Source organism: Curtobacterium sp. VKM Ac-2889 (assembly GCF_015350855.1).
Taxonomy (GTDB): Bacteria; Actinomycetota; Actinomycetes; order Actinomycetales; family Microbacteriaceae; genus Curtobacterium; species Curtobacterium poinsettiae.
In genome coordinates this window covers 809,835-922,228 of sequence record NZ_JADKSC010000002.1, presented here as the reverse complement: position 1 = coordinate 922,228, position 112,394 = coordinate 809,835, and the positions used below count along the sequence as shown (strand labels likewise).

The following is a 112,394-nucleotide window of genomic DNA, read 5'->3' as shown; positions in this document are numbered from 1 at the left end:
ACGGCTCCACGACGACGCCGGCGGGCACGGTGGGCAGGCCCGTGTAGGCGATGTCGAGCCGCCCGGCGACCAGGTCCTGCACGAGCCCGGTCGTCCCCGACGGCGAGGTCATCAGTTCGACGGCGACGAGCGGGTGCTGGCGTCGGAACCGCTGCAGGACGCCCGTCAGGTCGACGATGTCCATGCTCGTGAAGATGCCCAGCCGCACCCGTCCTCGCAGGTCGGCGTCGTCGGCGGTGGCCAGGTCGCGCATCCGGTCCAGGGACTCGAGCACCGCACGGGCGTGGGGGAGCAGGTCCTCGCCGGCGGGTGTCAGGACGAGCTGTCGGCCGGTGCGGTCGAACAGCCGCACGCCGAAGCTGCGCTCGAGCGAGGCGATGCCCGCGGACACCGTTGACTGCGCGGCCCAGAGCCGTTCGGCGGCGCGGGTGACACTGCCCTCGGCGGCGACGGTGACGAACTGTTCGAGCAGCCGGGTCTCCATCGTCTGAGTATCGAGCAGATCGATCACTGACATCAAGGGCATCCGTTGGACTCGATGCACCGCGCACGCGATCATCAGAGCATGTCAACCGTCACCGAGACCCCGACGGGTACCGTCCCCGCCACCAGGGCCGCGCCCGCATCGGCGAGCGACCGCGTCGTCGCGCCGCGCGGACGCCGTGTCCACACCCGTCGGCGTCACGGCTTCGGCTTCTGGGTCGTCGCGTTCGCGTTCCTCACGGTGATGGCCTTCGCGACCGTCCCCGCGCCGCTCTACGTCATCTACCAGGCCCGCGACGGGTTCCCGACGTTCACCACGACGGTGATCTTCGCCGCGTACGGGGTGGGGGTCGTCGGGTCGCTGTACCTGGCGGGGCACCTCAGTGACGTGCACGGGCGGCGGCCACTCATCCTGGTGTCGATCGCGCTCGAGCTCGTCGCCGCCGTGCTGTTCCTGCTCTGGAACGACGTCACCGGCCTCATCGTCGCCCGGCTCGTGACCGGCCTCGGCGTCGGGACGCTGACGGCGACCGCGACGGCGCACCTCGGTGAACTCCGGGTCCGGGCGACCGGGTCGAGCGACTCCGCGAAGGGTGCGAGCGTCGCCGCTGGGGCCGTGAACCTCGGTGGGCTGTCGCTCGGCGCCCTGGTCGGTGGAGCCCTCGCCGAGTTCGTCGGGCAGCCGCTCATGGTCCCCTACGTGGTGTTCGTCATCGCGCTGGCGGTCGCGTTCGTGCTGGTGCTCGCCGCACCGGAGACGGTCGACCGCCCCGAGCAGCCCGTGGCCTACCGACCGCAGCGCATGCAGGCTCCCGAGGGGCAGGGTGCCGCGTTCTGGGCCGCCGGGGCAGCCGCCTTCGCCGCACTCGCCGTGCAGGGGCTCTTCACCTCGGTCGCGCCGAGCTTCCTCGGTACCACCTTCCACGTCACCGACCGCCTAGCCGCCGGCGCCACGACCTTCGGGGTCTTCGCCGCGAGCGCGTTGTCGCAGATCGTCTTCGCCCGACTGTCGCAGCGGGCGCAGATCCGGCTCGGCATGGTGCTGCTGGTCGTCGGGCTGGTCGTCCTGGCCGTCGCCGCGGTGCTGCTGCAGGTCGCCGGGTTCATCGGCGGCGGGGTCGTCGCGGGTGCCGGCGTCGGCCTGCTGTTCCGTGCCGCGATCGGCAGTGCCGCAGCACTCGTCGGACCGGAGCGTCGGGGTGGCGTGCTCGCAGCCACGTTCCTCATCGCGTACGCCGGGCTCACCGTGCCGGTCGTGGCCGTCGGGGCAGCGCTGCTGGTGATCCCGACGCTGCCCGTCCTGATCGGGTACGTGGTGCTCGTCGCCGTCCTGGCCGTCGTCGCCGGCACCCGGCTGGCCGCGCGCGCCTGACGGCGGGCGGGCTTGGCGTCCGCCTCCCGCACCCGGAACCGGGTTCCGTCCTCCGTGAGCCGGCCTGGAGGCGCGACCCACCTCCGGCATACTGGGCGCGTGTCCCAGAACCGCAACCGTCCCGTGATCACGGGGATCGCGGCCGTGGTGGCCGCGGGTCTCCTCGCCGGCGGGCTGTTCCTGACGGCACGGCAGGGCGCGGACGACCCGACCATCGACGTCGGCTCGGCCGCGCGGACGCCGAGCGACGCGTCGACCGCCACCGGCGACGGCACCGTCACGATCACCCGCACGGGGCCGGACCTGCCCGGGTCCGCCGCCCTGGCGCGGTGCGACAGCACCACCCAGGCCGCGGTCGCGCAGTACGAGACCCAGGCCCTGGGCCGCGTCACCCTGCAGTGCGGCACCGCGGCCCAGGGGTACGAGCACATCCGGGTGCGCCACACCGCTGACTGGCGCGACGTCGTCACCGGGCACGGCTCGCGCGACTGGGACGACGCCATGCTCACGGCGGTGCAGACCGCGCTCGAGGACCCCCGCCCCGGGTTCCCGCTCGACGCCGGCGACGGCAAGGTCTGCTACGCCGCACCCGTCCGGTTCGACGACGGTTCGCGCCCCGACGACGAGCCCTGGGTGAAGGTGATCGTCTCGGCCACCACCGACCGGGTGATCACGGCGTACCCCACGCGCACCGACGACTGCTGACCCGGCACCCGCGGACACCCGTTCTGCGACAGACCACGCGTCGATCACCTGGTGGATCGTCGCGGAACCGGGGCGCTGACGCCCGCACGCCCGAGCGCGGGACCCTACGCGTGCACCTCGTACTCGTGCCGCCGGTGCGACACCGGCTCCAACTGGAAGGTCGAGTGCTCCACCGGCACGTCGAAGTGCTCCGCCACACACCGCTGCAGCTCGTCGAGGATCGCGGGGGCGTGCGCCGTCGAGAAGCAATGGTCGTCCACGACCACGTGCGCGGTCAGGTTCGGTACCCCGGTCGCCACGAGCGTCGCGTGCAGGTCGTGCACCGCGATGACGTGGTCGAGCTCGAGGATGTGGCCGCGCACGTCGTCGAGGTCGAGCCCCGGCGGCGTCGACTCGAGCAGCACGTTCGCGGTCTCACGCAGCAGCCGGATCGCCCGCGGCAGGATGAGCAGACCGATCAGGATCGCGGCGACGGAGTCCGCACGCTCCCACCCGGTCAGCATGAGCACGATCGCCGCGATGATGACGGCGACCGACCCGAGTGTGTCGTTGAGGACCTCGAGCCGGGCGGCCCGCGAGGTGAACCCCTCGCCCGATGCCCGCAGCAGCACCGCGTAGGCCACCAGGTTGCCGACGAGGCCGACGATGCCGAACACGAGCAGCGGCCCGGAGTGGATCTCCTCCGGCACGACGAGCCGCTGGGCCGCCGAGATGATCACGTAGACCCCGACGGCGAGCAGGATGGCGGCCTGTGCGGTGGCCCCGAGGACCTCGGCCCGCTGGAAGCCCCAGGTGCGCTGCGCGGTCGGCGACCGGCGGGCGAGCCGCGTCGCGACGAGCCCGATGCCGAGTCCGCCGGTGTCGACGACCATGTGCCCGGCGTCGACGAGCAGCGCGAGCGAACCGGTGACCACGGCGCCGACGACCTCGGCCAGCAGGATGCCCGCCGAGATGCAGAACGCGATGAGCAGGGCGCGCTCCGAGGCGTGCCCGACGCCGTGCCCGTGGTCGTGTCCCATGTGCGACATCGTAGGGATCCGCACCGACGACATGCCAGGATCGAACCGTGAGCCGGTCGCGCTGCGCCTGGTCCCCACGCGTGTGACGCTCGTGGAACGATTCGATGACGAAGCCGACCTGCAGCGCGTGTCCCTGGTGCTCGCGGCACCGGTGGTCGGCACGCTGTACCGGTACGAGGGGGCGTTCCGGTACGAGATCGCGCCGGACACAGAACGGGGATGAGATGAGCGACCAGAAGGGCCGCGTCGTGATCGCGGGAGCGAGCGGCTTCGTGGGGCAGTACCTGCGGGACGCCTTCACGGAAGAGGGCTACCAGGTCGTCACGATCGGGCGGACCGGCGACGCCGTGTGGGGCAACACCATGCGCATCCGGGAACTCGTCGACGGCGCCGCCATCGTCGTGAACATGGCGGGCAAGAGCGTCAACTGCCGGTACGGCCGACGCAACCGCGCCGAGATCATGCGCTCGCGGGTGGACACCACGCTCGAGCTCGCCGAGGCCATCCGGACGTCCGAGCACCCGACGCCGCTGTGGTTGAACGCCTCGACCGCGACGATCTACCGGCACGCCGACGACCGCCCGCAGGACGAAGCGACGGGGGAGATCGGCGAGGGGTTCTCGGTCTCGGTGGCGCGCGCGTGGGAGGACGCCTTCTTCGGCGCCGACCTGCCCGGCACCCGTCGTGTGGCACTCCGGATGGCGATCGTGTTCGGCGACGGCAGCGCCCTGCTGCCGCTCCTCCGGCTCGCCCAGGCCGGCCTCGGTGGGCCGCAGTACGACGGGCCGTGGGTGCCGACCCGATCCCGGCTCCGCGCCGGCACCTACCACCACCACCGGCCCACCCACGGTCGGCAGCGGTTCAGCTGGGTGCACATCGCCGACGTCCTCGGGTCGATCCGGTTCCTCCGCGACCACCCGGAGATCGAGGGGCCGGTGAACGTGTCGAGCCCGAACCCGTCCGACAACCGAACCGTCATGGCGACCATCCGCGACGCCGTCGGGCGCCGGTTCGGGGTGCCGACGTTCCGGTGGATGCTCGAGCTCGGGTCGTTCGTGATCCGCACCGAGACCGAACTCGTGCTGAAGAGCCGGTGGGTGGTGCCGACCCGGCTGACCGAGGCCGGCTACGAGTTCCGCTACCCGCACCTGCGTGGGGCGCTCGCCGGGATCATCGCGGAGCGTCGCCAGCACCGGGGCTGAGCACCGGAACCGGGACCCCGTCGATCGGGGCCGGGGCCGGTGCCGGGGCCGGTGCCGGGGCCGCGGCTGGCGCCGGGTACGCTCCCGGCCGTGGCCCGCGGGCCGGGCGCGACGACCACAGCACGGCGGCCACGACGACCGCGCCGGCGAGCACCTCGACCAGGTCGGGCACCTCGCCGAAGGCCGCCCACGACGCGAGCACCCCGACCACCGGCACGAGCATCGAGAACGGTGCGACCGTGCTCGACGGGTAGGCCGCTAGCAGCCGTGACCAGATGCCGTAGCCCACCAGGGTGGCGACGACCACGATGTACAACAGGCCCAGGTCGGCGGGCAGCGCGGCCGCCGTGAACGCCGAACCGAGTGCGGTGCCGATGCGGTCCGGCCCCTCGACCACGAGCGACAGCACAACCATCGGGACCGGTGGCACGACGGACCACCACAGGGTCAGGTGCAGCGGGTTCGCGGCTCCCGCTCGTCGGGTCGCGACGTTGCCGATCGCCCACCCGAGCGCACCGCACAGTGCGAGCACGACCGGCAGCAGCGCGGCGGTCTGCGAGCGGTGCAGGGCGATCGCGGCGAGGGCGGCCACGGCGACGGTGACCCCGACGACCTGCCGTCCGGTCAGCCGCTCGCGCAGGAACACCCCGGCCAGCACCACCGTGAACGGCGCGGAGGCCTGCAGCACCAGCGAGGCGAGCCCCGACGGCATGCCGGACGCCATGCTGAGGTACAGGAACGAGAACTGCAGCACCCCGAGCCCCAGGCCGACGAGCAGCAGCCGCCCGAACGGGATCCGGGGCCGCGGCACGAACAGCAGCGTCGGGACCGCCAGGATCGCGAACCGCAGCGCTGCGAGCAGGAACGGCGGGAAGTGCTCGAGCGCGAGTGCCGTCGCGGGGAAGTTCAGTCCCCAGACCACGGCGACGACGACGGCGAGGAGACGGTCTCGGGCGGTCATGCTCCTCATCGTCCCGGGCACGACGTTGTAGGTCCATCGAAACCTTCGCGAACCACGATGTAGGGTCCCTGCATGGTCGACTTCGACGTGCAGCTGCTGGCGGTCCTGCGGGAGCTCGCCGAGCGGGGGAGTGTCACCGCCGTCGCCGAGGCCACCCACCGCACACCGAGCGCCGTCTCCCAGCAGCTGCATACCCTGCAACGGCAGGTCGGGGTCCCGCTGGTCGAACGCGTCGGCCGCGGGGTCCGGCTGACCCCGCACGGCGAGGTGCTCGCCGGCCTGGCGTCCGGGGTCGCCACCGCCATCGCGCGGGTGGACGCCGCCTGGCAGGAGCACCTGGGCGGGACGACCGGACCGGTGTCGCTGGCGATCTTCCCGTCGGCGGCGGAACTGCTGCTGCCCGGCGTGCTCACCCGGATGCAGGCGCACCCGGGCATCGCGTTGACCCTGGTCGACGTGGACGTCAGCGAGGGAGACTTCGCACCGCTCGCGGCGGACCACGACGTGGTCGTCGGGCACCGGTCGGACGGCGTCCGACCGGCCGACCAAGGATCGGTGGAGACCGTCCCGCTGCTCAGGGAGCCCCTCGACGTGGCCCTGCCACCAGGCCACGCCCTGGCCGGCCGCGCGCGCGTGGGCATCGACGAGGTCGTCGGGGAGACGTGGATCGGCGTCCCGGAGGGGTACCCGATCGACCGGGTCCTGCACGCCATGGCCGCGGCGACGGACACCCCGCCGAGCGTCGCGTTCCGCACGATCCACCTGCCGCTCATCGAGAACCTGGTGGCCGCCGGGCACGGCATCGCGCTCGTCCCGCGGTACACGACGGGCACGCGGGCCGCCGGCCGCTTCCACCTGGCCGAGCTCGCCGACGTCCGTGCCGGACGTCGCATCGAGGCACTCGTCCGCCCCGACCGTGCCGTCCGTCCCGTGGTGCGCACCGTCCTGGAGGCCCTGGTCGCCGTCGCCCTGGACGTCACCACCTGAGACGGTTGCGCCTACTGCCGGGCGCACGCCGTGCCTCCAGGCCGTGGGCGGGCCACGGGCGGGCCGCGGCAGACGCGCTTCTGTGGCGGCGTGACCGCGTCAGCGCACCTGGAACGGGGTGCCGAGCGGCAGGCGCTCCGCCAGCGCGGTGATGTGGTCGTTGTGCATGCGGATGCAGCCGTGCGATGCGGCGGTGCCGATGCTGGACGTGTCGTCGGTGCCGTGCAGCCCGATCTGTCCGGGGCCGCCGCCGAACGAGTTGAGCACGTCCGAGAACGCCGTCGTGCCGTACGCGTACGGGCCGTAGCCCTCGTTCGTCGGCGCGAGCAGCTCGGTCAGGGCGAACCGACCGGTCGGCGACGGGGTGCCACCGGTGCCGGTGGCGACGGGGTAGCTGTCGACGACCTTGCCGGCCTTGTACAGGTCGAGGGTGTTCGTCGAACGGGTGACGACGATCGCGTACGGGTCCTCGGACAGGGTGACGGCGCTGGTCGGCACCCAGCCCGTGCTGCCGTTCGGGCGCTGTGCGAGCTGCACCTCGGCCCAGCCGTCCTGCTGGTCGACGACCCGGAGGACGAGCGGGGCTCCGGACGCCTGCGGGTTCTCGAGGGTCTGCGTCGCCTTGCCACCCGCGCTCGCGCTGACCGGGACGGACGCGCCCGTGGCGGCAGCGACCGTGGTGCTGGTCGGGGCGTCGATCCCGTCGACCGGTGCTGCCGAACGGGTCGGCTTCGGCGTCGTCGGGGTGGGGGTCGGTGCGGCGGCGGACCGCGTCGGGGTCGGGGCGGGTGCGGCTGACAGGGGGCCGAGCGCGACGAACGCGACGGCCCCCGCACAGACGACGGCCACGGCGGCGGCGATCACAGTCGCACGCCGCCGTGGCTCGGTCGGGAGGATCGGCAAGATCAGCCCGTGAAGGTCGCCGTTCCGGGCACCGGGACGGCAACCGGAGCCGTGCCCGGGTCACCGGCGGCGGCCGGGTCGGCGATGAAGGAGCCGTCGGCCGAAGCGGTCTGGCTCGAGGATCGGCCTTCGAGCGTGGCGGTGTACGCGCCGGCGCTCACGGCACCCTCGGGCAGGACCACCACGACGACGACGTCGCCCTCATCGTCCGCCACCGAAGCATTGGTGCGGATCGAGTAGGTCTCGCCACCCTGCGTGACGGTCGCCGCGACGGACTCGTTCGGTGCGAAGCCTGCACCCGTCACCTGGAATCCGGTGAGGGTCTGCGAAACGCGCAAGGACGTCGGCGCGTCGGCGGTCGCGGTGGGCTGCGGCGTGAAGTACGTCGTGGTGTCGTCGACGCGGAGCGCGGAGATCGAACCGCTGGCGTCGGCGGCGAGGGCCTGGCCGTTGACCTCGAGCGGCGAGGCGAGGCTCTTCAGCTCGGTGCCGGGCACCTCGGCGGTCGGAGCCGGAGCGCCGTTCACGGTCGGGGCCGGGGTGGGCTGGTCGGTCGGGGCCGGCGTCTCGGTGGGCTCGGTCGGCGGAGTGGTGATCTCGCCGGCGATGTCGAGGCCGACGTACACGACGTAGCCGACGACCTCGGCGTCCGCGTCACGCAGGTCGGCGGCGAGCTCGGCCGACGACTCGACGTCACCGGTGGAGGGGTCGATCCAGTTCTTGGTGCCGTCGACGCTCGCGCCGCCATCCGTGACGGGCTCGTCGGTGGCGAAGACCACGGACTGCGCGGTGGAGTCGCCGCCTGCCTGCACGGCGAGACCGAACGACGTCGCCCCGGTCGTCGTCATGCTGATGCCGGAAGCGAGGGCCGGGACGGCGCTCGGGGCCACGGGCTTGTTCAGGCCACGGATCAGTGCAACGGCTTCGCCCTCGGAGACCGACAGGCCGTCCTCGTCGATCGTGGCGTGGTCGGTGATCGTGCCACCGCCGCCCACGTCGGTGATGTCCGCCCAGTACCACTGGTCGGTCAGCGGGAACGTGCCGGTCGGCGCGGCCGTGAAGTCGTCGGCCGAGTCGGTCCAGGTGACGATGGCCGAAGCGGAGCCGTCCGTCGACAGGGCGGTCGAGACCGTCGGGACGAGGGCGGCGGAGACGCCGAGCACGGTGGCGCCGACGGCGGCCGCGGTGATGCGAGAACGAAGCACGGTGTGGAGATCCATCCGGTCAGTGGACAGGGTGCATCCACTGCGACGCCCCCCGTGCTGAGATGTACTCAGCAGCTCCAACCTATCGAACCGCTCAGGTTTCCGCATCCCCCAGCTCGCGCCGCCGCGCTCAGACGTCGAGGTGGTCGACCAGCTCGTCCGCCAGGCCCGTGTAGGTCGCCGGCGTCAGGTTGGTCAGCCGGGCCTTCGCGCCGTCCGAGATGTCCAGGCGGTTCACGAAGACGATCAGGTCCTGCTGGCTCACCCGCTTGCCCCGCGTGAGCTCCTTGAGCATCGCGTAGGGGTCCTCGATGTTCGACTGTCCGGCGGTGACCTCGGCGCGGATGACCGTCTGGATGGCCTCGGCGAGGACCTCCCAGTTGTGGTCGAGGTCGTCGGCGAGCTTGGCCTCGTTCACGGCGATCTCGCCCAGACCACGGCGCAGGTTGTCGAGCGCGAGCAGCGAGTGCCCGAACGCGACGCCGATGTTCCGCTGCGTCGTGGAGTCGGTCAGGTCGCGCTGCAGGCGGCTCGTCACGAGCGTCTCGGACAGCGTCGAGAAGATCGCCGACGAGATCTCGAGGTTCGCCTCGGCGTTCTCGAACTTGATCGGGTTGATCTTGTGCGGCATGGTCGACGACCCGGTGGCACCCGCGACGGGGATCTGCGTGAAGTACCCCATCGAGATGTAGGTCCACACGTCGGTCGCCAGGTTGTGCAGGATCCGGTTGGCGTGACGCACCCGGTCGTACAGCTCGGCCTGCCAGTCGTGCGACTCGATCTGCGTGGTGAGCGGGTTCCACGTCAGGCCGAGGCCCTCGACGAACTCGCGGGACAGGGCGGGCCAGTCGGCCTCGGGGTCCGCGGCGAGGTGCGCGGAGAAGGTGCCGGTCGCGCCGGAGAACTTGCCGAGGTACTCGCCGCCCTCGATCTGGGCGAGCACGCGCTCGAGCCGGTAGACGACGACCGCGAGCTCCTTACCGAGCGTCGTGGGGGTCGCCGGCTGGCCGTGCGTGTGCGAGAGCATCGGCACGCTCCGCAGCTCGACGGCGAGCGTCCGGAGCTTCTCGAGCACGGCCCGGAAGCCGGGGAGCCAGACCTGCTCGACGGTGTCCCGCACGGTGAGCGCGTAGGACAGGTTGTTGACGTCCTCGCTCGTGGCGGCGAAGTGGGTGAGCTCGGCGATCGCGTCGAGCCCGAGCTCGGACAGTCGGCGGCGCACGAAGTACTCGACGGCCTTCACGTCGTGACGGGTCGTCGCCTCGATCTCGGCGAGCTCCGCGATCTGGTCCTGGCCGAAGGTCTCGACGATCCGACGGAGTGCCGCCTTGTCGTCGACGCTGAGCGGCGACGTGGTGAACATGGCGTGGTCGGTCAGGAAGATGAGCCACTCGACCTCGACCACGATGCGCGCGCGGTTGAGGCCGGCCTCGGAGAGGTGCTCGCCCACCGTGTGCACGATCGGGTAGTAGCGCCCGTCGAGCGGGCTGATCGGCTGCGGGGGAAGGGGGGTCATGGGGCTCCCTGACGGACTGCCGGCTCGAGCTGGTGGAAGAGCGCCCGGCAGGCCCGTTCGACGGTCGAGAGCACTCGGTCGAACTCGTGCCGGTCCGCGTAGTACGGGTCCGGCACGTCGGCTTGCTGGGGCCAGGCGGCGTCGTACCGCAACAGGAGCGTCACCTTGGCGGAGTCGTCCATGGTCGGGGCCCACGAACGCAGGATGCGCTCGTGGGAGCGGTCGAGTGCGACCACCAGGTCGAGGTCCGGGAACCGGTCCGGGTCGAACTGACGGGCGCGATGCCTGCTGCCATCGTATCCGCGCGCCGCCAGCGCTGCGATCGTGCGCTCGTCGGCGGGTTCACCCACGTGCCAGTCACCCGTGCCGGCCGACTCCACCTGGAAACGGTCCGCGAGACCGGCGTCGGCGGCGATCTGCGCGAACACGACACCGGCCATGGGGGAGCGGCAGATGTTGCCGCTGCAGACGAACGAGACGCGGAACGGGGCGTCGACGTCCTGGGTCATGAGCACATCATGACGCAGGGCGGGGTCCTCCGCGAGGTCCGCCGACCTCACGCCCGCTGGCGGTTGAGCACCGGCCGGGCGAAGAGCCCGATCAGCCAGGCGAAGACCGCGAGCACGAAGGCACCGACGATGCCCCAGCCGAAGGAGTCGACCTCGAGCCCGAAGCCGAACGCCTCCGAGATGCCGGCGACGATGAGCAACAGGATCGCGTTGACGACGAACGAGATGAGCCCGAGCGTCAGGATGTAGATCGGGAAGGCCACGATCCGGATCAGCGTGCCGATCACGGCGTTCACGAGGCCGAACACGAACGCCACGAGCAGGAAGGTGAGCACGGTCGCGGTGGTCCCGCCGTCACCGAACGGCGTCACGGAGACGCCGCTGACGATCAGCGTGGTGAGCCAGAGCGCGAGGGCGTTGACGACGAGGCGGACGAGGAATCGCATGCGTCCATGATGCCCTCCGCCACCCGCGCACGGGCCGGTAGCCTGAACCCGTGACCGAGCAGCGTGTGCACATCCGGCCCGAGGTGGCCGTCCTCCCCGCCTACAAGCAGGGACGTCAGGCGTCCGACTCCGCCTTCAAGCTGTCGAGCAACGAGAACCCGTTCCCGCCGCTCCCCGGGGTCGTCCAGGCCGTGCAGGCCCAGACGTCGTTCAACCGCTACCCCGACGCCACCGCCCTCGCCCTGCGCGCCGTACTGGCCAACCGCTTCGGGCTGACCGCCGAGCAGGTGCACGTCGCCCCGGGCAGCGTGGCGATCCTGCACGAGCTCGCCCGTGCCACCTCGGGCCCCGGTGACGAGATCGTCTACGCCTGGCGTTCGTTCGAGGCCTACCCGGGGGTCGTCACGGTCGCCGGTGCCACGAGCGTGCAGGTGCCGAACCGTGCCGACGGCGGGCACGACCTGGACGCGATGGCCGCTGCCGTCACCGAGCGCACCCGCATGGTGCTCGTCTGCTCACCGAACAACCCGACGGGGCCGATCGTGACCGCCGCGGAGTTCGACGCGTTCATGGCAGCGGTGCCGCAGTCGGTGCTGGTCGTGCTCGACGAGGCATACGCCGAGTTCGTGACCGACGAGGCAGCGGTCCACGGCCACCCGCTGCTCGCCGCGCACCCCAACCTCGTGGTCCTCCGCACCTTCTCGAAGGCGTACGGGCTGGCCGGCCTCCGGGTGGGCTACGCGCTCGGTCCGGACTACGTCCTCGACGCCGTCCGTGCCTGCGCCATCCCACTGTCCGTGACCGCCCAGGGCCAGGCTGCGGCGCTCGCCAGCCTGGAACGCGAGGCCGAACTGCTCGAACGCGTGACCGAGATCGCGACGCTGCGCGACCGGATCGTCGCCGAGCTCCGGGCCCAGGGTTGGGACGTCCCCGACGCCCAGGGTAACTTCCTCTGGCTGCCGACGGGGGAGCGCACGGCAACCGCCGCGGCCGCGTTCGAGGACGCCGGGATCATCGTCCGGGCCTTCCCGCCGGAGGGCATCCGCATCTCGATCGGCGAGCACGAAGCTGTGGGAACGCTCCTCGAAACAGCCCGCTCACTTGTGGGGGACCTCCAGGTGGCCGACTAGTGCCTGGCGCTACGCTGGCCCGCATGTCATTCCGCGCCGCGGCTCCCGCGACGACCACCGTCCGGCTCCTCGACCCCCAGGGTCGGTTCGTGGAGACCGACGAGAACGCCGAGTTCGCCGCCGCAGCGCGAGCGATCCCGGACGAGACCCTGCTGGCGATGCACCGCCGCATGGTGCTCACCCGTCGGTTCGACCACGCCGGCCACAACCTGCAGCGCACCGGCCAGCTCGGCCTGTGGGTGCCCAGCCACGGGCAGGAAGCCGCGCAGACCGGCTCCGCCTTCGCCCTTCGCGCCCAGGACCACGTGTTCCCGTCGTACCGCGAGCACGCCGTCACGATGCACCGCGGCGTCGAGCCGATGGAGATCATCGCGATGTACCGCGGGCAGACCCACGGCGGGTGGGACCCGGACCAGCGTGGCAACACGCACATCTCCACCCTGGTGATCGGCTCGCAGACCCTGCACGCCACCGGGTACGCGCTCGGCCAGAAGCTCGACGGCGACGTGGGCACGGGCGACCCGGACCGCGACGCCTGCTCCATCGTCTACTTCGGCGACGGTGCCACCAGCCAGGGCGACGTGAACGAGGCCTTCGTGTTCTCCGCGTCCACCAAGGCCCCGGTCGTCTTCTTCCTGCAGAACAACCACTGGGCGATCTCGGTGCCGGTGTCGGTGCAGTCCCCGACGCCGCTCGTCGACCGCCCGCGCGGCTTCGGGATCCCGAGCGTCCTGATCGACGGCAACGACATCCTCGCCTCGTACACGGCGTCCGTCGTCGCGACCGAGCACGCCCGCAGCGGCCAGGGTCCGGCCTTCATCGAGGCCGACACCTACCGCATCGGTGCGCACACCAGCTCGGACGACCCGAGCCGCTACCGCGCCGACGGGGAGCTCGAGGAATGGGTCCTCCGCGACCCGATCGTCCGGTCCGAGGCGTACCTGCGCTCGAAGGGCGCGACGGACGAGCAGTTCGCCGCGTTCGACGCAGAGGGCGAGGACATCGCCGCCGACGTCCGCCGCCGAACCGTCGCCCTGACAGCACCGTCCGTCGACGTCATGTTCGACAACGTGTACCGCGAACCGCACCCGCGGATCGCCGAGCAGAAGGCCTGGCTCGCCCAGTACGAGGCCGGCTTCGAAGGGGGCGCCCACGCATGAGCACCACCGAGCAGCTCTTCGACTACACCCTGCGCTCCCACCCGGGCGCCGGCGAGGTCCCGAGCGACCCCACCCCGACCCTGCCGATGGCCAAGGCCCTGAACGCCGGGCTCGCCGCGGCCATGGAAGCGGACGACAAGGTCCTGCTGATGGGCGAGGACATCGGCCAGCTGGGCGGCGTCTTCCGCATCACCGAGGGCCTGCAGGACCGCTTCGGTGCCGAGCGCGTGCGGGACACCCCGCTCGCCGAGGCCGGCATCATCGGCACCGCGATCGGCCTCGCCCTGCGCGGCTACCGCCCGGTCGTCGAGATCCAGTTCGACGGCTTCGTGTGGCCCGGTTTCGACCAGATCACCTCGCAGCTCGCGAAGATGGCGAACCGCCTGCCGGCGCACATGTCGCTGCCCGTCGTCATCCGCATCCCGTACGGCGGCCACATCGGCGCCGTGGAGCACCACCAGGAGTCCCCCGAGGCGTACTTCGCGCACACCCCGGGCCTGCGGGTCGTGAGCCCGAGCACCCCGAACGACGCCTACTGGATGATCCAGGAGGCCATCGCGTCGAAGGACCCGGTGGTCTTCCTCGAGCCGAAGTCCCGCTACTGGCCCAAGGGCCAGGTGGACCTGGTCGACGGCCACGTCCCGATGCACACCACCCGCGTCGCCCGCACCGGCACCGAGGTCACCCTCGTCGGCCACGGCGCGATGGTCGCCACCCTGATGCAGGCAGCGGACATCGCCGAGGCCGAGGGCACCAGCTGCGAGGTCATCGACCTCCGCTCGATCTCGCCGATCGACTGGGAGCCGTTGGTCGCCTCGGTCCGCAAGACCGGTCGCCTGGTCATCGCGCAAGAGGCCTCCGGCTTCGTCAGCGTCGGCAGCGAGATCGCCGCGACCGTCGCCGAGCGGGCGTTCTACACGATGCAGGCACCGCCGCTCCGGGTCTCCGGGTTCGACGTGCCGTTCCCGGTCTCGAAGCTCGAGCACCTGCACCTGCCGGATGCGGACCGCATCCTCGAGGCCGTCGACCGCGCCCTCGCCTACTGACCCGTCCGACCGAGGACCCGTCCGACCGAGCTCGACCAGATCCACGAAGGAGCCGTAGTGGCCGCCGCCGAATTCCCCCTGCCCGACGTGGGTGAAGGTCTCACCGAGGCCGAGATCGTGCAGTGGCGCGTCGCGATCGGCGACGAGATCGCCGTCGACCAGGTGCTCGTCGAGATCGAGACCGCGAAGTCGCTGGTCGAGCTGCCGTCGCCGTTCGCCGGCACCGTCACCGGCCTGCTGGTGTCCGAGGGTGACACGGTCGAGGTCGGCAAGCCGATCATCCGCGTCGACTCGGACGCGTCGGTCGCGTCCGGAGCCGCGCTCACGCCCCCTGCCGAGCAGCCTGTCGAGCAGCCCGTCGAGCAGCCTGGAGGCGCGACGCCCGTCGCCCAGACTGCCCCGGTCTCGCCGGTGGTCGCGTCCACCCCTCCGGCCGCCGCCGCCCCGTCGGGCCCGGTCGCGCAGACCCCTCCCGCTCCCGCGGCAGCCGCGGCCCCGGCACCGGTCGCGCCTGCTCCGGCTGCTGCCCCTGCGGCAGCTGCGGCACCCGCGACGCCGGCCCAGCCGGTCGCGGTCGACGCCTCCGTCCACGGGACGGACGAGTCCTCCGGCGCCGTCCTCGTCGGCTACGGTTCGGCGACCTCGTCGCCGTCCCGTCGCAAGCCGGGTGCCCGCCGGGCCGCAGCGCTCGCGGCCGAGGCGAGCCGTGCCTCCAGCGCGGACACCGCGGCGGCGGCCGAAGCCTCCGTCGACCCGGGCGAGGAGCGCACGGCCGAGGCGATCAGCGCTCTCGGGACGGGCTCCGCGCACAAGCAGAGCACCGCGACCAACGTGCTGGCGAAGCCGCCGATCCGGAAGCTCGCGAAGGACCTCGGCGTCGAACTGACCGAGATCGTCGCGACCGGTCTCGCCGGCGAGGTCACCCGCGACGACGTCATCCGGCACGCGAAGCAGGCCAGCGTCTTCCGCAACATCGAGACGCCCGAGTGGGGCGAGGTCCGCAGCGAGACGATCCCGGTCAAGGGCGTCCGCAAGGCCATCGCCACCGCGATGACGACGTCCGCGTTCACGGCACCGCACGTGTCGCTCTTCGTCGACGTCGACGCGACCCATACGATGGAGTTCGTCAAGCGGCTCAAGGCCTCGCCGACGTTCGCCGGCGTCAAGGTCTCGCCGCTGCTCATCGTCGCGAAGGCCGTCATCTGGGCCGTCCGCCGCAACCGTTCGGTGAACTCGACCTGGACCGACCGCGAGATCATCGTCCACCACTTCGTGAACCTCGGCATCGCCGCGGCGACCCCCCGCGGGCTCATCGTGCCGAACATCAAGGACGCGCAGGACATGTCGCTGCTCGAGCTGGCGCAGGCGCTCGAGGAACTCACCCTGACCGCCCGCGACGGGAAGACGACGCCGAAGCAGATGGCGAACGGCACCGTCTCGATCACGAACATCGGCGTGTTCGGCATGGACACCGGCACCCCGATCCTCAACCCGGGCGAGGTCGCGATCGTCGCCATGGGCACGATCAAGCCGAAGCCGTGGGTCGTCGACGGCGAGGTCCGCTCGCGCATGGTGACGACCATCGGTGCCTCGTTCGACCACCGGGTCGTCGACGGTGACGTGGCCTCCCGCTTCGTGCACGACGTCGCCTCGGTGCTCGAGGAGCCCGCGCTCCTGCTCGACTGAGCGCCGGTCAGCGGCTCTCTCGTCGGTCGTTCCGCTTCGTGAGCAGAAATGGTCGGGTTGCTTCGAGCCACTCGACCATTTCTGTTCCCCATCTGCGGGCTTCCGCAAACGTCGCGTGGTGTTCACACGGATGTCGGGGGTCGGCGGCATGATCAGTGCATGGTCCACCAGCTCCTGACCCCCTCCCAGGAGATCCGAACGGATCGCCTCCTGCTCGCCCCGCTGACGCCGGCCGACATCGACGACGTGCACGCGCTCTTCTCGGACGCCCGCACGTGGCAGCACCTGCCCACCGGACGGCACGTGGCGCGGAGCTCGAGTGTGGACATGGTCCAGCGCAAGATCGGCGGTCGTGCGCGGCACGGCCTCGGGTCGTGGGCTGTCCGCAGCGCCTCGGACCACGCCTTCGTCGGCGTCGGGGGGATCGACATGACCGCCGGCGGGGTCTGGAACCTCGGCTACCGCCTGGCGCCGGCCGCCTGGGGGCAGGGTTTCGCGTCCGAGATCGCGCTCGCTGCCGTCCGTGCCGCCGGCGACACCGCTCCCGACGTCCCGGTGACCGGCCGGGTGCTCACGAACAACCCTGCTTCCGCCGCTGTACTGCGTCGAGCTGGGCTGTCGCTGGTGTGGCAGGGGGCTCCCGCCGCGCAGAACCGTGCGGCCGCCGGCGTCGAGGGGCAGGTCTGGACCGATCGGCTGCTCTCCGACGAGCAGTTCGCCTGGCTCGTCGCCAACGCCTGACCCGTCAGCGAGCGGGTCCACTGAGCGTGATGCTCCGTGCGGCGCGCGCTTCGACCGATGACGAGTGTGTCGCGATCAGGACGGCCGCTCCGTCGGCCGCCAGTTCGTCCAGCAGGTCGAGCACCATCGCGGCGTTGCCGTCGTCGAGGGCACTCGTCGGCTCGTCCGCGAGGATGACCGACGGACGCTTCACCAGGAGCCGTGCCATCGCGACGCGCTGCTGCTCGCCGCCGCTGAGCTCGTGGACCCGGTCGGTTCCGCGTCCGGCCAGACCGACACGTTCCAGGGCCTCACCCGTCCGGAGGCCTCGGTGTCTCCGCCGTCCGTCCGGCAGGCGAACCACGTCGACGTTCGACTGGACCGTCATGTCGGGTACCAACCCGAAGTCCTGGAACAGGTACCCGAGGTGGCGCCGCCGGATCAGTCGTGCTCGCCGCTCGTTCGAGCCTGCCGACTCACCGTTGATCCGGATCGTGCCGCCGTCGAGCGCATCGATGTGCCCGACACAGTCGAGCAGCGTCGACTTCCCGCAGCCGCTCGGCCCGACCAAGCCGACGATCTCACCCCGTGCCACATCGAACGTCAGGTCGTGCCACAGTGCATGGCCTCCGCGACGCTTCGACGCGTTCCGTACCTCGATCATCGTGATCCGTTCCCTCGGTTGCGTGCAGTCATCCGTGCCGTGACGGCCATGACGACGAGGCTGGTGGCGCTCACCGCCGCGAGTGTCACGAGGGCGAGCGCCGCGGCGACTCCGGCCGACTGCACGACCGGGTCGAGTGCCGATCTGAGCCCGCTTCCGTCCGGCCGTTGCGACCACCAGGTGTTGACGACGGCGATGACGGCGATCGATACCAGGCCGGCTTCGATCGTCAACAGGCCAGCATCGGTGCGGACGGGCGAGACGCCACTGGTGAACTTCGCGAACATCGCGCGGCCGTGACGGCGTCGGTGCGCGATCGTGGCGACCATACCGAGCATGACGCTGACGGCGAGGGTGCTGACCAGGGTGCCCGTCCCGATCGCCACGGTCATCGCTGCATGCCGTGCCTGTTCCGCCGCAGACTGACCCACCGCGACGACCGCGCTGAACTCGGTGCGGAGGCCCGATGCGCCGATCGACCGCTCGGCGGCAGCACGGGATGTGAAGACGACGTCTCCGGTCGACAACCACGATCCGAGTTCATCGGCCGAGAAGACGTCGCCCGGTGTGGGGACGACCACGATCACGGCGTCTTCGAGCCACGCGCGCGACGACGCGTCGTCCGGGTACGAGTAGACCTGCTGACGTGCCAGCGTGCCACCGGTGACGTGCTCGAGGAGGGCCGCGGGTGCGTCCCGCAACTGCCATTCGGTCAAGCCCTCGACGAGCCGCTCGCGGGAGAGGCCACTGTCGGCGGGCATCCACACGGCGATCTCCGCGCCGTCGGTGGTGATGCGGGCCCCGTCCTCGGAACGGACGTCCTGCAGGTCGAGGTAGCCCTGGTCGACGACGAGCGCAGGGACCGTGGACTTCCCGCTGCCACTCGACACCTCGACCGCAGCGGCGAGGAACGCATCACGCCGTTCGAGTGCCCCGCCGGCGAAGTCACCGATGCTGTCCCAGTAGGCCTGCTCCTCGACCGGGCGCGGATCCGGGGTGACCCAGAGCTGGACGGTTTCGCCGGCCGCCCGCAGATCCCGTTCAGCCGTCCCCTGTCGTGCGGTGGTCACCGCGCCGGTCAGTTCGAAGACGGCCGCGACGAGCACCAGCAGCGCGGGCACCCGCGCGATCTGTGCGACGAGCAGGAGCGCGCCCGCTGGTCGAGCGCCTCGCAGTGCGCCGACCAACGGCTGTCGGCACGCGACCACCGTGCCCATCGTGTGCGCGACGACGACCGGTACGAGCAGCCCCACGCAGAACGCGGAGATCGCGACGGCGAGGGTCGCCGCCGAAGCGAGCCCGTTGTAGAACCAGAGCCCGATGGCGGCGACGGGTACCCCGATGGCGGTGACGAGCACGGCGGTCCGGAGCTCAGCCAGTTCCTGGATGACGATGGCGGCTGTGGTGTCTCCGTGCAGTCGGCGGACTGCGCTGCGGCGAGGGGCCCCGACGGTCGTCATCAGACAGAGCGCCACGCATCCCGAGACGAGTGCTCCGACCAGGGCCAGGGTCTGATCCAGGCCGTCGGTGACGCCGATGCGTTGCAGGAGCGGCACGCGCTCCACGCTGACCTCGTACCCGGCGTCGGCCAGTGCGCGCACGGTGGCTCGCCGAGCGTCGTCGTCCCCGAATACCGAGTACGAGCCGGTCGGGTCGAACTGGTCGAGTTCCGACATCGGACGGACGGTGGTGACCATCGACCTCGTGAAGTCCTCGTACCCGTCGAGGAGCCAGCCGGCACCGCGGCTCGAAGGCGCGTCGGTGACGAGCGCCACGCGGCGCGTCGTCGGAGCCGCGCGGTCCGCCACCATCCGCGCGATCGTCGCGTGCTCGGCCTCGGCGACCTGCTCGAGTGCGGTCGCGACCCGCTGGTTCGATCCGGTCTCGGCACCGGCGGCAGCGGTCACCATGGACGAGGCGCCCACGATGCCGGCTTCGCTGACCTGCACCAGGCCGACGAAGCCCAGGACGGAAGCCAGGAGGGGTGGGACGAGGTAGGCGAGCGTCACCGAGCGGATGTTCATGGTCCCCCTTGCGGCGAGCGTGAGCCGGAGCGGACGGTCGCTCGGGACCGCCCGCTCCCGGTCTCAGCAGTTGTGGTAGTACGCCTTGTTGCCGCTGCGTGCCTTCGGTGTCATCGCCATCGCGTACCGGCCGCCTGGCACGTTCGTGACGCGCTTCGACTTCTTGCCGACCGCAGTCGCGCCGTGGCACCGCTTCTCGCGGAAGTAGTTCGACCAGGTGTCGTCCTTGCCGACGCCCCACTGCCAGAAGCTCCCGCCCCCGCCGTCGTTGTTGGTACCGATGCCGCTGGTCTCACCGCCTGCACTCCCGCCGGATGCAGCGACGGCCACTCCGCCGGCTTCCGACCCTGATCCCATGACCTCGAACTGCGCAGCTGAGGCCGCCGTCGCAGTGCCCGTGATCAGGCCGACGGTGAGACCGAGGCCAACGAGCATCTTCGTTCTGGACTTGCGCACGACTGTTTCCTCCCACGTGCCCCCCGATGAGGCTCGACCGATCGTGGCAGCCATGCACACCTGATGTCAAGAATCTGAAATGCATGTGTCACCGAGACCGGGTTGGCTGACGTTGGTCTTCCCGGCCTGACTCGCTACTGTGATGGGGACTGGTCATGTCCGCGCATGACCACCGCCCAGGACCAGCAACGGAGCACGAGGGACGCATGACGAGCCGCATCACCGAGGGTGCCGAACCGAAGCACCAGCAGCTGCGGCGCATCCTGCTCGACCTCGTCACCACGCGGCTGGCTCCCGGTGCTGCGATCCCGTCCGAACGGCAGCTCATCGCCGAGTACGGCGTCTCGCGGATCACCGTGCGTGAAGCCCTCGGGCAGCTGGTCAACGAGGGCTACCTGGAGCGCGTCCGTGGCAAGGGCACCTTCGTGGCGCACCGACCCGTGCAGTCGACGCTGCACCTCGCCTCGTTCACCGAGGAGATGCGGGCGATGGGGCACGAGCCGACCACCGTCGTGCTCGTGCGCGAGGAGCGGGTGCCGCCGGCCGACACTGCGGCGGCCCTGCGGATCGACCCCGACGTGCCGGCCTTCCACGTGAAGCGCCTGCGGATGGCCGATGGTGCCCCGGTGTCGATCGACGACGCCTGGCTCGTGGCCGATGCGTTCCCGGGCCTGCTCGACCACGACCTGTCGGGGTCGGTGTACTCGATCATCGCCACGGAGTACGGCACCCCGATCGACCGCGCGCAGCAGACCGTCGCGGCGAACCCGGCGGCCGACGACGTCGCGACCCTGCTCGGCACGAAGACCGGAGCGCCGGTGCTCGAGTTCGACCGGGTGTCGTACGCGGGGGAGCGGCCCGTGGAGCACACCCGCAGTTGGTACCGCTCGGACCGCTACCGCGTGCAGATGGAGGTCACCGCGACCCCCGCGGTCGCGTAGTCCGCTCAGCAACGCGAAAGCGACTGTGTGCTGCGGGTGTTCCGCAGTACCCAGTCGCTCTGGCGAGGAACAACCCCTAGACCTCGTACAGGGTGTCGCCGTCGAGCACCGTGGTGCCGACGGTTCCCTGGTCGATGCTGTCCGGCGTCGAACCGAGCATGACGACCGGGCAGATCGGCGAGTACCCGGCGGCCGAGATCACCGAGGGGGTGAACCGGACGACGGGGTCGCCGGCGGTGACGGTGTCGCCCTCGGTCGCGAGGAGCTCGAAGCCCTCGCCGGCGAGCTTCACGGTGTCGATGCCGACGTGCACCAGGACGTCGGTGCCCGCGGCGCCCTGCAGAGCGAACGCGTGCGGGTGCAGCTTCACGATGGTGCCGTCGACGGGGGCCACCGCGGTGACCGCGCCCTCGACACCCGTCGGGTCGACCGCGACGCCGGCGCCGACGAGCTGTCCGGCGAACACGGGGTCGGGCACGTCGGCGAGGGCGACGACCGGTCCGCCGAAGGGGGTGCGGACGACGGTCACAGTTCGTCCTGGATGTCCTGCGCGAGGTTGTCGGCGACCGTGCCGACGATGACCTGCCAGCCGGTGCCGCCACCGACGACGGCCTGGGCTCCGGCTGCCTGCAGGGCGGCCTTGTCGACCAGGTCCCCGTCCTCGACCTCGACGCGGAGGCGCGTGATGCAGCCCTCGACCTCTTCGATGTTCTCGGCGCCGCCGAGTGCGGCGATGATGTCGGCTGCCTTGATGTCGGCCATCGTTTCCTCCTCGTTAAGGGTTTGCGTCGCAGGTTGACACCGGACCGCTCTCGGATCAGACTACGGAACTGGTCATGACCGGACAGGACCGGACCTGGCGACACCGCCGAGGTTACCTGCGCTGGCTGCACGACTCAACTCACCCCGACAGCTCCACCCAATGACGAGAGGACCTCCGATGAGCGCCACCACTGCCGCGGATGTGCCGGAGAAGAAGAAGCCGAAGAAGCAGTCACGGCTGTTCGCACAAGCCCAGCGCCTCGGACGGAGCCTGCTCCTGCCGATCGCGGTCATGCCCGCCGCGGGCATCCTGCTCCGCATCGGCCAGCCAGACCTCCTCGGGGCGATCCCCGGCTTCGGCAAGTGGGCCGGAGTCATCTCGGCTGCTGGCAACGGTGTCTTCAACTGGCTGCCGTTGCTCTTCGCGGTGGGCATCGCGATCGGCTGGGCGAAAAAGTCGGACGGCACCACCGCCCTCGCCGCGGTCGTCGGCTACATGGTCATGTTCGAGGTCTGGAAGGTGATGTCGCCGATCGTCCTCGACGGCGTGAAGGACGCCAACGGCGACCAGGCGATGATCAACTTCGGGGTGCTCGGCGGCATCGTGATGGGGCTCGTCTCCGCGGTCATGTGGGAGAAGTTCCACCGTACGAAGATGCCCGACTTCCTGGGGTTCTTCTCGGGCCGCCGCCTCGTCCCCATCCTCACCGCGGTCGCGGGTCTCGTCATCGCCGTCGCGATGTCGTTCGTCTACCGCTACTTCGACATCGCGCTGACCGCGGCGGGGACGGCCGTGGCCGACAACGCCGTCATCGGCGGCGGCATCTTCGGCTTCGTGAACCGCATGCTCATCCCGATCGGGCTGCACCAGCTGCTCAACTTCTTCCCGTGGTTCCAGCTCGGCAGCTTCACGGGCGCGGACGGCGTGATCTACCACGGCGACATCGCTCGGTTCCTCAACGGCGACCCGACCGCCGGCATCTTCCAGACCGGCTTCTTCCCGATCATGATGTTCGCGCTGCCCGCCGGTGCCCTGGCGATCTGGCGCAACGCCAAGCCGCAGAACCGCAAGCTCGTCGGCGGCATCATGATCTCCGCCGCACTGACCTCGTTCGTCACGGGCATCACCGAGCCGCTCGAGTACTCGTTCATGTTCGTCGCGTTCCCGCTCTACGTGATCCACGCGGTGCTCACGGGCACCTCCCTCGCCCTGGTGAACGCCCTGGGGATCCACGACGGCTTCTCGTTCTCTGCCGGTGCGATCGACTACGTGCTGAACTTCGGCAAGGCGGACGGTGCGATCTGGCTCATCCCGATCGGCCTCGGCTACGCGGTCGTCTACTACTTCCTGTTCAGTTTCGTGATCAAGAAGTGGAACCTCCGCACGCCCGGGCGTGAAGAGGACACGATCGCCGAGAACACGATCGACGCGGCCACCAAGCCGTAGACGCGAGCGTCTCCGAAACGGGAGGCCCGGTGCCAGCTGGCACCGGGCCCCCCGTCCGTCTCGCGGTCGCCCTGAGAGCCCTCATAGCGGTTTTGACAATCGTTATCAGTAGGCGTTAGCGTCGTGCCATGCACAACCGCCTCCTCGCCCTCCCGCTCGTCGCCGGCGCCGCCGCGCTCGCCCTGACCGGGTGCGCCACCTCATCTGCCTCGGGGGAGGCCACCAGCAGCGACGGCACGATCAACGTCGTCGCCTCCACGAACGTCTACGGCTCGATCGTCAAGAGCATCGGTGGCGACGCCGTCACCGTCACGAGCATCCTGAGTGACCCGTCGCAGGACCCGCACTCCTTCGAGTCGAGTGCCCGCACGCAGCTCTCCGTGTCGAAGGCCGACCTGCTCATCGAGAACGGTGGCGGCTACGACGACTTCATGACGACGCTCGCGAACGCCTCGGACACCAAGGCCGACACGATCAACGTCGTGAAGCTCTCCGGCCTCGACAAGGGCGGGAGTGCCGAGTTCAACGAGCACGTCTTCTACAGCTACCCCACGATGGTGAAGCTGGTCGAGGCGGTCACGAAGGACCTCAGCGCACTCGACGAGAGCGGCAAGGACGCGTTCCAGAAGAACGCCGCCACGCTCACCACCAAGCTCCAGGACCTCGAGTCCCAGACCGACGCCGTCAAGAAGCAGGACGCCGGCGACAAGGTGGCGTACACCGAGCCGGTGCCCGGGTACCTGTTCGACGCGATGGGCCTCGAGAACGAGACCCCGCCCGCCTTCTCCGAGGCCATCGAGGAAGGCGACGACGTCCCGCCGGCGGCCCTCCGCGACACCCTCGCGCTGTTCACCGGCAAGCGCGTGCAGCTCCTCGCCTACAACAACCAGGCGTCGAGCCCCGAGACCGAACAGGTCCAGAAGGCCGCCGAGCAGAACGACATCCCCGTCGTCGGTGTCACGGAGACGCTCCCCAAGGGGCAGGATTACGTCTCGTGGCAGCAGGCGAACATCGACGCGGTGAAGGCAGCGCTCCAGAAGTGACGACCTCGACCGCAGCAGCGGCGACCCACGGCCCGGCGACCACCTCGGTGGACGACCGGGCTGCGGCTCGTCCGGTCCTCGCGCTCCGCGACGCCGGGTTGTCCTACGGCGCCCGGAAGCTCTGGGCAGGCCTCGACCTCGACCTCGCGCCGGGGGAGTTCGTCGCGGTCCTCGGGCCGAACGGCGCCGGCAAGACCTCTCTGCTCCGAACGGTCCTCGGGCAGCAGCGGCTGACGAGCGGGACGATGTCGTTCCTCGGGCAGCCCGTGCACCGCGGCCACCGGAAGATCGGCTACATCCCGCAGCAGCGCCTGATGGAAGCCGGGACACCCCTGCGCGCACGGGACATGGTCGCCCAGGGCGTGACCGGACACCGATGGGGCATCCGGCGGGCCTCGAAGGCCGACCGGGCACGCATCGACCGGGTCCTCGACGAGGTCGGCGCCACCGCGTTCGCGGACGCCCCCGTCGCCGAGCTCTCCGGTGGCGAGCAGCAGCGCACGCGTGTCGGGCAGGCCATCGCCGCCGACCCCGCCCTGCTGCTCTGCGACGAACCCCTCATCTCCCTCGACCTGCGGCACCAGCGCGGGATCACCGAGCTCATCGACCGCGAGCGCCGGCAGCGCCAGGCCGCCGTGCTCTTCGTGACCCACGACGTGAACCCGATCCTCGACGTCGTCGACCGCGTGCTCTACATCGCCGGGGGCCGGTTCCGGATCGGTTCGCCCGACGAGGTCCTGCGCGCCGACGTCCTGAGCGACCTGTACGGCACGCCCGTCGACGTCGTCCGCACCATGGGGCGCATCGTCATCGTCGGGGCGAACGAGGCCCACGAGCACCACCCGGGCGAGGTCGACCCGCACGCCGACCAGCCCGACGACGGGCGGATCTGATGGACCTGCTGTCGACCGTCTTCTCGTTCCAGGACTACGGCCAGCTCCTCGTGCTGGTGCAGAACTCGATCTGGGCCGGCGCGGTGCTCGGCATCGTCGGCGGGCTCATCGGCCCGTTCGTCGTCGCCCGGAACATGCCGTTCGCCGTGCACGGCATCTCGGAGCTCTCGTTCGCCGGAGCCAGTGCGTCGCTGCTGCTCGGGGTGAACGTCGTCTCCGGCTCGCTCGTCGGCTCGGTCGTCGCCGCCCTGCTCATCGGTCTGCTGGGCTCCAGGGCCCGGGAACGCAACTCGATCATCGCCGTCCTCATGCCGTTCGGGCTCGGGCTCGGCATCCTCTGCCTGGCGCTCTACAAGGGCCGTGCCGCGAACAAGTTCGGCTTGCTCACCGGGCAGATCGTCTCGGTCGACAACCCGCAGCTGACGGTCCTGATCGTGGTCGCCGCGATCGTCGTCGCGACGCTGCTCGTCATCTGGCGTCCGCTGATGTTCGCCTCGGTCGACCCCGACGTGGCTGCGGCCGCGGGGATCCCGGTCCGCACCCTGGCGATCGTGTTCATGCTCGTGCTCGGACTGGCCACCGCCGTGTCGGTGCAGATCGTCGGGGCGCTGCTCGTGCTGTCCCTGCTCGTCACCCCGGCCGCCGCGGCGCTGCGCCTCAGCTCGCACCCGGTCGTCGTGCCGGTGCTGTCGACGGTGTTCGCGGTGACGTCGGTCGTCGGTGGCATCCTGCTCGCACTGGGCGGCGGACTGCCGATCAGCCCCTACGTGACGACCATCTCGTTCGCGATCTGGGTGGTCTGCCGGATCATCGGGTCGCGACGCGACAAGCGGGGACGCAACCGTGTCGCCGGCCGGGGCCAGCGTGGCGGGGACGAGCCGGGCCTCCCGGCAGGGACGACGTCGACAGCCGGTCGGAAGGAAGAGGTGCCAGCATGAACGCCGTGCAGAAGACGAAGCGGAACACGTGGCAACGCGAAGCGGTGCGCGGCGCCCTCGACTCCACCGAGGGGTTCGTCAGCGCGCAGGCGCTGCACCAGCACCTGCGGGACGAGGGCTCGACCATCGGCCTGGCCACCGTCTACCGGGCGCTCGCCGACCTGGCGACCGAGGGCGGTGCCGACTCGCTGCAGCAGGACGGCGAATCGCTCTACCGGGCCTGCACGACGGACACGCACCACCACCACCTGATCTGCCGGAACTGCGGTCGGACCGTCGAGATCGAGGCGGACCCGGTGGAGCAGTGGGCGCAGGACGTCGCCGCCGCCAACGGGTTCACCAACGCCAGCCACGTCGTCGACATCTTCGGCGACTGCGCCGTGTGCACGGCCGCCCGCGCGACGGACCCGACCGGCGAGTAACCTGCCCCGCATGCACGTCATCCTGGTCCCGGGGTTCTGGCTCGACGCGAGCGCGTGGGACGACGTCGCCCCGGTGCTCCGCGAAGCCGGGCACTCGGTGCAGGCCGTCACCCGCGACGGTGACACACTCGACGAACAGGTGGCTGCCCTGGTCGCCATCCTCGACGACGTCGCGTCGGCCGACGAACCCGTCGTCCTGGCCGGGCACTCCGGCGCCGGACCGATCGCGTACATGGCTGCCGACCAGCGCCCGTCGCTCGTCGCGCACCTGCTCTACGTCGACACGTTCCCGGGGCCCGAGGGCGGGTGCGTCAACGACGAGCTGCCCGTGGTCGACGGGGCCGTGCCGCTGCCGTCGTGGGACATCTGGGAGCCCGCCACGGTCCGGGGCATGACGCCCGAGGTGCGGCAGGACGTCGAACACCGGGCGATCCCCGAGCCTGCCTCGGTGCCGTCGGACCGGTTCCACTACGCCGACACCGCACGGCACACGATCCCGGCGACGATCATCACCTGCGAGATCCCCGCCGCCGAGCTGCTCGCGATGGTGGCGGACCACCAGGCCTGGGCGGCCGAGCTCGTCGCGACCGAGGAGCTCTCCATCGTCGGGCTCGAGACCGGCCACTGGCCGATGTTCACGGCGCCGCAGCAGCTCGGTGAGCTCATGGTGCAGGCGCTCGCGCCGAAGCCGACGCAGGCCCCGTAGGGCCGCGGGCCCGGGCGCCGGGCGCACTCGAACGCCGTGGACGCGACCAACGCGGCCACGTGAGCGGCCCTGTCCAGCCGCCACGGACCTCCAGGCCTGGAGGCCCGGCTTGCGACACGCCCGGTCGTCGCGTAACGTGGACCCCTGGTTCTCCGCGTCCGCGCGGCGGACCCGTTGTTCCAAGCCCTCCGACCGTCGCGAACGCCGCGGTCGCGCGGTGTCCGGCTCTCCTTCGACAGGGGATGCGGACCTGGGCGGTGCACACAACCCCCTCGCACGGCCACTCCGGTGGCACTGCGCGTGTGCACCAGGCAAGTGAACTTGGGTGCGGCCGTCCGGTCGCACGGTACTCAGGAGGAAACCATGGCAGCAGTGTGCCAGGTGACCGGCGCCGTTCCCGGCTTCGGTCACAACATCTCGCACTCGCACCGCCGGACGAAGCGTCGCTTCGACCCGAACGTGCAGAAGAAGACGTACTACGTGCCGTCGCTTCGTCGTAACGTCACGCTCACGCTCAGCGCGAAGGGCATCAAGGTGATCGACGCACGTGGCATCGAGTCCGTCGTCAAGGATCTCCTTGCCCGTGGGGAGAAGATCTGATGGCGAAAAAGGGTCAGGACATCCGTCCGATCATCAAGCTCCGCTCGACGGCGGGCACCGGGTTCACCTACGTGACCAAGAAGAACCGTCGGAACAACCCCGACCGACTCGTGCTGAAGAAGTACGACCCGGTGATCCGCAAGCACGTCGACTTCCGTGAGGAGCGCTAAGCATGGCGAAGAAGAGCAAGATCGCGAAGAACAACCAGCGTGCCGTCATCATCGCGCGTTACGCCGAGCGTCGTCTCGAGCTGAAGAAGGCCCTCGTGGACCCGAACGGCACCGACGAGTCGCGTGAGGCCGCCCGCGTGGGCCTGCAGAAGCTGCCCCGCGACGCATCGCCCATCCGCTACCGCAACCGTGACGCCATCGACGGCCGCCCCCGTGGCCACCTCGGTGAGTTCGGCATCAGCCGTGTCCGTTTCCGTGACATGGCCCACCGCGGCGAGCTCCCCGGCATCACGAAGAGCTCCTGGTAAGCACTCGCAGTACCCGACGCCCCGTCACCTCCAGGTGGCGGGGCGTTCGCTGTGTACGGGGTACACGCGACCGTTCATTCGTCACATCTGCCCCTCCAGCACCCCTTCGGAGCCCCGACAACCCCGGAAATCCGGGCGAGTCGGCGGTTTTCGCCCCCTGCGGCTGGTAGGTTCAACTCCGGTTCCGCCGGGCCCTCGGCCCACTGGCACCGTGGCACGGGGCACCCGCTCCGGGCGCCGGACGACATGTGCGTCCGACCGATACTGCAAGAAGTCCGAGGAGGACATCCATGGCTGACAAGTCACTGAACCGCACCGAGCTCGTCGCTGCCGTCGCCGCTGAGTCCGGCCAGAGCCAGGCCACCGTCAACGGCGTCGTCGACGCGCTCTTCAGCGTCGTCTCGTCGTCCGTCGCCGACGGCACGAAGGTCACGATCCCCGGTTGGATCGCCTTCGAGAAGACGCACCGCGCCGCCCGCACCGGCCGCAACCCGCAGACGGGTGACGCCATCGAGATCGCCGCGAGCGACTCGGTCAAGGTCAGCGCCGGCTCGAAGCTCAAGGCTGCGGTCAAGTAAGACTGCTCCGCACATCGAGAGGGACGGCTTCGGCCGTCCCTTTCGTCGTTCCCGGGGCCGTCACGGCCTGGAGGCCCGTTGCGGTTTGCACAGATCGGCCCGCCCCGTTCGGTGGCCGGGTGGGCACCGCCTAGGCTTGACGGGTGAATCGGATCGCGCGCATCGCCGGTCCCGCCGTGCTCCTGCTCGTCGGGTTCGTGGCGCTGCTCACGGCACTCGTCATCGGCGGGGGAGCGAACCCCGCGCTCATCGCCGACCCCGGGCCCGTCGTCCGCTTCGGGCTGCCGATCGCTCGGCTCGTCGTCGACCTGTCCGCGGCCACGACGATCGGCGGGCTCGCGCTGGCGACCGTCGGGCTGTCGCGTTCCGGACCCGAGTGGAACCGTGCGATCGACGTCGCGGCCGGGGCGAGTGGCATCTGGACGGTCGCGTCGGCCGTCGCCACGTTCTGCACGTTCCTCAGCGTCGCCGGTTCGCGCATCAGCATCGACGAGCAGTTCGGGCAGTCGATGGGGGTCTTCCTCACCGGCACCGAGCTCGGGTTGGCCTGGCTCGTGACCGTCCTCGTCGCCGCGGCCGTCACGGTGCTCTGCTTCGCAGTCCGTTCGCGGGGCATGGTCGCCCTGACCGCCGCGGTCTCGATGATCGGCCTGATCCCGCTCGCACAGCAGGGGCACGCCGCCGGTACTGCGAGCCACGACGCCGCCGTCACGGCACTGGGGCTGCACCTGGTCGGTGCGGCGCTGTGGGTCGGTGGGCTCGTCATGCTCGTGCTGCTGCGCTGGGTGCTGCCCGGCGACCGGTTGGCCGCGGTCGTGGCCCGGTACTCGAGCATCGCCCTCGGGTGCTTCGTGCTCGTCGCCGTCTCCGGCACCGCGTCGGCGCAGATCCGCGTCGGGGCGCTGTCGAACCTGTTCACCCCGTACGGCACGCTCGTCCTGGTGAAGATCGGCGCGATCGTCGCCATGGGGGTCCTCGGCGCCGTGCAGCGTCGTCGGGCCATCCGCGCCCTGACCACCTCGCCCGGTCGGCAGCGGCCCTTCTGGACCCTGATCGTCGTCGAGCTCGCGGTGATGGGCGTCGCCTCGGGCTTCGCGGCGGCACTCGGGCGCACGGCCACCCCCGTTGACCAGATCGCCCTGAGCAAGACCACCGACCCGAGCCCGGCGGAGCTCCTGACCGACGACCTGCTGCCGCACGCACCCGGTGCGTGGGGCTGGCTGACCCAGTGGAACATCGACCTGTTCTGGCTGATGGCCGCCGTGCTGCTCGCCGCGACCTACGTGGCCGGCGTCGTGCGACTGCGGCGGAGCGGCGTGCGGTGGCCGGCGCGACGCTCGATCGCCGCAGCCCTGGCGATCGTGTCCCTGGTGGTCGCGACCTCGGGCTCGCTGCACCAGTACGACCGGTTCCTCATCTCGGCCAACGTCGGTGCCCACGTGCTGCTCGGCCTGGTGGTCCCCGCCCTGGTGTGGGCGGCGGCACCCGTCGCGCTCATCCGTGCGGCCGTGCACCCCCGGCACGACGACAGCACAGGGGTGCGCGAGTGGACGGACGTCATCGTCGAGCACCCGTCCGTCCGGTACCTGGCGCAGCCGTTCCCCGCGTTCCTGCTCGCGGCGGCGGTGTGGTGGGCCTTCTTCGCCACCGATGCCGTCCGGTGGTCGGTGAGCGACCCCACCGGTCGCACCGTCAGCGACGCCGTGTTCCTGCTCGTCGGGCTGCTGGCCGTCCCCACGCTCTGCACCCCGGTCCCGGTCGGGCAGCGGCGTCCGACCACGGCTGCCGCGGTCGTCCGGATCGTCGGGGCCGTGGTGATCGCGACGGGCACGGTGTCGCTCGGCATCGCGATGCGCGGCCCGCTCGGGCTGCTGCAGGCCTCGTGGTTCGGCGCGATGGGCCGGACGTGGGGGCCGGGTCCGCTCGTCGACCAGGCCCGGGCCGGCCTCGTGTTGATCGTCGCCGGCACGCTGCTCCTGGCGACCGTCGTCGTGGTGGTGCTCGTGCGGCTCCGGCGAGACGGAGCGGCCCCGGGGGATGCGGCCGCCCCCGCCCCCGCTGCCACTGGCGCTGGCACTGGCACTGGCACTGGCACTGGCGCTGCCGTCGCCGCTGGCGATGCTGTCGCCGCCGACGCTCCTGACGCCGGGGCGACCGTGCCCGACGTCCCCGCTGCCCGCGCCGACCAGGACGACCTGGACTTCGACGACGGCAGCGACGACCTCGAACCCTCGCCCGGAGCGGACGCCCGATGAGCATCGAGCTGAGCGACGAACAGCGCGCGGTCTTCGAGTACATCGAGCACACCCGCGACCACGTGTTCATCACCGGCCGGGCCGGCACGGGCAAGTCCACGCTGCTCAACCACCTGTCGTGGAACACCGAGAAGCAGGTCGTCATCTGTGCCCCGACGGGGGTCGCCGCGCTCAACGTCGGCGGCCAGACGATCCACTCGCTGTTCCGGCTGCCGATCGGGCTCATCGCCGACGCCGAGCTGCGGCAGGGCCCGGACACCCGCAAGCTCCTCAACACGATCGACACCCTGGTCATCGACGAGGTCTCGATGGTCAACGCCGACCTGCTCGACGGCATGGACCGATCGCTCCGCAAGGCCCGTGGTCGGCAGTTCGAGCCGTTCGGCGGTGTGCAGGTCGTGATGTTCGGCGACCCGTACCAGCTGCCCCCGGTGCCCGGCGATGCCGATGAGCGCGCCTACTTCACCGACCACTACCGGTCGATGTGGTTCTTCGACGCCAAGGTGTGGCTCGAGGCCGAGCTCAACATCATCGAGCTCGCCACCGTCCACCGGCAGCGCGACGACGCCTTCGCCGCGATGCTCACCGCCGTCCGGCACGGTCGGGTCACCGCGGACATCGCTGAGCAGCTCAACACCGCCGGAGCGCGCCCGGCTCCGGACGACGCCATCACCCTGGCGACCCGCAACGACACCGTGGCGCGGATCAACAAGGCGGCCCTCGAGCGGCTGCCCGGCAAGGTGAAGACCGCCAAGGCCGACGTCAACGGTGACTTCGGCGGACGGAACTTCCCCGCCGACGAAGCCCTCGAGCTGAAGCCCGGCGCGCACGTGATGTTCCTGCGCAACGACGCCGACCAGCGCTGGGTCAACGGCACCCTCGGCATCGTGACCGCCATCCGCGACACCGTGTGGGTCGACGTCGACGGGGAGTCGTTCGAGGTCCAGCCGTCGGTGTGGGAGAAGTTCAAGTACTCGTACGACGCGGACAAGAAGGAACTCAAGAAGGACACGGTCGGGGAGTTCCAGCAGTTCCCCCTCCGGCTCGCCTGGGCCGTGACCATCCACAAGTCCCAGGGCAGCACGTACGACCGGGCCGTGGTCGACCTCGGCAACCGGGTGTTCAGCGCCGGCCAGACCTACGTGGCGTTGTCGCGGCTGACCTCGCTCGAGGGGCTGTTCCTGACGCGCCCGCTCCGCCCGCAGGACATCATCGTCGACCTGGACGTCCGACGCTTCATGTCCGAGGCACCGCGCATCGTCGCCACCGAGCTCGAAGCCCCGAAGGCGAAGCCCGACGCCGACGCCGACGCCGACGCCGACGCGGACTGACCGGAAGCTGACCGGCGCGTCGGACTGACCCGGTCGGTCTTCTGCATCGGCCTCGCGCCGAGGAACGTCGGTGCGGGCACGCCTGCGTGCCTGTCGCACACTGACGGGCGGTCACGACTCCCCGTTGGTCCTGTGTCGAGTGGTCACTCGTCGTCGCCTGGACGCTCCGCATCCGACAGTTCGTGACCGGCCCGCGCGCCCGCACCGGCCCCCCACACGCGATGCCCGCACCGACCCCGCACCGACCCCGCACACGCGACGACGCCCGCCTGCCGGAGCGGCAGACGGGCGTCGGGAAGTGCAGTCGAGCGGAGGCGTCAGGCGCGCGCGGCACGCAGCGCGCGGAGGTTCTCCTTGTCGGCACCGAGTGCGGTGAGCAGCAGGATCACACCGACGATCGCGTGGAAGACGTTGTCCGTGGTGTTGAGCGCGAAGACGTTGGCCGAGGTGTCCACGAAGACGAAGCCGTACACCGCGAAGACCACGAGCAGGACTCCGACGAGCAGGTTGCCGTTGCGGGAGCCGATGGTGTTGCCGAGGCCGGTGATGAGCAGGACCACGGCGAGCAGCACCCACACCAGGCAGAGCGCCGGGTTCACGCCGAACGCGTTCCACAGCATGCCGCCCTGGCGGTTGAAGAAGCCGGGGTCGCCGTCGGCGGCGAAGAAGAAGCCCAGGACGCCCCAGAGTGCGAGGACGCCGCCGGCCGTGAGTGCGAGCCCCCGGTTCGGCGAGGCGGTAATGCCCGGTTCCTTGATGGCCACTTCGGTTTCCTCCTCGTACACTGCCGACGCGACGTGCGTCGGTCCCGCGTGGTGCGACGGCCCGGCGGGGATCACCGATCCCGTCGTCGTGGCGCGGAGTGCGCGGCCGACAGGGGTGCGGTTCCCAGCCTCCGGCCGGTGCTCCAACGGTATCGTGTCGGACCCCGACCGACCCAATCGCAGCGCCGCTGCCAGTCGTGCGAGGAGCCCGACGACGACCACTCCGAGGAGGACCAGCCCGGTGACCTTGACACCCGAGCGCAGCGCATCCGAATCGCGTGGACCCTTGGTCTCGCGGCGGGTGCGGTGGGCTGCGCTTGCGGCTCTGGGGTTCGTGATCGTGCCTCTCGTCTACGGGGTCGCGGTGCTGACCCCGGTCGGTCAGAAAGCGGAGGACGCCGCGCTCGGCGGGGTCCGGGAGTCCGACCTGTTCAGCTCGGACACTGCCCTCAACGTCATCTCGGTGCCGGTGATCCTGTTGCTCGTCGTCGTGATCGTCGCCGTGGCGTTCGCCAGACGGCGGCTCTCGGTGGGGCTCGGCGCGGGGGTCGTGGTGCTCGCGTCGGCGGCCACCTCGACGCTCGTCAAGCGTATCGCCGTGCGCCCGGAGATCGCCCAGTCGACGACGCCGAACTCGTTCCCGTCGGGGCACGCGACGATCGCGCTGGCGGCGCTGTTCGCGGTCCTGATGGTCACGCCTCGTCGGTTCCGCCCCTTGGTGACCATCGTCGGCGCGGGCTACGCGGTGTTCGTGGCGAACCAGACCGTGGTCTACGGCTGGCACCGGGTCAGCGACATCATCGGTGCCTGCGCGATCGCGGTGTTCTGGCTCGGGATCGTCCGGGCGGTCGGTCCCCGGGTCGACCGCGGGCTCCGGGGTGACCGTGACGGTCGACGAGGCCCGCGGCGGGTGGTGAGCGTCGTGCTCCTCGTGGTGACCGGGGCCACGCTGGCGATCGGTGTCGCGGCGCTCGTGGTCGGGCTGGCCGGTGACGGTGCGTACGACCATGCCGCGATCCTGCTCGCGGGGCGGCTGGCGTCCAGTGCGAGCGTCCTGGCGGTGGTCACCGCGGTCTGGTTCCTGGACGGGATGCACCACGCCGCGCGCACCGACCCGGCCACGTTGCGGTCCGCCGGCTGACCCGGGGAGCCGAGCCGGGCCTCCAGGCCGCGCGACAGTACCGACCGACGGGCGCGAGCCTGGCGGGAATGCCACGCCGTGCGCTACGTTGTACCGAGCAAGTCGATGCAAACGCATCGATATCGCGAAAGGCGGCGCAACATGCAGTTCGGCATCTTCACGGTCAGTGACGTCACGACCGACCCCACGACCGGCACCACGCCGGACGACACCCAGCGCGTCCGCGACATCCTGACGATCGCCGAGCACGCCGACCAGGCCGGCCTCGACGTCTTCGCGACCGGTGAGCACCACAACCCGCCGTTCGTGGCCTCGTCGCCGACCACGTTGCTCGCCTACCTGGCCGCGAAGACGAAGGACATCACCCTGTCCACGTCGACCACGCTGATCACCACGAACGACCCGGTGCGCATCGCCGAGGAGTACGCGATGCTCCAGGTCGTGTCCGACGGCCGCATGGACCTCATGATGGGGCGCGGCAACACCGGCCCGGTCTACCCGTGGTTCGGGCAGGACATCCGTCAGGGCGTCAACCTGGCGATCGAGAACTACGCGCTCGTCCGCCAGCTGTGGGAGAACGACGTCGTCAACTGGCAGGGCAAGTTCCGCACGCCGCTGCAGGGCTTCACCTCGACCCCGCGTCCGCTCGACGGTGTCCCGCCGTTCGTCTGGCACGGCTCGATCCGCACGCCGGAGATCGCCGAGCAGGCCGCGTACTACGGCGACGGTTTCTTCCACAACAACATCTTCTGGCCGATCCAGCACACCGAGCAGATGGTCGGCCTGTACCGCCAGCGCTTCGAGCACTACGGGCACGGCCGCGCCGACCAGGCGATCGTCGGGCTCGGTGGGCAGTTCTTCGCGCGGAAGAACTCGCAGGACGCGATCGACGAGTTCCGGCCCTACTTCGACAACGCCCCGGTCTACGGTCACGGCCCCTCGATGGAGGACTTCACCGCCCAGACCCCGCTCACCGTCGGTTCGCCGCAGCAGGTCATCGACCGGTACGCCGCGATGAAGGACCACGTCGGGCACTACCAGCGCCAGCTGTTCCTCATCGACCACGCCGGCCTGCCGCTCAAGACGGTGCTCGAGCAGATCGACATCCTGGCGACGGACATCGTGCCGGAGTTGCGCAAGCTCAACGACGAGGGTCGCCCCCTTGACGTGCCGTCGGACCCGCCGTCGCACGCGGCGCGTGCTGCTGCCGCGATGGCGGCCGGCACGGTCGGCAGCGACCACGTCGCCGCCGAGGACGAGTGGACGGGCGCGTCCGTCTGATCGCCTGACCACCTGACGGACGGGAGGCCGGGTGCCAGCTGGCACCGGGCCTCCCGTCCGTCCCGGCGCGCGTCCAGGGCGCTGCGTCGTGAAAGCGACAGCCCTGCGGATGGCGCTGCCGTCACCTTCGCGAGAGCGACAGTTGCCCGCGGATCATCCGCGGAGATCTGTCGCTTCCGCGACGGGAGTGGCGCGCTCCGCGGCGGGGCGTGCCGGCACGAGCTTGAGGCCGACGACGCACCCGACGATGCCGGCGATGAACAGCAGGCGCAGGACGGTGACGGGCTCCGCGCCGGTGGCCATGCCCCAGAGCACGGTGAGGGCGGCGCCGGTCCCGGTCCACACCGCGTACGCCGTGCTGATCGGGATGTGCTGCAGGACGTAGCCGAACGCGACGAGGCTGATCACGATCGTGACCCCGAACACGATCGTCGGTCGGAGTTCGGTGAAACCGTCGCTCTCGCCGAGGGCGGTCGCCCAGACGGTCTCGAGCGCGGCGCTGACGAACAGGACGATCCACGCCACGTCAGCTCACCACCTTGAGGCCGATGACGCACGCCACGAGACCGAAGACCAGGGCGAGTCGGGCGAAGGACGCGGCTTCCTGGCGGCGGAGGATCGCGACGACCACGGTCAGGGATGCGCCGATGCCGACCCAGACGGCGTACGCGGTGCCGACCGGGATGGTCTTCATCGCGAACGCCAGCCCCACCATGCTCAGGGCCATCCCGGCGACGAACACGATTGTCGGGACGACCTTCTTGAAGCCGTTCGAGGCGCTGAGGGCGGTGGCCCAGACGGCTTCGAGCACGCCGCTGAGCACGAGGATTGCCCATGCCATGACGATGTCCTTTCCTGCGGGGGTCGTTGTGGTTCCCGTTGTCGTACGACTGTGCGACAACGACCTCGACGGTAGCACGAGTTGGTACGACTGTGCGAGTATGGCGTCGTGGCCAGGAGCATGGACGTCGACGAACGGCGCCGCACCGTGTCCGAGGCGGCGTGCCGGGTCCTCGCCCGCGATGGCCTCGGGGCACTGAGCGTCCGGAACGTCGCCGCCGAGGCCGGGCTGCCGCCGAGCACGGTCCGCTACACGTTCCCGACCCAGGCGAGTGTCCGGTCGCACGCGCTCGAGCTGGTGTTCGACGCGACCGCGGCCCGGGTCGACTCCGTGCCGCGGGACCTGCGCGGGACCGCCTACGCGCACGCGGTCCTGCTCGAGCTGCTGCCCCTCGACGAGGAGCGGCGCATCGAGCTCGACGTCTACCTCGGCCTCGGCACCGCCGCCCTGACCGACGCCGAACTCCGGCCGTTCCACGACCGGGTCGTCGACGAGATGCGCCAGTGGTGCGCGCAGATCCTCCGCGCGGTCGGGGTGCCGGACGCTGCCGTGCCGTACGAGACCCGGCGGTTGCACGCCCTGGTGGACGGGCTCGCGATGCACATCGTGCGGGTCGACCCCGGGGGTGACGCTTCGTGGGCGATCGACACGCTGGACCGGCACGTGGCAGGGATCGCCCGGGTCTGACCGCTGCACGGTGCCCGGAGCGCGTGCACGGTGCCGGGTCCGCGAACCCGTGCGGCGTTGGTGGCTCCGTGCGGCGCTTCATACCTGCACCGAGCGGGCAACCCTGAACGGGGTGACCGAACTCGCACGGTGCGAGGGGCGCGCAGCCCCGGGCAGGACGCGTCGCCTATCCTGTCCCGGTGACGACGACCACGCGGCCGCCGCAGCGCACCCGGAGCCTCACCGGCCCCGGCCTGGTGCTGCTCGCCGTCGTCGTCCTGCTGGGCATCCGGCTGTTCTCCCCGAGCATCGGGACGACCGGGCTGCCCGACGTCGTGCAGGACTTCCTGACGCTGGCGATCAGCGTCGTCGTCGAGTCCCTGCCCTTCGTGGTGCTCGGCATCGTGCTGTCGATCGTCGTCGAGGTCTGGGTACCGGTCGGTGCGCTCGAGAAGGTCCTGCCGCAGAACGCCTTCGGTCGTCGGGCCGTGATCTCCCTGATCGGGATGCTGTTCCCGGTGTGCGAGTGCGGCAACGTCCCGCTGGCCCGCGGTCTGATGATGCGCGGGTTCACGCCGGCCGAGGCGGTCACGTTCCTGGTCGCTGCCCCGATCCTCAACCCGCTCGTCATCATCAGCACCGCGCAGGCGTTCGGTTGGTCGGGGTGGATCCTGCCGGTGCGCATCGTCGGTGGCTTCGTCGTCGCGAACCTCGTCGGCTGGATCGTCGCCGCGCACCGCCGTCCGGCCGACCTGCTGCTCCCCGCCTTCGAGGCCCGGTGCCGTGCGGCCGTCGGAGCGCCCCGGGGCCTGCACCGCTGGCGGCAGAGCGCCGCGCAGTTCGGCGGCGAGACGGCGACGATGATGCCGGCACTGTTCGTCGGTGCCGGGCTGGCCGCCGCGATCCAGGTCGCCGTGCCCCGCTCGACCCTGGTCGCGATCGGCTCGAACCCGGTGCTGTCCGTCGCGGCGATGATGCTGCTGGCGATGACCGTGTCGCTCTGCTCGAACGTCGACGCCTTCTTCGCGCTGTCCTTCGCCTCGACGTTCCTGCCGGGGTCGATCACGGCGTTCCTGATCATCGGGCCGATCATCGACGTCAAGATGATCGCCCTGCTGCGCACGACGTTCCGGGTCCGCTTCCTGGTGCTGCTGTCCGTCGTGTGCGTCCTGTTCGCCGGAGCCGTCGGGTTGGTGATGAATGTCCTCGTCTGATGCACGCAGCAACGCGCCCGCGTACCTGGGCCTCGGGTCGGTGCTGGCCGTTGCGCTCTGCACGCTGTGGCTGGCGCTGGTCGGGCAACTCGACCTGTACATCAACCCGCGCTACTCGGTGTTCACGGTCGTGCTCGCCGCCGTCGGGGTGCCCGCGTCGATCGCCGGCCTGGTGGTCATCGCCCGCGGGCACGGCCACACGCACGGCGATGACGCGGACGAGCACGAGCCAGATGGCGATCGGGGGCGGCGCGGGCTCGGCCGTCGTCGCGCCGTCCGCGTCGTGCTCGGCAGTGCAGCCGCCATCATCACGGTCGGTGTCACCGTCGCGATGCTCGTCCTGCCCCCGACGACGCTGTCCGCCCGCACCGCACAGCAGCGGAGCGTCGACTCGGCGACCCTGTCGAACGCCACCGGTTCCGAGGCAGCGGTGTCCCTGCTCGGCAGCGAGGGCGTCGACACCTCGGAGTACGGCGTCAAGGACTGGGCGGCCCTGATCCGGCAGACCACCGACACCACGGCACTCGTCGGCAAGCAGGTCGAACTGACGGGCTTCGTGGTGCCCGGTGACGACGGGTCGTTCACCCTGACCCGCTTCGTGATCAGCTGCTGCGCCGTGGACGCGCAACCCGTCGGCCTCAGCGTCGTGCCCGGCGACGACGACGGTAGCGGTGGCGGCAGCGGCACCGTCCCCGACGAGGGGAAGTGGGTCACCGTCCGCGGCGCCCTCGCAGCGAACCCGGACCAGTCCGCCGACGCCCGCATCGTCGTCAAGGCCGCGAAGGTCACCGAGGTCGCGCAGCCCAAGGACCCGTATGAGTACTGAGACGGGCGCGAGCTCCGAGCGGCGCCGCGAGCGCCGCCCGGTCGCGCACCGGTTCCACCGCCGGTACGTGGCCGTCGTGGTCGTCCTCGCCGTGGTCGCCGCGCTCGCCGCGGTCGTCGGCTCGCAGCAGGGTCCGCGGCTCCGCGGCGTGTCCTACGACGCGACCGGGCTCGTCACGAGGCCGGCCCAGCGGATCATCCTGACGGCGAACCAGGCACTGCAGAAGGTCGACGCCGCCGACGTCCGGGTCAGCCCGGCTGCGGCGCACACCGTGACCTCGAGCGGCAACACCATCGCGGTCGAGTTCGCCGGGCCGCTGGCCTACGACCGCGACTACACCGTCACGGTCGCGGGTGTCCGGGCGCCGGGACAACGTGCGACGTCCGACCTGACGGCGGCGATCCGCACCGGCAGCACCGACGTGCTCGCCCTGGTCCCCGGGCAGGCAGGCGCGAAGGACCGCATCGTCCGGCGCTCCCTCGACGCCGGCGGCGCCACGACCGTCTACGAGGGCACCGCGATCAGCGAGTACGCCCGGCTCGGCCGCTCGCTGGTGGTCGTGAGCGGCACGGACGCCAGCTCCTCCGTCGACATCGTGGCGCTGAGCGGCGGCGTGCAGGACGACGACGCCCCCGTCGAGCACCTCACCCTGCCGACGTCCGAGGGGCGGGTCACGGCGCTCCACGTCGCGGACGACGGGGCCTCGTTCGGGTTCGAGTACGCCGACACCTCGACCGGGCAGTCCCGGAACACCGGCCTGTACGTGGTCGACATGACGGGCACGCACATGCCCACCGCGATCGCCGCGAACGGCAAGCCGAAGACGGGTGCCGTGCCGATGACCGTCGGGCAGTGGGCCTACGTCCCGCGCACCGAGAGTGCCCTGGTCCGGACGGGCAGCGACGACCTGGTGCTCGTCGACATGAGCGGTCGCGCCGACCCGGTCCGGCTCGGCAGCGCGACCTACCTGCACGGCTTCGTCGGCACCGGCACCACGGCCGTCGTCGAGACGGGCACCGGCATCGAACGGCTGGACCTGACCGACGGGTCCAAGTCGGCGTTGCAGGCCCCCGCGGCCAGCACGGATGCGGCCGTCCTCGGCCGCATCGCCCAGCTGTCCGACGACACGTACCTGCGGGTGCTGGGGGACGTGCGGTCGGACGGCACCATCGCGGCACGGATCGTGCGTGTCGACGGGGGGCGCGCCTCCCGGCTGCCCGTGACGATCCCGGAGGACGCGAGCGTCACCGCGGTCTGCCCGTCCCCGAACAGCCAGTTCGTCGCGGTCGCGACGAAGTCGGCGAACGGCGAGCTCGTGAGCATCGTCGATGCGGCCTCCGGGGCGCTCGAGGCGAGCATCGACGCCGGTTCCGTCGACTGGTGCGGCGCGCTGCCGTCCGGTGACGAGGTCGGCTGACGGTCCGGAGACGACAGACGGAAGGCCCGGTACCAGCTGGTACCGGGCCTTCCGTCCATCATGTGGTGACGACTACGCCAGCGTGGCCGCGTCGATCACGAAGCGGTAGCGGACGTCCGAGGACAGGACGCGCTCGTAGGCCTCGTTGATCTGGTCGGCGCTGATGAGCTCGGTCTCCGGCAGGATCCCGTGCTCGGCGCAGAAGTCGAGCATCTCCTGGGTCTCCTGGATGCCGCCGATGGCGGAACCAGCCCAGCTGAGCCGACGCGGGATGAGCGCGAAGGCCGGCACCTCGAGCGGCTCGGACGGTGCACCGACGTTGACGAGGGTGCCGTCGACCTTGAGCAGGCCGAGGTAGGAACCCATCGGGATCTTCGCCGAGACGGTGTTGATGATGAGCTCGAAGGAGTTCGCGAGCTTCTCGAACGTCTCCGGGTCCTTCGTCGCGTAGTGGGCCTTCGCGCCGTAGCGGAGCGAGTCGGCTTCCTTCGAGGTGGTCTGCGACAGGACGGTGACCTCGGCGCCGAGCGCGACGGCGATCTTGACGGCCATGTGGCCGAGCCCGCCCATGCCGACGACGGCGACCTTCGTGCCGGGGCCGGCCTTCCAGTGGTGGAGCGGCGAGTAGGTGGTGATGCCGGCACAGAGCAGCGGCGCGACCTTCTCGATGTCGAGCGACTCGGGGACGCGGAGCACGAAGTCCTCGTTCACGACGACGGCCTGCGAGTAGCCGCCCTGGGTGATCGAGCCGTCGGCGGGGTCGACGCTGGCGTAGGTGCCGATGTTGCCCTTGAGGCAGTACTGTTCCTGGCCGGCGACGCAGTTCTCGCACTCGCCGCACGAGTTCACCATGCAGCCGACGCCGACGCGGTCGCCGACCTTGTGCTTGGTGACGTTCGCGCCGACCTCGGTGACGTGGCCGACGATCTCGTGGCCGACGACCTGCGGGTACTGGATGGGGCCCCACTCACCGCGGACGGTGTGGATGTCCGAGTGGCAGATGCCGGCGTAGGCGATGTCGATCGCGACGTCGTCCGGGCCGACGTCACGACGGGTGATGGTGGTCTTGACGAGCGGCTCGGTCGCTGACGGTGCCGCGTACGCGTTGACGGTGCGCAATGATCTCCTCGTGGGGGTGGTGCGTTGCGGGCCGGTTCCGGCCCGGAACCAGTCTGCGCGCCCCCGCGGCCGTGTGGGAGGTACAACCAGGACACCCCTGGTGCCGTCGGACGGGCGCGTCGCGGCGGCGTGGGGGTGCTCACGCCGTTCTGCTCCCGACCTTCTGCTCGCGGCGTTCTGCTCGCTCAGGCGAGCCAGGCCAGCCGGGCCAGCCGCTGCCCGGCGATCGTCGCGAAGCGCAGGGGGTCGGCGAGGGCGTCGTCGGGTTCGCCGGTGGTCTGCGTCGCGAGCACGGTCAGCGACGCGGCGGCCGCGTAGTCGTCGAGCGGGGCCTCGATCGCGCCGGCGACGAGCATCGAGCGGGCACCGGGAGCGTGCGCCGCGGTCAGGTCGCGGACCACCGAGGGCACCTTGCCGACGGCGCTCTGTCCGTCGAAGCGTCCCTCGCCGCTGATCACGACGTCGGCGGCGTTCACGTCGGTACCGTTCACGATGTCGTTGCCCCCGAGCAGTGCCGGCAGCCCGAGGACCTCGGCGACGGCCGCTGCCCCACCCGCGAGCGTGGCGCCCCACACCAGCAGGCCGAACCCCACCCCACCCGCGGCTCCGGCGCCCGGGGTGCTCGGGTCGACGTCGGGGAAGCGCGCGGCCCAGATGGCGAGCCGGTCGTCGAAGGACGCCACACGGTCGGGCGTGATGCCCTTCTGCGGGCCGAAGACGGCGGCGGCACCGGTCGGGCCGAGCAGCGGAGAGGTGACGTCGGTGAGCACGGTGACCCCGAGCGGTGGGAGCAGCCGGAGACCGCCGGTGCCGGTGCCGGTGCCGCTCTGCTCTTCGTCGAGGCCGAGCGCCTCGAGCACCGGACGCCCGCCGTCGGTGGACGCGCTGCCCCCGATGCCGAGCACGAGCCCCGTCGCACCGGCGTCGAGCGCGGCGGCGATCGCCTCGCCGAACCCACGGCTCGTCGCCGCGTCCGGCATCGGTGCATCGAGCAGGGGCAGGCCGCTCGTCGCCGCGAGCTCCACCACGGCACGGCCGTCGGGCAGTCGCAACCACTGGGTGGCGACCGGGGCCCCGGCCGGCCCGGTCACGGTGACGGGGACCCGGACGGATCCGGGGACGGCGGTCTCGAAGGCGTCGAGGGTGCCCTCGCCACCGTCGGCCATCGGGACGAGCACCACGTCGTCGTCAGGGCGTTCGGCCAGCCAACCGTCGCGGACCGCCGCAGCGATCGACGCCGCCGTCGCGGTGCCCTTGAACGAGTCCGGAGCCACGATGATGCGCACGGTTCCACCGTAGTGGCCGGTCGCGGGACGCCGGCGTGCGCGCGTGTGTGAGACGCCGGTCTGTGTGGTGTGTGCGTGTGTGAGACGCCGGTGTGTGCGCAGAACGCCTCGTTGTCCGCGAGACGCCTCCGTATTCGGCGGCGTCTCGAGGCCATGGCGGCGTCGAACGAACACGACGGCGTCCATCGACCGCGCCGGCGTGCGTCGAACGAACACGCCGGCGTGCGTCGAACGAACACGCCGGCGTCTCGCGAACGACCGCGCCCCGACGCGTCAGGGCGCGGGCACCGGCTCCGGCAGGGCGAAGCGCGGGTGCGGCACTCCGCCCGTCGCGAGGTCCGCGAGCATCTCGCCCAGCAACGGCGCGAACTTGAAGCCGTGCCCGGAGAACCCCGTCGCCACGGTGAGCGGCCCCATGCGGTCGATGACGAAGTCCTCGTCGGGGGAGTTGTCGTACAGGCAGCTGATGAACGTCGGCTTCGTCGCGTCGACCCCCGGCACGTACCGCGCGACGTACGCCTGCAGCCGCTCGGCTTCGGCGGGTACGGGCGTGAAGTCGCGGTCGTCCGGGTCGACCACGGGCCCGGTGCCGTGGAACCCGACCTTGACGCCCTCGCCGGGCGTCAGCAGCCCGTAGACGTCGTCGCCGTCGGCCCAGTGCACGAAGCTCGGCCAGGCCTCGTCCGGCAGGTGGCTGGGGAAGTGGGCGGGCTGCTCCTGGGTGACGCGGATGGCCGGGAGGCCCGTCCCGCGTCCGGTAAGCAGCCCGCCGACGAGCGTGGGGGCCCACGACCCCACCGCGGCCACCACGGACGCGGTGCGGACCGCGGTGTCGTCGGACAGTGTCACGGTGACGTCGTCACCGTGGTCGTCGAGCCCGGTGACCCGGGTGTCGAAGCGCAGGTCGGCGAGGCCGGTCCGTTCGGCCAGGGTCAGGAAGGCCTCGACCGTCCGGTCGGAGCGGATCCGCCCCGCCGACGCATGGGTCAGCACGTGCCCCTCGAACGCGATGCCGGGCCAACGTGCTGCCGCCTGCTCCGGCGTCAGCGACTCGTGGGGGATGTCCGCGTCGGCCAGGGCGGCGGCGATCGCGTCGACGACCTCGGACCGCCCGTGGTCGACCGCGCCCGTGCGGACGATGAGCTCCTCGCCGGCGGCCTCCTCGAGCCCTTCCCACAGCGCCAGTGCGCGGGTGGTCAGCGCGACGTACTCCGGGTCGGCGTAGCCCTGCCGGAAGATCCGGGTCGCACCGTGCGAGGAACCGAGGTGGTGGCCGCGGGCGTGCTGCTCGACGAGCAGGACGCGCTCGCCGCGGGCCGTCAGGGCGTACGCGGTCGCAGCACCGACGACCCCGGCGCCGATGACGACGTGCGTCGCCGGTGCGGGGATGGTCATGTCGAGAGCGTAGTTGGGTGCGCCGACCCCGACACGACCGTCGCCGTCAGCGGCCCGAGGTCGGCACCGTGGTCCCGAGGCCCCGTTCGCGAGCGACTTCGAGCACCAGGGCGGCGACCGCCAGATCCTGCGCACCGAGCCCGACCGAGTCGAACACCGTGACCTGGTCGTCGTCGACCCGGCCGGCAGCACGTCCGACGATGACCTCGCCGAGTTCGGCCGGGTGCAGGTCCTGCGGGACCGCGCCCTCGACGACGGCCTCGAGCAGGTCGCCCGACTTCGACCAGGCTGTGGCCCGGCTGTCGACGAACACCGTCCCACGCGCCATCGCGGGGCCGTCGAGCTCGCGGTGGGTGGGGCGCGGACGGGCGCCGACGGCGTTCACGTGCTGGCCCGCGTGCAGCCAACCGCCCTCCACGACCGGGCGTACCGACGGCGTGAGCGTGCACAGGACGTCGCACTCCTCGGCCACCTGGCGGGGACCACCCACCACGGTGCATCGTTGAGCGAGGTCGTCACCGACGGTCTCGAGGAACCGACCGGTCGTCGCCGCGGAACGCGACCAGAGGAGCACCCGTTCGAAGGACCGGACCTTCGCGAACGCACGCAGGTGCTCGACGGCGAGGTTCCCGGCGCCGACGAACCCCAGCGTCGTGCTGTGCGATCGAGCGAGGTGCTGCGTGGCGACGACCGAGGCTGCCGCCGTCCGCGCGCGGGTGATGTCCTTGCCGTCGAGGACGCCCAGGCACTCGCCGGTCATCGCAGACGACACCAAGATGCTGGACCGCTGGGTCGGCAGACCGCGGGAGGCGTTGTGCGGGATGTCGGCCATGAGCTTCACCGCCACCAGACCCAGCCGGTCGGACCGCACCGCCATCGGCAGGAAGAGCGCATCGTCGGCACCCGTCAGGGCGACCGGGGCCGGCTGCTGCATCCGGCCTGCTCCGAGGTCGGCGTGGACGGCTTCGACGGCTTCGAGCACATCGACGTCCTCGAGCGCAGCAGCGACGTCGGACGCCCCGAGGACGAGCGTCACGAGACGGCGACGGCGCTCGGCGAACCGAGGAGTTCGTCGGACGACGGGACGTGCGTCGTGAGTCCGCCGTCGAACAGGATCCGCATCCACCGGTCGGACGCATCACGGTCCACGACGGCGGAGTCCCACACGCCGCCCGCCGCCATCTCGTCGGCGGCTCGTCGGAGCAGCGACTGGTCCTTGTCCGGCCAGCGGGCTGCGAGCACGGCGGTGATCTCGGCGTCGGCGTCGCCAGCGGTGATCCGCTGCATGGCCGCAGCGATGCCGTCCATGAACCGTGGCACGCGGTCACCGAGTTCCTCGATACGGTCGGTGCGGGTGTAGTAGACGCTGTTCGGCATCACCCCGCCGGCATCGAGGTGCCGGAAGACGATCGACCCGCCGCCAGCCGCCACGAGTTCCTCGGCGGACACGAGGTCGAGGATGATGGCGTCGCCGAGGCCGCCTCGGTAGAGCTCCACGAGCATGGCGGTCGACAGGTCGCGGACGAAGCGGGTCGCTGCGACGTCGAGACCGGCTTCGCGGACGAGCCCCGCCGTGAACTCGTAGGGCGCGCTGCCGCCCGCACCCGGCGCGAGCACGACCTTCCCCGCGAGCCAGTCCAGGGTGATCGGGTCGGTCTCGTTCCGCGCCACGATGGTCATCGGGAAGGCGTGGTTCAGCTGGCCGACGACGGACAGTGCACGAGCGGTGCCGGCGTACATCGCCGGCACCCAGAGGCCCCCGAGCGCGAGGTGGGCTGCACCCGAGTCGATGTCGTCGAGGACGCCAGTCCACGGGTCGCAAGCGGTGGCGGTCACGGTGAGTCCGCGTTCGGCGAAGAGGCCGCCCAGGTCGGCGACGTACTCGGGCAGGTAGTTGAGGCCGTTCGCGGTCGCCGAGATCTGCAGGGTGTCCATGGTGGTGCTCCGTTCGTGGGGTGCGGCGTGCCGGGCGTTGCCTGGCACGCCGCTGGATCGTGTGGGTGGATCGGGTGGTTCAGGTGGACCTGGCGGTGAGGACGTTCTCGTTCACGTCCTCGAGGGAACGACCGCGCGTCTCGGGGGCGAACCGCGACGCGATCACGAGCACCGCGTACATGGCTGCCGCGAGTCCGAAGACACCGGCGAAGGCCCAGGCACCGTAGAGCGCTATCGCGGCGAAGGGCATCACGGCGCCGGCGATGTTGCCGATCCCGTTCACGATCGAGGCGCCGGACGCTCGGATCGCCGTGGGGTAGACCTCGGCGGTCCAGGCTGCGAGCGTGGTGTTCGTCAGCATCGTGAAGAACTGGAACAGTGCGCCGAGGGCGAGGATCGCGCCGGTGTCGTTCCCGAACGCTGCGAACGCCAGTGCGGTCAGACAGCCCAGGACCCCCGCGGTGGCGACCAACGGTCGACGCCCGATGCGGTTCGCGAGCAGGGCGGCGGCGGTGCACCCGAGGAGCGAGCCGACGTTCATGATCATCGTGTACAGCAGGCTCTGCGAGACGGAGTACCCACGTTCGACGAGCAGCGTGGGCATGAGGAAGTTCAGCGTGACCTGCACCCCGAAGGCCATCCACGACGCGACCCCGATGGCGATCGTCCGGCGCAGGACCAGCCGGTGGAACACCGCTGCGGGTGAGGCGTGCAAGGACACCGGCGGGAGATCTGCGGGGCTGAGCCGGACGGGGCCGACGGCGTCCGCGGGCGGCGTCAAGGTGTTCGAGGCGAGGACCGCGAGCGAGCGGTTCGCGTCGTCGATCCGCCCCTTCGAGAGGAGCCAGCGCGGCGTCTCGGGCAACTTGCGCCGGTACAGGACGACGAACAGCGCGGGGAGCGCCAGGATCACGAAGCTCCAGCGCCAGACGTGGTCGTCGCCACCGAGCGGGACGGCCAACGGGCCGAGGAGGAGCAGGAAGAGGCCGTAGGAGATGAAGTTCCCGATGCCGCCTGCACCGACGTTGATCGTGGCGATGAGTCCGCCCCGGTACCGGGTCGCGACCATCTCGGACAGCATCGCGATGCCGATCATGAACTCACCGCCGACGCCGATGCCGACGATGAAGCGGCTGACCAGCAGCATCTCGAAGTTCGGGGAGACAGCGCTCAGCAGGCCGCCCAGCGTGTAGACGAGCAGGTTCAGGCCGAGCGAGAACCGGCGGCCGTAGCGGTCGGCGAGCCAACCGGCGAGGAGCCTGCCGACCAAACCGCCGACGACGGTCGCGGTGTTGATGGTGGAGAGCTGGACGTCGCCGATCGCGAGGGAGGCCTTGATGTTGGTGGCCATCGCGCCGACGGAGTTCTGCTCGAGGGTGTCGAAGAACTCACCGGCGAGGATGAGCATGAGGACCCAGAACTGGGCTCGTGTGAACCCGATCGAGTCGAGTGCGGAGCCGACGCCTCCGGAAGGCTGGTCGGTGGTGGTGCGTGTTGGTGCGGTGGAGCGCGTTACAGCAGACATTCGTAACTCCAGCGGGGAAGAGTGAGCGGTGCACCGTGCGGTCACTCTTTTGTATACGAAAAGCTGTTTCGGGCTGGTTTCGACTTCGAGACGTTTCGTGACGCATCCGGCTCCAACCGCACCGGATCAGACATGCGGTCGAAGTCGCCGACTGCGCGCGAACTGCGGTCGTATACGTTCTACGCGCTGAGTTCGCGGTAGATCGCTTCGTCGCGACGCAGGTGCTCGTCCATCAGCAGCCCTGCCTGAACCGATGCTCCCCGCAGGATCGCGTTCGCGACGGCGGCGTGGTCCCCGCTGCTCGCGGCGACCTCTTCACGCGTCACGCGCTCGAAGGCCCAGGCGGTCTGGTGGATCAGCTGTTCGATCATCGTCTCGAGTCGGGTGTTCCCGGACGCTCGGGCCACCAGGCCGTGGAATGCGAACCGGGGCGACTGGGCCTCGACCTCCTGGTCGGAGCGGCCCTCGTGGCCGACTGCCCGGAGCAGGGCCGCGCAGTCGCCGCCCGTCCGGTCGGCCGCGAGCTCGGCGGCCAGGACCTCGAGCCCGCGCCGGATCTGCATCAATTCGATGACGACCTCGGTTGAGGAATCCGCGACCCGGACGCCCTTGAACTTCTCGGCGACGACGAAGCCCTCGGTCTCCAGCTGTCGGAGGGCTTCGCGGACAGGGACCCGGGAGACGCCGAAACGCTCCGCGAGCACGTCTTCCTTGAGTCTCGAGCCACGTGCGAGCGAGCCGCTGATGATCTCGGCCCTGATGGCCTTGAGGACCGATGTCGGCTTGGACTCCACGGCTTGATCGTAGTTGGAGCGAGTGACGGGAATCGAACCCGCGCTACCAGCTTGGGAAGCTGGAGTTCTACCATTGAACTACACTCGCGCGCCCCGCAGAACGGGACTCGGCAAGCCTAGCGGATTCTCGCCTGGAAGCCAGCCGACCGCGCACCGTACGCCGTCTGCCGGGCGCGTGTCGTGCCTCCCGAGTCTCCGCTGTGAGGGTGCCGACTCGACGGACAGGTGTCGGACCCGTGTGTACCGTCCAGGGAGTTCCAGCCCCCGAACCGAGGAGGACCCGGATGGTCAGGCATCCCCTCATCGACGACGTGGTCGGCCCGGCGATCGTGGTCGAGTCGGCCTCGCCCGTCGTGTGGCTGACCGACGCGCTCGCCTCGTTGCTCCGCCGCTCGGCGGACGCCGGGCGGACGGTCGTGCTCCGCACCGGACGGTCGGCGGCGATCACCCCGGCGCTCCGGCACGCACTCGGCGCGTACGGTGCCGCGTGGGCCGTCTCCGACTTCGACGGGACGCTGCGTGACGGCCGGACCGGTGTCGCTGCCTCGGACATCGAAGACTTCGTGCACCGGGGCCCCGAACTCGTGGGCACCCCGTCGCCCGAGCACCCGGTCTCGGCCGACTCGGTCCGTCAGATCAGCATCGACCTGACCCTCCGGCACCACCCCGGCCGCGCGGTCGACATGGGCTCGGCGATCGAGGCCCTGTGCCACACCGTCGGCACCTGCCCGACCCGGTGGGGCACCGCAGAACCGCTCACCGTGCCGTGGGACCGCTGGGTCGTGACGCAGTACGCGAAGCACGAGGCACCCGGCATCTCGACCTCGTACGCCGTCGGCGAGGGCTTCTCGGCGACGATGACCGCGCACCTGGTCGGCGGGGTCGTCGTGGAGACGATGTCCGCCGTGCTCACCGTGCCCGAGGAGAACACCGACCCGGGCCTGGCCAACCGCATGTTCGACGCCGTGCAGCGGGTCGCCGACCAGGTCGTCCCCGTCTTCGGCGTCGTCATGCAGCGCCGCGGTGACGCCGACCACCTGGTCCGTGCCGTCTCGCACGGTGAACCGTCGCCGCTCGCCGTCGTCGTCGGGCCCGAGGCCGCCGGCTTCCTGGACCGTGACGGTGTCTGGCCGCCGCCGCGCACCACGACCGCGACGTTCGCCGCCGGAACCGGCTCGTCCGGTCGCCCGGACGCCGACACCGACGGCGGCATGATCGTCCGCTTCGAGGACGGCTGGGAAGCGCTCGAGTCGTTCCTCGACCGCATCGACGAGGACCGCTTCCTGCAGCTGGTCGGCGGTGCGCCGCTCGACCCCGCCCACGACGAGGGCACACTCGACGGCCACGTCCGCGACGACCGGATGGTGGGCGGCCAGGGTGCCGCGTGACGTCACGATCCTGTGCCGGCAGCCGGTCGAGCCGCGCGAGGTCGCCGAGGCGCTGCTGCTGCACGACGAGACCTGGGGCGTCCGCGCACTCGACGACGGCCCGATGGTCCAGGTCTGCCGGGACGCCACCCACCCGGTGATCACCGTGCTGAGCGTGCGGCGCGTGGACTCCTTCGATGAGGTGGAGCGGATCCTGCCGGACGCCCCGACCCTGGCGACGCCGCTGTGGTGGGTCGACACGGTCACCCCAGCCGGCCCCGACGGGGAATCGGGGATCTCGGCCGCGCTCGAGGCCGCCATGGACCTCGACGCGGTCTGCATCGTCCACGGCGACTGAACACCCGCGGGCACCCCCGGGCGATCGGTACGGCGGGTCAGTCCCGCTTGCTCATCGCCGCCAGGCGCTCGTTGTAGGCCTTGAGGTCGGCGTCGCCGTCGCGCTCGGCCTTGCGGTCGAGGCGCTTCGCGTCGCGCTTGTCCGAGCGCATCCAGTTGCGGACGACGAGCAGGGCCACGAACACCATCGGGAGCTCCGACGCACCCCAGGCGATGCCGCCGCCGGTGTGCTGGTCGTCGAGCAGTGCGGCGTCGTTGGTCTGTCCGAGCGCGTGGAACCAGTCGATCGCGAACACCGACTGCGACGTCATGACCGCGACACCGAAGAACGCGTGGAACGCCAGGGTGGCCAGGAGCGTGATGATGAGCATCGGGTACGGAGGACGCTTCGGGCCCGGGTCGACACCGACGAACACCCAGAAGAACAGGTACCCGCTCAGGACGAAGTGGACGATCATCGCGACGTGCCACTCGTGCGACTGCATCGCGGCCTGGTACGCCGGGGTGAAGTAGAACACCACGAGGGACCCGGCGAAGATGATCCCGGCGACGGCGGGCTTGCCGAGGAACTGCATCCAGCGGGAGTGCACGAAGAGCATGAGCCACTCGCGGGCGCCGCGGGAGCCGTCGTTGCGGACCGGCAGCGTGCGGAGCGCGAGCAGCACCGGGCCGCCGAGCACGAGCGGCAGCGGCACGAACATCATCAGCAGCATGTGCTGGAGCATGTGCGACGAGAAGTGGATCATGCCGTAGACCGCGGGGCCGGCCGACGTGGTCCAGATGAACAGGGCGCAGCCGATCAGCCAGGCGATGGTGCGGCCGACGGGCCAGGAGTCACCGCGCTTCCGGAGCTTGCGGACCGCCAGCAGGTACCAGACGGCTCCGACGACGGCCAGGCCGAGCCAGACCCAGTCGATGTGCCACTGCGTCAGGTAGGTCTGCGCGGTCTGCGCCGGCGGGAACGGGAAGCCGATCAGACCAGAGCGGGTGTCCTCGCCCGTCGCCGGGGTCTGCGGGATCGGCGGCTGCGACCGGGACACGGCGACCGAGACGCCGATGGCCACGGCCATGAACACGATCTCGGCCAGGGCGAACCGGGTGAACAGGCGACGGTCGAGCGGCGCACGGAGGAGTCCGGGCACGAGCTTCCGGCGCTGGACGACACCGGCGACGCCGAGCAGGACGAGGATGACCGCCTTGACCGTGATGAGCCAGCCGTAGGTCGTCGTGAGCAGGTCGAGCGGACCGGTCAGCCGGAGCGACGCGTTCACGATGCCGGAGAACGCCACGGCCCCGAAGGACCAGCCGGCGAGCGTCGAGTACCGGGCGATGACCCGGCCCGTCGCACCCTTGGTGCGCGTGCGGAGCAGGACCACGGCGACCAGGCCACCGGCCCACACGCACACCCCGACCAGGTGGATCGCGAGCGAGTTCACCGCGTTCGCGTGCTCGAGCGACCCGGCGGCGTGGCCGGACAGCGCCAGGGGGAGCAGGGCGAACAGGCCGATGACGGTGGCGAACGCCAGGGTCGTCACCCGGGTGGCGAAGGCGGCCACCACCGTGGCGATGAGGATCGCGGCCGCGGACACGACGAGGGCCTGACCGATCTCGACCTGGAACGCGAAGAGCATGAAGTTGCGCGCGAACACCGGGCTGGTGAGCGGGACGCCCAGCGTGTTCGCGCCGGTGAGGACGATGCTCACCGCCGCGGCGAGGAACCAGACGGCGCCGGTCGCTGCGGCCCACCGGGTGGCCCGGTGCTGCACGCTGGACAGCGCGCCGTGGTCCTTCTTCTGCGCGGGAAGAGCGAAGGCGGCGACGATGAGGAGCCCGATCGTGAGCGCCGCCATCGTGTCGTGCACGACGCGGGCGATCGGTAGGCCGTACTCGACGAGCTCGCCGGCGGACACCAGCTGCTGACTCGTGCTGAAGGCGCCGGTGATCGTCAGCCCGAGGAGCGAGCACGCGACGGCCAGGGGGATCGCGATGACCAGGACCGTCGCGACGGTGGACGAGCGCCCGGTGGTGGGGGCGGCGTCCGGTGCTGACCCGGTGGGCTGGGTTTCGGGTGACGTGACGGTCATGACCGTCCAATGGTAGGCGTGTCGGCTGGCAACCGGCCCCTCGGATGCGCGCTCAGACCCGCCGTTCCCAGACGCCCTCGCAACCGACGCCGACGAACCCCACGGCCTCGTTCACGTCGAGCATGTGGCGGTTCTCCTCCGCGTTGAACGTGATGATCGAGGGGTGCCCCGGATGTTCCTGCTGGACCATCTCGATCCCGACCGCCTTCAGGAGCCAGCCGAGCCGGAGCCCGCGGTGTTCCCGGACCACCAGGGTGTCGCCCTGCATCACCGGCTGGGTGCGGGGACCGGGGACCGCGAGCTGGGTGAACCCGACGAGTGACCCGGTCGACGTGTCCTCGACCACGACGGTGCGCATCGTCCGGGGTCCCTCCTCGAGGTGCTGCTCGTGCGTCCGGAGCCGCTCGAGGGTCCAGGCGTCCTCGGGCTCGGTCATGTCGCCCGACGGGGCGTCGGTGCTCATCCGGGTCAGCAGGAGCACGAGGTCCGACTGCCACCGATCGGGTGTCGGTCCTGTCCAGGTGTGCACGCGGTAGTGGTCACCCGACGCGGCGTCCGCAGCCGCACGGACGTCGGCCACCGCGGCCTCGGCGGCCGGGAGCGCGAGACGGCTGATCCGGTCGACCTGTCCGAGCCGCCAGCCTCGACGGGTCAGGAACCGGACCGCTGCCTCGTCCTCCGGCACGGCCCCGAAGCCCGTGGGCGCCTGTCGGTACCCGGGGCCGGAGGCCGGGCCGACCTGCCGTGAGACTGCGTAGGCCTTCCACTGCGTGCGTCCCTGACCCCGAGCGACGTCCTCCAGGTGCTCGGCCAGGAGCGTGCCCACGCCGCGACCTCGGTGCTCGGGTGCGACGCTGACCGCGATCCAGCAGTTCGGGGCGTCCGCAGTCGCCTTCGAGTCGTACGAACCCACTCCGACCGCGGTCCCCTCGTCGTCGCGGACCAGGAACAGTCGGCTGGGGGCATCCGGGTCGATCAGGTAGGGCAGCTGTTCCTCGGGTGTCCAGAGCAGCTCGGGCAGGTGCGTGGTCGCGACCTCGGCCCGGTTCTGCACGTCGACCCACTCGCGGAACACCGAGACGACCGCCGGGTCGTCGTCCATCGAGGCGGGGACCGTGATCTCGTCGACGGTGTACGTGGTCATCACTGCTCCGAACGCCGCCCGCCCGGGTGGTGGGCAGCCTGGCAGCATACCGGCGGGACGTGCGCTGCCGCTAGGCTTCGTCCGTGCTGCTCTCCGACCGCGACATCACCGCCCAGCTCGCCGAAGGCCGGATCGGCCTCGACCCGTACGACGCCTCGCTCGTGCAGCCGTCGAGCATCGACGTCCGGCTCGACAAGTTCTTCCGGTTGTTCGACAACCACAAGTACCCGCACATCGACCCCGCCGTGGACCAGCCCGACCTGACCCGCCTGGTCGAGACCGACCCGGACGAGGCGTTCGTGCTGCACCCCGGCGAGTTCGTCCTCGGTTCCACGTTCGAGGTCGTCACGCTGCCCGACGACATCGCCGCGCGGCTCGAGGGCAAGAGCTCGCTCGGCCGGCTCGGACTCCTGACCCACTCGACCGCGGGCTTCATCGACCCCGGGTTCTCGGGGCACGTGACGCTCGAGCTGTCGAACGTGGCGACGCTGCCGATCAAGCTGTGGCCGGGGATGAAGATCGGCCAGCTCTGCTTCTTCCAGCTGTCGAGCCCGGCCGAGAAGCCCTACGGCTCGGCCGAGTACCAGTCCCGCTACCAGGGCCAGCGCGGCCCGACCGCGTCCCGCTCGTCGCAGAACTTCCACCGCGCGGACGTCTCCGACCCCCGCTGACCCGCGCTGGTCCGCGCGGGTCCGTACCGTCCCTCGCGCCCCCGTCGATCAGACCGGCGGACGAAATGTCGCATGCTGTGTATCGTTGCAGCATGTCCGCTGAACCTCCTCGGCCTGCGACGCCGCTGTCCGCCGCCGTGCTCATCCGCGACGCCCGCGAGCGGGCCGAACTGACCCAGGTCCAGCTCGCCCGACGTGCCGGCGTCACACAGAGCGTCATCAGCACGTACGAGAACGGTCGGCGCGAACCGTCCCTCGCGGCGCTGCAGCGGATGCTCCGCGCCGCGGGCTTCACGACGAGCATCGACCTGCAGCCCGTCGAGGAACCACCGCCCCTGCGCGAGCGAGTCACCGCCGCGCGGCAGGACCTCATCGCGATCGTCGAACGGTTCGGCGGTCACCGGCCGCGGCTCTTCGGCAGCGTCGCCCGGGGCGAGGACGGCCCGGGCAGCGACGTCGACCTGATGATCGACCTCGACCCGGGGCTCGGCATCTTCGCGCTCATGCGCATCCAGGACGCCGCCGAGCGGCTCCTCGGGGTCCGCGTCGACGTCGTCGACGCGGCGGGCATGGCTCCCGAGGTCGTCCGGACCGCGGTGCCGTTGTGACCCCGCACCCGGCGGTCCGCCGGGCCGTCGGCGACCGCATCGACGACGTCATCCGGGCCTGCGAGGCGATCCGGCGCTACGTGGACGACGAGCGGCTGCCCGAGGACCTGGTGCACGATGCCGTGCGGATGCGACTGGTCGAGATCGGCGAGGCGGTGCGGATGCTCCCCGCCTGGGTCACCGCGAGCGAGCCCGGCATCCCCTGGTCGCGGGTGTCCGACCTGGGGGAACGGCTCACACGCCGGTACTTCGACACCACCCGTGCACTGGTGGTCGGCACCGCGCGGACGGATGTCCCGCACCTCGCCGACGCCGCGAGGCGGCTGCGCGCCGCCCAGCCCTGACAGCAGGTGCAGCGCGAGACGCCGGCGTCTTGCGCCGACGCCGTCATGTGCCGTGAGACGCCGCCGGATTCCGCGGCGTCTTCCCGTGACGCCGGCGTCTCGCGTCCACGGACCACCCACCGGACTGGAGGCACGGATCGCCACCTGCGCCGCGCCTCCCGGCCGCCGTGTGGTCGGCCCCCGGACGGCGCAGGACGGCCCCGTCTCGCCGAGGCGAGACGGGGCCGTCCGTGGTGCTGGGGAGATCAGCCCTTCTTGGCGAGCTCCTCGAGGGTGTCGTTGCCCTTGTAGGCCTCGACGGCGTTGTCCTTGGTGACGAGGACCGGTGCGAGCTCGATCGCGGGGACCGTCTTCACACCGTTGTAGTTGTTCGTCTTGTCCATCTTGGTGTCGGGCTTGTCGCCCTTCGACAGGGTGGAGACGAGGTCGACGGCAGCCTGGGCTTCCTTCGTGGTGTCCTTGAAGATCGTCGAGTACTGCGTGCCCTGCATGATGAGCGGGATCGACGCGGTCTCGGAGTCCTGACCGGTCACGACGGGGTTGTCCTTGCCGGCGGCCTTGGTCGCGGTGAGGATCGCACGGGCGAGGGTGTCGTTCGGCGACAGGACGCCGTCGAGCTCGGTGTCACCCGTGTAGTACTGCGCGAGCAGGTCGGTCATGCGCGACTGGGCCTTCTGCGCGAGCCAGCCCTGCGTGACGACCTTCTGGAACGTGGTCTGACCGGAGACGACCTTGATCGTGCCGTCGTCGATCTTCGGCTGGAGGACGTCCATCGCACCGTTGAAGAACACGGTGGCGTTGGCGTCGTCCGGCGAACCGGCGAAGAGCTCGACGTTGTACGGCTTGTCGCCCTTCTTCTCCTCGAGGCCCTTGAGCAGCGCCTCGGCCTGGAGCTGGCCGACCTTGAAGTTGTTGAACGCCACGTAGTAGTCGACGTTCTTCGTGTTCAGGATGTTGCGGTCCCAGGCGATGACGACGGCGCCGCGGTCCTTGGCGGACTTGACCTGCGCGGTCAGCTGCGAACCGTCGGCGGCACCGATGATGACGGCCTTGGCGCCCTTGGTGATCATGCCGGAGATCTGCGACTGCTGGTCGGGCACCGGGTTGCCGGCGTTGGCGTACTGGATGTCGGCCTTGAAGCCGGCGTCCTCGATCGACTTCTTGAACGCGGCACCAGCGAGGACCCAGTTCTGCGAGGTCTTGGCCGGCAGGGCGACGCCGATGAGGTCGCCCTTCTTGATGGTGCTGCTGCTGCCGGCGTCGTCGGACGAGCCGCGCGACGAGCAGCCGCTGAGGGCGAGGCCCGCGATGAGCGCCAGGCTGAGGCCGGCGACGATCTTCTTGCGCATGTGAGTGCTTTCTCTTCGTTGAGGAGGTGTGGGGCCGAGGCCCCGGTGTGGGGAGTTGGGACTAGGGGAGGGTCGGCTTGTCGGGCTGACCGTCGATCGACCGCGGCTGCTGGGCGGCCACCGTGTTCTCCTCGGTGTCCTTCCGCTGGAACTGCCGCATCATGCCCCCGATGAGGGACGGACGACCCTGCGACTTCGAGTAGACGTCGAAGGCGACGGCGACGAGCAGGACGAGACCGCGGATGATCTGCACCTGGTTGGACTCGAGGCCCATCAGCTGCAGGCCGTTCGACAGCAGCGCCATCACGAGACCACCGATGATCGAGCCGGAGATCGTGCCGACACCACCGGCGACCGCTGCGCCACCGACGAACACGGCGGCGATCGCGTCGAGCTCCCAGCCGGTGCCGTCCGCGGGGCCCGAGGCGCCGGAGTAGGCGACGAACACCATGCCGGCGATCGCGGCGAGGACCGACATGTTCATCATGACGAAGAAGTTGACCTTCTTCGCCGAGACGCCGGACAGGATCGCGGCGTTGGCGTTGCCACCGACGGCGTAGACCTGGCGACCGAAGATCGTGTTCTTCGTGACGAAGCCGTAGACGATGGTCAGGACCCCGAGGATGATCGCGACGATCGGGACCGAGGTGCCGACCGGACCGGCGCCGAACAGGTACGTGGCGACGAGCGTGACGGCGACCAGGATGCCGGTGCGGACGATCGAGACCCACAGCGGCGGGACCTCGGCCTGCATCTTCCGGCGGCGGGCACGGCCACGGGCCTCGATGATGATGAGCGCGAGGATCGTGACGAGCCCGATGAGCAGCGTGCCGTTGCTGTAGCCGAAGTCGGGGCCGAAGTCACCGAGGAAGCCGGCGCCGATCGGGGTGAAGTCGTTCGGCACGGGGACGGACGTCGAGTTGCCGATGATCTGGTTCACGCCACGGAAGATGAGCTGACCGGCCAGCGTCACGATGAAGGCCGGGACCTTCACGAACGCCACCCAGAAGCCCTGCCAGGCGCCGATCGCGGCACCGCAGGCCAGGCCCAGGATGATCGCGGCCCACACCGGGAAGTTCCACACGGACATCGACTGCGCCACGACGATGCCGACGACGGCCGCGACCGAACCCACCGACAGGTCGATGTGCCCCGCGATGATGACCATGACCATGCCGAGCGCCAGGATCAGGATGTAGGAGTACTGCAGGAACAGGTTGATGACGTTGGTCGGCTCGAGGATGAGCCCCTTCGTCGTGACCGCGAAGAACGCGAGCAGCACGATGAGGGCGATGATCATGCCGTACTGGCCGATCGAGTTGCCCTTGCCGAAGAGCAGTTTCAGGTTGTTCATGAGGCGGTGGCGCCCTTCCGCGCGGAGGTCATGCTGCGCATGAGCGATTCGGGATCGGCCTGGTCGGCCGGGAGGTCAGCGGTGATCTGGCCCTCGAAGATGGTGTAGATCCGGTCGGAGAGACCGAGGAGTTCGGGCAGCTCGGACGAGATGAGGATGATGCCCTTCCCCTCGGCCGCGAGCTGCTGGATGATCCCGTAGATCTCGAACTTGGCGCCCACGTCGATACCGCGGGTGGGCTCGTCGAGGATCAGGATGTCCGGGTCGGTGAACATCCACTTGGACAGGACGACCTTCTGCTGGTTGCCACCAGAGAGCTTGCCGACGTTGTCCTCGACGCTCGGCACCTTGGTGCGGAGCATCTTGCGGTACTTCTCGGCGACCGAGTACTCCTCGAGCGAGTCGACGACACCGGCCTTCGAGATCTTCTGCAGGTCGGCGGCGACCGTCGAGCGCTTCACGGTGTCGAGCAGGTTCAGGCCGAGCGCCTTGCGGTCCTCGGAGACGTAGCCGATGCCGTTCTCGATCGCCTGCTGGACGTTCGTGACCTTGATCTCGCGGCCGTCCTTGATGATCTGGCCGTCGAGCCAGGTGCCGTAGGAGCGACCGAACAGGCTCATCGCCAGCTCGGTGCGTCCGGCGCCCATCAGGCCGGCGAAGCCGACGATCTCGCCCTTGCGGACGTGGAAGTTCGACGCCTTGCAGACCAGACGCGACGGGTCGATCGGGTGCTGCACGGTCCAGTTGCGGACCTCGAAGAAGGTCTCGCCGATCTTCGGGGTGCGGTCGGGGAAACGCGACTCGAGCGAGCGGCCGACCATGCCGCGGATGATGCGGTCCTCGTTGACGCCGTCCGCCTTGACGTTGAGCGTCTCGATGGCCTTGCCGTCACGGATGATCGTGATCTCGTCCGCGATCTGCTCGATCTCGTTGAGCTTGTGGCTGATGATGATGCTCGCGATGCCCTTGGCCTTCAGCCCGACGATCAGGTCGAGCAGGTGCTGCGAGTCGTTCTCGTTGAGCGCGGCGGTCGGCTCGTCGAGGATCAGCAGCTTGACGTCCTTGTGCAGGGCCTTCGCGATCTCGACGAGCTGCTGCTTGCCGACACCGATGTTCTTGATCTGCGTGTCCGGGTCGTCGGCCAGGCCGACGCGGGCGAGCAGGTCCTGCGCACGGAGCTGCGCGGCGGTCCAGTTGATGACGCCAGCGCGGCTCGGCTCGTTGCCCAGGAACAGGTTCTCGGTGATCGAGAGCTCCGGGACGAGCGCCAGCTCCTGGTGGATGATGACGATGCCGGCCTGCTCGGACTGCTTGATGTTCGAGAAGCGGACTTCCTCGCCCTCGTAGACGATCTCGCCGCTGTAGGTGCCGTACGGGTAGACGCCCGACAGGACCTTCATCAAGGTCGACTTGCCGGCGCCGTTCTCGCCGCAGATCGCGTGGATCTCGCCGGCGCGGACGCTGAGGGAGACGTCGGCCAGCGCCTTCACACCAGGGAACTCCTTGGTGATCGAGCGCATCTCGAGGATGGTCTCGGGTGCGGTGATCGACCGGGTCTCGAGGCCGGTGTCGATCGGGGTTGACGCCACAGTGCATCTCCTTCTGCCGCTTCGGTGCGGCAGTGTGTTCGGGTGGTTCTGCTGCGGCAGCGAAAGCACAGGGGGCCTGTGTGGACTTCGTTGTCGCGTCCGGATCCGGCGCGGTGTGACGCTCATGTGAACGGTCACATCGGCTGGACGGAGGCAATTTACGCACAGCCTCGGTGCGGCTGTCAATTCGGATTGGTCGCGTTTTCGTAACGGCGTGCGTGATCCGGAGGGAACGTCCCCCGGGCTGGGGCCAGGGGCCTCCGGAGCACGCGTTCGTTGCGTGGATCCGCCTGCGGCGGACGGGCGGCGCGGGGCGGCGCCGCCACGCGCCTCCCGTCCGGTTCGTGGGCGCGTCCGGAGCCGCGCTCGCCGTGTCGGAGCGGGCGTCCCTGGCGCTTCCGGGCATCCCTGGTCGGAAGTTCGTGGCAGGGATGCCCGTTTGCGGCAGGTACTCCGCCGCCGCCGGCCCCGAGCACGTCAGCGCGTGCGGGGTGCGCTCGTCGAAGCGCGCACGACCAGCTGCGGGACGATGTCGATCGGGCGGAGGAGCTCGCCCTCACTCGGCAGCAGCAGGTCCACGCAGCGACGCCCGAGCTCGGCGAAGTCGACCTGCACCGTGGTGAGCGGCGGCCAGAAGTGCTTCGCCTCGGGGATGTCGTCGTAGCCGACCACGGACAGGTCCCCCGGGACGTCGAGCCCGTACGAGCGCGCCGCGTGCATGACGCCGAGCGCCATCTGGTCGTTCGAGCAGAAGATCGCGGTGCAGTCCCGCCACCGCAGCAGCTCGCGGCCGGCGTGGTAGCCGAAGTCGGCGGTCCAGTCGCCCAGGATCGGCGGGGCGACGGCCATGTCGCGGTCGGACATCTCGCGCAGGAACCCCTGCATGCGGGCGTCGGCCTCGATCCAGTCCTGTGGGCCGGCGATGTGCCGGACGTACTCGTGTCCCAGGTCGAGCAGGTGCGCGGTCGCGAGTCGTGCGCCCTCCATCTGGTCCACCCACAGGGCCGTGGGGTCCTCGCCGACGCTGGCACGCATGGTGACGTAGGGGGTGCGGATTCCGAGCTCGGCGATCAGGTCGAAGACCCGCTGCTGGGGCGCGATGACGACGATGCCCTCGACGTCCAGGTCGAGCAGGTGTCCGAGCCCTTCACGCACGGCGGCGTCGGTCGCCTCGGCGATGTTCGCCGTCGTGACGGAGTAGCCGCGCAGCATCGCGGCGTCCTCGATCGCCTGCAGTGCGACCGCGGGACCGTAGTGGGCGCGACGGGCCGTCAGGACGCCGATCGTGTGCGTCCGGCTCGTCACCAGGGCGCGCGCGGCCCGGTTCGGCCGGTACTGCAGCTGCTCCATGGCCGCCAGGACCTTGTCCCGCGTCTCGGCCCGGATCGCGTCCGAGTTGTTCAGCACCCGCGAGACGGTCTGGTGCGAGACGCCCGCGATCCGTGCGACGTCACGGATGCTGGGCGAACGCGGTTGCTGTGTCCGCGATGACGCCATTGCTGCTCGTTTCCGCCCGGGTGTCGTGGCACATCGATGTGCACGTTCACATCCGGGCCAGATCATTATGCACGTCCAGCGGATCGGCGCCACCTGTGCGCCGATCCGCCGTCCGCTCAGAGCCAGTTGCGCTTGCGGAAGATCGCCCAGAGCACGCCCATCAGCAGGAGCATGCCGAGGATCGCGACCGGGTAGCCGTAGTGCCAGTGCAGCTCGGGCATGTGGTCGAAGTTCATCCCGTAGACACCGGCGATCAGGCCGGGCGCGAACAGGATCGCCGCCCACGACGAGATCTTCTTGACCTCCTCGCCCTGGCGGTGTGCTGCCCGGGCGAGTTGCCGGCTCTCCTCGCCCTGCGCCAGGCTCGCGCTGGTCATCCGCCGCATCGCCTCGTTCTGCTCCTGCGACACCAGGGTGGCGTGCAGGGTCAGGGCGTTCTCGAGCAGGGCGCGGAACGAGTCGACCCGCTCGGTGACGCGGAGCGCGTGGTCGTGCACGTTGCGGAGCCGGTGCTGCACGTCGTCGTCCACGCCGTACTTGTCGGCACCGCGGAGCAGCCCGGTCACCATCGCGGGCACCGGGGTGGTCGCGCGCTGGAACGCCAGGACCTCGCTGAGCAGCTGGTAGATGCGCTTCGAGACCCCGGGGTCGACCTGCCCGGCGAACAGCTGGTCCTCGATGGCGTCGATCTGCTCCTGCAGCACCTGGACGACGGGGCCGTACCCGTCGACGACCTCGTCGAGCACGGCCGCGGTGACCGCCTCGGACCCCTTCGCCAGGAACTCCGGGTCCGCCTCGACCTGTGCCCGCAGTGCCGCCAGGTCGGGGCGCGCGGCGTGCCGGACGCTGACGACGAAGTGGTCGCCGACGAACAGGTGGACCTCGCCGAACTCCACGGTGCCCTCGGACGGGTCGAACCAGGCCGGCCGGAGCACCAGGAACAGGGTGTCGCCGTACCGCTCGAGCTTGGCGCGCTGGTGCCCCTTGCGGGCGTCCTCGACGGCGTTCTCGTGCAGGTCGAACTCGGTGGCGACGGCCTCGAGCTCGTGCGGGTCGGGCCGGAGCAGCCCGATCCAGGTCAGGTCACCACGAGCCGGGCGCGACAGGGTCGACGGAGACTCCACGCGGCGTCCCCGGACGTAGATCGCGTTGTCGATCAGTGCCATGTGCGTGCTCCTTCGGTGGGGAGCAGGCGGGCGCGATGGCACCCCGGAGGCGATCCGGGGCGGGGCAGGGTCAGCGAACGGGCGCGACGACCGACACGGGCGGCCGGCCCGATCGAGGATGGTCACCCGACATCGCGCCTCACCTGCCCTTCTCGTCTCGTCGTGGCGGCGCCCAGAGCGCTGCCGACCGTCGAGCGTACGCCTGCGGCGTGGGTCGGACAACTTCGATCTCGGCTTTCCACATCGGTCATGAGAACCCTTGCTGCACCCCGACCCGGACGCTAGTGTCCTGATATCCAGAACACTGGATGCCAACACGAAGGAGTGTCATGGTCAAGAAGCAGTCGCCCACCATCGGGATCATCCTGGCGTCGATCGGGTGCGTCGCCTTGTCGTTCGCCCCGGGGTTCCGCGATGTCGCCGTCGTGTGGTGGCTCCTGGGCGCCGCCGGCATCGGCACAGCGTCGATCCGTGAGATGCGACCGAGGCGTCCCCGTCAGAAGAGCACGCTGGCACTCTCGGGGGTGGCGTTCGTCGCCGCGGCCGCTGCAGCGATCGCGCTCGTCGGCGTCGTGGCGCCGGCACGAGCCGACGCGTCGAGTGCCGTGACGGTCACGGACCCCTCCGGCACAGGACGGCTCGTCCAGCTCGCTTCGCAGCTCCGAGTCGAAGGGCGCAACCGGAGTTCGAATGCGGTCTCGGCGGCTCGGGAAGCGGGGTACTCCGCACGCTCAGGACTGCGACCTGACTGGGCTGGTGCCACTGCCTACACCTACGAGGGCGCCGACGTCGTCTCGGTCCCGCTCCTCGGGACCGACGTCCCGGAGATGACGAAGCTCTCGTTCGTGACCGTGGACGGTGAGACGACCATCACCGAGATGGCCTCCGCGATGACGTCCGCAACCGTGGTGCACTTCGCGATGTGGCAGGACGGTCAGCTGACCAAGAACGTGGACCTCACACAGGGAACCGAAGCGGAGCAGGCATCGTCCGTCGGGACGTACGGCCTCGACTGGAAGCGACTGAACAACTGCCTCAACAGCATCGGGATCAGCTGGGCGGTGATCGCAGTCCTCGGCGTCGCGTGCGGCGCAGCCTGCGCGACCATGGTGCTCTGCGCTCCGTGTCTCGCCGCGGCGGCTGGCTTCACGACGGGCACGATCGCGAAGTGCGTGTCGAACGCCTGGTCCTGAGCGGCCCGGTAGGGGCCTGGCAGGCGTCGCTGTCCACCCTGCCAGGCCGCAACGGCCGACTCCGCGCAGCGCCGGCGCGCATTCGCTCAGGCGCAGGTGCACACGCAGACGCAGACGCAGCAGCGTCAGCGCGTGACGTGCAACCCAGCGGTCTCGAGCTCGGCCAGCTGCCACCCGAGCCACGGGCTCCAGGCGAACGGCGCACCGGCGACGGCCTGCCTGAGAGAATCCTCGGACAGCCAGGCCCACTCGGCGACCTCGTCGTCCGCGGGCGCCGGGGTGTCGTCGGTCACGGCACGGAAGACGGGGCAGACCTCGTTCTCCACGATGCCCGACGCGTCGACCGCGCGGTACCGGAACTCCGGCAGCACGACCTCGACGTCACGGATGGTGATGCCGAGTTCGCGAGCGGCGCGACGGGCGATCGCGTCCTCGAAGGACTCGTCCGGACCGGGGTGACCGCAGAAGGTGTTCGTCCACACCCCCGGCCAGGTCTTCTTCGACAGCGCTCGTCGGGTCACCAGGACGTCGCCGTCGGTGTTCCGGACGTGGCACGAGAAGGCCAGGTGCAGGGGCGTGTGGGCAGTGTGGACCGTGAACTTGTCCGCCGTGCCGATCGGGGTACGGTCGTCGGACAGGAGCACCACGGATTCAGGGAAAGCGTTCATCTGAGTCGATAGGTTAGGCCAATGAGCGAGGAAGCGACCACCGTGCCGCACATCGACCTCGCGCTCGTCGACGACTGCCTCGAGCGCTTCTTCGCCGTGTCGTCGGCGCGCGCCGAGCGCTACGGCCGACCGTCGGAAGAGCTGTGGCGCGTGCTCCGCAAGGCGAGCATGGGCGGCAAGCGCTTCCGGCCGCGCATGGTCATGACCGCGTACGCCGGCATGGGCGGCACCGACGCGCACGCCGCCGCCAACGTCGCGGCGGCCTACGAACTCCTGCACACCGCGCTGGTGGTGCACGACGACGTCATCGACCGTGACTGGTCGCGCCGCGGGCAGCCGAACGTCGCCGGGTCGTTCCGTGACAACGGGACGACGGGTGGACTGCCGTTGCCGACCGCCGAGCACCGGGGGATGAGTGCCGCTGTGATCGCCGGTGACCTGGCGCTCGCCGGGGCACCTCGGTTCATCGAGGCCGCGGGCGTCGACGGCACCCGGCGTGAGCGGTTGCTCGAGCTGTTCGACGAGGCCGTGTTCGCCAGCGCCGCCGGCGAGATGACCGACGTCGACCTGGCACTCGGGGTGATGCCGACGGTGGACGAGGTCCTGGCGATGGAGCGGGCGAAGACGAGCGTGTACTCGTTCGAGGCGCCGCTGCAGTCCGGTGCGGTGCTGGCCGGCGCCGACGAGGAGATCGTCACCGCCCTCGGTGCCTTCGGCCGCGAGATCGGCATCGCCTACCAGATCGTCGACGACCTGCTCGGGGTGTTCGGCGACGAGACCATGACCGGCAAGACCGTGCTCGGCGACCTGCGCGAGGGCAAGCGCACCATGCTCATCGCGTACGCGGCGACCACCGACTGCTGGCCCGACCTCGAGCCGTACCTGGGTGACCCGGACCTGACCGAGGCCCGCGCGGACGAGGTCCGTGCGACCCTGGTGTCCTGCGGTGCGCGCGGCGCCGCGGAAGCACGTGTCGCTGACCACACCGCACTCGCCCGGGCCGAACTCGCCCGGCTGCCGTACGAACTCGCCGACCGCCTGGAGGCCCTCGTGACCGAACTCGTGGAGCGCGCCCGGTGACCCACAGCACCACCACGGCGACCGGATCCCGTCCGGCTCGCCTCCAGCTCTACGACGCGACGGCCGAGGCCGCGTCGGGTGTCGTCATCGACCGGTACTCCACGTCCTTCGGCCTGGCGAGCCGCATGCTCGCCCGCGACACGCGCGAGCACATCCGCAACGTCTACGCGCTGGTCCGCGTCGCGGACGAGGTCGTCGACGGCCCCGCGACCGAGGCCGGGCTCGACCGCGAGCTCGCCCGGACCGTGCTCGACGAGCTCGAGGCCGACACCGAACGGGCCATCGCGCTCGGCTTCTCGGTGAACCCGGTGGTCCACGCCTTCGCCCGCACCGCCCACACCACCGGCTTCGGCGCCGAGCTCACCGCCCCGTTCTTCGCCTCGATGCGCATGGACCTCGAGCGCACCGAGCACGACGACGCCTCGTTCGACGCGTACGTGTACGGCTCGGCCGAGGTCGTGGGCCTGATGTGCCTGCGTGCGTTCGTGTACCGCGCGGGCAAGCCGACGTTCGACCAGGCCGAGCTCGTCGCCGGGGCGCGTGCGCTCGGTGCGGCGTTCCAGAAGGTGAACTTCCTGCGTGACCTGCACGCCGACTTCGAGGTGCTCGGTCGCTCGTACTTCCCGGGCGTCGACATCCGTTCCTTCGACGAGGCCACGAAGCACCGCCTGGTCGCCGACGTGCAGGCCGACCTCGACCACGCCGCGCGGACGATCCGCCTGCTGCCGGCCGATGCCCGCAACGCCGTCGGGCTCGCACACGCGCTCTTCCAGGAACTCAACGACCGACTCGCGCGCACCCCGGCGAGCCGTCTCGTCACGACGCGCGTGCGCGTCCCCAACCCGGTGAAGGTCCGCCTCGCGGCACAGGTCCTCGCCGGACGCGGACCGCTCCGGTCGCGCGCAACCACCCACCGGCCGGGAGGCTCGTCATGACCCCGCCCCGCGCCTCCCGACCGAAGACGGTCGCCCCCACCACCCGGCGCAAGGTGCCGGCACGTCGTGCCGTCGTCATCGGCGGCGGCATCAGCGGCCTGGCGGCCGCTGCGCTGCTCGCCCGCGACGGCTTCTCGGTGACGGTGCTCGAGCAGCGCACGCAGCTCGGCGGCCGTGCCGGTTCGTGGGAGCAGGACGGGTTCCGGTTCGACACCGGGCCGTCGTGGTACCTCATGCCCGAGGTGTTCGACCACTTCTTCCAGCTGCTCGGCACGTCAGCCGAGGCCGAGCTCGACCTGGTGAAGCTCGACCCCGGCTACCGCGTCTACAGCGAGGGCCACGACGAGCCGATCGACCTGCGCGCCGACGCCGAGGCCAACATCGAGCTGTTCGAGTCCATCGAGCCCGGTGCCGGCGAGCGGATGCGGAAGTACCTGGCGTCGGCCGAGGACACCTACCGGATGGCCGTCCGCAGGTTCCTGTACACGACGTTCCAGGACCTCACGAAGCTCGCGGCACCCGACGTGCTCCGGCGCCTGCCGAAGCTCGCGCGCCTGCTGCTCGAGCCGCTCTCGACCTTCGCCGAGACCGCCGTGCGCGATCGCCGCCTGTGGCAGATCCTCGGCTACCCGGCGGTGTTCCTCGGCACGAGCCCGTACGCGGCGCCGAGCATGTACCACCTGATGAGCCACCTGGACCTGTCCGACGGCGTGCTCTACCCGAAGGGCGGCATCACCGAGGTGATCTCCGCCGTCGAGCGGGTCGCCCGTGCCGAGGGCGCGAAGATCATCGCCGGCGCGAAGGTCGAACGGATCGTCGTCGAGGACGGCGTCGCCACCGGTGTCGTCCACCGCGACCGCGACGGCGTGCAGCACACGGCCCCCGCGGACCTCGTGGTCAGCGCGGCCGACCTGCAGCACACCGAGATGCAGCTGCTCGAGCGGGAGCACCGCACCCACGGTGCCGACCACTGGAAGAAGCGCGACCCGGGGCCGAGCGCGGTGCTCGTGTACCTGGGCATCGACGGTCCGACGCCGGGGCTGCTGCACCACACCCTGATGTTCACCGCGGACTGGAAGGCCAACTTCGGCGCGATCTTCGGGGACGACCGGCACGTGCCGGACCCCGCGTCGATCTACGTCTGCGCCCCGTCCGAGACCGACCCGAGCGTCTCCCCGCCCGGCACCAGCAACCTGTTCATCCTGGTGCCCCTGCCCGCCGACCTGTCGATCGGCAAGGGTGGCATCGACGGCGCCGGCGACTACCAGGTCGAGCAGATCGCCGACCGTGCGATCGACGTGCTGGCCGAGCGTGCCGGGGTGCCGGACCTGCGCGACCGCATCCGGGTCCGTCGCACCATCGGGCCCCGCGACTTCGCCGACGACCTGAACGCCTGGAGCGGCTCGATGCTCGGTCCGGCGCACACGCTGAAGCAGAGCGCGTTCTTCCGCGAGAAGAACGCGTCGAAGAAGGTCGAGGGGCTGTACTACGTCGGCGCCTCGACGATCCCGGGCATCGGTCTGCCGATGTGCCTGATCAGCGCCGAGGTCCTGCTCAAGCGCATCCACGGCGACCGGAGCACCGAGCCGCTGCCGACACCCCTCGGGGCCCCGAGGGACCGGACCGAGACCGCCTGATGCCAGGGCTGTACCTCGCCGGCCTGGTGGTGTCCCTGGTCGGCATGACCGTGCTGGACGCCCGCTTCCGGTTGTTCTTCTGGCGGGCGCCGTGGCGGGCGGCGGCCGTGACGGTCGTCGGGGTCGCGTTCTTCATGGTGTGGGACATCGCCGGTGTCGCGGCCGGCATCTTCTTCATCGGGCCGCAGAACCTGCTCACCGGGGTGCTCCTGGCGCCCGAGGTCCCGCTCGAGGAGCTCTTCTTCCTGCTGCTGCTCTGCTACTCGACGATGGACCTGGTCGGGTTCGTCCGGCCGCTCGTCCAGCGGGCGACCGACCGGCGGCAGGCGTGAACGGCGCCGGGGCGTACGCGCTCCTGGCCCTGCCGTTCTTCGGCGTCACGGCCGCCGTCGGCGTCATCGCCGGGGTCGTCGCCGCGCGCCGTGCACGCGCCGCGGGTCGGCTGCCCGCGGTGGGTCGCCGGGTCGCGGTGCTCACGTCCGTGATCGCGGGCATCGCGCTGCTGGTGATGACGATGGTGTTCGACAACGTCATCGTCACGCTGCGCATCGTCGCCTACGACCCCTCGCTCATCAGCGGTGCGAAGATCGGTGCGATCCCGGTCGAAGACCTCGCCTACGCGATGTCCGCCATCGTGCTGCTGCCCAGCCTGTGGGTCCTGTTCGACCGGACCGGCGCGCGCCCCGCGCCCCACCCGACCCCAGCACCAGCACCAGCGGAGCCAGCACCAGCAGAGGACACGAAGTGAACGCCAGCACCGCCTCCAGGCCGTCGACCCTGCGCGCCCTGTTCGTGTCGTCGCGGCCGATCAGCTGGGTGAACACCGCGTACCCGTTCGGCGCGGCGTACCTGCTCGGCAGCGGGGTCGGCGTCGAGGGCGGCGGCGGGTTCTCGCTGATCGCGTTCCTGGTCGGTGTCGTGTACTTCCTGGTGCCCTACAACCTGGCGATGTACGGCATCAACGACGTCTTCGACTACGAGTCCGACCTGCGCAACCCGCGGAAGGGCGGCGTCGAGGGCGCCCTGCTCGACAGGAGCGTGCACCGTGCCACGCTGTGGGCCGTCGTCGTCACGAACGTCCCCTTCCTCGTCGCGCTCGTGGTGCTCGGCGCGGTCAGCGGCAACTGTCCGTGGTCGTGGCTCGTCCTGGCGATCAGCGTCTTCGCGGTCATCGCGTACTCGGCGCCGGGGCTGCGGTTCAAGGAGAAGCCGTTCCTCGACTCGCTCACGTCGAGCACGCACTTCGTCTCGCCGGCGATCTTCGGTCTCGCCCTCGCGGGGCCGCACTGGACCGGCGAGCTCGTCGCCGTGTGCATCGCGTTCTTCCTGTGGGGCGTGGCCTCGCACGCGTTCGGTGCCGTGCAGGACGTCCTGGCCGACCGGGCCGGCGGCATCGGCTCGGTCGCCACCGTCATCGGTGCGCGGGCGACCGTGCGGCTGGCCTTCGTCGCGTACCTGGTCGCCGGCGTCGCCCTGCTGTTCTCGGCGTTCCCCGGGCCGATCGCCGCGATCGTGGTCCTCCCGTACGCGCTCAACGTGCTGCCGTGGTGGAACATCACCGACCAGGGCGCCGAGGCCGCGAACGCCGGCTGGAAGCGGTTCCTCTGGATCAACTACCTGGCGGGCTTCATCGTCACGATGGCACTCATCGCGTACGCCTACACGCACTGACAGACTGGACGCACGCACCGCGGCGACCGTGGTGCGACACCAGCCACGACGGCAGCCACGAAGGAGTGCACGCATGAGCGTCCGGATCATCCACGTCGGTCTCGGAGGGTGGGGCGGCAACTGGGCCCGCACCGCCATCCCAGAGGTGTCGGAAGTGCAGGTGGTCGGGATCGTCGACCCGTCGGCGCCGACGCTCGAGGCCGTGCGGACCGACCTCGGGCTCCCGGCCTCCGCCGCGTTCGCGTCCCTGACCGAGGCGCTCGCCACGGTCGAGGCCGATGCCGTCGTCATCACCGCCCCGGCCGTGACGCACGTGCCGCTCGCGCTCGAGGCGCTCGAGGCCGGCAAGCACGTCCTGGTCGAGAAGCCGTTCGCGAACACCACCGACGAGGCCGTCACCGCGGTCCGCCGCGCCGAGGAGCTCGGCCTGGTGCTGCAGGTCAGCCAGAACTACCGCTGGTACCCGGCACCGCGGGTCGTGCAGGAGATGCTCGAGGCCGACGTCGTCGGTGAGGTCTCCGCGATCAACGTCGACTTCCGGCAGTGGGACAACGACCAGCCCGCCGAGACGTACCCGCACTACCGGTTCCCGCACGCGATGATCAACGACATGGCGATCCACCACTTCGACCTGCTCAGGATGATCACCGGGCAAGAGGCCGTTCGCGTCTTCGCCAAGGCCAGCTACCCCGCCTACAGCAAGTACCAGGACGAAGCGGTCGCCTCGATGATCATCGAGCTCGACGGCGGCACGGTCGTCAACTACCGCGGCAGCTGGCTGAGCCGCGGCCCGCGCACCGCGTGGGCCGGCGAGTGGAGCATCGAGGGTGAGGACGGCGAAGTCTGGTTCACGAGCCGCGACGGCGAGCCGAACGCCGTTGCCGGCGACCGGGTGACCGTCCGCCGCACCCAGGACGACGAGGCCGAAGTGGTCGAGCTCCCCGTGCTCGCACACACCGACCGCCAGGGCGGCCTGCAGGCGTTCGCCCGCTCGGTGCAGGGCGGTCCCGCCCCGGAGACGAGTGGGCGCGACAACCTGCGGAGCCTCGCGCTGATGGAGGCCGCCGGCCGCTCCGCGGCGTCCGGCCTGCCCGAGGACGTCGTCGTCCCGTCCTGACCGCACCCACCGACGGCCTGGAGGCACGGGGCGGGCCCGCACCGCGCCTCCAGGCCGTCGTCGGTCGCTCCACCGCGTCGGGGACCTTTCGCGCTCACCGACAGTCCACGCGTCGGAGCGCCCGTGACGTGTCGCTGCGCGCGTGGACTCGCGAGCTGGTCTCGCGTCAGGCGGCGCCCGCCGCCCGCCGCGCCTGCGCGACGGCCCGCCGCACGCCGAGCGACCAGGCTGGCCCGTGGCCCGGCAGCACGTGCTTCGCCTCGGTGTCCGCCAGCAGCTCGAGCGACGCGACCGCCGTGTCGACGTCCGACGTCGCCGCAGGTGCGACGATCCGCGGTCCGATCCCGCCGGTGTACGGGTCGAAGGTGACGAGCGCGTCCCCGGCGATCACGGCGTCGCGGTCGGCGAAGTGCAGGGCCACGTGCCCGTCGGTGTGGCCGGGTGTCTCGATGATCCACGGGGTGCCGGGCACGTCGGCGCGGTTCTCCAGCGGCTCGGTGTCGGCGATGCCGTCGACCGTGGCCGCACCGGCGAGCAGCATCCGACCCAGGGGACGCAGGCCGCCCGGGTGCAGCGCCACGAACCCGAAGCGGTTCGCCTGGGGCCGGTACGAGTACGGGTGCGCGGCGAGGTGCCGGTCGCCCGGGTGCACGAAGACGGGCGTGCCCCAGTCGCGGTGCATCCGCGCAGCGGTTCCGACGTGGTCGAAGTGCCCGTGCGTGAGCAGCAGGCCCTCGACCCGATCGGGCGTGTAGCCCAGGTCGTGCACGGCGAGCTGCAGGTGCGGCCACGCGGCGGGCAACCCCGCGTCGATGACGAGCAACCGGTCGCCGGTCTCGACGAGGTACGTGTTGGTGTGTGCGATCTCGAGGCGGTGGATCCCCTCGGCGGTGTCCCGGAAGAGCATGTGCGGCACGGTAGGCGCGGGCTGCTGGGCAGCATCCCGGGTGGGACGTGTACGAAATGGGGAATGGCCAAGGACAGTCTGCCCGAGCTCGAACTCGCCAACGTGCGCACGCGCGAGCGCATCACGGACACCGTGACGGAGCTGAAGCGGCGCGCGGACCTGCCCGCCCGCACCCGTCTGGCGGTCGCCAAGACGAAGCAGCGGTGGCACCGCGACCCCACGCCCCTGGTGGCGATGGGGCTGACCGGCCTGACCGGTGTCGCGGCGATCGTCCTCGGTGTCGCGCTCCGGAACAAGCCCGCCGGGCACCTGGCGCAGCCGCCGGCGAGCTCGGCCTTCACCGCGCTGCTGCCGTTCGGCGCTCGGGGTGACGCCCCGTCGGCGCAGGAGCGGTCGCAGGGCGGTCGGAAGGGTCGCAAGGCACGGGCGAAGGCCGCCGAGGAAGCCCTCGAGCGTGACCCGGCGCACCGGGGCCGCGTGAAGCAGCAGGTCGGCATCGCCGCGGTGCAGCGACGCGCGAACAAGAACCGCAAGCAGGCGGTCAAGCGGTCGAAGGCGGCCGTGAAGGCGAGAGGCTAGTCCCATGGCGCACGAAGAGCAGAAGCCGGACCCGGACGACTCCCGGAAGCCCGACAACCCCACCGACCTGAAGAAGCCGACGCTCGTCTACACGCTGAAGAAGACGCTGCGCGAGTTCACGAGCGACCAGTGCACCGACCTGGCCGCGAGCCTGACGTACTACTCGGTGCTCGCGCTGTTCCCCGGGCTGCTGGCGGTCGTGTCGCTGCTCGGCCTGGTCGGGCAGGCCGACAACACGATCAAGACCCTGCTGCAGATCGTCGGCAACATCGGGTCCGACCAGGTCGTGGACCTGATCAGGGAGCCGCTCGAGGGGCTCGTCCGCTCGCCCGCCGCCCCGATCACGTTCATCGTCGGTGTCGTCGGAGCCCTCTGGTCCGCCTCCGGCTACGTCGGCGCCTTCGGTCGCTCGATGAACCGGATCTACAACGTCCGCGAGGGCCGGCCGATCTGGAAGCTCCGCCCGACCATGCTCGGCGTCACGGTGACCACCGTCGTCCTGCTCGTGGTCGGCCTGCTCGTGCTGGTGAGCGGGCCGCTCGCCCGGAGCTTCGGCGACGTCATCGGCCTGGGCGACGTCGCCGCGACCGTGCTGCTGATCGTGCAGTGGCCGATCCTGCTCGTCATCGCGATCATCGTCGTCGCGGTGCTCTACTACTGGTCGCCGAACGTCAAGCAGCCGAAGTTCCGCTGGGTCAGCGGCGGGTCGATCCTGGCGATCCTCATCTGGGTCATCGCGAGCGTCGGGTTCGGGTTCTACGTCGGGAACTTCTCGAACTACAACGCCACGTACGGCTCCCTGGGTGGGGTCATCGTGTTCCTGCTGTGGATCTGGATCACGAACAACGCCCTGCTCTTCGGTGCCGAGTTCGACGCCGAGATCGAGCGGGGCCGCGAGCTGCAGGCCGGCATCCGTGCAGAGGAGGACATCCAGCTCCCCGAGCGCGACACCCGCCAGATCGAGAAGCAGGACGAGCAGCGCGCGCATGACGTGCTCGAGGGCATCCGCATCCGCCAGGGCGTCGACAACGACTGAGGGTCGCGCGTCCGACCGGCGCTGACGGGCGCTCTCCGGGTCGGGACGCTACGGTGCGAGCGTGCCGTCCTTCCTCGAGGGGCTCCCGTTCCGGTGGCTCGTCCTCGCGCTCTTCGCGATCGTGTTCTGCCGTGCGCAGGCCACGTACTGGGTCGCGCGGCTCGCGGTGACGGGTGCGTCCCGCTCGCGGTGGGGCGGGTGGCTGCGGTCGCCGGCGGTCCGTCGTGGTTCGGCGCTGCTCGACCGCTGGGGCCTGCCTGTCGTCACGGTGAGCTTCGTCGTGGTCGGCCTGCAGACGGTGATGAACGCCGCAGCAGGGCTGGCACGGGTCGCCTGGTGGCGGTACACGATCGCGATGGTCCCTGGCTGCGTCGCGTGGGCCTTCCTGTACGCGACCGTCGGGCTCGCCGTGTTCTGGGCGGTCGTCGCGGCGCTCGCCGGCTCGCCGTGGGGCATCGTGGCGCTCGCTGGTCTCGTGGTCGTCGCCGGCGTCGCACTGACGGTCCTGCGTCGTCGCCGTGACCGCACAGGAGGCCCGGCCCGGCTTCCGTAGGCTGGCCTCCGTGACGACAGACCAGCTCCTGAACCGTCCGGTCGCCCTGGTGACCGGAGCCACCCGCGGCATCGGCCGCGCGATCGCCGCCGACCTCGGCCGCACCCACCACGTGCTCGTGGGTGGCCGATCCGCCGACGCCGTGGACGCCCTCGTCCAGGAACTGCCGAGCGCGGCGCCGTTCGTCGGTGACCTGGGCGCGGGCGAGGTCCCGGCGCTGCCGGCGCGCCTCGACGTGCTCGTGCACTCCGCCGGTGTCGAGCAGGGCACCACCGTCGCCGACACCCCGCGCGCGGTGTGGGAGCAGGTCTTCGCGACGAACGTGTTCGCGGTCGCCGAGCTCACCCGGCTGGCGCTGCCGGCACTGCGGGCGGCCCGGGGCATCGTCGTGCCGATCAACAGCGGCTCCGGGTTCCACTCGGGCCCCGGCGGTGGCGTGTACGCGGCGTCGAAGTTCGCGCTGCGGGCCTTCGCCGATGCCCTGCGCGAAGAGGAGCGGGCGAACGGCGTGCGGGTGTCGAGCGTCCACCCGGGCCGGACCGACTCGGACATGCAGCGGCAGCTCGTGGCGAAGCTCGGGGAGTCCTACGACACCGACTACTACCTGGCGCCCGAGGACGTCGCCGCCGCGGTCCGCACCGTCGTCGACCTGCCCGAGCGCGGCACCGTCGAGTCGCTCGCGATCCGACCGACCCGACGGCGCTGACGCGCTGACGGCGACGGCGCCGACGACCGACTACCGCAGCTCGATCCGTTCGTCGAGCTCGAGCCGTTCCAGGAACGTCTCGTCGTGGCTCACCACGACGAGTGCACCTCGGTAGGCCCGCAGCGCGTCCACGAGCTGGTCGACGCTCGTCAGGTCGAGGTCGTTCGTGGGCTCGTCGAGCACGAGCAGCTGCGGCGGCGGGTCGGCGAGCACCAGGGCAGCCAGCGCAACCCGGAACCGTTCCCCGCCGGACAGGTCCCCGGCCGGACGGTCGACGGTGTCGCCGCGCACCAGGAACTTCGCCAGCCGGTTCCGGACCTCGGCGACGGGCACGTGCGGGGCGTCCCGGCGCACGTTGTCGAGCACCGTGGCGGTGTCGTCCAGGCTGTCCTTCCGCTGCGGCAGGTACGCGATCCGGTCGACGTGGGCGACGGCCGTGGTCGCCGGCAGCGGGTGCTCCCGGGCCGCGGGGTCGCCGACGAGCTGCTCGAGCAGCGTGGACTTGCCGACGCCGTTGTCCCCGGTGACGGCGATCCGTTCCGGCCCCTGCACGATGACGTCCCGTCCGCGGACGGTCACGGTGGCGATCCGACGCGATGCCGGCACGTCCGGGTCGGGCAGGGTGACGTGGATCGACTCGTCGTCGCGCAGACGGAGTTCGGCCTCACGCTGGGACGCAAGTGCGGCAGCTTCGTCGTCCGCGTACCCGACGCGCAGACGACCGGCGGTCTCCTGCGCCTTCTTCCGCTGCTCGTTCGCCAGGATCTTCGGCATCGAGCGGCCCGCCTTCTCGCCCGCCTTGGCACGACGGGCGATCTTCGTCTCCGCCTCGATGCGCTGCCGCTTCTCGGTACGGTGCCGCTGCTCGGCGACCCGGACCTCGCGCTCGACGGCCGCCTGCTGCACGGCGAGGTGCTCCTCGAACGCGCTGAAGGTCCCGCCGAACACGGTCACCGCCCCGGCGCGGAGCTCCACGGTCTCGTCGACGTGTTCCAGGAGTTCCCGGTCGTGGCTGACGAGCACGAGCGTTCCGCGCCAGTCGTCGACCAGGTCGAGGAGCAGCCCGCGGGCCCGACGGTCCAGGTTGTTCGTGGGCTCGTCCAGGAACACGATCGGTCGCGCGCGCAACCGCACCCCGGCGACGGCGACGAGCACGGACTGCCCGCCGGACAGCGTCGACACCGGCCGGTCGAGGTCGGTGCCGTCGAGCCCGACCCGGTCGAGCACCGCGGCGGCCCGTTCCTCCAGGTCCCAGTCGTCGCCGACTGCCTCGAGTTGTGCGGCCGTGGCGTCTCCGGCCAGGACGGCCCGGAGCGCGGTGAGTGTGGGCCGGATGCCGAGCAGGTCGGCGACGGTGTCGTCCGCGCTGGCGTGGGCCCACGCCGCCGGTTCCTGATCGACGCGCCAGCGGCGATCAGGCCGTGCCGGTGGGGAGAGTCGTTGCGGCAGGTGGTCGACGGGACCCGACGTCGCGATGCTGCCCGACGTGGGGTGGAGCCGGCCGGTCACGAGCCGGACCAGCGTGGACTTGCCGGCCCCGTTCCTCCCGACCAGGCCGGTCCGGCCTCGTCCGAAGGCGGCGGTGAGGTGGTCGAGCGCGACGGTGCCGTCGGGCCAGGCGAAGGTGACGTCGTGCAGGACGACGGACGGACTGGTCGGCATGGAGGTGTCTCCCGGTGTCGATGCTGGGCGCACGACACCGAGGCCACCGCGGTGCGGTGGAGCGCCCGACGGGGCGCGCGATCACGGTGTCAGCGCGTGGGCTGAGCGGTACCGGTGATCGACAGCAATCCGTCTGCTTCCGTCGGGGGACCCCCGTGTCCGCCATCCGTTCCGCCGGTCGGTCTCCCGCCCCGGCGGCCCCGCGATGACGACGAGGTGACCTCCACGGTAATCCCGTGACACGGGCGCCCGCAAGGGATGACAGGCTGGGGGCATGCCGGAGAACCTGTTGCCGACCCCGTCGTCGAACCCCGAGACCCTGCTGCCCGCTGAGCCGGAGGTGACCGCCGCGATCGAGGCGGACGCCCCCGTCGCCAGCGTGGTCGTGTCCCACCCGTCGTCGAGCCTGGCGTGGGCGCTGCTCGCCGACGAAGCGTGGGCGCGCGGCGCGACCCTGGAGTCCTACGCGTACGCCCGTGTCGGGTACCACCGCGGGCTCGATGCCCTGCGCAAGGCCGGCTGGCGCGGTGTCGGCCCGGTGCCGTGGTCGCACGAACCGAACCGTGGCGTGCTGCGGGCGTTGTTCGCCCTGCGCCGTGCGGCCGAGGCGATCGAGGAGCCGGGCGAGGCTGAGCGCCTGACCGACTTCCTGAACGCGAGCGACCCCGAGGCCCTGCGCGCCCTGTCCGCTGGCGCGTAGCGCCCGCACGCAAAACACCGGTGTTCACACTGCACGCCGCGGGATGCGGGTGTGCAACGTGCGAACACCGGTGTTTTGCGAGAGCCGACCCCGCCTAGCCCAGCAGCACGCTCCAACTGAACGCCTGCGGCCAGAGCTGGTGCTCCGGCAGCACGTCGAGTCCGCACGCCCGGCTGCCGAGCCCGTGCTGCGCGGCGTCGAGGTACAGGTACAGGTGGTCCGACGTCGGCAGCTCGTACGGGTGCTCGGCGCGGTCGATCTGCTGCGCGGTCCACGGCGACAGGGTGAACCCCGCACGGTGCGACCCAACGGTCGACACCGTGAACGGCCCGACGGACAACGAACGCAGGCCAGGCCGGTGCCCGGTCTCCTGCGGCCGCGAGTACTCCACCCCGAGCGAGCGCACCGGCGCGGTGAACCGCCCGACCCGGGCAGCGTGCGAGGAATCGGCGTACGACTCGAGCGGTCCGGTCCCGAACCAGGTCGCGTCCCCGTCCGCCAGCGATGCCGGCAGGTCGAACCGCACCCCGATCCGCGGCCACGTGACGTCCCACGCGCCGAACGGCACGGCGTCGGTCTGCAGCACGAGCCCGTCGGACGTCAGGGTCCAGCGGTGCGTGACCTCGAGGCCCCACCCGCTGTTCGCCGCCGCGACGCGCACGCGTTGTTCCAGGCCGGAGTCGGTGCGCGACACCGACACCAGCCGGTGCGTCAGCCGGTCCAGCCCGCGATCGCGCCAGCGCGTCGCCGACGGGGGAGCCGTCGGGTCGCCGACACCGTGCGTGAGCACCGGGTCCGCGGTCTCGTAGCCGCCCTGTGACGCCAGGCTGTCGTTGTCGGTCGGTGCGCGCCAGAGTTCCAGGCGGGGCCCGGCCACCTCGTGGCCCTTCCAGGACACCAGGTCACCGCGCGCGTTGAACGTGCCGTCGCCCAGGTGGTCGCCGTCCCACCCTTGCCTGGAGGCCCGTGGTGCGTCCGCCGCGCGCGCCGCGACGAGCCGCTGGGTGCGTGCGACGACGTGGCCGGTGTCCGCCCACGCGGTCGGCCCCGCCAGTTCCACGGTCAGGTCGAACCAGAGCTCGTCGCCGGGTGCGAGTTCGGACGTGGCCGCGTCGAGCACCTCCGCGGGCACCGGGACCGTCGCCGACGCACGTGCGGCGACGATGCCCGTGGACAGGCGCCCCGAGGCCTCGACCGCGCCGTTCCGCGACAGGGTCCAGCAGAGCCGGAGCCCGGCGGTCGAGGCCGAGTGGTACCGGTTCTCGACCAGCACCGTGGTGTCCGAGACCGCCAGGCGGATCGGGGCCACGACGGCCGCGAACTCGGCGAGCCCCGGGGTCGGGGTGTCGTCGGGCAGCACCAGGCCGTCCATCACGAAGTTGCCGTCGTGCACGACCTCGCCGAAGTCGCCGCCGTACGCGTAGTAGTCCTCGCCGGTGGGTGTCTTCGCGAGCAGGCCGTGGTCCCGCCACTCCCACACGAACCCGCCGTGCAGCCGCGGGTACCGGTCGACCAGGGCTTCGTACTCGGCGATCTGCCCGGGGCCGTTGCCCATGGCGTGCACGTACTCGCAGTGGATGAAGGGCTTCGACTTCTGGCGCGCCGCCTCGGCCGGGCCGCAGCCGAGCAGGGGCGTCGGGGTGCCGCCGCCGATGGACTCGGTCTCCTGCAGCGTCGGGTACATCCGCGAGTAGACGTCGGTGTACTCGCCCGTGTAGTCGCCCTCGTAGTGCACGGGGCGCTCGGCGTCGCGGTGGTGCACCCACTGCGACATCGCCGCGAGGTTCCGGCCGGTGCCGGACTCGTTGCCGAGCGACCACATCACGATCGACGCGTGGTTCTTGTCGCGCTCGACGGTGCGGGCGATGCGGTCGAGGTAGGCCTCGGCCCACGCCGGGTCGTCGGAGGGGTTGCCGACCCAGTCGGTGAACAGGAACCCGTGGGTCTCCAGGTCGCACTCCAGGACCACCCAGAACCCGAGCTCGTCGGCCAGGTCGAGCACGCGGGGGTGCGGCGGGTAGTGCGAGGTGCGGATGGCGTTGACGTTGTGCCGCTTCATCAGCGCCATGTCGGCGCGGGCGTGCTCCTCGTCGAACACCCGGCCGCGCACGGGGTGGGTCTCGTGCCGGTTCACGCCGTGGAACACCACGCGCTCACCGTTCACCAGGAACCGGTCGCCGACGATCGACACGGTGCGGAACCCGAGCCGGAGCGAGACGGCCTCGCCGCCGGCGGTACCGCCGGCGTCGGTGCCCGTCGACAGCGTCGCGTCGTACAGCTTCGGCAGCTCGGCGCTCCACGGCTCGACGCCCTCGACCTCGATCGGTGCGACGTCGTCGGCCGTTGCCCAGGTCACGTCGAGGCCCAGGTCGGGCACCGCGAACCGCACCGGGAACACCGCGTCGAGCGTCGGGAACGTGATCGTGCCGGTCCCCGTCTCCGGGCGCCCCGACGCCGCGGTGCCCGCCGATGCAGCCGTGCCGAGCGTCGCCTGCCAGCCGGCCTGGACGAACACGTCGTCGATCGCCGCCGTGGGCCGGGCGAGCAGCGTGACGTCGCGGAAGATGCCCGGCAGCCACCACTGGTCCTGGTCCTCCAGGTAGGACGCCGCCGACCACTGGTGCACCCGGACCGCGAGCTCGTTCGCTCCCGGCCGCACCAGGTCGGTGACGTCGAACTCGGTCGCCAGGCGCGAGCCCGTCGACCAGCCCACGAGCGTCCCGTTCAGCCACACCCGGAAGTGCGACTCGACCCCGTCGAACCGCAGCAGCACCCGGCCGGCGGCGTCGAACGACGACGGCAGCTCGAACGTGCGGCGGTGGTCCCCGGTCGGGTTCTCCTCCGGCGGGTGCGGCGGGTCGATCGGGAACGGGTACTGCAGGTTCGTGTAGCTCGGCGCACCGTGGCCGTGCAGTACCCAGTGCGACGGCACCGGGAGCTCGCCCCAGGCCGGGTCGTCGTCCTCCCCACCCTCGGTCGCGAAGTCCTCGGAGACCGAGGCGACGGGCGACCACCGGAACCGCCAGTCCCCGTTCAGCGACAGGGACGGGGCGTCGGTGTGCAGCCAGGCACGGGGTGCCAGCCGCGAGTCGGAGCCGGGTGCGGTGGACGAGAGTGCGGAGTGGGTCAACCCTTGACCGATCCTTCCGTGAGGCCTCCACGCCAGAAGCGCTGGAGGACGATGATGGCGATGACGAGCGGGATGACCGAGACGAGCACCCCGCCGGTGGTGAGCTGGTAGAACTCCGGCAGGCGGTCGACCTGCGAGCGCCAGTTGTTCAGACCCAGTGTTATCGGGTACAGCTTCTGGTCTGCCAGCATGATGAGCGGCAGGAAGAAGTTGTTCCAGATCCCGACTACCTGGAACAGGAACACGGTGACGAGCGCAGGGGTCATCTGCCGGAGCACCACGGTGTGGAAGATCCGCAGCTCACCGGCACCGTCGATGCGTGCCTGTTCGAGCAGGGTCGTGTCCACCGAGGCCGCGGCGTACACCCGGCACAGGAACAGGCCGAACGGCGACACCAGGCTCGGGATGAGCACGCTCCAGTACGTGTCGGTCAGCCCCATGGTCGAGAACAGCAGGAACAGCGGCAGCGCCGTCGCGGTCCCCGGCACGAGCACGCCGCCGAGGATCGTGCCGAACACGAACTGGCGCCCCCGGAAGTCGTACTTCGCCAGCGCGTACCCGCCGGCCGCGGCGAAGTAGGTCGCCAGGACCGCACCGACGCCGGAGTACAGGATGCTGTTCGCGATCCACCGGACGAAGATGCCGCCGTCGTAGGTGAACACCTGCTGCAGGTTGCTCCAGAGCGCGAACTCGCCGCCGAACCAGAACCCGTTCGTCGAGAACAGCGCGCCCGTGGTCTTCGTCGCCGCGATGACGACCCAGTACAGCGGGACGATGAAGTACAGCGCGACGACGACGAGGATCCCCGTGACGACGATCTGCGAGCGTGGGGACCGGTCGAGCTTCCGGCGCGCGCTGGAGCTCTGGGAGACGCGCCTGCGGCTCCGCGACGCCAGCGCCGAAGGAGCCTGCGACTGAGGGACATCCGGTAGGGACACCTTCGAGGTCGATTCCGTGGATGTCATCGGTCAGTCCCTTCGGTGGTCGCGACGCGACCGGCCTGGAGGCCCGGGTCGGCTTGGGTGGTGACCGTGCTGCCCGCCGCAGCGCGCGTCTGGAGCGCGGTGCGGGCCTCCCGGCCGTCGCGCCGTGCGCGCTTGCGTCGGTCGCGTTCGTCCTTGGGTGGACGGTTCGTCAGCGCGAGGAACGTGAACGACAGGATGAACGCGGCCAGGGCGATGATGACCGCCTGCGCACTCGCGACGCCGTACTCGTTGAACGCGAACGCGTTCGTGTACGCGGCGTAGTTCGGCGTGTACTCGGTGTCGATCGCCGGGGCGACCGTCGACAGGATCTGCGGCTCCGCGAAGAGCTGCAGCGTGCCGATGATCGAGAACACCGTCGTGAGCACCAGGGCCGGGGCGATGAGCGGGATCTGGATCCGCCACGCGACCTGGAACGCGTTGGCGCCGTCCACCTTCGCGGCTTCGTAGACCTCGCCGGGGATGGACTTCAGCTGCGCCACGATGATGAGCATGTTGTAGCCGGTGTACGTCCACGTGACGATGTTCGCGATCGACCACAGCACGCTGTTGGCGCCGAGGAAGTCCGGCTGCAGCCCCATCGACTGCAGCAGCGACACGATCGGCGACAGACCGGGCACGTACAGGAACGACCACAGGATCGTGGCGATGACCCCGGGGACGCCGTAGGGCATGAAGTAGACCGCCCGGAAGAAGCCCGGCCAGCGTGCGCTCGCCGACTCGAGCAGCAGCGCGAGGATCGTGCAGGCGATGATCATCACCGGGACCTGGACGATGCCGAAGAGCAGCATGCGGCCGATCGATGCGACGAACCCGCTGTCCTGCAGGGCGATCACGTAGTTGTCGAACCCCGCGAACCGGCCGACCACACCGTCCTCGCCGAACAGGCCCTCGCGGTCGACGGTGGTGAACGACTGGAACAGGGCACTGATGATCGGGATGACGAACGTCAGCAGGAACAGGGCCAGGAACGGGGCGAGCAGGATCCACGGGGCACGCTTCTGCGCGCTCGTGGCCTTCGTGCTCGTGCGGAACGCGGGGGTACTGCCGGCCGGTCGACCGGTGGTCCGTGGGGTGGTGGTCTGCTGGGTCATCGTGCCGTCCTGACGCTGAGGCCCTTGTCCTTGAAGGACTGGACGATCTCCCGCTGAGCGAGCTCCACGGCGTCACTGAGCTTCAGGCCCGAGGTGATCTTGCGGCGGAACTGGTTCTGCAGGCTGGTGAAGGCCGACTGGGTCACCGGGGACCAGGACCAGTCGATGTTCTGCTCCTTCGAGGCCGGCACGAAGACGTCCTCGTTGTAGTTCTGGCCGGAGAACCACTTCGACGGCTTCTCGCGCTGCGCCCCGATGTAGTCGACCGCGGGCGACCAACCGATGCCGCAGTACTTGATCATCGCGTCGATGCCCTCCTTCGAGGTGGTCATCCACGTGATGAACTCGAGCGCTTCCCGCGGGTGCTTCGCGTTCGCCAGCACCGCGGCCGTCGAACCGCCGATGGCGCTCGAGCCGAAGCCGTCGGGGCCCCACTTCTGCATCGGGGCGACCTTCCACTTGCCCTCGCCGCCCTGCACCGACTCGATGAGCGCGTCACCCCAGCTCGCACTGGTGACCGCGGCGATCTTGCCGCTCGCGGCTGCCGCGTACCACCCGGGGGAGTACGCGCCGGCGCTCGTGTCGACGAGCTTGTCGTCGATCACGCCGTCGAAGAAGTCGGCGACCATCAGGGTCTTGTCGTCGGTCATGTCGACGACCCACTCGTCGCCGTCGACCTTGAACCAGCGCGCACCGGCCTGCTGTGCGTAAGCGGCGAACGGTGAGGCGTCGGCGACCGGGAACACCTCGAGGTAGTTCTGCTTGCCGGTGCTCCGGACCTTGTCGGCCAGGTCACGCCACTCGTCCCACGTCGTCGGGGGTTCGCCGCCGGCCTGCTCGAGCAGCGCGGTCTGGTAGTAGAAGCCCATCGGGCCGGTGTCCTGCGGGATGCCGTAGATGCCGTCGACGAACGACACCTGCGCCCACGCGGCCTCGTCGTACTTCGACTGGAAGTCCTTCGCGCCGTACCGGGCCAGGTCGACCAGGCCGTTGGCGAGCATGAACTCGGGGATCTGCCGCAGCTCGACCTGCCCGATGTCCGGGCCACCGCCGGCCGCGAGCGCGGAGTACATCTTCTGGTACCCGCCGCTGTTGCCGCCGGGGATCCAGTTCGCCGACACCTGGATCTTCGGATGTGTCTTGTTCCAGACGTCGCAGACCTTCTGCAGGTCCTTGAGCCAGGCCCAGTAGGTGAGCTGGACGGTCTCACCCGAGGCCGCGGCGGGCACGAGGGCCGCCTTGTTGACGTTGGTCGAGCCCGGGACCGCACAGCCGGCGAGGAGCCCCGCCGCCGCCGAACCGAGGCCGAAGCCCAACAGGTGTCGTCTCGTGATCGGTCGTTGTGGTGGCGCCATTGCCGCACTCCGTTCGTCGTTGATCGGGGTTGCCCACACCCAACCACAGAACCGAATGCCGTTGTGGTTTCGTGACCGTACCGACACTGCGCGTTCCCGGCGCACCTTGGAACGGCCCCAGGCCCGGGCGCGGACCGTGGGGTCACAGAGCAGACACCGACGCCCCGGACGGCGAAGGCCGCCGGCGGCACGACCGGGAGGAGAAGCGATGACCGAACGCGGGAACACCACCCATCGCCCCGAACTCGACGAGCAGCTCGCGCACGAGGCGCAGAGCATCGTCCAGGGGCACGGCAGCAACGCCCACGTCGAGGAGTTCCGGCAGTCCGAGCCGGTCCCCGACGACACCGACGGCCCGGAGACCGTCGCCGCGTCGGGCTACGACGGCGAGCTCGAGGGCGAGCTGCAGGACGACACCACCGACGTGCTCCCCGAGGACGACGCCGACCGGGCCGACCCGCTGCCCACCGGCGAGGGCGACGGAGCCGACGCGACCGTGTACCGCACCGAGACCAGGGAGGGCAGCACCGATGGCTCTGACGCAGAATGACGCGCCGCACCTGCAGTCCGGGATCGCCGAACGCCTGAAGCGCGGGGGCACCTGGACGTGGGCCTACGTCGACGCGTCCGGTGACCGTGAGGACCCGCAGCACCACGCAGCCCTGCAGCGCCGGAAGGCCGAGGACGTCCTGCGGTCGGCCGGGGCGGACGCCGAGGTCATCGACACGGTGATGGCCGAACTCGAGGAGACGCCCGGGGTGCCCGCGCCGGTCAGCCGGTACGTGCTCGTGCACGACGGCGAACTCGTGCTCAGCGAGGTCCTGCCCGGTCCGATGCACGCTCCGACGTCGATCGGCCACGACCCCGTGCCCGACCTGCTGCCGCTCCTGGCGCACCGGCCGCTCGACCTGCCGTTCCTGATCGTCGAGGTCGGTCGCGAGGGCGGTGGCCACCGCGCCTACCGTCTCGGCCACGCCGACGTGCCGGACCGGCGCGACGAGCAGCGCGTGCAGGGCCGCACCGACACGCTCCACAAGTTCCAGGGCGGCGGCTGGTCGCACCTGCGGTGGCAGCACCACACCGAGGAGATCTGGCGCGACAACCAGAACGAGGTCGCCACGTCCGTCGACGAGGCCTTCCGGCGGCTGCAGCCGAAGCTCATCGTCGTGGCGGGGGACATCCGTGCACGGGGGCTCCTGCTCGACCAGTTGTCCACCGAGGCTCGAGCCGTCGTGTCCGAGGTCCCGGTCGACCCCCGGGCGTCGGACGCGTCGGAGACCGCGCTCGTCGAGCACGTCGACATCGCGCTCGCCCGGGTCATCGCGACCCGCCGGCACGACTTCGAGGACCTGCTCCGCACCCACGTCGGCCGCGGGGACAACCAGACGGTCACCGGCCTCGGATCTGTCGTCGAGGCGCTGCAGCAGGCGCAGGCCTCGGTCGTCGCGATCGACGCCGCCGCGATCGGCGACCGCACCCTGCTCGCGCTGGGATCGGCGCCGTGGATCGCCACGGCACCCGAGCAGGCGGCGGGTGCGCCGGCCATCGGTCCGGTGCCGGCCGTGTGCGCGATCGTCCGGGCGGTCGCCCTCACCGACGCGGAGCTGCTGCTCGTGAACGCTGCGTCGCTGCCGAACGGTGCGCCAGCCGCGGCGTTGCTGCGGTGGCCGGTGGGACCGGCGGTGCCGGCCGCCTGAGCGGTGACCGGACGACGGACGGGAGGCCCGGTGCCAGCTGGTACCGGGCCTCCCGTCCGTCTCGGCGCGATCCTGCGGGCCGCCACGACGGCCGCGTATAGCGTCCCCGCCATGACCGACGACCGCCGACGTGAGCTCGGCACCAGCGACGCACCCGTGGAGGACGAACTCGCGGAGTCCTTCGACGCGACCATCGAGGAGGGCGCGGAGCGGCTGCAACGGACGGCCCGGGCCGTCCTCGTCACGGGGTTCTTCGGTGGCCTCGAGGTCGGTCTCGGGGTGATGGCGTACCTCGCCGTGCTCACCGAGACCGACAGCCACCTGCTCGCCGGGCTGGCCTTCGGCATCGGCTTCATCGCGCTGCACCTGGCGCACAGCGAGCTCTTCACCGAGAACTTCCTGATGCCGGTCGCGGCCGTTGTCGCCCGCGAGGGGACCGTGCTGCAGCTCGTGCGACTGTGGGGCGGCACCCTCGTGGCGAACCTCGCCGGTGGATGGGTGTTCATGTGGCTCGTCGTCCAGGCGTTCCCGCAGTGGCACGCCACACTGTCGGAGTCGGCGCACCACTACGTCGACGCGCCGTTCGGGCTGCAGAGCATCGTGCTGGCGGTCCTGGGCGGCAGCACCATCACCCTGATGACGCGGATGCAGCAGGGCACCGACTCGGACCCCGCGAAGCTCGTCGCCGCCGTGGCCGGAGGCTTCCTGCTCGCCGGGCTGCAGCTCTTCCACTCGATCCTCGACTCGCTGCTCGTCTTCGGTGCGATCCAGTCGGGCGCGGACATCACCTACGGGCAGTGGCTCGGCTGGTTCGGCTACACGCTGCTGTTCAACGTCCTCGGTGGGCTGGTGCTCGTGACGGCGCTGCGTCTGCTCCGGACGAAGGAGCTCATGCAGGACCGCCGCCGGGAATCCCAGGACGACCCCGAGCGTGCGGACCACGAACAGGGCTGACGAGCGCGAGGGGCGGAGCGGACGGAGGGGGTCGATCGCGTTGCGTCGCGCGGACGGTCAGTCGTGGGAGCGGTCTCGGCGGGGCACCAGCGGGACGGCCAGCAGCGGGAGCACCGCCACGATGCCGAACGACGCCGCGAAGCCGAGCGCGCCGACCAGGGCGCCGATGCCCGGACCGACGGCGCTCGCCGCGATGAACTGCCCGGTGTTCTGCGCCCCGAGCGCCCGCCCCGACCAGAACGGCCCCGCCGCCTCGGCGACGGACGTGTACGCCAGCCCGTTGTCGGCGACCGTCACGCTCGTCGCGAGCACCAGGAACACCGCCGCCCCGGCCAGGTGCGTGGCGTCGACGACCGCGAGCACCGCCATCACCACCGCCGCGCTCACCGCGACGATCCGCAGGGGGCCGACGCGCGACCCGGCCCGGTCGCTCCAGCCACCGACCAGGATCCGGCCGATCGCCCCGACGAACTGCGCGGCACCGACCAGCAGGCCGGCCGCCGGTGTCGACCACCCGAGGCCCACGAGCCAGACGAGCCCGTACGTCGACAGGGTGAACTGCGGCACCACGAGCAGGACCGACACCGCGTGCACCCGCCACAGGAACCCGCTCGAGCGGTAGGGGTTGGCGGTCGCCGTGGCCACCGCGGCACGGGTCGGACGGGGCGGGTCCGAGATCCCGATCGCGCAGCACACCGCGAGCACGGCGCACAGCACGATCGGCAGGACCAGGGCCGCACGGATCCCCGAGCCCTCGGCCAGCTGCGGCACCGTCACCGCGGCGAGCGTCACCCCGAGCGGCTGCGACATCTGCCGGATGCCCATCGCGAGCCCGCGGCGCTCCTTCGGGAACCACCCCACCACGACCCGGCCGCTCGCGGCGTTCGTCGAGGCACTCGTCATGCCGCCGGCCAGGAACGCCAGCCCGAGCAGCACCGGGTCGCCCGCGGCCAGCCAGGCGCCGACGACGGTCAGTGTGGTGAGCACGAGCCCACCGGCGATGACGATGCGCTCGCCGAACCGGTCGGTGATCGCGCCCCACGCGATGAGTGTGAGGACCATGCCGAACGTCGGAGCGGCGGCGAGCAGCCCGGCGGCCGGCAGGGACGTCCCGCGGCTGAGCAGGTGCGGGATGAGGAGCGCCGGCGCGGACACCACGAGCGTCCCCGCCGCCTGGGCCGCGACCCCGAGGGTGAGCATCGTCCAGGCGCGGGCGGAGACCGGTGGTGTCGTGGTGGATCGCTGCGGCGCGTCGGTCGTGGGCATGCGTCTCGGCCGTTCGTCGTCGTTCCAGCACGGAACGAATTGGTATACCACAACGGTATACCATTCCGGCCGCTCCGCCGCTAGGCTTGTCCGCCGTGACCGACCCGACCGACGACGCACCCGTGTCGCAGACGGCCCAGCTCTACGACAACCTGCGCGCAGCCATCCTGACCCTCGACATCGCACCGGGGGAGCGCATCTCGGAGCGTGGGCTCGAAGCACGGTTCCACGCCTCGCGCACGCCCGTCCGCGCCGCACTGTCGCGGCTCGAGCGTGAGGGGCTCATCCTGCACGAGGGCCGTTCGTGGACGGTCACCCCGATCGACCTCGACGAGATCGCCTCGCTCGCCGAACTCCGCGGCATCCTCGAACCCGCCGCCGCACGGCTCGCCGTCGAGCGCGCCACCGCCGAGCAGCTCGCGGAGGTCCGCGGGCACCTCGACACCCTCCGTCCCACCCCCGACCAGCAGGCCGGCATCCGGATGGGGTCGACGTTCCACCTGGACCTCGCCGCGCTCGGCGGCAACCGGTTCGTCACCGATGCGATCGCCGATGCCCTGACGCGGCTCGAGCGCACGCGCTGGATCGAGGTCCGCACGCCCGAGGCGCGCGACGCCGCATGGGACGAGCACAGCGCCATCATCGACGCCGTGCGCGACGGCGACGCCGACCGTGCAGCGGAGCTCGTGGCCGCCCACGTCGCCGGCACCAACGACCGACTGCTGAGCTGGATCGCGCAGGAGCGCCGACGCCTGCGCGGGGCGGGCATGACGATCGTGGGCGCGACCGAGCGCTGACGCGGGCTGCGCTTGGGCGGTGCGCCGGGCCTCCTGGCCGTGGCGGGGGAGACCCGGCGTGCACCGCTAGGGGCGGTCCGCCGACTCCGGCGACGCGTCGGCGTCGTCGAACGTGCGGATCGAATCCGTGCGTTCGAGCAGCGCGTCGCGCACCTCGGCCTCGTCGTGGCTCGCGCGGAGTGCGAGCTTGCTCCCGGAACGTGTCGACTGTGACATGTCGTGTCCTTCCCCTGCGTGTGGGCAACCTGGTCGGTGCGGGCCCGCGGCCCGCCGGTGCGCTTCCTCACGGGACGTACTGAGGTCGGAACAGTGTCGCGCGACCCCCGCTGTCCCGCAAGCGTTTCCGGCACCGTGTGGAGAACTCCCGGTACAGGGCATGCCTAGGATGGTCCGGCCGCATGGTCGAGGCGCGGCACCAGCGGACGTCGGACGGGAGGCACGGGTTGGCCGACCAGCGCACCGCACCTCCCACGGTCTACGACGTCGCCTCTGCAGCCGGCGTCTCCATCGCCACCGTCTCGCGCGTGCTCCGCACGCCCGACGCCGTCCGCGAGGGCACCCAGGACCGCGTGCAGGCAGCGATCCGGAGCCTCGGGTACGTCCCGTCCGGCAATGCCCGGGCCCTCGCCGGCAAACGCACCGGCGTCGTCGGACTGCTGCTGCCCGGCTTCGACGTGGTGCCCGACGAGCGGCCGGACCTGGTCACCGACGGTGGCGTCCGCGTGGTCGACGACCGACGCCACGTGACCCAGCCGTTCTCGTCCAACCTGTACTTCGACGAGGTCCTGCGCGGCGCCGAGACCGAGGCCTGGCAGCGTGGTCTCGCGCTCATGGTCGCCGCCGGCCGGGGGTCGTCGCGCGACGTCATCGTGAACGACGTCGCCGGCCGGGTCGACGGGCTCGCCGTGCTGGCGCAGACGGTGCCCGACGACCTGCTCGAGCACGTCGCCCGACGCATCCCGGTGGTGGTGCTCGCCGACGACCGGCGCTCGCACGGGTTCGACTCGGTGAGCGTGGACAACGCCGCGGGCATGCGGACCCTGGCGTCGCACGTGATCGGGCGTCTGGGGATCCGGTCCCTCGCGTACGTCGCGGGCCCGATCGACTCGCCCGACGACATGGAGCGCTCGGCGGGGTTCCGGGCAGCGCTGGCCGACCACGGGGTGCCGGCCTCGGCGGTGCGCACGGTGCACGGTGACTTCGGCAGGGCCCGGGCGCGGGAGCTCGCGGTGTCGCTGCTGTCCGACGTCGTCCCCCGCGCCGTCGTCTGCTCGAACGACCAGTCCGCGCTCGGGGTGCTCGACGCCGCCGCTGCCCGCGGGCTCCGCGTGCCGGAGGACCTCGTCGTGACGGGGTTCGACGGCATCGACGCCGGTCGGTTCTCGTCGCCGCGCCTGACCACGGTGCACCAGCCGATGGGGGCGCTCGGCCGTGCTGCGGTCCTGGCGATCGTCGACCGGCTGGAGCGCCGCGAGGGGCCGCCGCGCGCCGTGCGCCTGCCCGTCGAGGTGCTGCTGCGCGAGAGCTGCCCGCCCGCGCTGTAGCGGGGTGCGAGCCTCGCACCGTGAGGCCTTGCACATCCCGTGCGCCCTTGCTCGCTCAGTGCGAGCCTGGAGCCGCGCACGGAGCGGGCAACCTCGCACCAGTCGGCGCACCTCGCACCGTGCGCCGCCCGCCCTCGGGGCCGCAACCTCGCACCACGCGCGACGCCCTCGCACCGTGCGACCTCCCGCGCCGACGACACCTCGCGCCGTGCCGCCCCGCGAAACAACACCTGCGGTTGCACGCCACGATGTAAGCGCATACATTGAGCACGTACCGAATCGACATGGAGGTCGACCGAGCAATGACGCTTCCCCCACAGCGCACGCGCGGCACGCGTGACCCAGGCCCACGCCGCCGAGGCCGCCTCGTCGCGGCCATCGCCGGCCTCGCCGCAGTGGCCCTCGTGGCCACCGGCTGCAGCATCCAGGTCCGATCCGAACCCGATCCCACCATCGGCAAGGACACGATGCTCATCAACGCGGACCGCGGCAACCCGCTGTTCGACCGCAACTTCAACCCGTACATCGCGAACGCCCGCACGGCCTCCAAGTGGATGTACGAGCCCCTCATCGAGGTGAACCCCCTCGACGGCAAGCGCAACCCGTGGCTCGCCAGCGCGTGGAGCCAGCCCGACGCGAAGACCATCGACATGACGATCCGCTCGGGTGTCGAGTGGTCCGACGGTTCGTCCTTCAGCGCGAAGGACGTCGTCTTCACCTTCGACCTGCTCAAGAAGTTCCCCGCCATGGACGTCAAGGGCGCCTGGCAGCACATCAAGAGCATCGAGCAGGACGGTGACCACGTCGTCTTCCACCTCAAGAGCGAGGACGTCCCGAGCCTGACGATCATCGGCCAGACGTACATCCTGGGCGAGGACCACTGGGGCGGCGTGAAGGACCCGACGACCTGGCGTGACCCGAACCCCGTCGGCACCGGGCCGTTCGTGCTCGGCAACTACACCGACCAGCAGTACTCGATGAACAAGAACCCGAAGTACTGGCAGGCCGACAAGATCGCCATCAAGCACCTCATCCTGCCGGCGACGAACACCCAGCTCGACACCGTCACCCGCGGCTACGACTGGGCGTACTCGTTCATCTCCGACGTCAAGGGCACCTGGGGTGCCGCGTCGAAGACGAACGAGTGGTGGTTCCCGGCCGGCGGTGTGATCGGCCTCATCCCGAACCTCACGAAGGCGCCGTACAGCGACGTCAACGTCCGCCGGGGCATCTCGCTCGCGCTGGACCGTGACGCCATCGCCGAGACCGCGTCCGAGGGCAACCTGTCGGCGGCGGGCCAGACCGGCCTGATCCTGCCGAACCAGGAGCGCTACCTCAACCCGGACATCCCCGACAAGGGCATGATCACCCAGGACACGAAGGCGGCGCTCGCGAGCTTCGAGAAGTCCGGCTACTCGGTGCAGGGCGGCAAGGTCGTCAAGGACGGCAAGCAGCTCGCGATCACGATCATGACCGCGAACGGCTACTCCGACTGGCTCCGCGCCGCGCAGGAGGTCCGCCGCGAACTCACCGCCATCGGCATCAAGGTGACGATCCAGGCGCCGCAGCCCGCCGGCTACCAGCAGAACATCAACAACGGCGAGTTCGACATGGCGATGGGCGGCATGGGCAACGGTGACGTCTACCAGGCGTTCAACTCCCTGCTCAGCACCGAGTTCTACCAGCCGGTCGGCAAGTCGACCGTCAACAACTACGAGCGCTACAAGAACGCCGACACCCAGAAGCTCCTCGACGAGTACAAGGCGACGACGGACACCGCGAAGCAGCAGGAGATCCTCGACCAGCTGCAGCAGACCGTGTACGACGAGCTCCCCGTCATCGGCATGTACTACGGCGGGCTCTGGGGCCTGTTCAACACCGGCAAGTTCGTCGGCTGGCCGAGTGCGAAGGACCCCTACATGGCACCGCAGAACTACGACTCGGCACCGCTGCTCATCTTCACGAAGCTCCGGCTGCGCGACAGCGCCGCCGGCAAGCAGATCCTGCAGGAGCAGAAGGCGCAGGAGGACCAGAAGTGAAGTACATCCTCCAGAAACTCGTCCTCTTCGTCCTGACCCTCTGGGCCGCGGTGACGCTGAACTTCGTGCTCCCGCGCCTGATGCCCGGCAGCCCGGCCGACGCCGCACTCGCGAAGCTCAGCCAGAACGGTCCGGTCACCGACGCCACCAAGAAGGCCATCGAGGCCCAGCTCGGGGTACCGACCGGCAACCTGTGGGACCAGTACGTCAGCTACCTGCACCAGGTCATCACCCTCGACTTCGGGACGAGCTACACCTTCTACCCGCAGCCCGTCGGCGACCTCGTGTCGAAGGCCCTGCCGTACACGCTGATCCTCGTCGGGGTCGTCACGATCCTGGCGTTCGTCCTCGGCACCCTGATCGGTGTCGCGGCAGCGTGGAAGCGCGGTACCTGGCTCGACTCGCTCCCGACCCTGTCCGGCAGCTTCATGTCGACGTTCCCGTACTTCTGGACCGCCCTGCTGCTGCTGTTCTTCCTCGGCTACGTGCTGCACTGGTTCCCGACCACGGGTGCCTACTCGGCCACGACGACGCCCGGCCTGAACGGTGCCTTCTTCGGCGACGCCCTGCAACACGCGGTGCTGCCGGCGGTCACGATCCTGGTGACGAGCCTCGGCGGCTGGATCATCGGCATGCGCAACGCGATGATCAACACCCTCGGTGACGACTACGTGACCTTCGCCGAGGCCAACGGCCTCCGCGGACGCACCGTCGCCATCCGCTACGCGGCCCGCAACGCGATCCTGCCGAACCTGACCGGCTTCGGTCTGGCGCTCGGTGGCGTGGTCGGCGGTTCCGTCCTGGTCGAGCAGGTCTTCGGCTACCCGGGCATCGGCTACCTGCTGTTCAACGCCGTGATCGGGCAGGACTACCCGCTCATGCAGGCCCTCTTCCTGATGATCACCGTGTCGGTGCTCATCGCCAACTTCATCGTGGACGTCATGTACGGCGTTCTGGACCCGAGGACGCGTCGATGACCAACGCAACCGTGTCGGTGCGCACACAAGAGAACGCACCCAACGAAGAACAGCAGGCGCCGAGCAAGCTCCGCGCCGCCGCCCGCCAGTTCGGCGTCGTCTGGTCGAACAAGAAGGCCCGGATCGGCATCATCATCCTCGGCGTCTTCGTGTTCGTGGCGGTCTTCGCCCCGCTCCTGGCCCCGTACGGCGCCAGCCAGAACGGCTTCGCCCGGTCCGCCGACGCGACGCCCGACCACTGGATGGGCACCACCGCCGCCGGCGAGGACGTCCTGTCCCAGATCATCTACGGCGCTCGCATCTCGGTCATGGTCGGCGCGGTCGCGGGCATCCTGTCCACGCTCGTCGCCGTCGCGATCGGCCTCAGCTGGGGCTACGTCCGCGGCTGGATCGCCGAGGTCATCGGGTTCATCGTGAACCTGTTCCTCGTCATCCCGGGTCTGCCCCTGATGATCGTCATCGCCGCCTACCTGCAGAACGGCGGCATCGCGGTGATCATCGCGGTCATCGTCGTGACCGGTTGGGCGTGGGGTGCGCGTGTGCTCCGTTCGCAGACGCAGTCGCTGCGCGGCCGGGACTTCGTCACCGCCGCCCAGTTCTCCGGTGACGGCGCGACCCGCATCGTGTTCCGCGAGATCCTGCCGAACATGACGAGCCTGATCGTCGGCAGCTTCTTCGGCGCCGCCACCAGCGCCATCCTCGCCGAGGCGGGCCTCGAGTTCCTCGGACTCGGCGACTCGTCGATCGTCAGCTGGGGCACGATCCTCTACTGGGCGCAGAACTCGAACGCGCTCCTCACGGGGCAGTGGATCCTGCTCTTCGCGCCGGGTCTCTGCATCGCGCTGCTGGCGATGAGCCTCACCCTGATCAACTTCGGCGTCGACGCCGTGTCCAACCCGCGGCTGCGCGACGGCGCACGGCCCCGTAAGGAGAAGCGCGCATGAGCGGCTTGCCAGAAACGCACCCGGCAGACGGCCTGGAGGCGCCCACCGGCGCCGCCACGGGCCTCCAGTCCGACGCCCGTCACGACCAAGGCGACGCCTCCGTCCTGCTCGACGTCCGCGACCTGTCGGTCGTCTACGAATCGGCCGGTCAGAGCGCCGTCCAGGCCGTCGACCACGTGTCGTTCCAGCTACAGAAGGGCGAGTTCGTCGGCCTGGTCGGCGAGTCCGGTTCGGGCAAGTCGACGCTCGGCTACGCGCTGACCCGGCTGCAGAAGCCGCCGGCGCGCACGAACGGCGGCAGCATCGTCTTCGCGGGCAAGGACATCCGCGACCTCGACGACGAAGCCCTGCGCCAGCAGCGGCAGGGCGGCTTCGCCATGGTGCTGCAGTCCGGCATGAACGCGCTCAACCCGGTGCGCACGATCCGGAACCACTTCATCGACGTCTTCAGGGCGCACGGCCACGTGTCGCGCGACCGCTGGGACGCCCGGATGAAGGAGCTCATCGAGAAGGTGAAGCTGCCGACCTCGATGCTCGCCCGGTTCCCCGGGGAGCTCTCCGGCGGTATGCGGCAGCGCGTGTCCATCGCCCTGGCGCTCTCGCTCGAGCCGCAGCTCATGGTGTTCGACGAGCCGACGACGGCGCTCGACGTGCTCGTGCAGCACGCCGTGATGGACACGATCATCGAGCTGCAGCGCACCGAGGGCTTCACGGCGATCCTGATCAGCCACGACCTCGGCATCGTCCTCGAGGCCACCGAGCGCGTCCTCGTGATGCACGAGGGCCGCATCGTCGAGGACGGCGGCTCCCGCGAGATCCTCCGTGACCCGCAGGACGAGTACACGCAGATGCTGCTCTCGCACTACGCCGACCCCCGCGCCGAGGTGGTGTCGCTGCCGGGCTTCCCGGACCGCTCGCTCCGCGCCGAGGCCGGCGAGAAGCGCCAGGAGACGACCTCGTCGTTCAGCACCGTCGGGTCCCGCGAGCGCAGCGCTGCCCGCAACCCGATCGTCGTCGACCACATCGTGAAGACCTACCCGGCGCCCCGCCGCGGTGAGCAGCCGGTGCAGGCCGTGCGCGACGTGTCGTTCACCCTCGAACCCGGGCAGTCGCTCGCCCTGGTCGGCCAGTCCGGTTCGGGCAAGTCGACCATCGCGAAGCTGCTCACCGGGGTCGAGAAGCCGACCACCGGCACGGTCCGGTTCGGGGACCTCGACGTCGCCCGCCTCGGCAAGCGCGGCCTGCGGGACCTGCGTTCCGAGGTGCAGATGGTGTTCCAGGACCCGTACTCGGCGCTCAACCCGCTGCACACGGTGGAGTACACGCTGTCCCGGCCGATCGCGAACTACACCGGGCTGACCGGCCGTGATGCCCGGCGCCGGGTGCTCGAGCTGCTCGAGACGGTGGGGCTCACCCCGGTCGAGCAGTTCGCCCAGAAGCTCCCGCACCAGCTCTCCGGCGGGCAGCGGCAGCGCGTGGTGATCGCCCGGGCACTCGCGAGCGACCCGCAGGTGATCATCGCCGACGAGCCGGTGTCGATGCTCGACGTGACGCTGCGTGCCGGGGTGCTCGCACTGCTCGAGGACCTCCGCGAGCAGTGGGGCGTCTCGCTCCTCTACATCACGCACGACCTGCTGAGTGCGCGGCTCATCACGGACGACATCATGGTGCTCCACGAGGGCGCCGTGGTCGAGCGGGGTCACACGGCCCAGGTGCTGCAGGACCCGCAGGACCCGTACACGATCGCCCTCCTCGACGCCGTGCCGAACCCGCGCCGCACGCTCTCGGAAGGACGACCATGACCACCCTGCACGACTTCCCGACGGTCCCGCCGTTCGGGCACCTGCCCACCCCGGACGGCGTCGACGTCGTGGGGATCGACGTCCCGGTCGGGCGGCTCACGGCCTACCGGATCGTGCCCGAGGGGGTGTCGAAGGGCACCGTGCTCATCGTCCCCGGGTACACCGGCTCGAAGGAGGACTGGCGCACGTTCCTGCCCGTCCTCCGCGACGCCGGGTGGACCGCGGTGGCGATCAGCCGGCGTGGTCAGGCCGACTCGGCAGCGCCGACCGAGCCGCGGGACTACTCCCTCGACGAAGAAGCGGCCGACGTCGTCCGGGTCGCGCGCCTGCTCGACGACGGCGCCCCCGTGCACCTGGTCGGGCACTCGCTCGGTGGTGTGATCGTCCGGGCGGCCGCGCTGCAGGACCCGACGGCGTTCCGCGACGTCGTGCAGTTCTGCTCCGGTCCGCACGGGTGGCCGTACCGCAAGGTCGCCGAGCTGACGATCCTGCACGACACCGGTGGGAACCTCCGGCAGCTGTTCGACTCGACGAACCCGCTCTGGGCGTACCGGCCCGACGAGGAGCTGCCCGACGACGTCCGGATGGTGCGCGACCGCTTCGACGCGACGAGCCCGCTCAGCGTCGTCGCCGGTGGCCACATCCTCGAGGACCACACCGACGCCTCCGACGCGCTGCGCGCCACGGGCCTGCCGGTCCTCGTCGCCCACGGCGAGTGGGACAACGCCTGGCCGATCCCGTGGCAGCGGGCGATGGCCGAGCAGACCGGCGCCGAGTACGTCGTCATCCCCGCGAGCTACCACGGCCCCCAGGTCGAGAACCCGCTCGGGACGGTCGCCGTCTTCGACGCCTTCCTGAGCCAGCACTGACTCGAACACGCACTGAAAGGCACCATCATCTCCACGCTGCAGTTCCCCGACGGCTTCCTCTGGGGCGCCGCCACCGCCGCCCACCAGATCGAGGGCAACAACGTCAACAGCAACTGGTGGGTGCACGAGCACGAGCCGGACACCACCATCGTCGAGCCCTCGGGTGACGCGGCGGACAGCTACCACCGGTACCGCGAGGACATCCGCATCGCCGCCGAGCTCGGGTTGAACTCGTACCGGTTCAGCATCGAGTGGGCCCGCATCGAGCCCGAGCGCGGGTTCGTCAGCCGCGCCGAGGTCGACCACTACCGCCGCATGGTCGACGCCTGCCACGAGTTCGGCATCGAGCCGATCGTCACCCTCATGCACTTCACCGTGCCGCGCTGGTTCGAACGCGACGGCTTCTGGCGCGCCCCCGATGCCGCCGACCTGTTCGCCCGCTACACCGAGGCCGCGCTCCCCGTGGTGCAGGACGGCGTCCGCTACGTCTGCACGATCAACGAGCCGAACATCGCGGCCATGCTCGCCGGCGGCGAGGACGCGGCCAACCTGGTGGCCTTCGGCCTGCCGAACCCGGACCTGGGCGTCGCCGACGCCCTGCTGGCCAGCCACAAGCGGTCGCGCGAGGTCCTGTCACAGGTGTCGGGCCTCCGGTCGGGGTGGACCATCGCGACGCAGGCGTTCAAGTCCAACGGTGAGCCGGGCGCGGACACGATGCTCCGCGAGTACGGGTACCCGCGCGACGACTGGTACCTCGAGAACGCCGCCGGCGACGACTTCCTGGGCGTGCAGGCCTACACCCGCACGTTCATCGGTCCGGACGGGCCCCTTCCCGTGTCCGACGACGTCGAGACGACCCTCACCGGCTGGGAGTTCTACCCCGAAGCCTCGGCCGACGGGCTCCGCAGCGCGTGGGAGCTCTCCGGCGGCGTCCCGCTGATGATCACCGAGAACGGCATCGCCACCGCCGACGACAGCCGTCGGCAGGCGTACACGCAGGGCGCCCTCGAGGGCATCCACCGCTGCATCGAGGACGGTATCGAGGTCCTCGGCTACCAGCACTGGTCGCTCCTCGACAACTACGAGTGGGCGTCGGGCTTCCGGCCGACGTTCGGGCTGGTCGCGTGGGACCGTGAGACCTTCGAGCGCACGCCGAAGGACTCCGCCCGCTGGTACGGGCGCGTCGCGCAGGCGAACGCCATCGAGCAGGTCACCGTCTAGGACGGTCGACCCGCGAGCGCGCGGCGGACGGGAGGCCCTGCTCCCGTCCGCCGCGCTTCGTCACGTCCGGCGCGGGTCGGCCCACGGGCCGTGGTGCGGACCGCGCTCAGGCAGCGGCGAGCAGGTCGGCCACGGCCGTCTCGCGGAGCAACTCCGCGCGGTCGGCAGCGGTCGAGCCCTCGTCGTCCACGGCATCGCGGTCGACGCCCTGCGCCAGCACCGCACGGACGGTCTCGACGTCGCCGGAGTCGACGGCCGCGATCAGCAGCGTCGCGCCACGTGAGCCGCGCGCCGCGGTGTCCGCACCCGCGGCGGCGAGGGCACGCACGATCGCGGCGTGCCCGCCCCACGCGGCGCGGATGATCGGGGTGTTGCCGTCGCCGTCACGGGCCTCCAGGTCGGCACCCGCTGCCACCAGCACGTCGACCGCCCGTCGCGCGTCGCGGTCGATCGCCAGCGTCAGCGGTGTGCGTCCCTCGGTGTCCTCGAGCTGCAGGGTCGCGCCGCGGCGCAGGAGCTCCTCGAGCATCTCGGGGTGGTCGAACCACGCGGCGGCGTGCAGCGGGGCGAAGCCCCATCGGGGGTCGACGTCGTCGACGTCGCTCGCGTCGTCGGCCAGGTGCAGCCCGCCGAGGTCGCCGTAGGCCGCGGCCCGGACCACCTCGGTCGTCCACTCCACCCAGCCGTCCGGCACCGGGCCGTGCCAGCCGCGTGCCGGCCGCGACTCCAGGCCCGAGTAGACGGACTCGGCGACGCTCCGGATCGCCACCCGGACACCACGGAACCGGATCGCGACCTCGCCGACGGGGGAGATCAGCAGCCGGAGTTCCCAGGCGTCGTGCTCGTTCAGGTACTCGAGCTCGCCCCGGGCGACGTGCGCGTCACCGGCGAGCAGCGCTGCGGGATCGACCCCGGGCGGGTCGATGACGGCGTCCCGGAGCCGGAGCGACACCCTGGCGTGGTTCCAGCGGCGCCACAGGCCGCTCGGGGTGTCGAGGACCTCGTCGTTGCGGACCACGATGTCCGCGTGCACGACGACCGGGTCGGGCACACCGTGGCCCGGCAGGTCGACGGGGGTGGTCACGTCGTCCTCGTCGGCGTCCGGGTCGACGACGGCGTCGGCGGACTCCACGACCCATCGTTCGATCCGCGAGTCGGTCCACTTGACCGTCAGGAGCGCGGCGACAGTGGGAGGGGCGTCCTCGAGCAACCGGGTCACGTGTTCGCGCTGGCCGTCGAAGTCCTCGAGGGAGACGTAGCCAACGGAGGGCCAGTTCACTCGACTCCATCGCACGGGACGACACTACCCGGCGGGTAGCCGGTGCCTCGCGGCGCGTGGGGTCCGTGGTGGTGCGGTCCGACGACGCTGGAGCCGCCGGATCACCGGACGGTCGACCGCGAACCACACCACGACCGAGGCGGCCACGGCGGCGACCGGCGCGGCGATGCCCGCGACGATCGGCGCTGCGGGGCCGGAGACGACCGCGGCGACCACGGCCACCGTCGCCGGTGCGAGGATCGGGTGCGTCAGGTACAGCGCGTACGAGGCATCGCCCAGCGTCCGCCCGACGGTGCCGGTGCACCGACGCAGGAGCGGCTCACCCACCACCGTCGTCGCCAGGGCCGCGGCCGCGAGCGGCAACAGCAGCAGGCTCGGCACGGACGCGCCCGCGACGGTGCCCACCACGAGCCAGATCGTGGTGATCGCCGCGGTCCGGAGCAGTGCCAGCCGGGTGCGGCGGTCGAGTGCCCACCGGCCGATCACCATGCCGACCAGGAAGCACAGCACGATGCGGTTCGCGTGGAACTGCCAGGTCGGCCACCCGTCCGGCCCGCGGAACGCCGAGGCGACCGCGAGCCCGACGAAGACGACGGACGCCAGCCGCAGGGGGTCGGAGCGGGTGGCGAGCGCGATCGTGACGACCACGTAGAACAGCAGCTCGAACGACAGCGTCCAGGTGACCGTGAAGAACGGCTCGACCACGCCGTTCGGGCCGCGGCCGGGCAGGAACAGGTACGACGACACGATGTACGTCGGTGACGTGGCCGCGCGTTCCAGGGCCTGCGGGGCGACCAGCAGCGTGACGAGCTTGATCGTCATCACCGCCCACGCGAGCGGCAGGATGCGGACCAGCCGACGGCGGAGGAACCCACGCCAGGTCGGCCTCGGGGTCCGCTGTGTCACGAGCACCGCGACGAACCCGCTGATCGCGAAGAACACCGTCACCCCGACCTGGCCGACGGGGATGTCGACCAGGGGTGTGCCGAGACGGGCGTGCAGGTACGTCGGCAGGTGCGAGAACACGACGAGGAGCGCGGCGACGAACCGCAGCACCTGGACGCCGGTGAAGGTCGGTCGTTCGGCTGGCATCGAGCAACTGTGGGCGGGCGGGTTCGCCGATCGCCAGCAGTTCGTACTCCGAGTTCCGTGTTTCGCAGCGTGGTCGAGCCGATCGCATCGCATCGCAGGTGCCGTGCATTCCGATTGCTCGCCAGCACCCGTCCGTGCTGTCGATGATGGCCCGATGGAACACGTCGGGCCCTCCGTTGGCCGCCCCGCTCCCCGTCCCCCCTCCACCCGCCGCCGTGGCCTCACCGCAGCTGCCGTCACGGGCGTCCTCCTCGCGGCGATCCTGTCCGAGCACGCCCAGCCCTCGTCCGCACGGGGCACCACGTCGACGGCCTCGACGACGCCGACGATCCGACCGGTCGGCGGGAGCGGTCTGTTCGGACCCGACGATCGCCCCCGGTTCACGGTCGACGGCGTGGAGCGTGCGGCGGACGTCACCTGGCGGGTCAACGACACCACGGGGACGATCGTCGACTCGGGGACCGGCCGGGCGGGGACCCGATCGGTCGAGGTGCACCCCACGAGCGCCCTGCCGTCCGGCACCTACAGGCTGACCGTGCAGACGCCGGGCGCGACCTCCGCGTCGACCCGGTTCGTGCGGACCATCGCCGGTCCGGTCGGCTCGGACCCGTACTTCGGTCTCGGCGTCAACCCCGTGGCGAGCGCGCTGCCCTCACTCGCCGCACTCGGTGCCGGCAGCTACCGACAGGACCTGCAGTGGAGCGCGGTCGAGAAGGTCGCCGGACGGTTCGACTTCGCGGCGACGGACGCCCGCATCGACCCGGTCGTGCGCGACATGGGGGTCAGTCCGCTCTTCGTCCTCGACTACGGCAACGTCGCGTACACCAACGACCCGATGGCACCACCGGACGTCTCGAAACCCGCCCAGGCCGCCGCGTGGAAGCGGTACGTCAAGGAGACCGTGTCCCACATGCGGGACCGGCACCCGGACACCGATCTGTCCTACGAGGTCTGGAACGAGTGGACCAACAACCACGGGGCGCTGCCCGCGACGCCCGCGGCCTACATCGAGCTCGCACGGGTCACAGCACAGGTCATCCGTGCCACCGACCCGGCGGCGACGATCGTCGGGCCGACCCAGAACGCGGTGTCCGACGACGAGCGCGCCTGGATCGGCGAGTGGTTCGGCCTCGGTGGTGCCGACCACGTCGACGCGGTCAGCATCCACCCCTACAACAACCCGTGGGGGCCCGAACTCTGCGTCCCGACCAATCCGTGCATCGAGGATGCGCTCGCGTGGCTCCGGACGACGGCCGACCGGTACCCGCGCCCCGACGGCAGCGCCTTGCCGATCTGGATCACCGAGGTCGGGTGGCCGACCCAGTTCGCCGGTCCCGGGTGGGTCCGACCGGAGGACCAGACCGCGTACGTCCTGCGCACCTACGCCATCGCCGCGCAGTACGGCGTCGAGCGGCTCTTCCTGTTCGAGATGGCCGAGCCCACCATCGCGAACGGCACCGCACGGACGTTCGGGCTGGTCGGCAACGCCGACGCCGGCTACGAGCCGAAGCCCTCCGCCGCGGCCTGGGCGACCATGCAGCGGGTCCTCGCCGGCAAGCGGTACGTGGCGGAGCACCGGATCGGTCCGGTCCGCCACATGCGGTTCACCTCGCCGGACGGCAAGCACCACGCCCGTGTCGTCTGGCAGTCGGAGGCGCAGCACCTGTCGACGCCCGTGCGCGTCTCACTCCGCGGAACCGGGCGGATCGTCGAACCCACCGGGTCCGAGAAGACCGTGCGGGGCACCGCCGGGAAGCTCGACATGTCCGCGAAGTGGATTCCCCGATTCGTCGTCTGGGACGAGTGACTCCGAGTGACTCCGAGTGGCCCCGCGGTGCACCTGGTGCGCCGCGGGGCCACTCGCGTCACCCGTGCTGCGGCGTCGTTCCCCGGTCGAACGCGTGGTGCACGCCGTGGTCGTCCGTTCCGTGCCACCCCTGCCACCGGCCACGGAGCTGTGCCTGCTGGAACCGGGTCGCATCGTGGTCCCGCTTCACCCGGGCCACGAGGACGGCCACCATCGACCGGGTGACCCAGTAGGCCGCCTGGCCGCGGAGCCGGTGCTTCCGGAGCACCCGGCCGAACCCCCGGTTGTACCGCAGCACCTTGGCCAGGGTCTCGTCCGTCATGCCGTCGTGCCGGAAGTCGCCGTGCCGCACGGTCACGTCCGGCATGTAGGCGATGCGGGCGCCGCGACGGAGTGCACGGATGACGAGGTCGTTCTCCTCGCCCGAACCGAACGGCGTCGCCGAACCGGTACCGAGCGCGACGTCGAAGAGCCCGTGCGTCTCGAGCAGTTCTCGCCGCAGGAAGATGCCTGCGGCGACGATCGTCCGGGGAACCCGCCAGCTCGTGACCCGGCATGCTCGTCGACGCCAGCGGAGCATCGTGCCGCTGTCGTCACTCGCGCGGCAGGGGATCGCTGCTCCATCGAGCTCCCGCCCGTCCATCCGCTCGGACAGGAGTTCGAGGACGCCGTCGTCGAACCAGCAGTCGTCGTCGGGGAACGCCACGATGTCCCCGCGGATCGTGGCGAGCCCGCGGTTCCGGCCACGGCTGACACCACGGACGACGGGCTCGTGCACGTGTTCGGCGTGACCGGCCTCGATCAGGTCCCGCAGGAGCGGCAGTGCGTCGGGCTTCGGGCGCTGCTCGACCACGGTCACGAAGACCGGCACACGTGCTCGGCGGATCGAGTCGAGGCAGCGTTCGATGTGTTCGGGCGAGCGGATCGTCGAGATGACCAGGTGGAAGCGGTGGTCGGGCCCGGTGACGGCGTTCACATCGACACCGTGCTCGTCGTCAGCAGGTCCGACGTCGAGCGCGTCCCCGACTTCCAGGCGAGCAGCTCGCCCCGGATCCGTTGCAAGCGGTCCTGCAGTTCGCGGACCCGTTCGGCGATGCCCGCACGCTCCTGTTCGGCCGCGCGCATCGCGTCGACCAGGGTGTGCGCCGAGTGGCCCACCGTGACGGGGGCGGCACGGCCGGTGACGCTCGACCAGAAGTCGTCGCACTTCGAGGCGTAGGACAGCGGGACCGTCGCGATGCCGAGCGACACCGCGGCGACGGCTCCGTGCAGCCGTTCCGACACCACGAGGTCGCAACCGCCGATCGCGGCCATCGTCGCAGCGACGTCCGTGGAGGCATGGACGACCGACGCCGTCGTCAGACGGCCTGCGAGCTGGCGTGCGGCGTCCTGGTCGGCTGCCGACAGGGCGAACGCGACCACCTCGGTCGCACCGGTGTCACGTGCGTGTTCGTCGACGGCCGCGGCGACGGTGGCGACGTCGAAGCGGGAGTGTGGATCGGACCCGAGGCTCACGCCGATGCGCGGAGCAGCCCGGGTGGGCCTGGGCACGTGCCGGACGAGGGGGTAGAGCAGCGCCGGGTCACCGCTGATGTCGACGGGCATCAGGTGCGCGGAGACCTCGTCCTGGGTGAGGGGACCGCGAACGCCGGCGATGTGCAGCCGCTGGAGCGTGCGCCAGGCTTCCCAGCGTTGCCGCTGCTGCGCCAGCGAGTACGTGTCCGATGCCGACGCCGCTCCGAGACCCACACCGATCAGCCCGTCCGCGCCGAAGTTGCGGATCGCCAGCCGTGCGTGCTCGGCCCACGACGCGAACCCGACGGACGTCCCGCCGCCGAGCAGGACGACCCGTTCCGTGCCGAGCGTGCGGAGCCGGTCGACCCCGAATCGTGGCGCCGTCCGGAGGTAGTCGCGTGCGTTGAGCGGTGCCTGCACCGTGAGGGGGTCGTCGAGCGCAGCGCGCCAGGTCTCGTACAGCAGGTCGTCGCCGAAGTTGGCGTTCCCCTGCCACCCGAGGTAGACGAGGGAACGGCGTGTGGGCGGCTTCATCAGTGGTCCTCCGCGGTGCGACGAGCTCGCGACGATCGACGAGGGCTCTCGCTGACCGGTGCCGACGGCTCGTAGTTGTAGTAGGTCTTCGCGCGACGCTGCACCGGTAGACGGTTCACGACGAGGCCGAGCAGGCGGGCGCCGACCTGGGTCACGGTGCGCTCTGCCGCCGTGAAGTCCGCGCGTCTGGTCCGCCCGTCCACGCTCACCACGAGCAGGACACCGCTGCAGATCGCGCCCAGCACAGCGGGGTCGGTCACCGGGAGCATCGGAGGTGCGTCGACGATGACGTACTCGTATCGGGACTCGAGTTCGCGGACCAGCTCGACCATGCGGCTCGAGCTCAGGAGTTCGCTCGGGTTCGGCGGAACGCGCCCCGCGGCGAGGACGTGGAGGGGGGAGTCCGCGCCGACTTCTTGGACGGCGTCGTCGAGGGCGACCTGCCGGGTCAGGACCGTGGAGAGTCCGACGCGGCTCTCGATGCCCAGGTAGGTGCCGGTGGTCGGTCGTCGGAGATCGGCGTCGACGAGGACGACGCGCGAGCCGTTCTGGGCGAGCATGAGCGCGAGGTTCACGGCGGTCGAGGACTTCCCCTCGCCCGGCGTCGCGCTGGTCACGACGATGCTCTGCGCGTCCCCGTCGAGGTTCGTGTAGGTCAGGTGGGTCCGGAGCTGGCGGAACGCCTCGGCTCGCGTGCTGTAGCGGTTGCCGAATGACACGAGCGGTTCGTTCGCGATGGTCTCGTCCAGGGGGAACTCGCCCAGCACGCTCGCGTGGGTGAGCCGGCGCAGTGCCTCGAACGAGCGGAGGCGGGTGTCGAGGACCTCGCGGAGCACGGCTTGGGCGATGCCGAGCGCGAGTCCGGCGAGCACACCGATGGCGGTGTTGACGGCCAGTCGGGGTGAGAACGGCGTGCTCGGAGCGGTTGCGGGCTGGAAGACGCTGAGGTGCACGAGGCCGTCGGTGGCGGCCGCTTCGTTCTCGACCTGTTCGACCACCTTCACCAGCTGAGCCGTGACGGCGTTCGCGATGGCGGCGGCCTGCGACGGGGACTCGTCGGTCGCGCTGATCGCGATGAGCACGGTGTCGCGTTTCGACTCCGCCGTGACCACCCGCCCGAGGCCGCCGCCGCCAGGCAGCCCGAGCTGCTTCGCGGCCTGTCCGAGCACCTGGGGCGTGACCGCCAGCGCCTCGTACGACTTGACCCGGGCGGCCGAGAAGGTGTTGCCCTGGCTGAGGTCGGTGACCGAGGCCCCGCCTGCCACGGACACGAACACCTCGCTCGTCGCCCGGTACTGCGGTGCCTGGACCGCGGAGAAGGCCGCCGCGAGTCCGGTCGCGAGCAGCAGCACCGCGGCGATGGAGATCCAGCGGTGCCGGAGCACGTCGATGAACTGCGCGAGTGTCATCCGAGCCTTTCCTTCGGGTTTCGATGTGTGATACTCATAGTAGTTGATATGAAATATTACGCAACCAAGTGGAGGAAGCGCGGATGACCGTCCTCGGAACCCTGCTCCTCGTCGCGCTCGGCGTCGGACTGACGGTGCGTCGCGAGTGGTTGCCGGTGATCATCGGGGCGGCTGCAGGGCTGCCGTACTCGGCGGGCGTCGTCGTCGGGGGGAACGGCGTGCCGCTGTTCACCGTCGCGGCAGCAGCCAGCGCCTGCGCACTGCTCGGGACGCGTCGACTGGGGACGTCGCACTGGACTGCGAACGCCTTCGCCGTCTTCCTCGCGTGGACGACGGTGATCACCGCGCTGGCTCCGTGGATGTTCGGCGGCATCCGGGTCCTCGTCTCGCGCGGGGGAGTCGATCACCAGGTGGCCGACCCCGGTGTGCTCGCCTACACGGTGAGCAACGGGGCACAGCTCGCCTACCTGCTCCTCGCCGCCTGCTGCGCGCTCTACCTGGTGCGCGTCCGGGGTGCCGTCCTCGCGGTCGGTGTCGCGCTGGTCGTGGGGACGGTGACGACGAGCATCCGGGGCTTCCTCCTGCTGTTCCGAGCGGACGTGACGGCTCCCCTCTTCGACACCCTGCCGAACGTGGCGTACGCCTGGACCACGACGGAGGACCGGTTGCGCGGGGTCTTCAGCGAACCGAGCGAGCTCGCCGCGTTCTCCCTGCCCGCGGTCGCGTTCTTCGTCGTTGCGGCGCTGCGCTCCACCGGGCGGACCCGGTTCCTCTGGTCCGCGGCGGCAGCCCTCGCGTGCTCCAACCTGCTGCAGGCGTCCTCGGGCACGGCCGTCGTCGCATCCGCCGTCGTGATCGGGTTGGGCATCGTCGTCCTGGCCGTCCGGTACGTCGTCCGCGGTGGCGTCGGCACCCCGTGGCTCGTCATCGGCGTGCTCACTGCGGCCGTGGTCGCCCTGGTCGCCGGTGACCACCTGCTCGCGCCGATCCGGGAACTCGTCGTCGACAAGGTGGACAGCAAGTCGTACGACTCCCGGACGGGCGCGGACACGTTCAGCTGGGGCGTCCTCGCGGACACGCTCGGGATGGGCGCCGGCATCGGCAGCAACCGACCGTCGTCGTTCGGCATGTCCCTGTTGTCCACCGTCGGCATCCCGGGCACCGCGGCGTTCGCGGCACTCGTCACGGGCATCGTCGCGACCGCGATCCGGCGTCCGGGCACGGTCGCGGCGGCCACGGCACTCGTCGCGCTGGTCGTCGCCAAGGTCGTCGGGACGCCCGACTTCTCGACCCCGGTCCTCTGGGTCCTCATCGCGGCCTGCGCGACCCCGACGTGGGTCCCGACCGCCGTCCCCACCCTCCGGCCCACGATTCCCACCCGCCGGCCCACCGTCCCCGCACTGACAGGAACTCGATCGTGATCGCCATCCTCATCGTCTGCGAAGGGAACGTCTGTCGTTCCCCCTACGTCGAACGCGTGCTCCGGGCCCGCCTGGACGCCGTCGCCCCGGGAGCGTTCCAGGTGTTCAGCGCAGGGACCGCCGCCGAGCCCGGTGCGGCGATGTTCCCGCGCTCGTCCGACGCCGTCCTGCGCCACGGCGCCGATCCCTCCGGCTTCGCAGGGACGCCCCTGACGGCACGCGTGCTCGACGGCCCCGCGCTCGTGCTCACCCTGGAACGCCAGCACCGTGCCGCGGTGCTCGACATCGCTCCCGCGCTGTTGCGGCGGACGTTCACGCTGCGCGAGTTCGAACGGCTCGTCCGTCCGCTCCTCGGTCAGGACGCCGTCGGCGCGGGGTTCTGGGATGACTTCCCCAGGTTGGTCGCACGTTCCCGACTCGGCACCGCCCCCACCGAGCCGGAGGCGGACGACATCGCCGACCCGGTCCGTGGGGACGACGCCGACCACGCCCGGATGTGCGCGCTGGCCGACGAGGCGATCGACGCCGTCGTCGCCTGTGCCGCACGAGCGACGGAAGGAGCTCGCGATGCGCGGACTGCTCGTGCATGAGTGGATCGAAGCGGTCGGCGGCGCCGAACGTGTCCTCGACGCCATGGCGGACGAGTACCCGGACGCCGATCTCTTCGGCCTCTGGTTCGACGCCCCTGGCCGGTACCCCGGCCGGCGGGTGATCGAGAGCGCCCTCGCGCCGACGCCGCTGCGGGGTCGCAAGGCCCTGGCCGTCCCCTTCCTCCCCGCGCTGTGGTCGCACGGGCTGCGCGACCTCGGACCGTACGACTGGGCGCTCGTCAGTTCGCACCTGTTCGCGCACCAGGCCCGTGTGCCCGGTGTCGATCCCGAGCGCCAGTTCACCTACGTGCACACACCGGCGCGGTACCTCTGGAACCCGGAGCTCGATGCCCGCGGCTCGTCCGTCGCCGCACGGGTCGCGGGTCCCGCGCTCCGTGCAGTGGACCGCCGTCGGGGTGGGGCGCTCCGGCACGTCGCGGCCAACAGTCGTTTCGTGCAGCAGCGCATCCGAGCGTGCTGGGACGTCGATGCGGTCGTGATCCACCCGCCCGTCGGGGTCGAACGACTCACCGCTGTCGACGACTGGGCGCAGGTGCTCGACGACCGTGAGCGTGCGCTGCTCGAGTCATTGCCCGCGGGCTTCCTGCTGGGTGCGTCCCGGTTCGTGCCGTACAAGCGACTCGACGTGGTGATCGAGGCCGGCCGGGCATCTGCGCGGCCGGTGGTGCTCGCCGGTGACGGACCCGACCTCGAACGGCTCCGGGCGCTCGCCGCTGACTCGGACGTCGACGTCCGCATCGTCGTCCGGCCGTCCGACGCGCTCCTGGCGGCACTGCTGCAGCGTGCAGCCGTCTACGTGTTCCCACCGGTGGAGGACTTCGGCATCATGCCGGTCGAGGCCATGGCGCTCGGCACGCCGGTCGTCGTGAACGCCGTCGGCGGCGCGTGCGACTCGGTGGAGCCCGGTCGGAGCGGTGTCGTCCTGCACGACTTCGCCCCGTCGACGATCCGGTCGGCCGTCGAGGCGGCTGCGGGACTCGACGGTGCGGACTGCCGAGCGCGGGCCGACACGTTCTCCACCACACGCTTCCGGCGCGAGATCGGCGCGTGGACCGGGATCCCGAGCGCGGTCCGTTCCTGACGCGCCCGGCCAGGAGGCCCGCCAGTCGTCGCCGGGTCGGCCCGCGGCAGGCGCCGCGCACGTGCAGTGCCGCCGTCCCGCGTCAGCGGGCGGCCGCCACCAGGATCGCTTCGAGCTGCGCGACGACGCGCGGGAGGTCGAACCGCCTGGCGGTCCGACGGCCGTTGTCGGCGAGCCGATCCCGGGCCTCCTGGCCGTCTGCCAGTCGCACCATGGCGGACGCGAGCGCTGCGACGTCGCCGGGTGGGACGAGGAGGCCGTCCTGATCGTGGGTGATGATCTCGGCGGGGCCACCCGCATCGCTGGCGATCACGGCCCGGCCCAGCGCCATGGCCTCGATGACGACCTGTCCGAACGGCTCCGCGCGTGTGCTGGCGTGGACGACGAAGTCACACGCGGCCATCTCGGCGGCGACGTCGTGCTGGTGCCCACGGAAGTCGACGGAGTCCCGCACGTCGAGTTCGGACGCGAGCGTGTGGAGCGACCGGGCGAACGCGTCGTCGGCGCCGAACAGCGGTGCGCCCACGAGACGGAGTCGTGCGTCGGGGTCGAGACCGGACGCGCGGGCGGCCGCGAAGGCGCGGAGGGCGACGTCCTGACCCTTCCACGGCGTGAGGCGTCCGACCATGCCGATCGTGCACACCGGAGCGGTGTGCGGCGTTGGTTCCGCCGGGACGGACACGGGGCAGGCGACGACGGTGACGGGCCGGGGCAGGCGACCGAGCGTCCGGGCCGTGGTCCGCGAGTTCGCGACCACCGTCCGGGGGAGGACCGCGAACGCGAGCCGGAGCAGCGCTGCGTTCACTCGCGACGACTCATCGGCACCGACGAGGTCGTGTGCGTGGGCGACCACGGGGATCCCGGCCCGCCGCCCGGCGAGTCCACCCCAGATGTGTGCCTTCGCCGAGTGGGTCGTCAGCACGTCGACACCGAGGGCGCGCAGGACGCGGGTGAGTTCGTGGGTGGCGCGGAGCGTGCTGACCGTCTTCGCGAGGAGCCCAGCTCCCGTGGTGGCGGTGTGGTGCCGGACGGTCGCATCGAGGGGAACGACCTGGCAGCGCACCCCGGAGTCGGCGAGGCGTTCCTCGAGCGGGCCGTGTTCGCCGAGGACCACGATCGGTTCGATCCTCGTGCACGAGGCGGTCACCCGGGCGACGAGCAGTTCTGCCCCGGAGAGGGCTGCGGAGTGGCTGAGGAAGGCCACCAGAGGCAACCGATCAGTTGTCATGCATTCAGCATATCAAGTATTGTATAGAACGTGACATACAAATGTCCGCGGGTCCGATGACGCGCCCGACACCTCCCGCTCCAGATCGGAACACACCATGGCCCTGAGCTCCCATCCTCCCGTCCGCCGCTTGCTCGTCACCGGACTGACCGCCGTCGGCATCCTCGCTGCAGTGACCGCGTGCTCCGGCACCGGCGACGACAAGCCGACCCCGAAGCCGAGTGCGAGCGCGACGGCCCAGGCGGACGAGCAGGTCTTCTCGAACCCGCCTGCCGACATCGGGAAGGTCCGGGCCGGGTGCAAGGACGGCAAGGCCGTCGTCGACCAGGCCAACAAGGACGTCACCGTCGGGGACTGCGCGTCGGTGGAGATCACCGCGGGCAACGCGGTCGTGCACCTCGGGAACGTCGAGGAACTCGTCGTCTCCGGTTCCATCAACGACATCGCCGCGAAGCAGGTCGGCTCGGTGCGGGTGACCACCGACGGCAACCGCCTGACCAGTGACAACGAGCCGAAGATCAGCGACGACGGCAAGGACAACGTGTTCCGCACGCGCTGATCGACACACACGCAGAACGACGAATGCCGCCGGCCCCAGGCCGGCGGCATTCGTCGTTCTGTCCCGCTGTTCTCCTCCCGCATCGCGGTTGACGCACGGGAACGGGCGCCCCTCCTGGTGGAGGGGCGCCCGTCGCGTGGTGCTGGTGGTGTTACCGGATGACGTTGATGGTGCGCTGGTCAGCAGGGCCGTTGAGGTTGCCCTTGGTGATCTGCTTGGTGAACAGCGTGTACGCCTGCGGGGTGAGGGTGCGCTCGACGGAGATCGTCCAGGCGCCCTGACCGTTCACCGTCGCGGAGCCCAGGCGGCTCACGGTGCCGTTCAGGACGACCTTGGCGCCGGGGGCACCGGTCCCCGTGAAGACGACCTGGTCGCCTCGGAGGGTCCCACCGTTGCCGGGGGTCTCGATGACGAGGTCCGCGGGCGTGCCGTAGTCGAGCGTCGCCGTCTTGGGCGCCGAGACCGTGCCGTTGACCGTCTGGGTGACGGTGAAGGTGCGGACGCCGGCGACCGTGGCGGGGATCGTGACGGAGTACTTCCCGTCGACGGCCTTGACGCTCTCGATGATCGTCGTGCCTTCGCGGACGATGACGTCCGCCCCGGTCTGGGCGTTGCCCGAGACGACGGCGTTCTGCTCGACGTCACGGTCGAAGACCCCGTTGGCCGTCAGCGCCGTGATCTGCTCGTTGCGGACGGTGACGGTGATGTTGACGCGCTGGGTGAGGCCGCCCTTGCTGGTCTGGAGTGCGTGGAGGTCGTAGACCGCCGGGTTGAGCTGGCGGGTGACGTCCACGGTCCAGGCGCCGTCGGTGATCTTGGTGTCACCGACGGAGGAGCTGTTGCCGCGCATGTCGAGCTTGGCGCCGGTGGCTCCGGTGCCGGTGAAGCGGATGGAGCCGTTGGTGACGGTGGCGCCGTTGGCCGGGGTCTGGATGACCGGGGCTGCGGGGTTGCCGTAGTCGAGGGAGCGGTCCAGTGGTGCGGAGACCTGGCCTCGGACGGTCTGGGTGACGGTGAAGTCGTTGACGCCGAAGTGGGCCTTGTTCGCGGGGATCGTGATCGTGTAGCGGCCGTTGGTGGCGATGGCGGTGCCGATGGTGTCGCCGTTGCTGTCCTTCACGGTGACGGTTGCGCCGGGGTTGGCGGAGCCGGTGATCGCGGCGGGCAGGTTCTCGTCCGTGGTGTTGAACGCGGCGGTCGCGGTCAGCGGAGCAACCGGCGCCTCGTCGGTGATCGTGATCGTGATCGGGACCTGCGTCGTGAGTCCGCCCTTGGTGGTCTGCACGGCGCGCAGGTTGTAGACGTTGTTCGACAGGTCGATCGTCACCGGTGCGTTCCAGACACCGTCGGTGACGGTACCGGTCGCGATGGCTCGGACGGAACCGCGGACGTCGATGCGGGCGCCCTCGTCACCGGTACCGGTGAAGGTCAGGCCGTCCTTCTGGACCGTCGAGCCGTTCGCCGGGCTGGTGATGCGGATCGGTGCCGGCATGCCGTAGTCGAGCGAGACGTCCTTCTCGGGCGAGGTCGTGTCGTTCTTCGTCTGGGTCACGGTGAAGTCGTTGACGCCGGTGTGGGCGAACGACGGCGGGACCGGGATCGAGTACTTCCCGTCGACTGCCTCGGTGCGGCCGACCTCGTTGCCGAGGCTGTCCTTGACGATCACGGTCGCGCCCGTGGTGGCGTCGCCGGAGATCGTCGCGGGCTTGGTGACGTCGTCATCGAACGCGCCGACCGCGGTGAGCTCGGTCGTGAGCGGGTTCGTCGCGACCGTGAAGGAGACCTTCTCGGTGCTCGGTGCCCCGGTGAGCGGGGTCTGGATCACGTCGAACTCGTAGGAGCCGTCTGCGAGGTCCGCGGTCGCGGGGACGCTCCAGGCGCCGTCCTTCACGACGGTGGTCGCGATGAGGTTGTCGTCGGCGTCGCGGATCTCGATCGTGGCACCCTCGTCGCCGGTACCCGAGAACACCGGGCGCTTGGAGTCGACCGTGGAGCCGTCGGCCGGCGTGGTGACGACGAGCGCGTCCGGTGCGGGAACCTCGGCGGCTTCGACCGTGGCCTGCGTGGTGCTGGTGGTGTTGAACGCTCCCTCGGTGGCGGTACCGCTGAGCACGGTGCGCATCGGGAAGGTGCCGGCCTCGGCGTCCTCGGGCGTGTTCACGTCGATGTTCCAGCGCATCAGGGACGCGTCGGGAAGGTTCCAGGTCGTGGTGGTCGTCGCGAAGTCGTAGGTGTACTTCGTGCCGTCCGCGGAACGGACCCCGTTGGTCAGGGTCATGGCCGAGTTCGTCCAGGCGTCGTCACCCGGCTTCTTGAACGAACCCTCGATCGTGCTCTGGTCCGCGGCGAAGGTGGTGCCCTCGGGAGCGGTGAACTCGACCTTGCCCTGCGGGCGGCTGATCGAACCGTTCGTCTTGAAA

General features: G+C 70.8%; 108 protein-coding genes, 1 tRNA gene and 1 pseudogene (2 of these 110 cut by a window edge). 63 read left to right on the top strand and 47 right to left on the bottom strand.

From position 1 onward, the window contains the following. Positions 1-517, bottom strand: the 5' portion of a protein-coding gene (locus ITJ50_RS10160; protein ID WP_194590416.1) for a LysR family transcriptional regulator. Its footprint begins 395 nt before the window's first position; 517 of the gene's 912 nt are visible here — the first part of the coding sequence; it begins with the start codon at positions 515-517; the stop codon falls past the left edge of the window. Positions 518-565: 48 nt separating this feature from the next. On the opposite strand from ITJ50_RS10160, the gene ITJ50_RS10155 reads away from it, so the two are divergent. Both ITJ50_RS10155 and ITJ50_RS10150 read left to right on the top strand, forming a co-directional pair. Next, the gene (locus ITJ50_RS10155) at positions 566-1,855 is read left to right on the top strand and encodes an MFS transporter (RefSeq protein WP_194590415.1); all 1,290 of its coding nucleotides are present in this window, start codon (positions 566-568) and stop codon (positions 1,853-1,855) included. Positions 1,856-1,954: 99 nt separating this feature from the next. Then, positions 1,955-2,560: a hypothetical protein gene (locus ITJ50_RS10150; protein WP_140448232.1), complete on the top strand. Its 606-nt coding sequence runs from the start codon at positions 1,955-1,957 to the stop codon at positions 2,558-2,560. Positions 2,561-2,664: 104 nt separating this feature from the next. On the opposite strand, the gene ITJ50_RS10145 is transcribed toward ITJ50_RS10150, so the two are convergent. Then, positions 2,665-3,579: a cation diffusion facilitator family transporter gene (locus ITJ50_RS10145; RefSeq protein WP_017886484.1), complete on the bottom strand. Its 915-nt coding sequence runs from the start codon at positions 3,577-3,579 to the stop codon at positions 2,665-2,667. Between ITJ50_RS10145 and ITJ50_RS10140 the strand changes: the two genes are divergently transcribed. Together ITJ50_RS10140 and ITJ50_RS10135 are read left to right on the top strand one after the other, a co-directional pair. After that, positions 3,578-3,802, top strand: a complete 225-nt coding sequence (locus ITJ50_RS10140; RefSeq protein WP_017886483.1) for a hypothetical protein — start codon at positions 3,578-3,580, stop codon at positions 3,800-3,802. The two genes, ITJ50_RS10145 and ITJ50_RS10140, sit on opposite strands and share 2 nt — an antisense overlap. 1 nt (position 3,803) lies before the next feature. Continuing rightward, positions 3,804-4,781 carry an epimerase gene (locus ITJ50_RS10135; RefSeq protein WP_017886482.1) on the top strand — a complete coding sequence of 326 codons (978 nt, stop codon included), beginning with the start codon at positions 3,804-3,806 and terminating at the stop codon, positions 4,779-4,781. On the opposite strand, the gene ITJ50_RS10130 is transcribed toward ITJ50_RS10135, so the two are convergent. Next, the gene (locus tag ITJ50_RS10130; protein WP_042538351.1) at positions 4,750-5,742 is read right to left on the bottom strand and encodes an EamA family transporter; all 993 of its coding nucleotides are present in this window, start codon (positions 5,740-5,742) and stop codon (positions 4,750-4,752) included. The two genes, ITJ50_RS10135 and ITJ50_RS10130, sit on opposite strands and share 32 nt — an antisense overlap. A gap of 72 nt (positions 5,743-5,814) precedes the next feature. Here ITJ50_RS10130 and ITJ50_RS10125 point away from each other — a divergent pair, with 72 nt between their 5' ends. Further along, complete coding sequence (locus tag ITJ50_RS10125; protein ID WP_042538353.1) at positions 5,815-6,729, top strand: LysR family transcriptional regulator; 915 nt, start codon at positions 5,815-5,817, stop codon at positions 6,727-6,729. Positions 6,730-6,828: 99 nt separating this feature from the next. Here ITJ50_RS10125 and ITJ50_RS10120 read toward each other — a convergent pair whose 3' ends face one another. The 5 genes from ITJ50_RS10120 to ITJ50_RS10100 all read right to left on the bottom strand — a co-directional run bounded on the left by ITJ50_RS10120 (position 6,829) and on the right by ITJ50_RS10100 (position 11,308). Further along, positions 6,829-7,593, bottom strand: coding sequence for a L,D-transpeptidase family protein (locus tag ITJ50_RS10120; protein WP_194590414.1), 765 nt, complete (start codon positions 7,591-7,593; stop codon positions 6,829-6,831). Between the two features lie 41 nt (positions 7,594-7,634). After that, positions 7,635-8,837 (bottom strand): hypothetical protein, encoded by a 1,203-nt coding sequence (locus ITJ50_RS10115; RefSeq protein ID WP_152427194.1) that lies wholly within the window; start codon positions 8,835-8,837, stop codon positions 7,635-7,637. A gap of 130 nt (positions 8,838-8,967) precedes the next feature. Next, on the bottom strand, positions 8,968-10,353 hold the full coding sequence (gene purB, locus ITJ50_RS10110; RefSeq protein WP_042538357.1) for an adenylosuccinate lyase: 1,386 nt from the start codon (positions 10,351-10,353) through the stop codon (positions 8,968-8,970). Further along, the gene (locus ITJ50_RS10105) at positions 10,350-10,862 is read right to left on the bottom strand and encodes a low molecular weight protein-tyrosine-phosphatase (RefSeq protein ID WP_017886476.1); all 513 of its coding nucleotides are present in this window, start codon (positions 10,860-10,862) and stop codon (positions 10,350-10,352) included. The genes purB and ITJ50_RS10105 overlap by 4 nt, the downstream gene beginning before the upstream one ends. A 47-nt stretch (positions 10,863-10,909) precedes the next feature. After that, a complete protein-coding gene (locus ITJ50_RS10100; protein WP_017886475.1) occupies positions 10,910-11,308 on the bottom strand; it encodes a phage holin family protein in 399 nt (132 codons plus the stop codon). Between the two features lie 50 nt (positions 11,309-11,358). On the opposite strand from ITJ50_RS10100, the gene ITJ50_RS10095 reads away from it, so the two are divergent. The 5 genes from ITJ50_RS10095 (at position 11,359) to ITJ50_RS10075 (ending at position 17,071) form a co-directional block, all read left to right on the top strand. Next, complete coding sequence (locus tag ITJ50_RS10095; protein WP_194590413.1) at positions 11,359-12,438, top strand: histidinol-phosphate transaminase; 1,080 nt, start codon at positions 11,359-11,361, stop codon at positions 12,436-12,438. Positions 12,439-12,461: 23 nt separating this feature from the next. Continuing rightward, on the top strand, positions 12,462-13,598 hold the full coding sequence (locus ITJ50_RS10090) for a thiamine pyrophosphate-dependent dehydrogenase E1 component subunit alpha (RefSeq protein WP_042538360.1): 1,137 nt from the start codon (positions 12,462-12,464) through the stop codon (positions 13,596-13,598). Positions 13,599-13,684: 86 nt separating this feature from the next. Then, positions 13,685-14,644, top strand: coding sequence for an alpha-ketoacid dehydrogenase subunit beta (locus tag ITJ50_RS10085; RefSeq protein WP_031259385.1), 960 nt, complete (start codon positions 13,685-13,687; stop codon positions 14,642-14,644). A 57-nt stretch (positions 14,645-14,701) separates the two neighbouring features. Then, complete coding sequence (locus ITJ50_RS10080; protein ID WP_194590412.1) at positions 14,702-16,330, top strand: dihydrolipoamide acetyltransferase family protein; 1,629 nt, start codon at positions 14,702-14,704, stop codon at positions 16,328-16,330. Between the two features lie 159 nt (positions 16,331-16,489). Beyond that, positions 16,490-17,071: a GNAT family N-acetyltransferase gene (locus tag ITJ50_RS10075; RefSeq protein WP_056069697.1), complete on the top strand. Its 582-nt coding sequence runs from the start codon at positions 16,490-16,492 to the stop codon at positions 17,069-17,071. A 4-nt stretch (positions 17,072-17,075) separates the two neighbouring features. Here the strand turns inward: ITJ50_RS10075 and ITJ50_RS10070 are convergent, their stop codons facing one another. The 3 genes from ITJ50_RS10070 to ITJ50_RS10060 all read right to left on the bottom strand — a co-directional run bounded on the left by ITJ50_RS10070 (position 17,076) and on the right by ITJ50_RS10060 (position 20,194). Continuing rightward, a complete protein-coding gene (locus tag ITJ50_RS10070; RefSeq protein ID WP_017886469.1) occupies positions 17,076-17,714 on the bottom strand; it encodes an ABC transporter ATP-binding protein in 639 nt (212 codons plus the stop codon). Continuing rightward, entirely contained in the window at positions 17,711-19,738 is a 2,028-nt protein-coding gene (locus ITJ50_RS10065; RefSeq protein ID WP_194590411.1) for a hypothetical protein, read from the bottom strand. Before ITJ50_RS10065 ends, ITJ50_RS10070 begins: the two co-directional genes overlap by 4 nt. Positions 19,739-19,801: 63 nt before the next feature. Further along, positions 19,802-20,194, bottom strand: a complete 393-nt coding sequence (locus ITJ50_RS10060; RefSeq protein ID WP_161598079.1) for a lactococcin 972 family bacteriocin — start codon at positions 20,192-20,194, stop codon at positions 19,802-19,804. A gap of 206 nt (positions 20,195-20,400) precedes the next feature. On the opposite strand from ITJ50_RS10060, the gene ITJ50_RS10055 reads away from it, so the two are divergent. Then, the gene (locus ITJ50_RS10055; RefSeq protein ID WP_017886466.1) at positions 20,401-21,135 is read left to right on the top strand and encodes a GntR family transcriptional regulator; all 735 of its coding nucleotides are present in this window, start codon (positions 20,401-20,403) and stop codon (positions 21,133-21,135) included. 76 nt (positions 21,136-21,211) lie between these two features. Here the strand turns inward: ITJ50_RS10055 and ITJ50_RS10050 are convergent, their stop codons facing one another. Then, positions 21,212-21,664, bottom strand: a complete 453-nt coding sequence (locus ITJ50_RS10050) for a PTS sugar transporter subunit IIA (RefSeq protein WP_194590410.1) — start codon at positions 21,662-21,664, stop codon at positions 21,212-21,214. Next, entirely contained in the window at positions 21,661-21,897 is a 237-nt protein-coding gene (locus ITJ50_RS10045) for a PTS transporter subunit EIIB (RefSeq protein ID WP_017886464.1), read from the bottom strand. Before ITJ50_RS10045 ends, ITJ50_RS10050 begins: the two co-directional genes overlap by 4 nt. Positions 21,898-22,075: 178 nt before the next feature. Between ITJ50_RS10045 and ITJ50_RS10040 the strand changes: the two genes are divergently transcribed. The 12 genes from ITJ50_RS10040 (at position 22,076) to ITJ50_RS09985 (ending at position 32,588) form a co-directional block, all read left to right on the top strand. After that, positions 22,076-23,344, top strand: coding sequence for a PTS transporter subunit EIIC (locus tag ITJ50_RS10040; protein ID WP_017886463.1), 1,269 nt, complete (start codon positions 22,076-22,078; stop codon positions 23,342-23,344). Positions 23,345-23,472: 128 nt separating this feature from the next. Further along, positions 23,473-24,387, top strand: coding sequence for a metal ABC transporter solute-binding protein, Zn/Mn family (locus ITJ50_RS10035; RefSeq protein ID WP_017886462.1), 915 nt, complete (start codon positions 23,473-23,475; stop codon positions 24,385-24,387). A 47-nt stretch (positions 24,388-24,434) separates the two neighbouring features. Then, positions 24,435-25,280 (top strand): metal ABC transporter ATP-binding protein, encoded by an 846-nt coding sequence (locus tag ITJ50_RS10030; RefSeq protein WP_042538396.1) that lies wholly within the window; start codon positions 24,435-24,437, stop codon positions 25,278-25,280. After that, positions 25,280-26,218, top strand: a complete 939-nt coding sequence (locus ITJ50_RS10025; protein ID WP_017886460.1) for a metal ABC transporter permease — start codon at positions 25,280-25,282, stop codon at positions 26,216-26,218. Before ITJ50_RS10030 ends, ITJ50_RS10025 begins: the two co-directional genes overlap by 1 nt. Further along, positions 26,215-26,640 carry a Fur family transcriptional regulator gene (locus tag ITJ50_RS10020; protein ID WP_017886459.1) on the top strand — a complete coding sequence of 142 codons (426 nt, stop codon included), beginning with the start codon at positions 26,215-26,217 and terminating at the stop codon, positions 26,638-26,640. Before ITJ50_RS10025 ends, ITJ50_RS10020 begins: the two co-directional genes overlap by 4 nt. A 10-nt stretch (positions 26,641-26,650) precedes the next feature. Next, a complete protein-coding gene (locus ITJ50_RS10015; RefSeq protein WP_042538370.1) occupies positions 26,651-27,346 on the top strand; it encodes an alpha/beta fold hydrolase in 696 nt (231 codons plus the stop codon). A gap of 363 nt (positions 27,347-27,709) precedes the next feature. Next, positions 27,710-27,946 (top strand): 50S ribosomal protein L28, encoded by a 237-nt coding sequence (rpmB, locus tag ITJ50_RS10010; RefSeq protein WP_027464952.1) that lies wholly within the window; start codon positions 27,710-27,712, stop codon positions 27,944-27,946. After that, positions 27,946-28,116: a 50S ribosomal protein L33 gene (rpmG, locus tag ITJ50_RS10005; RefSeq protein WP_017886456.1), complete on the top strand. Its 171-nt coding sequence runs from the start codon at positions 27,946-27,948 to the stop codon at positions 28,114-28,116. Before rpmB ends, rpmG begins: the two co-directional genes overlap by 1 nt. Before the next feature lie 2 nt (positions 28,117-28,118). Next, complete coding sequence (gene rpsN / locus ITJ50_RS10000; protein ID WP_017886455.1) at positions 28,119-28,424, top strand: 30S ribosomal protein S14; 306 nt, start codon at positions 28,119-28,121, stop codon at positions 28,422-28,424. A gap of 290 nt (positions 28,425-28,714) precedes the next feature. Next, positions 28,715-29,002, top strand: coding sequence for an HU family DNA-binding protein (locus ITJ50_RS09995; RefSeq protein WP_017886454.1), 288 nt, complete (start codon positions 28,715-28,717; stop codon positions 29,000-29,002). Positions 29,003-29,145: 143 nt separating this feature from the next. After that, positions 29,146-31,257, top strand: a complete 2,112-nt coding sequence (locus tag ITJ50_RS09990; RefSeq protein WP_194590409.1) for a cytochrome c oxidase assembly protein — start codon at positions 29,146-29,148, stop codon at positions 31,255-31,257. After that, on the top strand, positions 31,254-32,588 hold the full coding sequence (locus tag ITJ50_RS09985; RefSeq protein WP_194590408.1) for an ATP-dependent DNA helicase: 1,335 nt from the start codon (positions 31,254-31,256) through the stop codon (positions 32,586-32,588). Before ITJ50_RS09990 ends, ITJ50_RS09985 begins: the two co-directional genes overlap by 4 nt. Positions 32,589-32,905: 317 nt before the next feature. Here the strand turns inward: ITJ50_RS09985 and ITJ50_RS09980 are convergent, their stop codons facing one another. Then, positions 32,906-33,352: a DUF4383 domain-containing protein gene (locus ITJ50_RS09980; protein WP_159557184.1), complete on the bottom strand. Its 447-nt coding sequence runs from the start codon at positions 33,350-33,352 to the stop codon at positions 32,906-32,908. Between the two features lie 334 nt (positions 33,353-33,686). Here ITJ50_RS09980 and ITJ50_RS09975 point away from each other — a divergent pair, with 334 nt between their 5' ends. Next, on the top strand, positions 33,687-34,493 hold the full coding sequence (locus ITJ50_RS09975) for a phosphatase PAP2 family protein (RefSeq protein WP_056069687.1): 807 nt from the start codon (positions 33,687-33,689) through the stop codon (positions 34,491-34,493). Between the two features lie 141 nt (positions 34,494-34,634). Next, positions 34,635-35,774, top strand: a complete 1,140-nt coding sequence (locus tag ITJ50_RS09970) for a CE1758 family FMN-dependent luciferase-like monooxygenase (protein WP_140448243.1) — start codon at positions 34,635-34,637, stop codon at positions 35,772-35,774. Positions 35,775-35,927: 153 nt separating this feature from the next. On the opposite strand, the gene ITJ50_RS09965 is transcribed toward ITJ50_RS09970, so the two are convergent. Beyond that, on the bottom strand, positions 35,928-36,299 hold the full coding sequence (locus ITJ50_RS09965) for a DMT family transporter (protein WP_140448244.1): 372 nt from the start codon (positions 36,297-36,299) through the stop codon (positions 35,928-35,930). Position 36,300: 1 nt separating this feature from the next. Then, positions 36,301-36,615, bottom strand: coding sequence for a DMT family transporter (locus ITJ50_RS09960; protein WP_017886447.1), 315 nt, complete (start codon positions 36,613-36,615; stop codon positions 36,301-36,303). Between the two features lie 108 nt (positions 36,616-36,723). On the opposite strand from ITJ50_RS09960, the gene ITJ50_RS09955 reads away from it, so the two are divergent. The 4 genes from ITJ50_RS09955 (at position 36,724) to ITJ50_RS09940 (ending at position 40,738) form a co-directional block, all read left to right on the top strand. After that, entirely contained in the window at positions 36,724-37,302 is a 579-nt protein-coding gene (locus ITJ50_RS09955; protein ID WP_031259380.1) for a TetR/AcrR family transcriptional regulator, read from the top strand. A gap of 179 nt (positions 37,303-37,481) precedes the next feature. Continuing rightward, positions 37,482-38,495 (top strand): permease, encoded by a 1,014-nt coding sequence (locus ITJ50_RS09950; protein WP_042538379.1) that lies wholly within the window; start codon positions 37,482-37,484, stop codon positions 38,493-38,495. After that, complete coding sequence (locus ITJ50_RS09945; protein WP_194590407.1) at positions 38,482-39,321, top strand: TIGR03943 family putative permease subunit; 840 nt, start codon at positions 38,482-38,484, stop codon at positions 39,319-39,321. The genes ITJ50_RS09950 and ITJ50_RS09945 overlap by 14 nt, the downstream gene beginning before the upstream one ends. Then, positions 39,311-40,738 carry a hypothetical protein gene (locus ITJ50_RS09940; RefSeq protein ID WP_194590406.1) on the top strand — a complete coding sequence of 476 codons (1,428 nt, stop codon included), beginning with the start codon at positions 39,311-39,313 and terminating at the stop codon, positions 40,736-40,738. The genes ITJ50_RS09945 and ITJ50_RS09940 overlap by 11 nt, the downstream gene beginning before the upstream one ends. Positions 40,739-40,810: 72 nt before the next feature. On the opposite strand, the gene ITJ50_RS09935 is transcribed toward ITJ50_RS09940, so the two are convergent. From ITJ50_RS09935 to ITJ50_RS09900, 8 genes are all read right to left on the bottom strand, one after another. Next, positions 40,811-41,857 (bottom strand): NAD(P)-dependent alcohol dehydrogenase, encoded by a 1,047-nt coding sequence (locus tag ITJ50_RS09935; RefSeq protein WP_017886442.1) that lies wholly within the window; start codon positions 41,855-41,857, stop codon positions 40,811-40,813. 185 nt (positions 41,858-42,042) lie between these two features. Further along, positions 42,043-43,143, bottom strand: coding sequence for a glycerate kinase (locus ITJ50_RS09930; RefSeq protein ID WP_323749900.1), 1,101 nt, complete (start codon positions 43,141-43,143; stop codon positions 42,043-42,045). A gap of 273 nt (positions 43,144-43,416) precedes the next feature. Next, a complete protein-coding gene (locus ITJ50_RS09925) occupies positions 43,417-44,538 on the bottom strand; it encodes an FAD-dependent oxidoreductase (RefSeq protein ID WP_194590405.1) in 1,122 nt (373 codons plus the stop codon). 46 nt (positions 44,539-44,584) lie between these two features. Then, positions 44,585-45,574, bottom strand: a complete 990-nt coding sequence (locus tag ITJ50_RS09920; protein WP_194590404.1) for an ornithine cyclodeaminase family protein — start codon at positions 45,572-45,574, stop codon at positions 44,585-44,587. Next, on the bottom strand, positions 45,571-46,473 hold the full coding sequence (locus tag ITJ50_RS09915) for an ABC transporter substrate-binding protein (protein ID WP_194590403.1): 903 nt from the start codon (positions 46,471-46,473) through the stop codon (positions 45,571-45,573). The genes ITJ50_RS09920 and ITJ50_RS09915 overlap by 4 nt, the downstream gene beginning before the upstream one ends. A gap of 79 nt (positions 46,474-46,552) precedes the next feature. After that, on the bottom strand, positions 46,553-47,998 hold the full coding sequence (locus ITJ50_RS09910) for an MFS transporter (RefSeq protein WP_228499459.1): 1,446 nt from the start codon (positions 47,996-47,998) through the stop codon (positions 46,553-46,555). A 179-nt stretch (positions 47,999-48,177) separates the two neighbouring features. Further along, positions 48,178-48,792: a GntR family transcriptional regulator gene (locus ITJ50_RS17885; RefSeq protein ID WP_194590402.1), complete on the bottom strand. Its 615-nt coding sequence runs from the start codon at positions 48,790-48,792 to the stop codon at positions 48,178-48,180. 14 nt (positions 48,793-48,806) lie between these two features. Then, positions 48,807-48,880 (bottom strand) — tRNA-Gly (locus tag ITJ50_RS09900). 196 nt (positions 48,881-49,076) lie between these two features. Here ITJ50_RS09900 and ITJ50_RS09895 point away from each other — a divergent pair. Together ITJ50_RS09895 and ITJ50_RS09890 are read left to right on the top strand one after the other, a co-directional pair. Beyond that, positions 49,077-50,180: a DUF6177 family protein gene (locus ITJ50_RS09895; RefSeq protein WP_017886435.1), complete on the top strand. Its 1,104-nt coding sequence runs from the start codon at positions 49,077-49,079 to the stop codon at positions 50,178-50,180. Further along, complete coding sequence (locus ITJ50_RS09890; protein ID WP_017886434.1) at positions 50,170-50,517, top strand: hypothetical protein; 348 nt, start codon at positions 50,170-50,172, stop codon at positions 50,515-50,517. Before ITJ50_RS09895 ends, ITJ50_RS09890 begins: the two co-directional genes overlap by 11 nt. Positions 50,518-50,554: 37 nt before the next feature. Here ITJ50_RS09890 and ITJ50_RS09885 read toward each other — a convergent pair whose 3' ends face one another. Next, positions 50,555-52,600, bottom strand: a complete 2,046-nt coding sequence (locus ITJ50_RS09885) for a cytochrome c oxidase assembly protein (protein ID WP_071251835.1) — start codon at positions 52,598-52,600, stop codon at positions 50,555-50,557. 52 nt (positions 52,601-52,652) lie between these two features. Continuing rightward, positions 52,653-53,744: a GNAT family N-acetyltransferase gene (locus ITJ50_RS09880; protein ID WP_071251834.1), complete on the bottom strand. Its 1,092-nt coding sequence runs from the start codon at positions 53,742-53,744 to the stop codon at positions 52,653-52,655. 83 nt (positions 53,745-53,827) lie between these two features. Here ITJ50_RS09880 and dcd point away from each other — a divergent pair, with 83 nt between their 5' ends. The 3 genes from dcd (at position 53,828) to ITJ50_RS09865 (ending at position 55,367) form a co-directional block, all read left to right on the top strand. Beyond that, positions 53,828-54,415 carry a dCTP deaminase gene (gene dcd / locus ITJ50_RS09875; RefSeq protein WP_056069652.1) on the top strand — a complete coding sequence of 196 codons (588 nt, stop codon included), beginning with the start codon at positions 53,828-53,830 and terminating at the stop codon, positions 54,413-54,415. A gap of 92 nt (positions 54,416-54,507) precedes the next feature. Continuing rightward, on the top strand, positions 54,508-55,023 hold the full coding sequence (locus ITJ50_RS09870; RefSeq protein WP_071251833.1) for a helix-turn-helix domain-containing protein: 516 nt from the start codon (positions 54,508-54,510) through the stop codon (positions 55,021-55,023). Beyond that, positions 55,020-55,367, top strand: a complete 348-nt coding sequence (locus tag ITJ50_RS09865) for a DUF86 domain-containing protein (RefSeq protein WP_071251832.1) — start codon at positions 55,020-55,022, stop codon at positions 55,365-55,367. Before ITJ50_RS09870 ends, ITJ50_RS09865 begins: the two co-directional genes overlap by 4 nt. A 245-nt stretch (positions 55,368-55,612) precedes the next feature. Here the strand turns inward: ITJ50_RS09865 and ITJ50_RS09860 are convergent, their stop codons facing one another. From ITJ50_RS09860 to ITJ50_RS09840, 5 genes are all read right to left on the bottom strand, one after another. Next, the gene (locus ITJ50_RS09860) at positions 55,613-56,716 is read right to left on the bottom strand and encodes a sugar-binding protein (RefSeq protein WP_017886428.1); all 1,104 of its coding nucleotides are present in this window, start codon (positions 56,714-56,716) and stop codon (positions 55,613-55,615) included. Positions 56,717-56,777: 61 nt separating this feature from the next. Continuing rightward, a complete protein-coding gene (gene mmsB, locus ITJ50_RS09855) occupies positions 56,778-58,070 on the bottom strand; it encodes a multiple monosaccharide ABC transporter permease (RefSeq protein ID WP_017886427.1) in 1,293 nt (430 codons plus the stop codon). Continuing rightward, the gene (gene mmsA / locus ITJ50_RS09850) at positions 58,067-59,590 is read right to left on the bottom strand and encodes a multiple monosaccharide ABC transporter ATP-binding protein (protein ID WP_042538695.1); all 1,524 of its coding nucleotides are present in this window, start codon (positions 59,588-59,590) and stop codon (positions 58,067-58,069) included. Before mmsA ends, mmsB begins: the two co-directional genes overlap by 4 nt. Positions 59,591-60,136: 546 nt before the next feature. Further along, a complete protein-coding gene (locus ITJ50_RS09845; RefSeq protein WP_017886425.1) occupies positions 60,137-61,156 on the bottom strand; it encodes a LacI family DNA-binding transcriptional regulator in 1,020 nt (339 codons plus the stop codon). A 116-nt stretch (positions 61,157-61,272) separates the two neighbouring features. Next, on the bottom strand, positions 61,273-62,322 hold the full coding sequence (locus ITJ50_RS09840) for a magnesium and cobalt transport protein CorA (protein ID WP_056069638.1): 1,050 nt from the start codon (positions 62,320-62,322) through the stop codon (positions 61,273-61,275). Between the two features lie 329 nt (positions 62,323-62,651). On the opposite strand from ITJ50_RS09840, the gene ITJ50_RS09835 reads away from it, so the two are divergent. Continuing rightward, positions 62,652-63,515: a hypothetical protein gene (locus ITJ50_RS09835; protein WP_194590401.1), complete on the top strand. Its 864-nt coding sequence runs from the start codon at positions 62,652-62,654 to the stop codon at positions 63,513-63,515. A gap of 125 nt (positions 63,516-63,640) precedes the next feature. Here ITJ50_RS09835 and idi read toward each other — a convergent pair whose 3' ends face one another. Then, a complete protein-coding gene (gene idi / locus ITJ50_RS09830; protein ID WP_056069633.1) occupies positions 63,641-64,183 on the bottom strand; it encodes an isopentenyl-diphosphate Delta-isomerase in 543 nt (180 codons plus the stop codon). 21 nt (positions 64,184-64,204) lie between these two features. Here idi and ITJ50_RS09825 point away from each other — a divergent pair, with 21 nt between their 5' ends. The 7 genes from ITJ50_RS09825 to ITJ50_RS09795 all read left to right on the top strand — a co-directional run bounded on the left by ITJ50_RS09825 (position 64,205) and on the right by ITJ50_RS09795 (position 70,623). Further along, the gene (locus ITJ50_RS09825; RefSeq protein WP_017886421.1) at positions 64,205-65,263 is read left to right on the top strand and encodes a polyprenyl synthetase family protein; all 1,059 of its coding nucleotides are present in this window, start codon (positions 64,205-64,207) and stop codon (positions 65,261-65,263) included. Then, positions 65,260-66,198 carry a phytoene/squalene synthase family protein gene (locus tag ITJ50_RS09820; protein WP_194590400.1) on the top strand — a complete coding sequence of 313 codons (939 nt, stop codon included), beginning with the start codon at positions 65,260-65,262 and terminating at the stop codon, positions 66,196-66,198. The genes ITJ50_RS09825 and ITJ50_RS09820 overlap by 4 nt, the downstream gene beginning before the upstream one ends. Beyond that, the gene (gene crtI / locus ITJ50_RS09815; RefSeq protein ID WP_082509494.1) at positions 66,195-67,835 is read left to right on the top strand and encodes a phytoene desaturase family protein; all 1,641 of its coding nucleotides are present in this window, start codon (positions 66,195-66,197) and stop codon (positions 67,833-67,835) included. Before ITJ50_RS09820 ends, crtI begins: the two co-directional genes overlap by 4 nt. After that, a complete protein-coding gene (locus tag ITJ50_RS09810) occupies positions 67,835-68,167 on the top strand; it encodes a lycopene cyclase domain-containing protein (RefSeq protein WP_017886418.1) in 333 nt (110 codons plus the stop codon). The genes crtI and ITJ50_RS09810 overlap by 1 nt, the downstream gene beginning before the upstream one ends. Next, positions 68,164-68,583: a lycopene cyclase domain-containing protein gene (locus tag ITJ50_RS09805; protein WP_017886417.1), complete on the top strand. Its 420-nt coding sequence runs from the start codon at positions 68,164-68,166 to the stop codon at positions 68,581-68,583. The genes ITJ50_RS09810 and ITJ50_RS09805 overlap by 4 nt, the downstream gene beginning before the upstream one ends. Continuing rightward, entirely contained in the window at positions 68,580-69,506 is a 927-nt protein-coding gene (locus ITJ50_RS09800; RefSeq protein WP_194590399.1) for a prenyltransferase, read from the top strand. The genes ITJ50_RS09805 and ITJ50_RS09800 overlap by 4 nt, the downstream gene beginning before the upstream one ends. A 73-nt stretch (positions 69,507-69,579) precedes the next feature. Further along, positions 69,580-70,623: a Gfo/Idh/MocA family protein gene (locus ITJ50_RS09795; RefSeq protein WP_017886415.1), complete on the top strand. Its 1,044-nt coding sequence runs from the start codon at positions 69,580-69,582 to the stop codon at positions 70,621-70,623. A 166-nt stretch (positions 70,624-70,789) separates the two neighbouring features. Here ITJ50_RS09795 and ITJ50_RS09790 read toward each other — a convergent pair whose 3' ends face one another. After that, positions 70,790-71,530, bottom strand: coding sequence for an MBL fold metallo-hydrolase (locus ITJ50_RS09790; RefSeq protein WP_042538661.1), 741 nt, complete (start codon positions 71,528-71,530; stop codon positions 70,790-70,792). A 63-nt stretch (positions 71,531-71,593) separates the two neighbouring features. Between ITJ50_RS09790 and ITJ50_RS09785 the strand changes: the two genes are divergently transcribed. The 4 genes from ITJ50_RS09785 to ITJ50_RS09770 all read left to right on the top strand — a co-directional run bounded on the left by ITJ50_RS09785 (position 71,594) and on the right by ITJ50_RS09770 (position 74,404). After that, positions 71,594-72,109, top strand: a complete 516-nt coding sequence (locus ITJ50_RS09785) for a hypothetical protein (RefSeq protein ID WP_194590398.1) — start codon at positions 71,594-71,596, stop codon at positions 72,107-72,109. A gap of 4 nt (positions 72,110-72,113) precedes the next feature. Beyond that, positions 72,114-73,145, top strand: coding sequence for a YihY/virulence factor BrkB family protein (locus tag ITJ50_RS09780; RefSeq protein ID WP_194590397.1), 1,032 nt, complete (start codon positions 72,114-72,116; stop codon positions 73,143-73,145). A 61-nt stretch (positions 73,146-73,206) separates the two neighbouring features. Then, positions 73,207-73,698, top strand: a complete 492-nt coding sequence (locus ITJ50_RS09775) for a DedA family protein (RefSeq protein WP_017886411.1) — start codon at positions 73,207-73,209, stop codon at positions 73,696-73,698. A gap of 10 nt (positions 73,699-73,708) precedes the next feature. Continuing rightward, the gene (locus tag ITJ50_RS09770) at positions 73,709-74,404 is read left to right on the top strand and encodes an SDR family oxidoreductase (protein ID WP_194590396.1); all 696 of its coding nucleotides are present in this window, start codon (positions 73,709-73,711) and stop codon (positions 74,402-74,404) included. 30 nt (positions 74,405-74,434) lie between these two features. Here the strand turns inward: ITJ50_RS09770 and ITJ50_RS09765 are convergent, their stop codons facing one another. Continuing rightward, positions 74,435-76,066, bottom strand: coding sequence for an ABC-F family ATP-binding cassette domain-containing protein (locus ITJ50_RS09765; RefSeq protein WP_194590395.1), 1,632 nt, complete (start codon positions 76,064-76,066; stop codon positions 74,435-74,437). Between the two features lie 274 nt (positions 76,067-76,340). Here ITJ50_RS09765 and ITJ50_RS09760 point away from each other — a divergent pair, with 274 nt between their 5' ends. Beyond that, a complete protein-coding gene (locus tag ITJ50_RS09760; RefSeq protein WP_017886408.1) occupies positions 76,341-76,766 on the top strand; it encodes a DUF3151 domain-containing protein in 426 nt (141 codons plus the stop codon). Positions 76,767-76,860: 94 nt separating this feature from the next. On the opposite strand, the gene ITJ50_RS09755 is transcribed toward ITJ50_RS09760, so the two are convergent. From ITJ50_RS09755 to ITJ50_RS09740, 4 genes and pseudogenes are all read right to left on the bottom strand, one after another. Further along, entirely contained in the window at positions 76,861-79,896 is a 3,036-nt protein-coding gene (locus ITJ50_RS09755) for a glycoside hydrolase family 2 TIM barrel-domain containing protein (RefSeq protein WP_194590394.1), read from the bottom strand. Next, positions 79,893-80,861, bottom strand: coding sequence for a carbohydrate ABC transporter permease (locus ITJ50_RS09750; RefSeq protein WP_017886406.1), 969 nt, complete (start codon positions 80,859-80,861; stop codon positions 79,893-79,895). Before ITJ50_RS09750 ends, ITJ50_RS09755 begins: the two co-directional genes overlap by 4 nt. Before the next feature lie 161 nt (positions 80,862-81,022). Then, positions 81,023-81,973 (bottom strand): annotated as a pseudogene (locus tag ITJ50_RS09745) (carbohydrate ABC transporter permease); the annotation flags it as partial. After that, positions 81,970-83,328: an extracellular solute-binding protein gene (locus ITJ50_RS09740; RefSeq protein ID WP_194590393.1), complete on the bottom strand. Its 1,359-nt coding sequence runs from the start codon at positions 83,326-83,328 to the stop codon at positions 81,970-81,972. The pseudogene ITJ50_RS09745 and the gene ITJ50_RS09740, both read right to left, overlap by 4 nt. A 208-nt stretch (positions 83,329-83,536) precedes the next feature. Between ITJ50_RS09740 and ITJ50_RS09735 the strand changes: the two genes are divergently transcribed. The 3 genes from ITJ50_RS09735 to ITJ50_RS09725 all read left to right on the top strand — a co-directional run bounded on the left by ITJ50_RS09735 (position 83,537) and on the right by ITJ50_RS09725 (position 85,979). Further along, entirely contained in the window at positions 83,537-83,878 is a 342-nt protein-coding gene (locus ITJ50_RS09735) for a hypothetical protein (RefSeq protein ID WP_017886403.1), read from the top strand. Continuing rightward, a complete protein-coding gene (locus ITJ50_RS09730) occupies positions 83,859-85,025 on the top strand; it encodes a Vms1/Ankzf1 family peptidyl-tRNA hydrolase (RefSeq protein ID WP_194590392.1) in 1,167 nt (388 codons plus the stop codon). Before ITJ50_RS09735 ends, ITJ50_RS09730 begins: the two co-directional genes overlap by 20 nt. 111 nt (positions 85,026-85,136) lie before the next feature. After that, positions 85,137-85,979, top strand: a complete 843-nt coding sequence (locus tag ITJ50_RS09725; RefSeq protein WP_159557214.1) for a formate/nitrite transporter family protein — start codon at positions 85,137-85,139, stop codon at positions 85,977-85,979. Between the two features lie 57 nt (positions 85,980-86,036). On the opposite strand, the gene ITJ50_RS09720 is transcribed toward ITJ50_RS09725, so the two are convergent. Further along, positions 86,037-87,245: an MFS transporter gene (locus ITJ50_RS09720; protein WP_194590391.1), complete on the bottom strand. Its 1,209-nt coding sequence runs from the start codon at positions 87,243-87,245 to the stop codon at positions 86,037-86,039. 95 nt (positions 87,246-87,340) lie between these two features. Here ITJ50_RS09720 and ITJ50_RS09715 point away from each other — a divergent pair, with 95 nt between their 5' ends. Next, positions 87,341-88,042, top strand: a complete 702-nt coding sequence (locus ITJ50_RS09715) for a GntR family transcriptional regulator (protein ID WP_235045662.1) — start codon at positions 87,341-87,343, stop codon at positions 88,040-88,042. Between the two features lie 66 nt (positions 88,043-88,108). Here the strand turns inward: ITJ50_RS09715 and ITJ50_RS09710 are convergent, their stop codons facing one another. Then, positions 88,109-88,258, bottom strand: coding sequence for a hypothetical protein (locus ITJ50_RS09710; protein WP_017886398.1), 150 nt, complete (start codon positions 88,256-88,258; stop codon positions 88,109-88,111). Between the two features lie 182 nt (positions 88,259-88,440). Between ITJ50_RS09710 and ITJ50_RS09705 the strand changes: the two genes are divergently transcribed. From ITJ50_RS09705 to ITJ50_RS09675, 7 genes are all read left to right on the top strand, one after another. After that, positions 88,441-89,586, top strand: coding sequence for a LacI family DNA-binding transcriptional regulator (locus tag ITJ50_RS09705; protein WP_194590390.1), 1,146 nt, complete (start codon positions 88,441-88,443; stop codon positions 89,584-89,586). A gap of 302 nt (positions 89,587-89,888) precedes the next feature. After that, a complete protein-coding gene (locus ITJ50_RS09700; protein ID WP_228499456.1) occupies positions 89,889-91,625 on the top strand; it encodes an ABC transporter substrate-binding protein in 1,737 nt (578 codons plus the stop codon). Further along, positions 91,622-92,602: an ABC transporter permease gene (locus ITJ50_RS09695; protein ID WP_017886395.1), complete on the top strand. Its 981-nt coding sequence runs from the start codon at positions 91,622-91,624 to the stop codon at positions 92,600-92,602. The genes ITJ50_RS09700 and ITJ50_RS09695 overlap by 4 nt, the downstream gene beginning before the upstream one ends. Next, entirely contained in the window at positions 92,599-93,546 is a 948-nt protein-coding gene (locus ITJ50_RS09690; RefSeq protein ID WP_042538639.1) for an ABC transporter permease, read from the top strand. Before ITJ50_RS09695 ends, ITJ50_RS09690 begins: the two co-directional genes overlap by 4 nt. Further along, on the top strand, positions 93,543-95,348 hold the full coding sequence (locus tag ITJ50_RS09685; RefSeq protein WP_017886393.1) for an ABC transporter ATP-binding protein: 1,806 nt from the start codon (positions 93,543-93,545) through the stop codon (positions 95,346-95,348). Before ITJ50_RS09690 ends, ITJ50_RS09685 begins: the two co-directional genes overlap by 4 nt. Then, positions 95,345-96,217 (top strand): alpha/beta fold hydrolase, encoded by an 873-nt coding sequence (locus tag ITJ50_RS09680; protein WP_071250596.1) that lies wholly within the window; start codon positions 95,345-95,347, stop codon positions 96,215-96,217. Before ITJ50_RS09685 ends, ITJ50_RS09680 begins: the two co-directional genes overlap by 4 nt. Before the next feature lie 24 nt (positions 96,218-96,241). Further along, positions 96,242-97,438: a glycoside hydrolase family 1 protein gene (locus ITJ50_RS09675; protein WP_156463800.1), complete on the top strand. Its 1,197-nt coding sequence runs from the start codon at positions 96,242-96,244 to the stop codon at positions 97,436-97,438. A gap of 106 nt (positions 97,439-97,544) precedes the next feature. Here ITJ50_RS09675 and ITJ50_RS09670 read toward each other — a convergent pair whose 3' ends face one another. Together ITJ50_RS09670 and ITJ50_RS09665 are read right to left on the bottom strand one after the other, a co-directional pair. After that, entirely contained in the window at positions 97,545-98,732 is a 1,188-nt protein-coding gene (locus ITJ50_RS09670) for an ankyrin repeat domain-containing protein (RefSeq protein WP_194590389.1), read from the bottom strand. A gap of 9 nt (positions 98,733-98,741) precedes the next feature. Continuing rightward, positions 98,742-99,809: an acyltransferase family protein gene (locus ITJ50_RS09665; protein ID WP_194590388.1), complete on the bottom strand. Its 1,068-nt coding sequence runs from the start codon at positions 99,807-99,809 to the stop codon at positions 98,742-98,744. Between the two features lie 154 nt (positions 99,810-99,963). Between ITJ50_RS09665 and ITJ50_RS09660 the strand changes: the two genes are divergently transcribed. Beyond that, positions 99,964-101,616, top strand: coding sequence for a GH39 family glycosyl hydrolase (locus tag ITJ50_RS09660; protein WP_194590387.1), 1,653 nt, complete (start codon positions 99,964-99,966; stop codon positions 101,614-101,616). A 58-nt stretch (positions 101,617-101,674) separates the two neighbouring features. Here ITJ50_RS09660 and ITJ50_RS17635 read toward each other — a convergent pair whose 3' ends face one another. The 3 genes from ITJ50_RS17635 to ITJ50_RS09645 are packed head-to-tail and all read right to left on the bottom strand — an operon-like array spanning position 101,675 to position 105,074. Then, positions 101,675-102,592, bottom strand: coding sequence for a glycosyltransferase family 2 protein (locus ITJ50_RS17635; protein ID WP_194590386.1), 918 nt, complete (start codon positions 102,590-102,592; stop codon positions 101,675-101,677). Beyond that, the gene (locus ITJ50_RS09650) at positions 102,589-103,665 is read right to left on the bottom strand and encodes a polysaccharide pyruvyl transferase family protein (RefSeq protein ID WP_194590385.1); all 1,077 of its coding nucleotides are present in this window, start codon (positions 103,663-103,665) and stop codon (positions 102,589-102,591) included. Before ITJ50_RS09650 ends, ITJ50_RS17635 begins: the two co-directional genes overlap by 4 nt. Further along, on the bottom strand, positions 103,665-105,074 hold the full coding sequence (locus ITJ50_RS09645) for a polysaccharide biosynthesis tyrosine autokinase (protein WP_194590384.1): 1,410 nt from the start codon (positions 105,072-105,074) through the stop codon (positions 103,665-103,667). The genes ITJ50_RS09650 and ITJ50_RS09645 overlap by 1 nt, the downstream gene beginning before the upstream one ends. Before the next feature lie 83 nt (positions 105,075-105,157). Here ITJ50_RS09645 and ITJ50_RS09640 point away from each other — a divergent pair, with 83 nt between their 5' ends. The 3 genes from ITJ50_RS09640 to ITJ50_RS09630 are packed head-to-tail and all read left to right on the top strand — an operon-like array spanning position 105,158 to position 108,187. Next, complete coding sequence (locus ITJ50_RS09640; RefSeq protein WP_161598084.1) at positions 105,158-106,495, top strand: hypothetical protein; 1,338 nt, start codon at positions 105,158-105,160, stop codon at positions 106,493-106,495. After that, on the top strand, positions 106,492-107,085 hold the full coding sequence (locus ITJ50_RS09635) for a hypothetical protein (RefSeq protein WP_056069560.1): 594 nt from the start codon (positions 106,492-106,494) through the stop codon (positions 107,083-107,085). Before ITJ50_RS09640 ends, ITJ50_RS09635 begins: the two co-directional genes overlap by 4 nt. Further along, complete coding sequence (locus ITJ50_RS09630) at positions 107,063-108,187, top strand: glycosyltransferase (RefSeq protein WP_056069787.1); 1,125 nt, start codon at positions 107,063-107,065, stop codon at positions 108,185-108,187. Before ITJ50_RS09635 ends, ITJ50_RS09630 begins: the two co-directional genes overlap by 23 nt. An 82-nt stretch (positions 108,188-108,269) precedes the next feature. Here the strand turns inward: ITJ50_RS09630 and ITJ50_RS09625 are convergent, their stop codons facing one another. Next, the gene (locus ITJ50_RS09625) at positions 108,270-109,415 is read right to left on the bottom strand and encodes a glycosyltransferase (protein ID WP_082509481.1); all 1,146 of its coding nucleotides are present in this window, start codon (positions 109,413-109,415) and stop codon (positions 108,270-108,272) included. A 97-nt stretch (positions 109,416-109,512) separates the two neighbouring features. Here ITJ50_RS09625 and ITJ50_RS09620 point away from each other — a divergent pair, with 97 nt between their 5' ends. Then, positions 109,513-109,974, top strand: coding sequence for a DUF3060 domain-containing protein (locus ITJ50_RS09620; protein ID WP_156155317.1), 462 nt, complete (start codon positions 109,513-109,515; stop codon positions 109,972-109,974). 151 nt (positions 109,975-110,125) lie between these two features. Here the strand turns inward: ITJ50_RS09620 and ITJ50_RS09615 are convergent, their stop codons facing one another. After that, a protein-coding gene (locus ITJ50_RS09615) for an Ig-like domain-containing protein (RefSeq protein WP_194590383.1) crosses the window boundary here: on the bottom strand, positions 110,126-112,394 show its 3' portion. Its footprint extends 995 nt past the window's final position; 2,269 of the gene's 3,264 nt are visible here — the last part of the coding sequence; its start codon lies off the right edge, out of view; it ends in the stop codon at positions 110,126-110,128.

Excerpts from the sequence above, each read along its gene's own strand:
- ITJ50_RS10015 (WP_042538370.1), top strand. The coding sequence starts at position 26,651 with ATGCACGTCATCCTGGTCCCGGGGTTCTGGCTCGACGCGAGCGCGTGG.
- ITJ50_RS09650 (WP_194590385.1), bottom strand. The coding sequence starts at position 103,665 with ATGAAGCCGCCCACACGCCGTTCCCTCGTCTACCTCGGGTGGCAGGGG.
- idi (WP_056069633.1), bottom strand. The coding sequence starts at position 64,183 with ATGAACGCTTTCCCTGAATCCGTGGTGCTCCTGTCCGACGACCGTACC.
- ITJ50_RS09870 (WP_071251833.1), top strand. The coding sequence starts at position 54,508 with ATGTCCGCTGAACCTCCTCGGCCTGCGACGCCGCTGTCCGCCGCCGTG.
- ITJ50_RS09660 (WP_194590387.1), top strand. The coding sequence starts at position 99,964 with ATGGAACACGTCGGGCCCTCCGTTGGCCGCCCCGCTCCCCGTCCCCCC.
- ITJ50_RS09705 (WP_194590390.1), top strand. The coding sequence starts at position 88,441 with ATGGTCGAGGCGCGGCACCAGCGGACGTCGGACGGGAGGCACGGGTTG.
- ITJ50_RS09685 (WP_017886393.1), top strand. The coding sequence starts at position 93,543 with ATGAGCGGCTTGCCAGAAACGCACCCGGCAGACGGCCTGGAGGCGCCC.
- rpmG (WP_017886456.1), top strand. The coding sequence starts at position 27,946 with ATGGCGAAAAAGGGTCAGGACATCCGTCCGATCATCAAGCTCCGCTCG.
- ITJ50_RS10100 (WP_017886475.1), bottom strand. The coding sequence starts at position 11,308 with ATGCGATTCCTCGTCCGCCTCGTCGTCAACGCCCTCGCGCTCTGGCTC.
- ITJ50_RS10070 (WP_017886469.1), bottom strand. The coding sequence starts at position 17,714 with ATGATCGAGGTACGGAACGCGTCGAAGCGTCGCGGAGGCCATGCACTG.
- ITJ50_RS10075 (WP_056069697.1), top strand. The coding sequence starts at position 16,490 with ATGGTCCACCAGCTCCTGACCCCCTCCCAGGAGATCCGAACGGATCGC.
- ITJ50_RS10140 (WP_017886483.1), top strand. The coding sequence starts at position 3,578 with ATGTGCGACATCGTAGGGATCCGCACCGACGACATGCCAGGATCGAAC.
- ITJ50_RS09785 (WP_194590398.1), top strand. The coding sequence starts at position 71,594 with ATGGCCAAGGACAGTCTGCCCGAGCTCGAACTCGCCAACGTGCGCACG.
- ITJ50_RS09760 (WP_017886408.1), top strand. The coding sequence starts at position 76,341 with ATGCCGGAGAACCTGTTGCCGACCCCGTCGTCGAACCCCGAGACCCTG.
- ITJ50_RS10090 (WP_042538360.1), top strand. The coding sequence starts at position 12,462 with ATGTCATTCCGCGCCGCGGCTCCCGCGACGACCACCGTCCGGCTCCTC.
- ITJ50_RS09720 (WP_194590391.1), bottom strand. The coding sequence starts at position 87,245 with ATGCCCACGACCGACGCGCCGCAGCGATCCACCACGACACCACCGGTC.
- ITJ50_RS10020 (WP_017886459.1), top strand. The coding sequence starts at position 26,215 with ATGAACGCCGTGCAGAAGACGAAGCGGAACACGTGGCAACGCGAAGCG.
- ITJ50_RS09645 (WP_194590384.1), bottom strand. The coding sequence starts at position 105,074 with ATGACACTCGCGCAGTTCATCGACGTGCTCCGGCACCGCTGGATCTCC.
- ITJ50_RS10135 (WP_017886482.1), top strand. The coding sequence starts at position 3,804 with ATGAGCGACCAGAAGGGCCGCGTCGTGATCGCGGGAGCGAGCGGCTTC.
- ITJ50_RS10065 (WP_194590411.1), bottom strand. The coding sequence starts at position 19,738 with ATGAACATCCGCTCGGTGACGCTCGCCTACCTCGTCCCACCCCTCCTG.
- ITJ50_RS09750 (WP_017886406.1), bottom strand. The coding sequence starts at position 80,861 with ATGACATCCACGGAATCGACCTCGAAGGTGTCCCTACCGGATGTCCCT.
- ITJ50_RS09795 (WP_017886415.1), top strand. The coding sequence starts at position 69,580 with ATGAGCGTCCGGATCATCCACGTCGGTCTCGGAGGGTGGGGCGGCAAC.
- ITJ50_RS09915 (WP_194590403.1), bottom strand. The coding sequence starts at position 46,473 with ATGGACACCCTGCAGATCTCGGCGACCGCGAACGGCCTCAACTACCTG.
- ITJ50_RS09825 (WP_017886421.1), top strand. The coding sequence starts at position 64,205 with ATGAGCGAGGAAGCGACCACCGTGCCGCACATCGACCTCGCGCTCGTC.
- ITJ50_RS09725 (WP_159557214.1), top strand. The coding sequence starts at position 85,137 with ATGACCGACGACCGCCGACGTGAGCTCGGCACCAGCGACGCACCCGTG.
- ITJ50_RS09995 (WP_017886454.1), top strand. The coding sequence starts at position 28,715 with ATGGCTGACAAGTCACTGAACCGCACCGAGCTCGTCGCTGCCGTCGCC.
- mmsB (WP_017886427.1), bottom strand. The coding sequence starts at position 58,070 with ATGAACAACCTGAAACTGCTCTTCGGCAAGGGCAACTCGATCGGCCAG.
- ITJ50_RS09960 (WP_017886447.1), bottom strand. The coding sequence starts at position 36,615 with ATGGCATGGGCAATCCTCGTGCTCAGCGGCGTGCTCGAAGCCGTCTGG.
- ITJ50_RS09840 (WP_056069638.1), bottom strand. The coding sequence starts at position 62,322 with ATGGCACTGATCGACAACGCGATCTACGTCCGGGGACGCCGCGTGGAG.
- ITJ50_RS09880 (WP_071251834.1), bottom strand. The coding sequence starts at position 53,744 with ATGACCACGTACACCGTCGACGAGATCACGGTCCCCGCCTCGATGGAC.
- rpsN (WP_017886455.1), top strand. The coding sequence starts at position 28,119 with ATGGCGAAGAAGAGCAAGATCGCGAAGAACAACCAGCGTGCCGTCATC.
- ITJ50_RS09910 (WP_228499459.1), bottom strand. The coding sequence starts at position 47,998 with ATGTCTGCTGTAACGCGCTCCACCGCACCAACACGCACCACCACCGAC.
- ITJ50_RS09835 (WP_194590401.1), top strand. The coding sequence starts at position 62,652 with ATGGTCAAGAAGCAGTCGCCCACCATCGGGATCATCCTGGCGTCGATC.
- ITJ50_RS09845 (WP_017886425.1), bottom strand. The coding sequence starts at position 61,156 with ATGGCGTCATCGCGGACACAGCAACCGCGTTCGCCCAGCATCCGTGAC.
- ITJ50_RS09925 (WP_194590405.1), bottom strand. The coding sequence starts at position 44,538 with ATGACCATCCCCGCACCGGCGACGCACGTCGTCATCGGCGCCGGGGTC.
- ITJ50_RS09700 (WP_228499456.1), top strand. The coding sequence starts at position 89,889 with ATGACGCTTCCCCCACAGCGCACGCGCGGCACGCGTGACCCAGGCCCA.
- ITJ50_RS09810 (WP_017886418.1), top strand. The coding sequence starts at position 67,835 with ATGCCAGGGCTGTACCTCGCCGGCCTGGTGGTGTCCCTGGTCGGCATG.
- ITJ50_RS10145 (WP_017886484.1), bottom strand. The coding sequence starts at position 3,579 with ATGGGACACGACCACGGGCACGGCGTCGGGCACGCCTCGGAGCGCGCC.
- purB (WP_042538357.1), bottom strand. The coding sequence starts at position 10,353 with ATGACCCCCCTTCCCCCGCAGCCGATCAGCCCGCTCGACGGGCGCTAC.
- ITJ50_RS10045 (WP_017886464.1), bottom strand. The coding sequence starts at position 21,897 with ATGGCCGACATCAAGGCAGCCGACATCATCGCCGCACTCGGCGGCGCC.
- ITJ50_RS09765 (WP_194590395.1), bottom strand. The coding sequence starts at position 76,066 with ATGCCGACCAGTCCGTCCGTCGTCCTGCACGACGTCACCTTCGCCTGG.
- ITJ50_RS09945 (WP_194590407.1), top strand. The coding sequence starts at position 38,482 with ATGTCCTCGTCTGATGCACGCAGCAACGCGCCCGCGTACCTGGGCCTC.
- ITJ50_RS10105 (WP_017886476.1), bottom strand. The coding sequence starts at position 10,862 with ATGACCCAGGACGTCGACGCCCCGTTCCGCGTCTCGTTCGTCTGCAGC.
- ITJ50_RS09680 (WP_071250596.1), top strand. The coding sequence starts at position 95,345 with ATGACCACCCTGCACGACTTCCCGACGGTCCCGCCGTTCGGGCACCTG.
- ITJ50_RS09630 (WP_056069787.1), top strand. The coding sequence starts at position 107,063 with ATGCGCGGACTGCTCGTGCATGAGTGGATCGAAGCGGTCGGCGGCGCC.
- ITJ50_RS09690 (WP_042538639.1), top strand. The coding sequence starts at position 92,599 with ATGACCAACGCAACCGTGTCGGTGCGCACACAAGAGAACGCACCCAAC.
- ITJ50_RS10025 (WP_017886460.1), top strand. The coding sequence starts at position 25,280 with ATGGACCTGCTGTCGACCGTCTTCTCGTTCCAGGACTACGGCCAGCTC.
- ITJ50_RS10035 (WP_017886462.1), top strand. The coding sequence starts at position 23,473 with ATGCACAACCGCCTCCTCGCCCTCCCGCTCGTCGCCGGCGCCGCCGCG.
- ITJ50_RS10155 (WP_194590415.1), top strand. The coding sequence starts at position 566 with ATGTCAACCGTCACCGAGACCCCGACGGGTACCGTCCCCGCCACCAGG.
- ITJ50_RS10040 (WP_017886463.1), top strand. The coding sequence starts at position 22,076 with ATGAGCGCCACCACTGCCGCGGATGTGCCGGAGAAGAAGAAGCCGAAG.
- ITJ50_RS09780 (WP_194590397.1), top strand. The coding sequence starts at position 72,114 with ATGGCGCACGAAGAGCAGAAGCCGGACCCGGACGACTCCCGGAAGCCC.
- ITJ50_RS09790 (WP_042538661.1), bottom strand. The coding sequence starts at position 71,530 with ATGCTCTTCCGGGACACCGCCGAGGGGATCCACCGCCTCGAGATCGCA.
- ITJ50_RS09730 (WP_194590392.1), top strand. The coding sequence starts at position 83,859 with ATGGCTCTGACGCAGAATGACGCGCCGCACCTGCAGTCCGGGATCGCC.
- crtI (WP_082509494.1), top strand. The coding sequence starts at position 66,195 with ATGACCCCGCCCCGCGCCTCCCGACCGAAGACGGTCGCCCCCACCACC.
- ITJ50_RS09740 (WP_194590393.1), bottom strand. The coding sequence starts at position 83,328 with ATGGCGCCACCACAACGACCGATCACGAGACGACACCTGTTGGGCTTC.
- ITJ50_RS09710 (WP_017886398.1), bottom strand. The coding sequence starts at position 88,258 with ATGTCACAGTCGACACGTTCCGGGAGCAAGCTCGCACTCCGCGCGAGC.
- ITJ50_RS09665 (WP_194590388.1), bottom strand. The coding sequence starts at position 99,809 with ATGCCAGCCGAACGACCGACCTTCACCGGCGTCCAGGTGCTGCGGTTC.
- ITJ50_RS09885 (WP_071251835.1), bottom strand. The coding sequence starts at position 52,600 with ATGACCGTCACGTCACCCGAAACCCAGCCCACCGGGTCAGCACCGGAC.
- ITJ50_RS09970 (WP_140448243.1), top strand. The coding sequence starts at position 34,635 with ATGCAGTTCGGCATCTTCACGGTCAGTGACGTCACGACCGACCCCACG.
- mmsA (WP_042538695.1), bottom strand. The coding sequence starts at position 59,590 with ATGCGCTCGATCACCAAGGAGTTCCCTGGTGTGAAGGCGCTGGCCGAC.
- rpmB (WP_027464952.1), top strand. The coding sequence starts at position 27,710 with ATGGCAGCAGTGTGCCAGGTGACCGGCGCCGTTCCCGGCTTCGGTCAC.
- ITJ50_RS09860 (WP_017886428.1), bottom strand. The coding sequence starts at position 56,716 with ATGCGCAAGAAGATCGTCGCCGGCCTCAGCCTGGCGCTCATCGCGGGC.
- ITJ50_RS09640 (WP_161598084.1), top strand. The coding sequence starts at position 105,158 with ATGACCGTCCTCGGAACCCTGCTCCTCGTCGCGCTCGGCGTCGGACTG.
- ITJ50_RS09620 (WP_156155317.1), top strand. The coding sequence starts at position 109,513 with ATGGCCCTGAGCTCCCATCCTCCCGTCCGCCGCTTGCTCGTCACCGGA.
- ITJ50_RS10130 (WP_042538351.1), bottom strand. The coding sequence starts at position 5,742 with ATGACCGCCCGAGACCGTCTCCTCGCCGTCGTCGTCGCCGTGGTCTGG.
- ITJ50_RS09895 (WP_017886435.1), top strand. The coding sequence starts at position 49,077 with ATGGTCAGGCATCCCCTCATCGACGACGTGGTCGGCCCGGCGATCGTG.
- ITJ50_RS10085 (WP_031259385.1), top strand. The coding sequence starts at position 13,685 with ATGGCCAAGGCCCTGAACGCCGGGCTCGCCGCGGCCATGGAAGCGGAC.
- ITJ50_RS09735 (WP_017886403.1), top strand. The coding sequence starts at position 83,537 with ATGACCGAACGCGGGAACACCACCCATCGCCCCGAACTCGACGAGCAG.
- ITJ50_RS09985 (WP_194590408.1), top strand. The coding sequence starts at position 31,254 with ATGAGCATCGAGCTGAGCGACGAACAGCGCGCGGTCTTCGAGTACATC.
- ITJ50_RS10055 (WP_017886466.1), top strand. The coding sequence starts at position 20,401 with ATGACGAGCCGCATCACCGAGGGTGCCGAACCGAAGCACCAGCAGCTG.
- ITJ50_RS09940 (WP_194590406.1), top strand. The coding sequence starts at position 39,311 with ATGAGTACTGAGACGGGCGCGAGCTCCGAGCGGCGCCGCGAGCGCCGC.
- ITJ50_RS10125 (WP_042538353.1), top strand. The coding sequence starts at position 5,815 with ATGGTCGACTTCGACGTGCAGCTGCTGGCGGTCCTGCGGGAGCTCGCC.
- ITJ50_RS09625 (WP_082509481.1), bottom strand. The coding sequence starts at position 109,415 with ATGACAACTGATCGGTTGCCTCTGGTGGCCTTCCTCAGCCACTCCGCA.